This window comes from Psychromonas ingrahamii 37, from assembly GCF_000015285.1.
GTDB classification, from domain to species: domain Bacteria; phylum Pseudomonadota; class Gammaproteobacteria; order Enterobacterales; family Psychromonadaceae; genus Psychromonas; species Psychromonas ingrahamii.
Genome location: NC_008709.1, coordinates 1 through 115,343, shown reverse-complemented (window position 1 = coordinate 115,343; position 115,343 = coordinate 1). Strand labels below are relative to the sequence as shown.

Annotated in this window: 87 protein-coding genes, 3 tRNA genes and 6 rRNA genes (1 of these 96 running past the window's edge); 37 read left to right on the top strand and 59 right to left on the bottom strand. The window is 39.7% G+C overall.

Going from position 1 to position 115,343, the window contains the following annotated elements:
• Window positions 1-48: the end of a transaldolase gene (tal, locus tag PING_RS00500; protein WP_011768519.1), read on the top strand. The gene continues 903 nt to the left of window position 1, outside the view; the window shows 48 of its 951 coding nt (coding positions 904-951); its start codon lies off the left edge, out of view; it ends in the stop codon at window positions 46-48.
• Between the two features lie 315 nt (window positions 49-363).
• Here the strand turns inward: tal and glmS are convergent, their stop codons facing one another.
• Window positions 364-2,199: a glutamine--fructose-6-phosphate transaminase (isomerizing) gene (gene glmS / locus PING_RS00495; protein ID WP_011768518.1), complete on the bottom strand. Its 1,836-nt coding sequence runs from the start codon at window positions 2,197-2,199 to the stop codon at window positions 364-366.
• A gap of 514 nt (window positions 2,200-2,713) precedes the next feature.
• On the opposite strand from glmS, the gene PING_RS00490 reads away from it, so the two are divergent.
• Both PING_RS00490 and rmuC read left to right on the top strand, forming a co-directional pair.
• Window positions 2,714-2,968, top strand: coding sequence for a hypothetical protein (locus PING_RS00490; protein WP_011768517.1), 255 nt, complete (start codon window positions 2,714-2,716; stop codon window positions 2,966-2,968).
• A complete protein-coding gene (gene rmuC, locus PING_RS00485) occupies window positions 2,968-4,329 on the top strand; it encodes a DNA recombination protein RmuC (RefSeq protein WP_011768516.1) in 1,362 nt (453 codons plus the stop codon). Before PING_RS00490 ends, rmuC begins: the two co-directional genes overlap by 1 nt.
• 267 nt (window positions 4,330-4,596) lie before the next feature.
• On the opposite strand, the gene PING_RS00480 is transcribed toward rmuC, so the two are convergent.
• The 5 genes from PING_RS00480 to def form a co-directional block, all read right to left on the bottom strand.
• A complete protein-coding gene (locus PING_RS00480) occupies window positions 4,597-5,994 on the bottom strand; it encodes a TrkH family potassium uptake protein (protein ID WP_049752934.1) in 1,398 nt (465 codons plus the stop codon).
• A 60-nt stretch (window positions 5,995-6,054) separates the two neighbouring features.
• Complete coding sequence (gene trkA / locus PING_RS00475; protein WP_011768514.1) at window positions 6,055-7,431, bottom strand: Trk system potassium transporter TrkA; 1,377 nt, start codon at window positions 7,429-7,431, stop codon at window positions 6,055-6,057.
• A 210-nt stretch (window positions 7,432-7,641) separates the two neighbouring features.
• Window positions 7,642-8,952, bottom strand: coding sequence for a 16S rRNA (cytosine(967)-C(5))-methyltransferase RsmB (rsmB, locus tag PING_RS00470; protein ID WP_011768513.1), 1,311 nt, complete (start codon window positions 8,950-8,952; stop codon window positions 7,642-7,644).
• A 4-nt stretch (window positions 8,953-8,956) separates the two neighbouring features.
• Complete coding sequence (gene fmt, locus PING_RS00465) at window positions 8,957-9,907, bottom strand: methionyl-tRNA formyltransferase (RefSeq protein ID WP_011768512.1); 951 nt, start codon at window positions 9,905-9,907, stop codon at window positions 8,957-8,959.
• A 94-nt stretch (window positions 9,908-10,001) separates the two neighbouring features.
• The gene (def, locus tag PING_RS00460) at window positions 10,002-10,505 is read right to left on the bottom strand and encodes a peptide deformylase (protein ID WP_011768511.1); all 504 of its coding nucleotides are present in this window, start codon (window positions 10,503-10,505) and stop codon (window positions 10,002-10,004) included.
• Window positions 10,506-10,603: 98 nt separating this feature from the next.
• Between def and PING_RS00455 the strand changes: the two genes are divergently transcribed.
• The 8 genes from PING_RS00455 to PING_RS00420 all read left to right on the top strand — a co-directional run bounded on the left by PING_RS00455 (window position 10,604) and on the right by PING_RS00420 (window position 16,424).
• Entirely contained in the window at window positions 10,604-11,686 is a 1,083-nt protein-coding gene (locus PING_RS00455) for a LysM peptidoglycan-binding domain-containing protein (protein WP_011768510.1), read from the top strand.
• Window positions 11,687-11,808: 122 nt separating this feature from the next.
• A complete protein-coding gene (gene dprA / locus PING_RS00450) occupies window positions 11,809-12,867 on the top strand; it encodes a DNA-processing protein DprA (RefSeq protein WP_011768509.1) in 1,059 nt (352 codons plus the stop codon).
• Between the two features lie 45 nt (window positions 12,868-12,912).
• Window positions 12,913-13,386 carry a DUF494 domain-containing protein gene (locus tag PING_RS00445; RefSeq protein WP_011768508.1) on the top strand — a complete coding sequence of 158 codons (474 nt, stop codon included), beginning with the start codon at window positions 12,913-12,915 and terminating at the stop codon, window positions 13,384-13,386.
• 1 nt (window position 13,387) lies between these two features.
• A complete protein-coding gene (locus tag PING_RS00440) occupies window positions 13,388-13,951 on the top strand; it encodes a DNA topoisomerase family protein (RefSeq protein ID WP_011768507.1) in 564 nt (187 codons plus the stop codon).
• Window positions 13,952-14,002: 51 nt separating this feature from the next.
• Window positions 14,003-14,512: a 5-(carboxyamino)imidazole ribonucleotide mutase gene (gene purE / locus PING_RS00435; protein ID WP_011768506.1), complete on the top strand. Its 510-nt coding sequence runs from the start codon at window positions 14,003-14,005 to the stop codon at window positions 14,510-14,512.
• A 14-nt stretch (window positions 14,513-14,526) separates the two neighbouring features.
• Window positions 14,527-15,093 carry an L-threonylcarbamoyladenylate synthase gene (locus tag PING_RS00430; RefSeq protein ID WP_041765697.1) on the top strand — a complete coding sequence of 189 codons (567 nt, stop codon included), beginning with the start codon at window positions 14,527-14,529 and terminating at the stop codon, window positions 15,091-15,093.
• Window positions 15,094-15,185: 92 nt separating this feature from the next.
• On the top strand, window positions 15,186-16,004 hold the full coding sequence (gene aroE / locus PING_RS00425; RefSeq protein WP_011768504.1) for a shikimate dehydrogenase: 819 nt from the start codon (window positions 15,186-15,188) through the stop codon (window positions 16,002-16,004).
• Between the two features lie 156 nt (window positions 16,005-16,160).
• On the top strand, window positions 16,161-16,424 hold the full coding sequence (locus tag PING_RS00420; RefSeq protein WP_011768503.1) for a YihD family protein: 264 nt from the start codon (window positions 16,161-16,163) through the stop codon (window positions 16,422-16,424).
• A 358-nt stretch (window positions 16,425-16,782) separates the two neighbouring features.
• Here the strand turns inward: PING_RS00420 and PING_RS00415 are convergent, their stop codons facing one another.
• The 9 genes from PING_RS00415 to rpoE form a co-directional block, all read right to left on the bottom strand.
• Window positions 16,783-17,682 carry an IS982 family transposase gene (locus PING_RS00415; protein WP_011768502.1) on the bottom strand — a complete coding sequence of 300 codons (900 nt, stop codon included), beginning with the start codon at window positions 17,680-17,682 and terminating at the stop codon, window positions 16,783-16,785.
• 739 nt (window positions 17,683-18,421) lie between these two features.
• Window positions 18,422-18,537 (bottom strand): 5S ribosomal RNA (gene rrf, locus PING_RS00410).
• Between the two features lie 201 nt (window positions 18,538-18,738).
• Window positions 18,739-21,630: ribosomal RNA gene (locus PING_RS00405) — 23S ribosomal RNA — on the bottom strand.
• Window positions 21,631-22,180: 550 nt separating this feature from the next.
• Window positions 22,181-22,256 (bottom strand) — tRNA-Glu (locus tag PING_RS00400).
• 138 nt (window positions 22,257-22,394) lie between these two features.
• Window positions 22,395-23,941: ribosomal RNA gene (locus PING_RS00395) — 16S ribosomal RNA — on the bottom strand.
• The 16S, 23S and 5S rRNA genes sit together here with 1 tRNA gene alongside, the layout of an rRNA operon.
• A 529-nt stretch (window positions 23,942-24,470) precedes the next feature.
• On the bottom strand, window positions 24,471-24,920 hold the full coding sequence (locus tag PING_RS00390) for a SoxR reducing system RseC family protein (RefSeq protein WP_011768501.1): 450 nt from the start codon (window positions 24,918-24,920) through the stop codon (window positions 24,471-24,473).
• Between the two features lie 3 nt (window positions 24,921-24,923).
• Window positions 24,924-25,931, bottom strand: coding sequence for a MucB/RseB C-terminal domain-containing protein (locus tag PING_RS00385; protein WP_011768500.1), 1,008 nt, complete (start codon window positions 25,929-25,931; stop codon window positions 24,924-24,926).
• A gap of 184 nt (window positions 25,932-26,115) precedes the next feature.
• Complete coding sequence (locus PING_RS00380) at window positions 26,116-26,649, bottom strand: sigma-E factor negative regulatory protein (protein WP_011768499.1); 534 nt, start codon at window positions 26,647-26,649, stop codon at window positions 26,116-26,118.
• 12 nt (window positions 26,650-26,661) lie between these two features.
• Window positions 26,662-27,243 (bottom strand): RNA polymerase sigma factor RpoE, encoded by a 582-nt coding sequence (rpoE, locus tag PING_RS00375; protein ID WP_011768498.1) that lies wholly within the window; start codon window positions 27,241-27,243, stop codon window positions 26,662-26,664.
• Between the two features lie 230 nt (window positions 27,244-27,473).
• Between rpoE and nadB the strand changes: the two genes are divergently transcribed.
• Window positions 27,474-29,105: an L-aspartate oxidase gene (gene nadB / locus PING_RS00370; protein ID WP_011768497.1), complete on the top strand. Its 1,632-nt coding sequence runs from the start codon at window positions 27,474-27,476 to the stop codon at window positions 29,103-29,105.
• A 6-nt stretch (window positions 29,106-29,111) separates the two neighbouring features.
• Here nadB and PING_RS00365 read toward each other — a convergent pair whose 3' ends face one another.
• Both PING_RS00365 and PING_RS00360 read right to left on the bottom strand, forming a co-directional pair.
• Complete coding sequence (locus PING_RS00365; protein WP_041765694.1) at window positions 29,112-29,564, bottom strand: protein YgfX; 453 nt, start codon at window positions 29,562-29,564, stop codon at window positions 29,112-29,114.
• The gene (locus PING_RS00360; protein ID WP_011768496.1) at window positions 29,536-29,787 is read right to left on the bottom strand and encodes an FAD assembly factor SdhE; all 252 of its coding nucleotides are present in this window, start codon (window positions 29,785-29,787) and stop codon (window positions 29,536-29,538) included. Before PING_RS00360 ends, PING_RS00365 begins: the two co-directional genes overlap by 29 nt.
• Window positions 29,788-30,227: 440 nt before the next feature.
• Here PING_RS00360 and ygfZ point away from each other — a divergent pair, with 440 nt between their 5' ends.
• The 3 genes from ygfZ (at window position 30,228) to metJ (ending at window position 34,378) form a co-directional block, all read left to right on the top strand.
• Window positions 30,228-31,205 (top strand): tRNA-modifying protein YgfZ, encoded by a 978-nt coding sequence (ygfZ, locus tag PING_RS00355; protein ID WP_011768495.1) that lies wholly within the window; start codon window positions 30,228-30,230, stop codon window positions 31,203-31,205.
• A gap of 189 nt (window positions 31,206-31,394) precedes the next feature.
• Window positions 31,395-34,004 (top strand): class I adenylate cyclase, encoded by a 2,610-nt coding sequence (locus PING_RS00350; RefSeq protein ID WP_049752933.1) that lies wholly within the window; start codon window positions 31,395-31,397, stop codon window positions 34,002-34,004.
• Window positions 34,005-34,087: 83 nt separating this feature from the next.
• Window positions 34,088-34,378, top strand: coding sequence for a met regulon transcriptional regulator MetJ (gene metJ / locus PING_RS00345; protein ID WP_011768493.1), 291 nt, complete (start codon window positions 34,088-34,090; stop codon window positions 34,376-34,378).
• 69 nt (window positions 34,379-34,447) lie between these two features.
• Here metJ and slmA read toward each other — a convergent pair whose 3' ends face one another.
• Genes slmA through coaBC form a run of 3 tightly spaced genes read right to left on the bottom strand, consistent with a single transcriptional unit; the run spans window position 34,448 to window position 36,775 of the window.
• Window positions 34,448-35,050, bottom strand: a complete 603-nt coding sequence (gene slmA, locus PING_RS00340; protein ID WP_011768492.1) for a nucleoid occlusion factor SlmA — start codon at window positions 35,048-35,050, stop codon at window positions 34,448-34,450.
• Between the two features lie 34 nt (window positions 35,051-35,084).
• A complete protein-coding gene (dut, locus tag PING_RS00335) occupies window positions 35,085-35,540 on the bottom strand; it encodes a dUTP diphosphatase (RefSeq protein ID WP_011768491.1) in 456 nt (151 codons plus the stop codon).
• The gene (gene coaBC, locus PING_RS00330) at window positions 35,540-36,775 is read right to left on the bottom strand and encodes a bifunctional phosphopantothenoylcysteine decarboxylase/phosphopantothenate--cysteine ligase CoaBC (RefSeq protein ID WP_011768490.1); all 1,236 of its coding nucleotides are present in this window, start codon (window positions 36,773-36,775) and stop codon (window positions 35,540-35,542) included. Before coaBC ends, dut begins: the two co-directional genes overlap by 1 nt.
• Before the next feature lie 207 nt (window positions 36,776-36,982).
• Between coaBC and radC the strand changes: the two genes are divergently transcribed.
• The 5 genes from radC (at window position 36,983) to PING_RS00305 (ending at window position 40,745) form a co-directional block, all read left to right on the top strand.
• Window positions 36,983-37,660 (top strand): RadC family protein, encoded by a 678-nt coding sequence (gene radC, locus PING_RS00325; RefSeq protein WP_011768489.1) that lies wholly within the window; start codon window positions 36,983-36,985, stop codon window positions 37,658-37,660.
• A 134-nt stretch (window positions 37,661-37,794) separates the two neighbouring features.
• Window positions 37,795-38,031, top strand: a complete 237-nt coding sequence (rpmB, locus tag PING_RS00320) for a 50S ribosomal protein L28 (RefSeq protein WP_011768488.1) — start codon at window positions 37,795-37,797, stop codon at window positions 38,029-38,031.
• Window positions 38,032-38,042: 11 nt separating this feature from the next.
• Window positions 38,043-38,198, top strand: coding sequence for a 50S ribosomal protein L33 (gene rpmG, locus PING_RS00315; protein WP_011768487.1), 156 nt, complete (start codon window positions 38,043-38,045; stop codon window positions 38,196-38,198).
• A 302-nt stretch (window positions 38,199-38,500) separates the two neighbouring features.
• Window positions 38,501-39,313, top strand: coding sequence for a bifunctional DNA-formamidopyrimidine glycosylase/DNA-(apurinic or apyrimidinic site) lyase (mutM, locus tag PING_RS00310; protein ID WP_011768486.1), 813 nt, complete (start codon window positions 38,501-38,503; stop codon window positions 39,311-39,313).
• Window positions 39,314-39,767: 454 nt separating this feature from the next.
• A complete protein-coding gene (locus tag PING_RS00305) occupies window positions 39,768-40,745 on the top strand; it encodes a hypothetical protein (RefSeq protein ID WP_041765690.1) in 978 nt (325 codons plus the stop codon).
• A 546-nt stretch (window positions 40,746-41,291) separates the two neighbouring features.
• Here PING_RS00305 and PING_RS00300 read toward each other — a convergent pair.
• Complete coding sequence (locus tag PING_RS00300) at window positions 41,292-42,704, bottom strand: aminotransferase family protein (protein ID WP_011768484.1); 1,413 nt, start codon at window positions 42,702-42,704, stop codon at window positions 41,292-41,294.
• A gap of 219 nt (window positions 42,705-42,923) precedes the next feature.
• On the opposite strand from PING_RS00300, the gene PING_RS00295 reads away from it, so the two are divergent.
• Window positions 42,924-43,661: a sulfite exporter TauE/SafE family protein gene (locus PING_RS00295; protein WP_011768483.1), complete on the top strand. Its 738-nt coding sequence runs from the start codon at window positions 42,924-42,926 to the stop codon at window positions 43,659-43,661.
• 738 nt (window positions 43,662-44,399) lie between these two features.
• Here PING_RS00295 and PING_RS00290 read toward each other — a convergent pair.
• The 3 genes from PING_RS00290 to tauA are packed head-to-tail and all read right to left on the bottom strand — an operon-like array spanning window position 44,400 to window position 47,290.
• Window positions 44,400-45,392, bottom strand: a complete 993-nt coding sequence (locus PING_RS00290; RefSeq protein ID WP_011768482.1) for an ABC transporter permease subunit — start codon at window positions 45,390-45,392, stop codon at window positions 44,400-44,402.
• A gap of 9 nt (window positions 45,393-45,401) precedes the next feature.
• Complete coding sequence (locus PING_RS00285) at window positions 45,402-46,241, bottom strand: taurine ABC transporter ATP-binding protein (RefSeq protein WP_011768481.1); 840 nt, start codon at window positions 46,239-46,241, stop codon at window positions 45,402-45,404.
• Window positions 46,242-46,282: 41 nt separating this feature from the next.
• Window positions 46,283-47,290 (bottom strand): taurine ABC transporter substrate-binding protein, encoded by a 1,008-nt coding sequence (tauA, locus tag PING_RS00280; protein WP_011768480.1) that lies wholly within the window; start codon window positions 47,288-47,290, stop codon window positions 46,283-46,285.
• A gap of 267 nt (window positions 47,291-47,557) precedes the next feature.
• Here tauA and pdxR point away from each other — a divergent pair, with 267 nt between their 5' ends.
• Window positions 47,558-49,030 (top strand): MocR-like pyridoxine biosynthesis transcription factor PdxR, encoded by a 1,473-nt coding sequence (pdxR, locus tag PING_RS00275; protein ID WP_011768479.1) that lies wholly within the window; start codon window positions 47,558-47,560, stop codon window positions 49,028-49,030.
• Between the two features lie 254 nt (window positions 49,031-49,284).
• Complete coding sequence (locus PING_RS00270; protein ID WP_011768478.1) at window positions 49,285-50,055, top strand: SDR family NAD(P)-dependent oxidoreductase; 771 nt, start codon at window positions 49,285-49,287, stop codon at window positions 50,053-50,055.
• A 465-nt stretch (window positions 50,056-50,520) separates the two neighbouring features.
• Here PING_RS00270 and PING_RS00265 read toward each other — a convergent pair whose 3' ends face one another.
• From PING_RS00265 to cyaY, 4 genes are all read right to left on the bottom strand, one after another.
• Window positions 50,521-52,227 (bottom strand): GlyGly-CTERM sorting domain-containing protein, encoded by a 1,707-nt coding sequence (locus tag PING_RS00265; RefSeq protein WP_011768477.1) that lies wholly within the window; start codon window positions 52,225-52,227, stop codon window positions 50,521-50,523.
• Between the two features lie 780 nt (window positions 52,228-53,007).
• On the bottom strand, window positions 53,008-53,493 hold the full coding sequence (gene coaD / locus PING_RS00260) for a pantetheine-phosphate adenylyltransferase (RefSeq protein ID WP_011768476.1): 486 nt from the start codon (window positions 53,491-53,493) through the stop codon (window positions 53,008-53,010).
• A gap of 50 nt (window positions 53,494-53,543) precedes the next feature.
• Complete coding sequence (locus PING_RS00255; RefSeq protein ID WP_041765684.1) at window positions 53,544-53,777, bottom strand: hypothetical protein; 234 nt, start codon at window positions 53,775-53,777, stop codon at window positions 53,544-53,546.
• A gap of 155 nt (window positions 53,778-53,932) precedes the next feature.
• Window positions 53,933-54,250: an iron donor protein CyaY gene (cyaY, locus tag PING_RS00250; RefSeq protein ID WP_011768475.1), complete on the bottom strand. Its 318-nt coding sequence runs from the start codon at window positions 54,248-54,250 to the stop codon at window positions 53,933-53,935.
• A gap of 144 nt (window positions 54,251-54,394) precedes the next feature.
• Between cyaY and lptM the strand changes: the two genes are divergently transcribed.
• The 5 genes from lptM (at window position 54,395) to PING_RS00220 (ending at window position 60,143) form a co-directional block, all read left to right on the top strand.
• The gene (gene lptM / locus PING_RS00245) at window positions 54,395-54,574 is read left to right on the top strand and encodes an LPS translocon maturation chaperone LptM (protein ID WP_157035272.1); all 180 of its coding nucleotides are present in this window, start codon (window positions 54,395-54,397) and stop codon (window positions 54,572-54,574) included.
• A 62-nt stretch (window positions 54,575-54,636) separates the two neighbouring features.
• The gene (lysA, locus tag PING_RS00240) at window positions 54,637-55,902 is read left to right on the top strand and encodes a diaminopimelate decarboxylase (protein WP_011768474.1); all 1,266 of its coding nucleotides are present in this window, start codon (window positions 54,637-54,639) and stop codon (window positions 55,900-55,902) included.
• A gap of 52 nt (window positions 55,903-55,954) precedes the next feature.
• The gene (dapF, locus tag PING_RS00235) at window positions 55,955-56,782 is read left to right on the top strand and encodes a diaminopimelate epimerase (RefSeq protein ID WP_011768473.1); all 828 of its coding nucleotides are present in this window, start codon (window positions 55,955-55,957) and stop codon (window positions 56,780-56,782) included.
• A 1,157-nt stretch (window positions 56,783-57,939) separates the two neighbouring features.
• On the top strand, window positions 57,940-58,197 hold the full coding sequence (locus tag PING_RS00225) for a hypothetical protein (protein ID WP_011768472.1): 258 nt from the start codon (window positions 57,940-57,942) through the stop codon (window positions 58,195-58,197).
• A gap of 740 nt (window positions 58,198-58,937) precedes the next feature.
• Window positions 58,938-60,143 carry an ABC transporter substrate-binding protein gene (locus PING_RS00220; protein ID WP_011768471.1) on the top strand — a complete coding sequence of 402 codons (1,206 nt, stop codon included), beginning with the start codon at window positions 58,938-58,940 and terminating at the stop codon, window positions 60,141-60,143.
• Between the two features lie 258 nt (window positions 60,144-60,401).
• On the opposite strand, the gene PING_RS00215 is transcribed toward PING_RS00220, so the two are convergent.
• The 26 genes from PING_RS00215 to tssB all read right to left on the bottom strand — a co-directional run bounded on the left by PING_RS00215 (window position 60,402) and on the right by tssB (window position 97,742).
• Window positions 60,402-61,544 carry a D-alanine--D-alanine ligase family protein gene (locus PING_RS00215; protein WP_011768470.1) on the bottom strand — a complete coding sequence of 381 codons (1,143 nt, stop codon included), beginning with the start codon at window positions 61,542-61,544 and terminating at the stop codon, window positions 60,402-60,404.
• Window positions 61,545-61,555: 11 nt separating this feature from the next.
• Window positions 61,556-63,982, bottom strand: a complete 2,427-nt coding sequence (locus PING_RS00210) for an MFS transporter (RefSeq protein ID WP_011768469.1) — start codon at window positions 63,980-63,982, stop codon at window positions 61,556-61,558.
• Window positions 63,983-64,237: 255 nt separating this feature from the next.
• The gene (locus PING_RS00205) at window positions 64,238-64,591 is read right to left on the bottom strand and encodes a hypothetical protein (RefSeq protein ID WP_011768468.1); all 354 of its coding nucleotides are present in this window, start codon (window positions 64,589-64,591) and stop codon (window positions 64,238-64,240) included.
• Window positions 64,591-66,390 carry a HAMP domain-containing protein gene (locus PING_RS00200; RefSeq protein WP_011768467.1) on the bottom strand — a complete coding sequence of 600 codons (1,800 nt, stop codon included), beginning with the start codon at window positions 66,388-66,390 and terminating at the stop codon, window positions 64,591-64,593. The genes PING_RS00205 and PING_RS00200 overlap by 1 nt, the downstream gene beginning before the upstream one ends.
• Window positions 66,391-66,440: 50 nt before the next feature.
• Window positions 66,441-66,851, bottom strand: coding sequence for a DUF4150 domain-containing protein (locus PING_RS00195; protein WP_011768466.1), 411 nt, complete (start codon window positions 66,849-66,851; stop codon window positions 66,441-66,443).
• Window positions 66,852-66,859: 8 nt separating this feature from the next.
• Window positions 66,860-67,504, bottom strand: a complete 645-nt coding sequence (locus PING_RS00190; protein ID WP_011768465.1) for a DUF3540 domain-containing protein — start codon at window positions 67,502-67,504, stop codon at window positions 66,860-66,862.
• A gap of 43 nt (window positions 67,505-67,547) precedes the next feature.
• Window positions 67,548-68,627: a pentapeptide repeat-containing protein gene (locus PING_RS00185; RefSeq protein WP_011768464.1), complete on the bottom strand. Its 1,080-nt coding sequence runs from the start codon at window positions 68,625-68,627 to the stop codon at window positions 67,548-67,550.
• Between the two features lie 5 nt (window positions 68,628-68,632).
• Window positions 68,633-71,563, bottom strand: a complete 2,931-nt coding sequence (locus tag PING_RS00180; protein ID WP_011768463.1) for a DUF2169 family type VI secretion system accessory protein — start codon at window positions 71,561-71,563, stop codon at window positions 68,633-68,635.
• 23 nt (window positions 71,564-71,586) lie between these two features.
• Complete coding sequence (locus PING_RS00175; protein WP_011768462.1) at window positions 71,587-75,210, bottom strand: type VI secretion system Vgr family protein; 3,624 nt, start codon at window positions 75,208-75,210, stop codon at window positions 71,587-71,589.
• A gap of 175 nt (window positions 75,211-75,385) precedes the next feature.
• Entirely contained in the window at window positions 75,386-75,799 is a 414-nt protein-coding gene (locus PING_RS00170) for a DUF4150 domain-containing protein (protein ID WP_011768461.1), read from the bottom strand.
• A 21-nt stretch (window positions 75,800-75,820) separates the two neighbouring features.
• Window positions 75,821-76,471, bottom strand: a complete 651-nt coding sequence (locus tag PING_RS00165; RefSeq protein WP_011768460.1) for a DUF3540 domain-containing protein — start codon at window positions 76,469-76,471, stop codon at window positions 75,821-75,823.
• Window positions 76,472-76,554: 83 nt separating this feature from the next.
• The gene (locus tag PING_RS00160; protein WP_011768459.1) at window positions 76,555-77,601 is read right to left on the bottom strand and encodes a pentapeptide repeat-containing protein; all 1,047 of its coding nucleotides are present in this window, start codon (window positions 77,599-77,601) and stop codon (window positions 76,555-76,557) included.
• On the bottom strand, window positions 77,602-80,451 hold the full coding sequence (locus PING_RS19300; RefSeq protein WP_011768458.1) for a DUF2169 family type VI secretion system accessory protein: 2,850 nt from the start codon (window positions 80,449-80,451) through the stop codon (window positions 77,602-77,604).
• A gap of 16 nt (window positions 80,452-80,467) precedes the next feature.
• Window positions 80,468-83,593 (bottom strand): type VI secretion system Vgr family protein, encoded by a 3,126-nt coding sequence (locus PING_RS00150; RefSeq protein ID WP_011768457.1) that lies wholly within the window; start codon window positions 83,591-83,593, stop codon window positions 80,468-80,470.
• Window positions 83,594-83,631: 38 nt separating this feature from the next.
• On the bottom strand, window positions 83,632-84,585 hold the full coding sequence (gene tssG / locus PING_RS00145; RefSeq protein ID WP_011768456.1) for a type VI secretion system baseplate subunit TssG: 954 nt from the start codon (window positions 84,583-84,585) through the stop codon (window positions 83,632-83,634).
• Window positions 84,582-86,351, bottom strand: a complete 1,770-nt coding sequence (gene tssF / locus PING_RS00140) for a type VI secretion system baseplate subunit TssF (RefSeq protein WP_011768455.1) — start codon at window positions 86,349-86,351, stop codon at window positions 84,582-84,584. The genes tssG and tssF overlap by 4 nt, the downstream gene beginning before the upstream one ends.
• Window positions 86,351-86,755 carry a GPW/gp25 family protein gene (locus PING_RS00135; protein ID WP_011768454.1) on the bottom strand — a complete coding sequence of 135 codons (405 nt, stop codon included), beginning with the start codon at window positions 86,753-86,755 and terminating at the stop codon, window positions 86,351-86,353. Before PING_RS00135 ends, tssF begins: the two co-directional genes overlap by 1 nt.
• Complete coding sequence (gene tssD, locus PING_RS00130) at window positions 86,755-87,243, bottom strand: type VI secretion system tube protein TssD (protein WP_011768453.1); 489 nt, start codon at window positions 87,241-87,243, stop codon at window positions 86,755-86,757. The genes PING_RS00135 and tssD (PING_RS00130) overlap by 1 nt, the downstream gene beginning before the upstream one ends.
• Entirely contained in the window at window positions 87,243-88,937 is a 1,695-nt protein-coding gene (gene tssC, locus PING_RS00125) for a type VI secretion system contractile sheath large subunit (RefSeq protein WP_011768452.1), read from the bottom strand. The genes tssD (PING_RS00130) and tssC (PING_RS00125) overlap by 1 nt, the downstream gene beginning before the upstream one ends.
• 3 nt (window positions 88,938-88,940) lie before the next feature.
• On the bottom strand, window positions 88,941-92,363 hold the full coding sequence (locus PING_RS00120; protein ID WP_011768451.1) for a type VI secretion protein IcmF/TssM N-terminal domain-containing protein: 3,423 nt from the start codon (window positions 92,361-92,363) through the stop codon (window positions 88,941-88,943).
• Between the two features lie 14 nt (window positions 92,364-92,377).
• Window positions 92,378-93,025, bottom strand: coding sequence for a type IVB secretion system protein IcmH/DotU (icmH, locus tag PING_RS19295; RefSeq protein WP_011768450.1), 648 nt, complete (start codon window positions 93,023-93,025; stop codon window positions 92,378-92,380).
• 3 nt (window positions 93,026-93,028) lie between these two features.
• Window positions 93,029-94,393 (bottom strand): type VI secretion system baseplate subunit TssK, encoded by a 1,365-nt coding sequence (gene tssK / locus PING_RS00110; protein WP_011768449.1) that lies wholly within the window; start codon window positions 94,391-94,393, stop codon window positions 93,029-93,031.
• Between the two features lie 15 nt (window positions 94,394-94,408).
• The gene (locus PING_RS00105) at window positions 94,409-95,116 is read right to left on the bottom strand and encodes a type VI secretion lipoprotein TssJ (protein WP_011768448.1); all 708 of its coding nucleotides are present in this window, start codon (window positions 95,114-95,116) and stop codon (window positions 94,409-94,411) included.
• Window positions 95,117-95,126: 10 nt separating this feature from the next.
• Complete coding sequence (tssD, locus tag PING_RS00100; RefSeq protein ID WP_011768447.1) at window positions 95,127-95,645, bottom strand: type VI secretion system tube protein TssD; 519 nt, start codon at window positions 95,643-95,645, stop codon at window positions 95,127-95,129.
• Window positions 95,646-95,678: 33 nt separating this feature from the next.
• Complete coding sequence (tssC, locus tag PING_RS00095) at window positions 95,679-97,127, bottom strand: type VI secretion system contractile sheath large subunit (protein WP_011768446.1); 1,449 nt, start codon at window positions 97,125-97,127, stop codon at window positions 95,679-95,681.
• Between the two features lie 108 nt (window positions 97,128-97,235).
• Entirely contained in the window at window positions 97,236-97,742 is a 507-nt protein-coding gene (gene tssB / locus PING_RS00090) for a type VI secretion system contractile sheath small subunit (protein WP_011768445.1), read from the bottom strand.
• A gap of 549 nt (window positions 97,743-98,291) precedes the next feature.
• Here tssB and xerC point away from each other — a divergent pair.
• From xerC to PING_RS19680, 9 genes are all read left to right on the top strand, one after another.
• Window positions 98,292-99,191 carry a tyrosine recombinase XerC gene (gene xerC / locus PING_RS00085; protein ID WP_011768444.1) on the top strand — a complete coding sequence of 300 codons (900 nt, stop codon included), beginning with the start codon at window positions 98,292-98,294 and terminating at the stop codon, window positions 99,189-99,191.
• A gap of 33 nt (window positions 99,192-99,224) precedes the next feature.
• Window positions 99,225-99,932, top strand: coding sequence for an HAD-IA family hydrolase (locus tag PING_RS00080; protein WP_011768443.1), 708 nt, complete (start codon window positions 99,225-99,227; stop codon window positions 99,930-99,932).
• Window positions 99,933-99,968: 36 nt separating this feature from the next.
• Complete coding sequence (gene uvrD, locus PING_RS00075; protein WP_011768442.1) at window positions 99,969-102,140, top strand: DNA helicase II; 2,172 nt, start codon at window positions 99,969-99,971, stop codon at window positions 102,138-102,140.
• Between the two features lie 176 nt (window positions 102,141-102,316).
• A complete protein-coding gene (locus PING_RS00070) occupies window positions 102,317-102,772 on the top strand; it encodes a hypothetical protein (RefSeq protein ID WP_011768441.1) in 456 nt (151 codons plus the stop codon).
• A 222-nt stretch (window positions 102,773-102,994) separates the two neighbouring features.
• Window positions 102,995-104,743 carry an arginine--tRNA ligase gene (gene argS, locus PING_RS00065; RefSeq protein WP_011768440.1) on the top strand — a complete coding sequence of 583 codons (1,749 nt, stop codon included), beginning with the start codon at window positions 102,995-102,997 and terminating at the stop codon, window positions 104,741-104,743.
• Between the two features lie 3 nt (window positions 104,744-104,746).
• On the top strand, window positions 104,747-105,280 hold the full coding sequence (locus PING_RS00060) for an SPOR domain-containing protein (protein WP_011768439.1): 534 nt from the start codon (window positions 104,747-104,749) through the stop codon (window positions 105,278-105,280).
• Window positions 105,281-105,582: 302 nt separating this feature from the next.
• Window positions 105,583-106,137 carry an ATP-dependent protease subunit HslV gene (gene hslV / locus PING_RS00055; protein ID WP_011768438.1) on the top strand — a complete coding sequence of 185 codons (555 nt, stop codon included), beginning with the start codon at window positions 105,583-105,585 and terminating at the stop codon, window positions 106,135-106,137.
• Between the two features lie 11 nt (window positions 106,138-106,148).
• Window positions 106,149-107,483, top strand: coding sequence for an ATP-dependent protease ATPase subunit HslU (gene hslU / locus PING_RS00050; RefSeq protein ID WP_011768437.1), 1,335 nt, complete (start codon window positions 106,149-106,151; stop codon window positions 107,481-107,483).
• A 377-nt stretch (window positions 107,484-107,860) separates the two neighbouring features.
• A protein-coding gene (locus PING_RS19680) for an IS630 family transposase (protein WP_232279367.1) occupies window positions 107,861-108,893 on the top strand; the annotation gives its coding sequence in 2 pieces (ribosomal slippage) (window positions 107,861-108,324 and window positions 108,323-108,893; 1,035 coding nt in all).
• A gap of 638 nt (window positions 108,894-109,531) precedes the next feature.
• On the opposite strand, the gene rrf (PING_RS00035) is transcribed toward PING_RS19680, so the two are convergent.
• The 5 genes from rrf (PING_RS00035) to PING_RS00015 all read right to left on the bottom strand — a co-directional run bounded on the left by rrf (PING_RS00035) (window position 109,532) and on the right by PING_RS00015 (window position 115,214).
• Window positions 109,532-109,647: ribosomal RNA gene (gene rrf, locus PING_RS00035) — 5S ribosomal RNA — on the bottom strand.
• 301 nt (window positions 109,648-109,948) lie between these two features.
• Window positions 109,949-112,840 (bottom strand): 23S ribosomal RNA (locus tag PING_RS00030).
• A 479-nt stretch (window positions 112,841-113,319) separates the two neighbouring features.
• Window positions 113,320-113,395: transfer RNA gene (locus tag PING_RS00025), tRNA-Ala, on the bottom strand.
• 50 nt (window positions 113,396-113,445) lie between these two features.
• Window positions 113,446-113,522 (bottom strand) — tRNA-Ile (locus tag PING_RS00020).
• Between the two features lie 145 nt (window positions 113,523-113,667).
• A 16S ribosomal RNA gene (locus PING_RS00015) occupies window positions 113,668-115,214 on the bottom strand.
• Window positions 115,215-115,343: the final 129 nt, after the last annotated feature.

The following is a 115,343-nucleotide window of genomic DNA, read 5'->3' as shown; positions in this document are numbered from 1 at the left end:
GCGGTTGATCAGGGTAAGCTTGAAACCATGATTGCAGATCTTCTATAACAGTTTTCATCATAAAGCGGCTAATAAGCCGCTTTTTTTGCCTTACATTAAGAGTAAACAGAAAATGAGTGGCTTTGGTTCAACTTACCGTTTCACCTGAAGAGCTAACTATCATCTTTTTCATACTCTTTAATCTGGCGAAGATCTTTCCTGAACCACGACGCTCATTAAGCTGAGTTACTTTCAGTCTATAATTTTATTTTTCCATAAAAAAAACCGGTCAACTGTTAATCAGTTTAACCAGGTTTTAAATTTTTATGCAACATTTAAAACTTGATCGTCATAGGACAAAACAAGCATTACTCAACTTAATGATTATTCAACCGTAACCGCTTTTGCAAGATTACGCGGTTGATCCACATCAGTGCCTTTAATTAATGCCACATGATAAGCCAATAACTGCATTGGCACAGTGTAAAAAATAGGAGCAATGATTTCATCTACACTGGGTAAAGTAATAATTTTCATACCTTCAGAACTTTCAAACCCGGCGCTTTCATCTGCAAATACATACAACTGACCACCACGTGCACGTACCTCTTCAATATTTGATTTAACTTTTTCAAGCAAGTCATTGGTTGGTGCAACCACAACAACGGGCATATCTGCATCAACTAGCGCTAATGGGCCATGCTTCAACTCACCTGCCGCATAAGCTTCAGCATGAATGTATGAAATTTCTTTCAATTTAAGCGCCGCTTCCATGGCAATAGGGTAAAATTCACCCCGGCCTAAGAATAATGTGTGCTCTTTATCTGCAAAATCTTCTGCTAAGGCTTCAATCGGTTTATCAAAGGCTAATGCTTTCTCAATTTGCGCTGGGAGTGAATGCAATGCACGTACAATCTTTGCTTCTTTTTCTTTGCTGATAGTGCCCTGCTCTTTACCAATAGCGGTAACCAAAATAAGCATGGCAGCCAGCTGCGTTGTAAATGCTTTGGTGGATGCAACACCAATCTCAGTACCCGCGCGGGTCATAAAAGCAAGATCCGATTCGCGTACCAAAGATGACCCGGAAACATTACAGATAGACATCGCCGACATGTAACCTTTCTGCTTGGCTAAGCGTAACGCTGCCAGCGTATCTGCAGTTTCACCCGATTGTGACAGAGTCAGCAATAGGCTATTTGGACGCACGACAAAATCTCGGTAACGGAATTCAGAAGCTATTTCCACATCACAGCTTACGCCGGCGAGGGACTCAAACCAGTAACGGGCAGCCATGCCTGAGTTATAAGATGTACCGCAGGCGATAATCTGTACATGCTCTACATTTTTCAGGATATCTTTTGCACCAACACCAATACTCTCAACTAATACACTGTCATGACTGATTCGACCTTCCATTGCATTTATTAATGCGCTGGGTTGCTCGAAAATTTCTTTTTGCATAAAGTGTCTGTACTTGCCTTTATCGGCTGCATCTTGCTCAATAGTTGATTCGTGAACTTCACGCTCAATCGCCTTGCCATTCAAATCAAAAACATTAATGTCTCGGCGGGTAATTTCAGCAACATCCCCTTCTTCTAAGAAGATAAAACGACGTGTTACATTTAATAAAGCCAGTTGGTCCGATGCCAGAAAATTTTCCCCAACTCCCAAGCCTATTACCAGTGGACTCCCCGAACGGGCGACCACTAAACGACTTGGATCACGGCGATCCATGACCACAGTGCCATAGGCACCTTCCAGCTGAGGCAATGTCTTTTGCACGGCTTCTAAAAGTGTTTCTGCACTGCGTAATTCCCATTCAACAAGATGGCAAATTACTTCAGTATCGGTTTGTGAAAGAAATTCATAACCACGCCCGCGCAGGGTTTCGCGTAAGCTTTCGTAGTTTTCAATAATACCGTTATGGACGATAACAATATTATCGCCGGAGAGATGAGGATGTGCATTGGCTTCTGAGGGCTCTCCATGTGTTGCCCAGCGCGTATGTGCAATACCGGTTCCACCGCTGACAGGATTAGCGGCAACCGCATTGGCTAATTCTTTTACTTTTCCTAAACGACGTGTTCGTTGTAATTGTCCATCAGCACTAATAACGGCAAGGCCTGCTGAATCATAACCGCGATATTCTAAGCGTTGTAATCCTTCTAATAAGATTTCAGATACATCTCTTTGTGCTACTGCACCAACGATTCCACACATATAGCTATACTCCAAACAATATTGATAAACAAAAATAAATTAATACGTATTTAAAAAACGATCACGGCAAAACATGCATAATATCGTATTTCCATGCATTTTAGTGCATGTTTAGTGGTTTTGCATGTTATTTTTTAAAAAAAATTCTATTTTGATTAGAAAACCGCATAAACATGCACAATAACAATTGTATTGATATACGTAATGATAAGATAAATATTGATCAATAGAACAATTTGAGTGATACAAATTTATGCCATTAAGCGGCTTATACTGCCTGTCATGCTCTTAATCATAAAGGAGTCGTTAGCGCACTGAAAGATGATCGAATCAGCCGCTAAGACCTCACCCGACAGTTTTCTAATGTTAAAAAGCGTCTTTATTGAGTAAACTGCTCAAAAATGCCGGGAAATTTATGTAAGAGTACTTAGTTTCGGTATAGTAGGTTTTTGATGTTGTGACAGTGACGCTACAAAATGGTCAACAGGCCCTAGTTTTTTATTTTGGATAAGTAATGTTACGAAGTAATTTTATCTCTTTTTTGTTATTAAGTTGGAAACTGTCGACAGTATTCATTTTTCCAGTCATTATCTATTTTTATCTGATCTTAATGACTTTTTATACTGACAGCTTTACTTTTCAGCAATTAGACCAAGGCAGCAATATTCATAAAGGAGTCGTGGTTGTGGTTTATATAATCTATCTATTAGTTTGGAAAAGTCTTAACAGAAAAGTTAAGAATTACCTTAAAAAATTTGAATATTCATAATGTTATTATCTCCTTTGATGCTTCTCGTCAGCAGTGCTTCATTAATTTTCAGCCTTATTATTATTTTTTCCTGGGCTTTATTACGTTTAAAAAAACAACGGGATCACTTGTTTATTGAGCAAAAATTAACCGCTCAAGAACTTCTGCACAATCAAAATATAAATATTGAAAAATCCCAAACACTACTGGAAAAACAATCATTCATTGATAGTTTGCAACATCAAAGCAACAAGTTGACTGTACGTTTAAGAGAAACAGAAGTTCATTTGCAGAGCGCCACTCAACGCCTTAGAGAACAGCAGGAAAATGAACAGAAGCTGAGCAATCAATTCGAATTGCTTTCTCAACGTATTTTCAGCGAAAAATCCGCACAGTTTAAACAACTAAACCAAGACAGTATCAGTCAACTACTTGACCCTTTAAAAACCCAGTTAGATAGTTTTAAAAAGCAAGTCACTGATTGTTACGTTAATGAGAGTAAAGAACGTTATAATTTACAGAATGAAATTTCTAACCTGGCCAAACTCAATGAATTAATGCAGCAGGAAACTAATAATCTGACCAATGCATTAAAAGGCGATAATAAGCAGCAGGGTAATTGGGGGGAGATTATTTTACAGCGAATTTTAGAGTCGTCCGGATTGCGTGAGGGCCATGAATACAAAACCCAGGTTAGTTTTCAAAATGATCAGGGGCAGCGTTTACAGCCTGATGTGGTGGTACAATTACCGCAAAACAAAAATATTATTATTGATTCAAAAGTATCTTTAGTCGCCTACGAGCGATTCTTTAATGCCGATGATCTGCAAACCCAAAAAGAGGCATTACAGGCACATGCTCTCTCTCTTCGTCAGCATATTAAAGGATTAGGAAAAAAGAATTATCAGAATTTGATTGGCAGTAATACCCTTGATTATGTTTTATTATTTGTGGCCGTTGAACCCGCTTTTATCACCGCGCTGGAGCATGACCCCGAGTTGGTTAAGTTAGCACTGGATAACAATGTACTACTCGCCAGTCCAACCAACTTAATGATTGCGTTACGTACTATTGATAACTTATGGCGCTTTGAGCAACAGGAGCAAAATGGTCGTTTAATTGCCCAGCAGGCGGGTAAATTATATGACAAATTACGCTTGTTTAGTGAAAATATGTTGGATGTTGGCTCACAGCTGAATAAAGCACAAAACAGTTATGATCGGGCACTGAAGCAATTCAGTCAGGGTCGGGGTAATCTTATTCAACAAGCGGAACAGTTAAAAGAAATGGGCGTAACAGTTACTAAACCTTTACCTGAAACCTTGGTTGAACGCACTAATTTAGAGAATTCTGCTTTCCACGCTAAAAACAGCCAAGACTAGCGGTGCTGAAAATAAGGCTAAAACAAGATCATACCAGCAGGCAAAGCAGCTCGTAGGGTGCGCTCCGCGCACCGATTGCGGCTGGTTGCGGTGCATAGAATGCACCCTACCGACAAAATAATAGAAATTCCATTAATACCAAAACATTAAGTTTATGATCACTTTCTTGAAAGGTAAATTTACGCTCACAAAGCCGTCAGGATGAATTTGAATGGTAAATCTGATCACTTTATTAATGCGTTCGGTATAAGGCTAAAAAAGCCAGTACTAACGGCGCCAAAAATGAGGTAAAAACAAGACCACCACAGTCAGTATCTCTAATCGTCCCATTAGCATACCAATGGCTAAAACCCATTTGGAAGGATCCGATAAAGCTGAAAAATTTCCGCTTGGACCAATGCTCGGATCCAGGCCGGGTCCAACATTGGAAACGGCAGTAATGGAGGCAGACAGAGCAACAATAGCCGTTGAGCCAAACAGTGCTAATAATAAGGTTGAGACTGCAATAGTGCCCATATAGGCCAAAATAAAAGCAATTAAAGAGCGTAGAATATCATCGCTTACGGTGCGATTATTGTAACGTTGCGGAAAGATGCCACGAGGGTGAATTAAGATCATTAACTGACGTTTAAGCATACTGGTGGCAATTTGAAAGCGGAATATTTTTATACCACCCGAGGTTGAACCGGAACAAGCACCAGAAAACATTAACCCCCAAAAAACAACAAGACTAAAATCTCCCCAGGAAATAAAATCATCAAGCCCAAAGCCTGTGGTTGTGACCACAGAAACGACATTAAATAAACTTAATCGCAAGGCATTAGCCGGGGAGAATTGATCACTGAACACTAAATAAGCGGTTAAGCTTAAAGTAAAGAACAAGACCACTTTAATAAAGCCTAAGACTTGAGCATCACGGAAAAGAGTGACTAAACTGTGTTGGTTAAAGGCACGTATCAATAATAAAAATGGCAACCCACCCAAAAACATAAAAATAATGGCATTCCAATGTGCTGCATTGGAAAAATTTCCCATTGAACGATCTGAAGTTGAGTATCCCCCCGTCGAAATAGTCGTCATAGCATGATTTATTGCATCGAAACTCCCCATACCGGCAAGACGATAGCCAACAAAACAGCACACGCTTAAGAAGATGTAGACCAACAAAATATCGATTGCGACACTGCGCGTTTTAGATTCAGCTTTATCTGACCAGTCTGACGATTCTGTCTGGAAGAGGCGCATCCCGCCGACATTCAAAAAGGGTAAAATAGCCACCCCCATCACGATAAAACCAACGCCACCTAACCATTGTAAAATGGAGCGCCACAATAAAATACTCGGATGCATAGTATCTAAATTATTAAGTACTGTACTGCCCGTTGTAGTAATACCCGACATGGTTTCAAAAAAAGCATTACTAAAATTAATATGTTCAATCAGCACAAAAGGTAATGCGGCAAACATACTGGCTAAAACCCACACCCCGGTGGTTAATAAAAACATCTCTCTTACACCTAAGCGAGAGAATTCTTTTTCTTTGCCCATAAAAATAAAAAGAGCAGAAGCCAGGTGAGTAATAATAATAGAGGATAAAAATTCTACGCCACCTAAGGTATTATTATAAAAAGCGAAGACCATGGGCGGATACATAAATATTGCCATTTTTGACAATACCAATCCGGTAATAAAGAGCAGGGGACGAGTAACCACAGGATGACAGAGCTACAAAAAGAACGGACTAGGTTGAAATAATTTTTCAATATCGCTGATAAACTTTTTATTCACCAGAAATAATATAACGTGGTCATCGGTTTCAAGCACAGTATTATCATGGGCGATTAACACTGTCTCATTTCTCACTATTGCGCCGATACTTGTACCTGGCGGTAATTTAAGTTGGCATAATTCTCTGCCGACGACTTTTGAAGTCATGCTGTCACCACGGGCAATAATTTCAATCGCTTCAGCGAGTCCTTCTCGCAAAGAGTAGACGTGCTTCAAATCAGCCTTACGCACATGGGTTAACAGGGCCGAAAGCGTTGCCTGCTGCGGAGAAATAGCGATGTCTAAAATACCTCCCTGTACAAGGTCAAGATAAGCACTGCGCTGGATTAATACCATGACTTTCCTTGCCCCCATACGTTTAGCTAGCATTGCTGACATAATATTAGCCTCATCATCATTGGTAACTGTAATAAAAAGGTCAATTTGATCAATGTGCTCTTCGGTCAATAATTCTTGATCCGATGAATCACCACAAAAGACAATAGTGTTGGAAAGTGTTTCGGAAAGGTATTCTGCCCGTTTTAAATTTTTTTCAATTAATTTAACTGAACAGTCTTTTTCTAGGCGTTTAGCTAAGCTTTCACCAATATAACCGCCACCTACAATCATAATTCGTTTGTAAGGTTTTTCAAGCTTTTGCATCTCACTCATAATGGCACGAATATGTTGACTTGCTGAGATAAAAAACACCTCATCATCCGCTTCAATAATAGTGGTACCCCGTGGACGAATTGCTTTGCCACGCCTGAAAATAGCCGCTACCCGCGCTTCAATATTAGGCATGTGCTGTTTCAATGTAGAAATAGCATTACCCACCAACGAACCACCATAATAGGCTTTAATCGCCATTAAATTCACTTTGCCATTGGCGAAGTTGGCAACTTGCAATGCGCCCGGATAATCAATTAACTGAGTAATGTAATCACTCACTAACTTTTCCGGGGCGATCACATGATCGATCGGGAAAGCACCACTGCCAAATAACTCTTTTTCGTATTGAATAAAACTTTGTGAACGGATACGGGCTATTTTTTTAGGGACATTAAAGAGCGTAAAAGCAATTTGACAGGCTACCATATTGACTTCGTCAGAATTGGTCACGGCAATTAACATGTCCGCGTCTTCGGCTCCTGCCTCAGCGAGTATTACCGGGCTTGAAGCACTCCCCTGAACAACGCGTAAATCAAACCTGTCTTGTAACTCTTGTAAATTATCGGGCGATAAATCAACCACCGTGATATCGTTATTTTCACCAACAAGGTTCTCTGCTAATGAAGCACCCACCTGCCCTGCGCCTAATATAATAATCTTCATGCGATCTTATTATCCTTCAATGATCTGGTTGATAATAAAAACCAGCTGCAATGGCTTTATTACCAGATATTTAATAAAAGCCATCAGACTTTACTTATAACAACATAATTAAGTGATCGATGGATAGCACAAATAACCACAAGCTAAGAAATGTCATTTAGTTTAGTAGTAAATGAACAGACTTGCATAATTGCTCATTAGCAGCATCTTTTATAATGACTTTTGCAATTTTGCATAATAAAAACCATCCATCGCATCTTCATTAGGCAATATCTGCCGTCCTTTATTTTGGATATTGTTTTGGAGATTATCCTGCACAATAAGGGGTATTAACGAGGCATCCTGCCTACTTTCTAAAAAGTCTTGAATTTGTAAATCATTTTCATCGGGCAAAATAGAGCAAGTTGCATAGAGTAGAATACCTCCGGGTTTTAGTTTATCCCATAACGCATGCAAAATATTTTTTTGTAAGCTCACTAAACCTGCAATATCACTCTCTCGGCGTAACCAACGGATGTCCGGATGACGACGAATAACACCGGTAGCACTGCAGGGTGCATCGCAAAGAATACGATCAAACAGCTCACCATGCCACCAACTGCCCGGTTGTGATGCATCACCGTGAATAACGCTTGCCTTAAGTTTAAGACGATCTAAATTCTCTTGAACACGCAGTAACCGTTTAGCATCTGCATCAACAGCCACCATCTGTTTTATATTTTTCTGCAGCTCCAGAACATGCACTGTTTTACCACCAGGTGCTGAACAAGCATCTAAAACCAGATCGCCGGCTTGTGCATCTAAATAATGGGCCGCCAGCTGTGCTGCGCCATCCTGCACTGAAACCCAGCCCTCGGTAAAACCAGGCAATTTGTAAACATCGGTCGGTTTTTCTAAACGCAGTGCATTATCATTAAACTCCGAGCTAAAACTGAGCAGTCCGGCATCATTTAACAGAACCTGGTATTGATCGCGAGTATGATGAAGCGCATTTACCCGTAGCCACATTGGTGCCTGCTGATTATTATTGTGCATAATCTGAGCGGCCAGCTCATCACCATAGGCTGCTTGTAAACGTTTTACGAGCCAACTTGGATGGCAATAAACCAGTGCCGGTTGTTTATTCGCTTTTTCTACCAAGCTCTCCTGCTCACGTAAAAAATTCCGTAACACACCGTTAACCATGCCTTTTAATGCCTGTTTTTTAAGTTCTTTCGCCCCATTAACTGTTTCTCCAACCGCGGCATGGCTGGGAATTCGGGTATACAGTAACTGGTAAAAACCGACTAAAATAAGGAAGTGCAGGTCGCGCTGCTTGCCCTTTAATGCTTTGTCCATCAGAGAACGGCAGAAAAAATCTAAGCGCGGCAAAGTACGTAAAACGCCGTAACAAAGTACCTGTAATAATGCTTTATCTTTAGGAGAAAGATCCTGTTGGACAGGGGGTAAGACATTGGATAATGATTGCCCCTGCTCTACCACTTGATTTAAAATTTTAGCTGCTAATGCTCTTACATTCATGTAATTAACCTTGCTGTAGTAAAGTACCCTGCGCAAACAATTCACGACGAGAATTTAAAATATCTTGTACCGGCAGCGCTTTTTTTCCCGCCAACTGAAGCACTTCAAGGTTTATAATACCTTCACCCGTGGCGACTTGAATGCCATTTTTACTCGCTGTAATAATAGTACCCGCGGTCTGTTCACTTTTGGTCGCAAGTAAACCTGCCTGGCGCACTTTTATGACTTTATCGTCAAGCACAAAATAACTGACCGGCCAGGGATTAAATGCCCGGATACAGCGCTCAATAAAGACGGCATCCTTGGACCAATCAATCAATGCCTCACTTTTACTCAATTTTTTAGCGTAACAGGCTAATTGCGGATCTTGTTTTTCAGCCTTTAATTCCCCCTTAACGAGTTTATTAATAGTATCAACTAATACATCAGGCGCTTGCAGGGCAAGTTTTTCATAGAGCGAAGCACTGGTTTCATCTCTCTCAATTGGACAACTCACTTTAGCTAACATATCACCGGTATCCAGACCTTCATCCATTTGCATGATAGTCACACCCGTCTCTGTATCACCCGCCCAAATTGCACGCTGAATGGGTGCAGCACCCCGCCAGCGAGGCAATAAGGAGCCATGTACATTTAAACAGCCCAAACGAGGTATCCCTAATACCAATTGCGGTAATAATAAACCGTAGGCAACCACAATCATAAGATCGGCATTTAACGCGGCAAGTTGCTTAGTACTGTCAACCTCTTTGAAGTTAGCGGGCTGGTAAACAGGAATCTGTTGCTCCATAGCAAGCTCTTTGACGGCACTCGCGGTTAATCTTTTACCGCGTCCTGCCGGGCGATCCGGTTGTGTATAAACGGCAATCACATTATGCTCGGAGTTTATCAATGCACTAAGATGCTTAGCTGCAAAATCAGGCGTGCCGGCAAAAATTATATTTAGTTTTTCCAAGAGAAACCTTAAAGTAAAAATGATAAATATTTTTTGGTTGTTATATTGCACTCTATTCGACTCTGATTATCAGCCGAAAAAAGTATCGCCAACCCTATACGTTATGTCGTTGTAATTTTTCCAGTTTTGTTTTAATCCGTTTTTGTTTTAAGGGTGACAGATAGTCAATGAATAATTTTCCATTCAGGTGATCGATTTCATGCTGAAGACAAACGGCCAGCAAACCATCAGCCTTTAATACTTGTTGCTTCCCTTCAATATCTAAGTATTCTAAGGTAACAAACTCGGCACGTTTAACCTCTGCATTAGTTTCAGGAACGGAAAGGCAACCCTCTTCCGATATCTCTTCTCCTGAATGTTCGACAATAACGGGGTTAATGATCACCATTGCTTGATTGCGCTGCTCAGAAACATCAATCACGACAAGACGTCGGTGGAAATTTACTTGCGTGGCAGCAAGACCAACCCCCTCTTCCTCATACATGGTTTCAATCATGTTTTCAGCTGTTTTTTTAAGTTCGACCGTGATCTGTTCTACAGGTTTCGCAATCGTTCTTAGACGTTTATCTGGAAAGCGTAATACTTCTAGTAAAGCCATGATATTATCTAATCCTATTGGTTAGTATTAAAGAGTTCTAATTCTAGTCATTTCCGAATATAAAAAAAAGTCTTATTAGTCATCAGACAAGGATTGTTATGAAATTAAACCTAATTACAGCTTTCTTGATAGGTATTGTGGTTTCTGTTGTGGCAATCGCCGACACCCTTACTCTAAAAGATAATCACCCCGAAACCTATGAAGTTGTTAAAGGAGATACTTTATGGGATATTTCTGCTCATTTTTTAAACTCCCCCTGGTTGTGGCCACGTTTATGGCAAAAAAACAGTCAAATTAAAAATCCCGACCTCATTTATCCCGGTGATATATTAACCTTGATTTGGGTTGATGGAGAGCCTCAACTTTCCCGTAAGATATTAAAAAAATTATCACCAACACCAAGATTACAGGAAAAACAGGCAGCCATCCCAACGATTCCCTTAGCTTCTATCTCCTCTTTTTTATCAAGAGACCATATCATTGATCCGGCGTTATTGACTGGTGCACCTCGTTTACTCGGCGATGGAAAGGCAACTCCTCGTTTCTTTGAAGGAGATATCTTTTATGGGCAGGGACAATACGATAAAGGTAAGTTGTATGGTGTTTATCGTTTAGGTGAAGACTATATAGATTCTGTCAGTAAAGAATTTTTAGGCAAGCAACTGATTTTTATTGGCCTCTCAGAAGTCTCTAAAAACCCAAATGTTAGCGGCACCGAGCAGGTCACTCCGCATGATTTTATAAGCAGCTCAAGGGAAGCCCGTCAGGGGGATTTAATATTACCCATTCCGGAATATGAAACACTGCCAGCCTATTTTTTGCCCCAATCAGTTCCAAAAACAATGCAAGGTCAGATTATTGCTGCACTTAACAATTCAAAAGCAGCTGGTAAGTGGGATATTGTGGTGATCAACAAAGGTCAGCGAGATAATGTTCAAATAGGCTCTATGTTTTCTATTTTAAGGTCGGGACCGGGTATTTTAATTAATAAAAATAGCGTTGTTTATCAAAAGTATGCTTCAAAACTTGACCAAATAGGAAGCCCTGATATTAAAATACCCGCAGAGCGTATTGGTGAACTATTGGTATTTAGAGTCTATGATAAAGTAAGTATCGCTATGATAATGCGCAGCACCGAGGTAATAGCCCCAAATTATAAAATACAAGGCCTAGCGTTTTAGTTCTTTAATATCATGTTACTATCTAACCCGATTAATTTTAGGGTCAGATAGTAACAAGGCAGGTAACTATTCAATTTAACTTATTTTCACCACAAAATAATGAACATAATAGTCGCTATTGGATGGTTTTAGATGCCATCCCAACGCTTCATAAACGCACGCTATTAAAACTGCTGACTTATCATTCAATTGAACAGTTATTACAGTTATCTCGAAATCAACTGCAAGCCTACGGATTAAAAGACAATCAAATAGCAGCGCTGCTTAAACCGAATCTAAAATTAATTGAAAGTAACCTGTCCTGGTTAGATAACTCACCAGAAAATCATATTATTTGTTACGACAGCCCACATTACCCGCAATTATTAAGGGAAATAAGCAGCCCCCCATTATTACTTTATTTACAAGGCAATATTGGTTTATTAAGCACCCCTCAAATTGCGATAGTAGGGAGTCGTAACTGTACCCCCTACGGGCAAGAAAAGGCTTATCAATTCGCACAGCAATTAAGTACTTCAGGTTTTACCATTACCAGTGGTTTAGCCATTGGCATTGATGGGCTTGCGCATCAAGGAGCTATTGACAAACAGGGTCATACTGTTGCTGTATTAGGTACCGGATTAAATAACATTTATCCAAAGCGGCATCTTAAACTTGCACAGCAAATAAAAGAAAAGGGGTTGTTGGTATCAGAGTTTTGGCCAAACGCAGCTGCCTTTCCTGCTAATTTCCCCAGACGGAATCGCATTATTTCAGGTTTAAGTTTAGGCGTGTTAGTGATTGAGGCTTCAAAACGTAGCGGATCATTAATCACTGCACGCTATGCATTAGAGCAAAATCGGGATGTCTTTGCCCTGCCCGGTTCAATTGATAATGCAGAGGCCTGGGGCTGCCATCAACTGATTCAACAGGGTGCAAAACTGGTCATGAATACTCAGGATATATGTGATGAATTTAGCCACTTATGTGACCCATTTTCAAGCAGTGATGGAGAAACAACATCCCTTGCCACACCTTGCCACCCTCTCTTAAAGCATATTGATTTTCACCTCACTACCCTTGAGCAATTATTGAATCGTAGCGGTTTCGATGTAGCGACCTTACAAAATCAGTTAATAGAACTTGAGATAACTGGTAGAATAACAGTCACAACCCAAGGTTATATAAAGTTAAGCAATTAGATGCGGTTGTCATTTTATCACCAACATTAAAAAACAAGGTTAAATATGTTTGAAATAATAATGTATCTTTTTGAAAGCTATATGCAAATTGATCAAAGCACAGAAATAGATGCGCAGGAGATCACTGATGAATTATTGGAAGAAGGTTTTCAGAAGAACGATATTTCAAAAGCACTCGCATGGCTTGATAACCTCACTAGCTTACATGAACAGAATCCGGAGAGTAAAACGCAATTAGCAAAAGAAACCTCACATCGAATTTACAGTGCGGCTGAGCAGCACAGAATAAGCTGTGACGGTCAGGGGTTTATCTCCTACTTAAATCAAGCTGACATATTAAATACTCACACACAAGAAGTTGTTATTGATTGTGTCATGTCTTTAGATGTGGATGAATTAACACTTTCTGATCTTAAGTGGTTAATATTAATGGTCTTATTTAACGATCCAAATAGTGAAGATGCCTTTATGCAGCTTGAATCTATGTTACTTGATTTTGAAGATGGATTAATTCATTAATATGCCAAATAGCCAAGAAGGTTTACATAGCCATCATAAAAAAACCAAAGAACTCTGCCCGGAGTGCGCTAGCGAACTGCATATTCGCAATAGTAAACAGGGTATTTTTCTCGGCTGCTCAAACTATCCAGAGTGTAAATATTTGCGGCCTTTGCATGAAAAAAGTGAAATAGAAAAAGTCCTACCAGGCACCCGTTGCGCGCTTTGTGGAAAAGAACAAGTACTAAAACAAGGTAAGTATGGATTATTTATTGGCTGTAGTGCTTATCCTGAATGCTCGCATACAGAACAACTTTCTGAAAAAAAAGAAATAGCAGATGAAAAAGAGTCTGTACCTTGCCCGTCATGTAAAAATGGACATTTAATTAAACGCCACTCTCGATTTGGAAAAATATTTTATGCCTGTGATAACTACCCAAGCTGCAAATATGCGGTTAATGACAAACCAGTCAATCAATTTTGCCCAGACTGTCACTGGCCAATTTTGGTCGAGCGAAAAACAGCCAGCACATTTCGCATAATATGTCCAAAAAAAGGATGTGGTTACCGAGGCAAGCCTATATAATAATTGTTTTTTCGCTAAATTTTTAACCTACAACCCAAAGAGGGAAGAACCTTGACTAAACCTTTTGTAGCCATATTAATGGGCTCAGATTCTGATCTGCCTGTTATGCAAGGTACGATTGAGATATTAAAATCTTTTTCTATCGCTTTTGAAGTTAAAGTAACTTCAGCACACCGTACTCCAGCTGCGACACATGCATATGTAACCGATGCAGAAAATCGTGGTTGTAAAGTATTTATCTGTGCCGCCGGTCTTGCCGCGCACTTAGCCGGCGCTGTTGCTGGAATAACAACACGACCCATTATTGGCGTGCCAATTGACTGTGGCCCCTTAAACGGCCAAGATGCATTATTGTCAACGGTAATGATGCCTGCCGGTGTACCGGTTGCAACTGTTGCAATTGGCAGTGCAGGCGCAAAAAATGCAGCTTATCTTGCAGCGCAAATTCTTGCGGTTGCCGATGACGAGCTGGCAAAACGCGTCAAAGAAAATCGTGCTGAAAATGCGCAAGCTGTTATTGCAAAAGATGCTGCATTACAGCTTAAATTAGCAAGCCTATAACGGATTTGTTACTTTTGTTGAAACAAAGTGAATTAAATGACGCCCTGAAGATACTTAAATCTCAAGGCGTTATTGCATACCCCACTGAGTCTGTTTTTGGATTAGGGTGCGATCCTGACTGCGAAGCTGCCATTCAAAAAATTCTTTTATTAAAACAACGCCCCGCTTATAAGGGATTGATTTTAATAGCCGCCAGTATTGAGCAATTAGAAAAATATGCTGATTTTTCTTTATTAACTGCTGCGCAACTGACAGTGATAAAAAAAACATGGCCAGGCCCAATTACCTGGATTGTACCTTCACAAAAAAACCTTTCAAAATTGATAAGTGGTGACTTTGAAAGCGTTGCGGTAAGAGTGACCGCTCACCCTATCGTTAGGCAGATATGTCTGGCATTTGATAAACCAATCATCTCGACCAGCGCCAATTTATCCAGTTTAGAAGCCGCCTTAAGTAGCCAGCAAGTTAATAAAATGTTCAAAAGTAATACCTTATTGAACTTAGTTATCGATGCCCCTGTTTCTGGGCTATCAACCCCAACACAAATTTTTCATGCATCGACTGGAAAACGGTTGCGATAGCTAACTGTCTTGTGCACGGTAAATTTTCACTGGTAATTTTAAAATGTGAAATTATCTGTTATTTAAAAATCATCAACTATTTTGGAGTCCACATGGATAACTATGCCGTCTTTGGCAATCCAATTAAACAAAGTAAGTCCCCCTTTATTCACACTTTATTTGCACAGCAAACACAAGAAAAGATAGTTTACAGTGCAATTGAACCAGCAACAGATGATTTTAAAACTGCTTTAAAAGACTTTTTTTTAGAACAAGGAAAAGGTTGTAATATTACAGCCCCCTTTAAAGAGCAGGCATACCAATACGCACAACAGTTAACAGAACGGGCAGCATTGGCCGGTGCGGTAAATACTTTGAAATTAACCGATGACGGTATTATCATTGGGGATAATACCGATGGCGCTGGATTGGTATTAGATCTTAAGAACAATAATGTAACGCTTAAGGGGTCTCGTATTTTGTTAATTGGAGCAGGAGGAGCTGCTCGAGGAGTCTGTGGACCGTTATTAGCTGAACACCCAAAAGAGCTGATAATCGCGAACCGTACCTTTTCAAAAGCACAAACCCTCACAACAATATTCACAAAACTAGGCAATATATCTGCTTGTGAATTTTCAGAATTATCAGGTGAGTTCGATTTAATCATCAATTCAACATCTGCGAGTTTACATGGTGAAGTGCCTCTAATCGGTACTAAATTGATTCGACCTGAAACTACAATATACGACATGATGTATAGCGCACAAGTAACCCCCTTTAATGCCTGGGCAAAAGAGCAGGGTGCAAAATTTATCCTTGACGGGTTGGGTATGTTAGTTGGACAAGCAGCAGAAAGTTTTGCGATTTGGCGTGGAGTAAAGCCTGATGCGAAACAAGTGTTAAATGAATTACGTCATCATTTAGCGACTTAGTAAATAACACCAAATTGGTTAATGAAGCTTCTATTTGAACAAAGAAAAATAGATAACAAATTATTGGATTTGCTATAAGTAATCAGGAAATTTTAAATCGTAAGTTAGTGCCGCTAAAGTTGGCCTAAGCAGGCTAATTCATAAAAAGAGAAAAATATGCAATCAGATCGTATTAATAAAGTAATAGAATTATTAAAACCTTACTGGTTAAAAAATAAAGAGTTAAGTCTGATAGAAACTTTAGTGCGCCTGACTCAAGAATCGGGATTTGATAAACCTCTGGAAAAACTGAATGATGAAGTCATTATTTATCATCTCAAAATGGATCAAATCGAAGCTAATGAGATGCTACCTGGCATTGCTAAAGACTGTAAAGATGACTTTAAAACAGCTTTATTACAAGCACGGGGCTTAATTTAAAAAATAATACTAGAAGTGCACAAATTTTCAGCTCCTGCACTCCAACTCCTTTTTCAGTTGCAGACGCTGGTAATGGGACAGGGACAGGGTCCCAGTTCTTGGCACTTGCCTGCCGGCAAGTAATCAGAGCTCGCAGAACTTAGCCTCTTCGTGACACTCAGCTTCTGCAAAATCAACAGTCCTGATAGAGTTCCCCCCGTTTGTAAACCAGTGCTCCCGCGATACTCTCACTGCGGCATGCTGTTAACCTTCACCATGTTCGAGTAGTCATCGTCTCAAACGCTTCAACGAAAAAATCCCAGCTCTTCAAAGAAGGACTGGGATTTATCTGTGTTTAATTACCTAACCTGAGATCGGGTTAAGCCATTATGATATTTTCACCAATTATCACATTTTTTTCATTGGGTGTTAAATTGATTGATGGCTTATCTTTTTGTAGGCAATAGGCAATTAAACCACCCAACATATTTGCAACAAAGCCAGTAATACTGCGATGTCGAGTGTGCTCTACATATGAAATGTTTTTTACTTGATCATTGATTGTTTCGATAAGATAACGCTTGCTGAGCATCGCTTTATCCCACTTGCTTATTACTCCCTTTTTCATGTTTTTTCGAACATTTGTTATCAGTTCAACACCTTTTTCTTGTAATTTACTCGCTAACGCTTTGCCTAAGTAGCCTTTATCACCATATAGTTTGCCTGATAAAGCGCCAACCATGTCAGGAACTGGGTTACGATCATCTACATTACCTTCTGTTATTTTTACACTCAATATATCGCCAAGGTGATTCACTATGAGGTGTAGTTTGAAGCCAAAGAACCACCCCATTGTACCTTTCCCATGCTTGGCCGTTCCGTTAAAAACCTTGTTACGTTTTGCTCTAATAATATGGCATACTGCAATTTTTGTGGAGTCAATAAAAGCAATCCCCGTTGGCTTGCCAAACAAGGTCGTTAAATAGGTATTCAAAGGAATGATGACGGATGGCATAACCTCTATAAACCTTGTGTAGCTTAGTAGCGCAGGGAAATACGGTTTTAAATATTTGGCTACATATCCTAAGTAATAATTTTTAAAATCTCTGTAATGAGATTGATGAAAGCTAATGATAATTGTCATTATTTCGGCTTTACTCATGCGGTTAACCCTTCGTCTTTTTATCTCACCATTGGTTATTAAACGCGCTTCCCACTCAGGGATAAAAGCTTTGCAAAAATCATCTACATCACAAAATGTATCCGTTAAATTAATCATGCCCGTCCCTTTTTATATCTGATTTTTTTTAGTTAAAAGATCAGATCGTGGAACAGGCATTAAGTTCAATTTATTTTAATTCTTATCCCGAATTCAGGTTACCTAGCTTGTGCGAGATACTGGCCATGGAATAGGACTCGCAGAGCTCGTCCGCTCATAAACCTTGGCTAACGCGTGATTCTACAGGGCACGCAGAGCTTAGCCCGCTCATGACACTTTGCTAATGCAAAATTCGCCTCCATACTCGAGAGTAAGTCATCAATCGATAGAATTAAAAAAAACCAGTAAGAAAAGACTTACTGGGTTGGTTTAATTAGGCGCTTGGCGATGGAACAGGACTCGCAGAGCTCGTCCGCTCATAAACCTTGGCTGGCGCCAAATTCGCCCTACTGTCACATGGCTTGAATGCCACTCCGTGGCTGCTCTTTATGTCCGATGCTCGAGTAGTCATCATCTCAAGCACTCAAACAAAAAATCCCTGCTGACATTAGTCAACAGGGATTTATCTGGATTTAATTGCTTAGCTTGTGCGAGATGCGGGCGATGGAACAGGACTCGCAGAGCTCCTCCGCTCATAAACCCAGGCTGTCGCCTGATTCGCCCTACTATCACATGATCTGAATGCCTTCGGCATGCTTTTTTATAATTCCCATGTTCGAGTTGGTCATCACGTCAAAGCCGTAATAACGAAAAAATCCCAGCCCTTCTTTCGAAGGACTGGGATTTATCGTTATTAGGCGCTTGGCGATGACCTACTCTCACATGGGGAGACCCCACACTACCATCGGCGCAATTGCGTTTCACTGCTGAGTTCGGAATGGGATCAGGTGGTACCACAATGCTATGGTCGCCAAGCATAAAAAGTTAATTAGAAAAGCTGTTTATTGTTCTGTGTTTTGATACAAGCATTAATTTTTGTAAAATATGTTTCGCAAGCATATTTTTTTTTTGTCTTGGATACTGTTGTTTCAACTCTTAGCTTAATCAGAGGGAATGTTAATAACATTCACTGACCCACTATGCGTCTACTGCAACTCAACACGTCTTAGGTGTTGTATGGTTAAGCCTCACGGGTAATTAGTACAAGTTAGCTCAATACATTACTGCACTTACACACCTTGCCTATCAACGTTGTAGTCTCCAACGGCCCTTTAGGGAGCTTAAAGCTCCAGTGAGAACTCATCTCGAGGCTCGCTTCCCGCTTAGATGCTTTCAGCGGTTATCGATTCCGAACGTAGCTACCGGGCAATGCATCTGGCGATACAACCCGAACACCAGCGGTTCGTCCACTCCGGTCCTCTCGTACTAGGAGCAGCTCCTCTCAATTCTCAAACGCCCACGGCAGATAGGGACCGAACTGTCTCACGACGTTCTAAACCCAGCTCGCGTACCACTTTAAATGGCGAACAGCCATACCCTTGGGACCGACTTCAGCCCCAGGATGTGATGAGCCGACATCGAGGTGCCAAACACCGCCGTCGATATGAACTCTTGGGCGGTATCAGCCTGTTATCCCCGGAGTACCTTTTATCCGTTGAGCGATGGCCCTTCCATTCAGAACCACCGGATCACTATGACCTACTTTCGTACCTGCTCGACGTGTCTGTCTCGCAGTTAAGCTGGCTTATACCATTGTACTAACCTCACGATGTCCGACCGTGATTAGCCAACCTTCGTACTCCTCCGTTACTCTTTAGGAGGAGACCGCCCCAGTCAAACTACCCACCAAACAGTGTCCCAAACCCCGATTCAGGGGCCATGGTTAGAACTCAAAACATACAAGGGTGGTATTTCAAGGTTGGCTCCACGTCATCTAGCGACAACGCTTCAAAGCCTCCCACCTATCCTACACATGTAGGCTCTAAGTTCACTGCTAAGCTGTAGTAAAGGTTCACGGGGTCTTTCCGTCTAGCCGCGGGGACGCAGCATCTTCACTGCGATTTCAACTTCACTGAGTCTCGGGTGGAGACAGCATGGCCATCATTACGCCATTCGTGCAGGTCGGAACTTACCCGACAAGGAATTTCGCTACCTTAGGACCGTTATAGTTACGGCCGCCGTTTACCGGGGCTTCGATCAAAAGCTTCGACCTAAGTCTAACCTCATCAATTAACCTTCCGGCACCGGGCAGGCGTCACACCCTATACGTCATCTTACGATTTAGCAGAGTGCTGTGTTTTTAATAAACAGTTGCAGCCATCTGGTATCTTCGGCCTCCAACAGCTCAGAGAGCAAGTCTCGTCACCGTCGGAGGCGTACCTTCTCCCGAAGTTACGGTACCATTTTGCCTAGTTCCTTCACCCGAGTTCTCTCAAGCGCCTTAGTATTCTCTACCTGACCACCTGTGTCGGTTTGGGGTACGATCCTCTATTATCTGAAGCTTAGAGACTTTTCCTGGAAGCATGGCATCAATGACTTCATCACCTTGGTGACTCGACATCGTGTCTCAGCGTTAAAAGAAACCCGGATTTACCTAAGTCTCCCGCCTACGCACTTGAACCTGGACAACCATCGCCAGGCCCACCTAGCCTTCTCCGTCCTCCCATCGCAATAATAAAGGGTACGGGAATATTAACCCGTTTCCCATCGACTACGCCTTTCGGCCTCGCCTTAGGGGTCGACTCACCCTGCCCCGATTAACGTTGGACAGGAACCCTTGGTCTTCCGGCGGGGAGGTTTTTCACCTCCCTTATCGTTACTCATGTCAACATTCGCACTTCTGATACCTCCAGGATGGTTTACACCTTTCCCTTCGACGGCTTACAGAACGCTCCTCTACCATGCCTATAAATAAGCATCCGCAGCTTCGGTGATATGTTTAGCCCCGTTAAATCTTCCGCGCAGACCGACTCGACTAGTGAGCTATTACGCTTTCTTTAAAAGATGGCTGCTTCTAAGCCAACTTCCTAGCTGTCTGAGCCTTTCCACATCGTTTCCCACTTAACATATACTTAGGGACCTTAGCTGGCGGTCTGGGTTGTTTCCCTTTCCACGACGGACGTTAGCACCCGCCGTGTGTCTCCCGTGATTGCACTTGTTGGTATTCGGAGTTTGCATGGGGTTGGTAAGTCGGGATGACCCCCTAGCCCAAACAGTGCTCTACCCCCAACAGTGATACACGAGGCGCTACCTAAATAGCTTTCGAGGAGAACCAGCTATCTCTTGGTTTGATTGGCCTTTCACCCCCAGCCACAAGTCATCCCCTAATTTTTCAACATTAGTGGGTTCGGTCCTCCAGTTGATGTTACTCAACCTTCAACCTGCTCATGGCTAGATCACCAAGTTTCGGGTCTAATCCCAGCAACTATTCGCCCAGTTAAGACTCGGTTTCCCTACGGCTCCCCTATTTGGTTAACCTTGCTACTGAAATTAAGTCGTTGACCCATTATACAAAAGGTACGCAGTCACGGAACACAATGTCCGCTCCTACTGCTTGTACGTACACGGTTTCAGGTTCTATTTCACTCCCCTCACAGGGGTTCTTTTCGCCTTTCCCTCACGGTACTGGTTCACTATCGGTCAATTAGGAGTATTTAGCCTTGGAGGATGGTCCCCCCATATTCAGTCAGGATTTCTCGTGTCCCGACCTACTCGCTTTCACTGTAAAGAAGTTTTTGTGTACGGGGCTATCACCCTGTATCGCGGCACTTTCCAGAGCCTTCCACTAACTTTTAAACAGCTTAAGGGCTGTTCCAATTTCGCTCGCCGCTACTATCGGAATCTCGGTTGATTTCTTTTCCTAAGGGTACTTAGATGTTTCAGTTCCCCTCGTTCGCTTCGTTAAGCTATGTATTCACTTAACGATGACACTAAGTGCCGGGTTGCCCCATTCGGAAATTCCAGGATATAACGCTTGTTATCAACTCCCCTGGACTTATCGCAGATTACCACGTCCTTCATCGCCTCTAATTGCCTAGGCATCCACCGTGCACGCTTATTCACTTAACCATACAACACCTAAAAGGTGTCACTTTAAGCGTTTTTATGAATGTTAATAACATTCAAAAAACACATAAGACAACAAAATCTAGATTTTGTATTTATTTGAGTTTCCAAGACGCTTGCGATTTCTCATATTTTACAATACAAAAAACAACATTCGTTTTTCGTGCACCTAAGAATAATTGAATTAACAATCACTCAATAGATACGTATATTATCCAAAGTATCAGTTTGAATAATATTTATTTTTGCTTTATTCATTTACTAACACCTAAGTGTTAATAAACGAGAACTGTTTATATTTCACTGTGTGAAATACAAACTTTTCGTTTAATTTATCACACCAATCAACACCTGAGTGCCATTGTTTTTGTGTGATAAAAAGAACTTTTATCAGCTTTCCTAATTGTTAAAGAGCAGTGTTAAAAAAACACTTATTAATTATTCTTTATAAAGAACAGTTAATAAGTGCGTCATTATAAGCAGGTTCAATTTTCTTAAATACAGAAAATTAATTTGCGGAGCAAATATAACTTTTATTTATTTAAATAAAAAGTGGTATCCCCAAGGGGATTTGAACCCCTGTTACCGCCGTGAAAGGGCGGTGTCCTAGGCCTCTAGACGATGGGGACATAGAAACTACTTGCGCTTTATCATTTTAATCAAACAATCTGTGTGAACACTCATTGTCCCTAACGTACATTTGCTACGCAAATCTACTAGCGGTTTAAGTTTTTGCTACGCAAATACTTAATGTGTGTCTCTTTACGTAAGGAGGTGATCCAGCCCCAGGTTCCCCTAGGGCTACCTTGTTACGACTTCACCCCAGTCATGAACCACACCGTGGTCATCGCCATCCCCGAAAGGTTAAGCTAATGACTTCTGGTGCAGCCCACTCCCATGGTGTGACGGGCGGTGTGTACAAGGCCCGGGAACGTATTCACCGTGGCATTCTGATCCACGATTACTAGCGATTCCAACTTCACGGAGTCGAGTTGCAGACTCCGATCCGGACTACGACAAACTTTATGAGATTCGCATACCTTCGCAGGCTAGCAACCCTTTGTATTTGCCATTGTAGCACGTGTGTAGCCCATCCCGTAAGGGCCATGATGACTTGACGTCGTCCCCACCTTCCTCCGGTTTATCACCGGCAGTCTCCCTAGAGTTCCCACCATTACGTGCTGGCAACTAAGGATAAGGGTTGCGCTCGTTGCGGGACTTAACCCAACATTTCACAACACGAGCTGACGACAGCCATGCAGCACCTGTCTCAGAGTTCCCGAAGGCACTCTACTATCTCTAACAGATTCTCTGGATGTCAAGGGATGGTAAGGTTCTTCGCGTTGCATCGAATTAAACCACATGCTCCACCGCTTGTGCGGGCCCCCGTCAATTCATTTGAGTTTTAACCTTGCGGCCGTACTCCCCAGGCGGTCTATTTAATGCGTTAGCTTTGAAACCCACGGCATATAGCCACAAACTTCTAATAGACATCGTTTACTGCGTGGACTACCGGGGTATCTAATCCCGTTTGCTCCCCACGCCTTCGCGCCTCAGCGTCAGTCTTTGTCCAGGTGGCCGCCTTCGCCACTGGTATTCCTTCAGATCTCTACGCATTTCACCGCTACACCTGAAATTCTACCACCCTCTACAAAACTCTAGTTAACCAGTTTCAAATGCAGTTCCAAGGTTGAGCCCTGGGCTTTCACATCTGACTTAATTAACCGCCTACGCGCGCTTTACGCCCAGTAATTCCGATTAACGCTCGCACCCTCCGTATTACCGCGGCTGCTGGCACGGAGTTAGCCGGTGCTTCTTCTGCGAGTAACGTCACAGATAGTGGATATTAACCATTACCCTTTCCTCCTCGCTGAAAGTGCTTTACAACCCGAAAGCCTTCTTCACACACGCGGCATGGCTGCATCAGAGTTTCCTCCATTGTGCAATATTCCCCACTGCTGCCTCCCGTAGGAGTCTGGACCGTGTCTCAGTTCCAGTGTGGCTGGTCATCCTCTAAGACCAGCTAGGGATCGACGCCTTGGTAAGCCATTACCTTACCAACTAGCTAATCCCACTTGGGCTCATCTTGTCGCGATAGCATATAAATAGAGGCCACCTTTGGTCCGGAGACATTATGCGGTATTAGCAGTCGTTTCCAACTGTTGTCCCCCGCAACAAGGCAAATTCCCAAGCATTACTCACCCGTCCGCCACTCGTCAGCAAAATAGCAAGCTATTCTCTGTTACCGTTCGACTTGCATGTGTTAAGCCTGCCGCCAGCGTTCAATCTGAGCCATGATCAAACTCTTCAATTTAAAGTTTAATTTGCAGCTTGCGCTGCGACTCAATATAACTGACTAAAACTAATTACTCTTCATCTCCATACCTAAGTACAAAAACAATGAATAACTTATTATTCTGAATAAATAAATTTATTCGTGTGTCACTTTTATTGATGAGCAATCTATTCACGAAGTGAAAAGTTACTGCCTTGTGCTACATAAGCAGCAAAAGGACTTTGATTTTTTTGAAATCACATCAACAATAAGTGTCCACACAGATTGTTTGATTAAATTGTTAAAGAGCGTGCCTTTCGGCGAGGTGCGCATATTACGCTACCTGCAAACGATGTCAAGGGTTAGTTTTAATGTTTTTAATCAACGTGATACATTATTAAAAACTTAACCTCTTTCGTTCTAAATAACCGGACTGACTTGCGTCTTTCCCGTTTCCGTGGGGCGCATTATAGAGATTTTATGAACCTTGGCAAGGGCTTTATTGATGATTATTTCAATAAAATGCGCGAACGATTAATTAACAAGCAAAATGCTGTTTAGTTAGCCGTTATTGTATTGTTTTACTACTGATTAGCTGGTTTATAGATTTTTGAGGGTACAATTTTTTAGTAACGAAGTGAGTTATCACAAAACCAGCCGCCGCCCAGCTAATCGCGATTAATATAATGATGGCTTCATTGGTTATATTAAACTGTTTCGCTATCAATGCACTAGTAATAAAAAAGAGCAGGGGGACAAGGTAGACTAACATGGCACTTTTTATTAAATCATTATTGCTAATATTCAGTTCAACAAACTTATCAACTTCCATTTCCTTTGCATAAGGAATGGTAAATTGAAGTGCTTTATCTGAAAATGTTTTTGATACAACACCCACACCGCAGGTATCATTATTTTGGCATGAGGAGCAAGCTGATTTTGAAATGTATTCAATATGAGCAAGGGTTTTACCCTCACTTTTTTCTATTGCTATTATTTTCCCTTTTTCAGCTACCATTTTTTATTCCACTATTGAAATTGACTCTATTAAACGCTTGGCAGTGGCAACTGGTATTTCACCAATCACATTAATCTCGAAATTGTTTTTTTGATCGGTATATAAAACCGTTGCGCCGCGTTGAATTGTTTTTTGCTGTTGCTCTGATGTTGTTTTTTTAGCTGAGATATAAACAGAAACAGAAACAATACCATCATTTAACATTATGTAGGAAACAGGCTCGTTTTCATACATCACTAATTTATGTTGATCATCTTTCACAATGTTGAAACCAGCAGGCAACCAATCGACTTTCCATAAAGATGCTTGAAGATTAGATGTTTGCGATAAATGGAATAATTCAGGCAGTTTTTGATTACTTAAACTTTCTAACCATGGGTTAACTTGCTCACTGACCTTTAATGAAACAACCATTATCTGGTCGAGAATAATATTTGAACTATTAATCGTATCTAAGCGTAATGGCAAATGGGTATCAAGATCTATCCAAACAATATAACTATAACGATATTGATCTTTACTTATCATCCGTATTGCCATGGCAGTTTTACCCGCAATACGCCCTTTTCCTAAAATAATATACTCGTATGAGTCTAACCCCTTGTCATAATTAAAATTAGCAATATTCGCAAAAACACTTTGGTTGCGAGTAGATTGTAACGTGTAGGGTTGTGAGCCTTGTTCGAAATAACTTATTTTTTGCAAATATTGTAAAGACTCACGCATTGCACCGTTTAAATAACGAAAATAAGCAATTTCTTCCTGGTTAATAACACCATGGAGTAGTTGTTTCGGTTCAACTGTATTTTTTAGGTTATTTAAATATAATATTTCATAATTTAAATTTTTATAGGCTGTTTGCATAAGCTGCAAGTATTCAATGGCCGTTATATTATCTTTTTTGACTGTTTGATCGTTACTCATCTCTGTTGCTTGAACAGAAAATGCGGCACCAGCAATTAATATGAACACAGCCGTAATTAATGTTTTAGAATAGAAGAGCAGTTTCATTATTTACCTTAAGATTGTGTTTACAGCTGTATGTTTTAGGTTAATTAAATTTTTATATGTCATTTACATAAGCTGCAAGTATTCAATAGCACTACCTTAGGGTTGTGTTTGCAGCTGTATTTTTTAGGTTATTTAAATTTTTATATGTCATTTACATAAGCTACAAGTATTCAATAGCACTACCTTAGGGTTGTGTTTGCAGCTGTAATTGATGATCATTTAATAATGCTTCTAATCGGTCATTATGTTTTTTAACTTCCTGTTGCGATTGTTTTTTAGTTGTTTGCAAACTGACCGGATTTGCAGCGCCCAGAGGCACCGTTTTTAACACTTCAAGCCCGGCACTGTTATTTTGAAAGGTTGGTTCAGAAGTAACAAGGCTTGCTAACACCACTACCCCTGCAACAGATGCGGCGATCGCGTATTGTCCAAAACGTTTAACAAAAGAGATAACATTATTTTTACTTTTTTCTGTGGGAGTATCAAGCTCCACAACAGCAGCTATTTTAGTGGGCTGTTCTATCTTAGCCATTACTTGCTGACTAATATCAAAATTAATGAATTGATCCGTAATATCTCCACGCATCACATCACCAATTAAATGATAACGAGAAAATAGCTCCTGTTTATCTTTATTAATCAGTAGTTCATCAATTAACTTCTCATCAATAAATTCATTATCAACAATCGCTGACAGTTGTTCATTCACATCTTTCATTTTGCTTCCCAATTAATCTTCTGCTAATAGAGGTTTCAGATGCTTATCTATCATTTCACGAGCTCTAAAAATACGAGATCGAACTGTGCCGATAGGACAATCTTCGATAATTGCTATTTGCTCATAACTCATACCCTCAATTTCCCTAAACGTAATCGCAGCTTTTAGTTCTGAGGGTAATTCATTAATAGTTGTTAAGATTACTTTCTTTACTTCCTGAGATCTTAATATTCCCTCAGGACTGTCAACTTCCCTTAACGCATCACTACCATCAAAACTATCAGCCTCCATTGCATCGATATCAGATGCTGGCGGTCGACGGCTTTGACTTGTTAAATAATTTTTGGCTGTATTAACGGTAATTCTATATAGCCAGGTATAAAAGGCACTCTCTCCACGAAAAGAGGGGAGGGAGTTGTGCACTTTGATAAATACCTCTTGTGCTACGTCTGCAATATCGCCAGTATTGCGCACATAACGCGTTAAAATATTTGCAACTCGAGTTTGGTATTTTCTAACTAACAATGTAAAAGCAACTTGATCCCCGTTCTGAATACGCCGAACCAGTTGTAAATCTAAATCTCGCTCACTCATTAGGGCTTCTCTACCTATTAATAATGTTGGTGAGCCCTATTAGCACCCACACTTATGACTTTGAATAAAAAATAAAGTTCCGAAAAAATGAAAAAAATTAATTTTTTGGACTGACTTCGTCTTTAATATACCTAAAGTAGTTGAAAAGTATAGATTCTCATTTTAAAGTGACTGATATCAAAATTAAATTTATACTAAAAAACGATCTTAATAACAGAGCATATAACGCTATGACAGAAAGTAAATCAATAAGTGAAAAGCAACATACTTGTGACGTCCTGATTATTGGCGCTGGCGCTGCCGGGCTTTCATTAGCGCTAAAGCTCGCCCCGCACGCCAGAATCAATGTATTAAGTAAAGGTAAGCTTTCTGAAGGCTCAACCTTATACGCCCAAGGGGGCGTTGCTGCTGTTTTTTCCGATGACGATAGTATTGAAGCCCACGTCAAAGACACATTAATCGCAGGCGCTGATTTATGTGATGAAGAAGCGGTTCGCTTTACCGTCAGTAATGCTAAAGAGAGCATTCAATGGTTAATTGATACCGGGGTTGGTTTTGATACTGAAATTAATGACGATGGACAAGCACAATACCACCTCACGCGAGAAGGCGGGCATTCTCATCGCCGTATTCTTCACTCTGCTGATGCGACGGGAAAAGAGATAGAAACAACTTTACTCAGCGCCGTCAAAAAACATAAAAATATCAACCTGATGGAGGGTTATAATGCGGTTGATTTAATCACTAGCCGACAATTAAACCTACCGGCAAACCGCATTATAGGCGCTTATGTCTGGAACCGTAAAGCCGAGCGAGTTGAAATCATTAAGGCGAATTTTGTAACATTGGCAACAGGCGGTGCCAGTAAAGTTTATCAGTATACCAGTAATCCCGATGTCTCCAGCGGTGATGGTATTGCTTTAGCCTGGCGCAGTGGCTGCCGTATTGCCAATATGGAGTTTAATCAGTTTCATCCTACCTGCTTATACCATACCGATGCTAAAAACTTTTTGTTAAGTGAGGCGCTCCGTGGAGAAGGTGCTTATCTGCGGCGGCCCGATGGCACTCGCTTTATGCTTGATTTTGATGAGCGTGCAGAGCTCGCTCCCCGTGACATTGTTGCACGGGCAATAGATTATGAGATGAAACGTTTAGGTGCAGATTGTATGTATTTAGACATTAGCCATAAATCCAAAGAATTCATCGTTAAACACTTTCCAACTATTTATCATCGCTGCTTATCACTGGGTATTGATATGGCCGAGCAACCAATACCTATTGTACCCGCAGCCCATTATAGTTGTGGCGGAGTAATGATCGATCACCATGGACAAACGGATATAGATGGATTATATGCGATTGGAGAAGTCTCTTATACCGGCTTGCATGGCGCAAACCGCTTGGCCTCTAATTCGTTATTAGAGTGTATTGTTTATGCACACGCCTGCGCCAAAGATATTATTAACCGAATTCCTTTTTATAAAGAACGTAAATTTGCAAAAATTCCTGACTGGGATGAGAGTCAAGTAGATGATTCAGATGAAGCAGTGGTCATTCAGCACAACTGGCATGAACTGCGATTATTTATGTGGGATTATGTCGGTATTGTTCGAACCGACAAACGTCTAGAACGTGCTCTGCATAGGGTGCAGTTATTGCAGCAAGAAATTGATGAATATTACGGTAACTTTAAAGTAAGCAATAACCTTCTGGAACTTAGAAATTTAGTACAAGTTGCTGAAATAATAATAAAAAGTGCAATGAAACGAAAAGAAAGCCGAGGTTTACACTACAATCTTGATTATCCTGAACAACTGGACAATCCAAAACCCACTATTCTCACTCCTGAAAAAAGCTGTTAACCATCACTACTGCCCGATTTTAATTAATCGGGCTAATAACCGGTACTCATCTTCTTTAACGGCATCTTTGTAAATTACAATAAACTTCTTAGAGCGCTTTTTTTGGGTGATTAAGTTTGATAAATCAGTAGGCCTGCTTTGCAAATGAATAAATAAGCAAAAACCATTATAAAAGGAAGAGGCACCAATTTCCGCGCTGATCAGCTGCTTATTCGCTAATACAACCTCCATTTTTCCTGTATCACTTAATTTTATATTGTAAGTATCGGCATAGGATTTTTTCCCGCCATAAGCCGCAATCACCAGTAAAAATAAAGACAATGTAATGCTTAGCCAAGTTAATTCAACAACCAGCAGTAATAATAGAATAAGGGAAGAGTACAAGGTAAAAACAAAAACACCTCGGTAGATAGAGGTGTTTACGGAAATATTATACTTTAACGCGCTTGAGTATGACATCGATGATCTTCGCCTGTTCGGCATCGGGACAGCTTTTATGGCCCATAAACCAGGCAAATAAATCCGGATCTTCATTGGTCAATAAACGTTCAAAAGTCAGCTGCTCAGAATAAGATAAGTCATCATAAGCTTCCTTCACAAAAGGGATAAATAACACATCGAGCTCTAACATACCTCGGCGACATGCCCATAATAAACGCGATTTATTGACGGCTTCAGCCATTTTTTTGCTTTCCTATTTAAAATAAAGTGCATATGCCCATGGTACTTCAAAATGCAAAGTCAGCAAGAAAAATTGTGCTGAGATGCTAGGCATAAAATTGAAGTATAGTTATTCTACATAGCGATTTTATAACAACGCAGATTGGCACAATTTTCCTTGCCCTAAGGGTCGCAAGGTCAAAAACCAGCGCTGCGTTGCACCAATCGAAAAGGGAATAACCATTACCTCATGTTGCGTCTTGGTCTGATCGAAGACCTTGCGCCTGACAAAGCATGTTGAAGTAACATGGGTATAAATACCCAAATTACTTGAAAATGCATCTTCAAGTAATTTAGGTATACATCATAACAATAATAAATTATTAACAGCAACTACTGACAAATTATGTTGTGAGCTATACCATAGTAAAATATCATAACCGTATAGAGATGAGGCATAAAATGTTTAAACTTAGTCAACTCAATAATATTAGCCAGCTGCCCGACTTAGTCCTATGCCCGCTAACTAGCTGGGACTTACTTAGCGTAACAGGTGAAGATCGTATCACCTTCTTACAAGGACAGCTCACATGTGATTTGACGATTTTAAAACCAGGAGAGCAAACACTGGCCGCGCAGTGTAACCCGCAGGGAAAAGTTTGGAGTATTTTTCGAGTTGTTGTCTTAAATGATAGAATTTTACTCATTCAGCCGAAATCAGTAACGGCAAAACAGCTACCTGAATTACAAAAATACGCGACCTTTTCGAAAGTTGAAATAAAAAAAGAAACTGAATACCAATTATTGGGTTTAGCCGGCTGCAAATCTGCTGCAAATATTGCTAAGAATTTCAATATATCAGCCACTCATGAAGAGAGTCACCTGCTAGATGATGATCAGGGCGTTATCATCAAACAACCCTATCCATCATTACGTTATTTGATGATTGTAAAAAACCAGCAAGCAACACAGTTAACTGAAGACCTAAAAGATCAGGCCAGTGTTTATGATGATAGTTTATGGAATGCGATGAATATTGCTGCAGGCATCGCCTTTATCGAGGAAGAAACATCTGGATTGTTTATTCCTCAAATGCTCAATCTACAGGCTCTTAATGGTATCAGTTTCACTAAAGGTTGTTATATTGGTCAAGAAACCATTGCTCGGACAAAATACAGAGGAGCAAACAAACGGGCACTCTTTATTCTCACTGGCCGAGCAACTGAAGCGCCCAAAGCAGGACAAAATGTAAAAGTTTTATTAAACAATAATTGGAAGCGTGTTGGTACTATCATATCCGGATGCCAATACGGCGATGGACATATCGAAGTATTAGCCATTTTGCCAAAAAACAGTGAGTCAGAGAGTGTTTATCAAATACAAGGTATAGAAGGTTCAACCCTTTATTATGCCCCTCTACCCTATCAAATAGACGATTAATAACTCAGCTAAAACGCACAACAGGTAAGAAATATGTTTTTTTATTACTGTTGTGCGTTTACTTCTTAAGCCTTACCCACAAGCTAATTGACTTTAAATTGCTATTGTGTATAAAAAATTGATATTTACCACCGCACTAAAAAATGCTAAGCTTATCACACTTTCATTTACTCCCTTGTTCATTGATTGATGAAATGGGTAGCAGGCTCTCTGTTGAATCCAGAAATAAAAAGATTACGTGATAAAGCTGACGAATTAACTCGCCTGCGAATACAATCAGCTGAATTATTGATGAATGCAGACACTCTTACTGTGTTTCGTACTTTCCCTCTTTTATTGCATTATAATCACCCCAGCCTTCCAGGATATACCAAGGGTGATACTCCCACTGGCATACATCAATTTAATGTCAATAAAAAACAGAAAAAACAACTGGCTGAATTATTTCCCTATCAAGAAGAGCCACAAAAAAAAGCGCAAGCAACTAACTTAATAACAAAACCCACAGACTTGAAAATACAACTTAATAACTTATTATCATTTCAAGATGAACCACAAAAAAAACCTCAGCAAGCAGATCTAATTGGTTTATATGCGATGGGCAGTACAGCCTCAATAGGTCAATCCTCCGAAAGTGATCTGGATATTTGGATTTGTTATCCCCACCAGATGGATAAACAACGTGTCCAACTATTAAAAAATAAATCTTGGTTAATAACCCATTGGGCTGAAGGTTATGGGGTTGAACTTAACTTTTTTTTAATTCCCGATAACAAGTTTCGCATTGATAATAAATCCGATATGACCATGGATGCCTGTGGTACTTCTCAGCATTTATTGTTACTTGATGAATTTTATCGCACTGAACTGCATATCGCTGGAAAACGCATTTTATGGTGGCAAGTCCCCTTTGAACATGAAAAAAATTACAATGAATATGTGAAAAAGCTCTATGATAACGGTGGATTAAATCCCGATGACTGGCTAGATCTCGGCGGATTTGACCGTATCCCAGCTGAAGAATATTTTGGCGCAACACTTTGGCAACTTTATAAGGGCATAGATACGCCCTATAAAGCAGTATTAAAAACCATTCTTATGGAAGCTTACTCTTGGGAATACCCTAATACTGAACTGATTGCATTATATTATAAAAAACGCTTTCAAGAACAACAGACGGATCTTGAATATCTTGATCCCTATTGCTTAATGTTGGAAAAAGTCACCTCGTATTTAAATAAGATTAACGACTTTAAACGCCTTGAAGTGGTACGCGCTTGTTTTTATCTAAAAACGGAAGAAAATCTTTCAAAAATTTGTACTCTTAATCCTCCAACCTGGCGGCGCCAAGTGTTAACTAAATTTGTTAATCGGTGGGACTGGAATAAGGATCATATTGCAGACTTAGATAATCGAAAAAAATGGAAAGTGAGAGCGGTCAGTAACGCCAAAGATATATTGCTTGATACTTTGATGGCAAGTTACAGCAAATTACTCCGCTTCGCGCGTGATAATAATATTGAAGGTTCAATCAGTGCGGAAGATTTGGGTATACTGTCGCGCAAACTTTATGCTGCACACGAAAGTCTGCCGGGTAAAGTAGACTTAATTAATCCTAAAATATCACCGGATCTATCGGAGCCCGATCTAAGCTTTATTCAAGTGCCTAAGAATAGAAAAAATGCGGCCGGGTGGTACCTGTATAACTGCTCTCTCGACAGCTTTACCCTGATCAACACCCCAACATTAATGTATGCTAAATATATTGCCAAGTTAGTTGCCTGGTGCCATATGAATGGATTGTACGAAGAAGAGACGCAATTACATCTCTATAATCAAGGGTCTGACCTTGTTGATAAAAAACTAAACCAGTTTATTCAAGATCTTTACTCTGTTTTTCCTATTTATATTCCCAAAGCAAGCAACAATGCATTAAGCCGACCTTGTGAGATTAAACACTTAACCATTTTTCTAAATCTTGAAAGGGATCCTACTCGCCACTGGGAAAGTACCTCTGAAAGTGAAGATGATCAACAGGGGGATATATTTTCTTACGGCGAAGATAAAGAATGTTTAATTGGCAGTATTGACCTTATTTATCGAAACTCCTGGAATGAGGTGCGCACCTTACACTTTAATAGTAATCAATCCGTTATTGATGCCCTTCATACTATTTTGGGGAAAATGCATCAAGGGGCATGTCCTCCGGAGCAAATAGACTTATTTTGTTACAGTTGCCAGTTTCAAGCGCAAATAAGTCAGGCATTTAAATCAAAACTAAATGAATACATACAGTTACGTTTGGATTCTCTTAGTCAGCGATCCGTACAAACATTAAAAACAGGCGAAGAAAATTTTGCCTTTTACTTTGAACAAACTGGCGTTTCAGTACAACATTTAAAAAACCTTGTTGATATTTACAGCCATATCTCCAATAAAAAAGTATCCAATAGTGCCCTTAATTTAAAAAACACCTATTTTGATAAAACAGTCTCCATTATTGGCTCACATATCAGTGAAGGTATCGTTCAGTTCTTTTTTGAAAATTACCATGATGGTTTTAATGTTTATATTGCCAATGCTGATAATGAGATAGAAACACTGCATAGTTTTACGGGCGGTAAAGATGATTTGGTACAAAACGTAAATCGATTTTATGCTTCAAATAACAATGAAATGAACAAACAGGATGACAGAATCAACTTCAACTTACCGCAGTTTTATGAAATTGAATTATCCGACAATAAAGAGCTTATTTTATCGTCATTTACCAGTACAACTAAAGAAAATGAGCCATAGACATCTAGCCCTCTTTACGTATAGATTGCCAAAATAAGCAACAAAAGGTAAAATAACCTTTCTAGTTTTATGGGGTAATAAAGATGTCGACGAAATGGAATGGTGAATATATCAGCCCTTATGCTGAACACGGTAAAAAAAGTGAGCAAGTAAAAAAAATAACAGTCTCTATCCCCACGAAAGTCCTTAAAATATTGACCGACGAGCGCACCCGTCGTCAAGTAAATAACTTGCGCCATGCCACTAACAGTGAGTTATTATGTGAAGCATTCTTACATGCGTACACTGGACAACCGCTGCCGGAAGATGGGGACCTTGATAAAAATCAAGCCACAGGCATTCCGGAAAGCGTTAAAAAGTTAATGAAAAAATAGAAAATTAAACTGTGCAGATGATCAGCCTGCAATTCACTGCTTCTACGCAGTTTAACGCTTTATTTATGATTAACTTTGTTGCAGCTGCCTGTATAAAAATGGCCATTGAGTATTAAAATATTGGGTTGGTTTCTGTTTAAATTGACTACGTACAAATTGGCTCATACGCCCTTCAACGTAAGCAAGTAATAAGTTCGCGACGATAGCCTCGTCAATACTCAGTTTACCGCCATCAAAAATTGCTTTTTCCCTCAGGATCAGTTTAAGTTGTGACTCTAACTTTGAAAAAACATGTTCAATACGGGTCTGCAGGCGCTCATTCTCCCCTAATAAAGCATCCCCGGTTAAAATGCGCGTAATACCCGGATTTTGCTCTGCAAAACCTAATAAAAAATATAATATATGCTCAATACGTACAAATGTTTGTTTTTGCTGTTCTTTAATTAAATTTATTTGCGTAAAAATAGTTGATTCAATGTAATCAATTAACCCTTCGAACATACGCGCTTTACTTGGAAAATGACGATATAACGCGGCTTCCGAAACGCCAACTTCAGCTGCTAATTTTGCAGTTGTAATACGCTGACCAGGTTGACTTTCAAGCATTTTAGCCAATGCGTGTAAAATATCTTCCTTGCGATTTACTTTCTTTTTGGTTGTTTTTGCCAGCATAATCTACAACTTCCTTTGTCGTTTTAAACTAAAATTAATGTTTCCCTGAGTGACCAAATCCACCCTCTCCTCGTTCTGAGCTCTTAAACTCATCAACAATTTCGAATGTTGCCTGTACAACAGGTAAAAAAACCAACTGCGCTAATCGCTCTCCCGGCTCAAGGCGGAAACTTTCTGTGCTGCGATTCCAACAAGAAACCATTAGCGGACCTTGATAATCAGAATCAATTAAACCCACTAAATTTCCCAAAACGATACCATGCTTATGACCCAATCCAGAGCGCGGTAAAATGGTAGCCGCAAGTCCAGGATCGCTAATATGGATTGCAATACCCGTTGGAATTAGTTGTGTTTCTCCAGGCTTAATAATTAAGGCCTGATCAATACAAGCACGCAAATCCATCCCAGCAGATCCCGCCGTCGCATGCTCAGGAAGCGGGAATTCCTTACCAATGCGAGGATCGAGAATTTTAAGCTCTATCTGTTTCATTATTTAAATCCTTTATTTTTCAAAGCGTATTGTTGGCTTATTATTTTAAGTAGCTGGCTGGCAACCGCCTTTTTATCGGCAAGCGTTATATCAAATCGTTCTTCGCTAGAAAATACGCTTAATGCATTTTTTTCACTATTAAAACCTTGGCCATTTTTTGCAACATCATTTGCTGCAATTAAATCTACATTTTTACGTTTTAATTTATCTTTTGCATAAACTTCAAGATGCTGCGTTTCCGCAGCAAAAGCCACGCAGAAAGGACGATTTTGATGATTTGAGACATCTTTAATAATATCCGGATTTTTTACTAACTTAATAGTTAACTCATCAATACCTGGCTGTTTTTTCATTTTTTGCTCAGCGACCGTCTCTGCTCTATAGTCGGCAACAGCCGCACAAGCAATAAAGATATCGCAGTTCTTAAGGCCAGATAAACTGGCCTGATGCATCTCTAATGCACTTGTCACATTCAATCGAGTCACCCCGTTCGGCGTGCTCAACTGCACAGGGCCACTAATTAAAGTAACATTTGCCCCAATTTTTTGTGCCACTTCAGCCAATGCAAAACCCATTTTACCGGAACTATGGTTACTGATGTAACGCACAGGATCTAATGCTTCCTGAGTAGGTCCTGCAGTAATGGTGATATTGACACCCGTAAAATAGCTGTTTTTATCACTAAAATAATCCATCACCTTTTCCACAAGGTCCGCCGGATTAAGCATTCTGCCGGGCCCTATATCGCCACAGGCTTGCGCGCCTTGTCCTGGCCCCCAAATCATCACCCCACGCTGCTTTAATACGCTGATATTGTCTTGTGTTGCCTGTGCTAGGTACATTTGCTGATTCATTGCCGGCGAAACGGCAATAGGAGAGGATGTCGCTACACATAACGTCGTTAATAAGTCATCCGCCATGCCCGCACGTAATCGAGCGATTAAATTTGCAGTGGCAGGCGCAAGCAAAACAAGATCCGCCCATCTGGCCAACTCGATATGCCCCATCCCGGATTCTGCATTGGGGTCTAACAAATCATCGGCGACAGCGTGTCCGGAGACAGCCTGCATAGTGAGTGGTGTGATAAACGCTTTCGCCGAAGAGGTCATTACAATACGGACATCTGCCCCCTGATCTTTTAAACGGCGCGTTAATTCTGCACATTTATACGCAGCAATGCCACCGGCAATACCAAGTAATATTTTTTTCCCGCTTAAAATATGATGTTCAGACATTTACGAGACTCAATATAACAAATAAGAAGAACATAGAATAGCAAAGTAATTAAGCAAAATGTGAATAAATCGACGAGATTTAGTCGCAATTTAATGGCTGCGCTATACTTATCAAAAATTGGCTTAATAGCAATTTATTGACTGCCTTTCCCGTATTCACTGCCACTTAGCTATAGCCGTAATAGTTAATTATCGGAATATTAGATCATGACAAAATTAAAAGACTGGCCCAATCAGGAAAGACCGAGAGAAAAATTGCTGCAAAAAGGCACAGCGGCCCTTTCTGATGCTGAACTGCTTGCTATATTTTTACGTACGGGTTGCCGTGGTGTCGACGTCGTCACACTCTCCAAACAACTGCTAAGTCAATTCGGCTCCTTACATGCTTTATTTGCTGCATCAGAATCAGATTTTTGTGAAAAAAAAGGGCTAGGACAGGCAAAATATGTGCAATTACAGGCCGTCCTTGAAATGTCCAGCCGCTATTTACAAGAACCCTTAAGTAAAGGTAACGCCTTAACCAGCGCCGCACAAACTAAAGCCTTCTTAATCGCTAAAATGCACAATTTACCCTACGAGGTATTTGCGGCCATATTATTAGACACACAACATCGTATTATTCGCTTTCATGAGTTTTTCTTTGGTTCAATCGACTGCGCAACAGTCCACCCTCGAATCATTGCGCAAAAAGTATTATCTGAAAATGCCGCGGCAATTATACTGGTCCATAATCATCCTTCCGGCGATCCGTCAGCAAGCGAAGCGGACAAAATGATCACCCAAAAAATCGTTTCTGCACTGCAATTAATAGACGTCCGAGTTTTAGATCATTTGGTCGTTGGGCACAAAAAATGTACATCATTTGCAGAAAATGGATGGATTTAAGGTATAAATTCAGAGTTTTGTTGATCTTTCATACTCAATCATGTATAAAATGCGCCCTCGACGCCTTTGGCGACGGCTAAAAAAGGTGTTCGACTATTTTGCTCGAGTAAAACTATTATTTGGAGAATCACGACATGTCTAGAGTATGTCAAGTTACAGGCAAGCGTCCAGCTGTTGGTAACAATGTATCACACGCAAAGAACCGGACAAGACGTCGTTTTTTACCTAACCTGCAAACACACCGTTTCTGGGTAGAAAGTGAAAACCGTTTTGTGAAACTACGCCTAACTACTAAAGGGATGCGTATCATCGATAAAAAAGGTATTGATTCAGTATTAACTGATATCCGTGCCAAGGGTGAAAAAGTTTAAGGAGCTTTAAAATGCGTGATAAAATTCGTTTAAATTCAAGTGCTGGTACTGGCCATTTTTATACTACTGATAAAAATAAAAAGACTATGCCTGAAAAGTTTGAGATCAAAAAGTTTGATCCTGTTGTACGTAAGCATGTTATGTACAAAGAAGGCAAAATCAAGTGATCTTGATTTAGTCTGCAAAAACCCAGTTTATACTGGGTTTTTTTATACCTAAAAAAGCTCAAATCTCAAAGAATAAGCGACAAATCGACCTTCTGTAAACTATACCCCTCTTCCATAAATAGTCTTGATAATGATTAATTTTAAGATCTCATTCACTCCTGTTTTCTGACATGGAAATAGAGATTGCCTGATCCAGATTAAATACCAAAGCAATTAAGACGACCGACCACCTAGATAAAACAGCATAGATTTTAGCCAAGGAATCAGTACACTGATAATATCAGTTCAAAGAGAGAATTTTTATGCCAGAATTACCGGAAGTAGAAACCAGCAGAAAAGGGATCAGCCCGCATCTTATTAATAAATCGGTCCAGAATGTTGTGCTGCGGCATACTCAATTACGCTGGAAAATACCGCAGGATTTATTATCGGACATTAAAGATAAAATATTACTTTCAATCGATCGCCGTGCTAAATACCTGCTGTTCAACTTCACCAGTGGCACCTTGTTAATTCACCTGGGCATGTCGGGCAGTTTACGAATTTGCCCATTGAATAGCCCGCCAAAAAAACATGACCATGCCGATCTTATTTTCGCAGATTGTTTATTACGCTATACCGATCCACGCCGTTTCGGGGCCATTTTATGGTTGGGTTTAACGCCGGAAGACTCGCCTCTATTAAATAAACTCGGTCCTGAGCCGCTCAATGATGATTTTAATGCGAAGTATTTATACCAGCAGGCGACTAAACGAAAACTGCCGGTAAAACAATTTATTATGGATCAAAAAGTCGTAACGGGTGTGGGTAATATCTATGCGACGGAAGCCTTATTTAATAGTGGCATCTCGCCAATAAGGGCGGCCGGCAATATCTCTGAAAAACGCTATCAAATATTAGTTACTGAGATTAAAGAAATTTTACAGCAAGCGATAAAACAAGGCGGCACCACCCTGAAAGATTTTGTCGGTAGTGATGGTAAACCTGGCTATTTTCAACAGACGCTACAGGTTTATGGTAAAACAGGTCAGCAATGCCCTAGCTGCGAAACCCCTTTAAAAGCTGTTAAATTAGCCGCAAGAGCCAGTGTGTATTGTCCGGAATGCCAGAGCTAGCTTCCTTGTTGATTGTTTTCATCTAATATACCAGCATAAACGAGCCGTATTGGCCTGCAGTAAGCTTTCGCTTGCGGATGCTTACCTTAACTTTTATTAGTAGTATTTCGCCCCTGACGGCGTGTAGACGATGAGAAACCTAAACGCAGTTTCGCACTTCGAGGGAATTATTTCCCCTTAACAGCAAGAGACTGTGAACTTAAAATATCTAGCCGCATTGGTTTGTAATAAACTTTCGCTTGATAGCTAATGGTTAAACTTTTATTGTTGGGGAACCACAACATAGCTAAACCACAACATAGCCACCCATAATTATTGGCGAATATTTGCGCATTGGTCTAATCTTTAGTTACCTTTATTTACGGAACCACAACATAGCCACCCATAATTATTGGCGAATATTTGCGCATTGGTCTAATCTTTAGTTACCTTTATTTACTGCAGGTAATAAATGATGGCCCAACCAAGAAAAACAATAGTGAGCTTAGATGACACTCCTTACTATCATTGTTGCTCACGTGTTGTTCGTAAAGCATTCTTATGTGGCATTGATAGCACGACAGGTGAAAACTATGAACATCGTCGAGTGTGGGTTGACGCTCGCATTATTGAGCTTGCCACTATCTTTGCGATTGATATCTGTTCTTATGCCGTCATGAGTAATCACCTGCATGTTGTCCTTAAGGTGAATGCCGATAAAGCCGTAAACTGGTCTGATAAAGCAGTGCTTGTTCAGTGGCATAAAGGCTTTAAGGGCACGTTACTGACGCAAAAGTTTGTTAAAGGTGAAGACCTTAGTACGTTTGAGCTCAAAACCGTTAATGAGTGCATTACCGAATATCGTCATCGCTTAATCGACATCAGTTGGTTTATGCGATCACTCAGTGAGCCGATTGCCAGACAGGCCAACAAAGAAGATAGCTGTACCGGCAGATTCTGGGAAGGACGCTTTAAATCCCAGGCATTACTTGATGAAACAGCCGTATTAGCTTGTATGGCATATGTTGATTTAAACCCCATTCGCGCCAAAATGGCGACAACACCTGAAACTTCAGATCACACCAGCATCCAACGCCGAATTCACTCCGCCATAAAAGGTGAGCAACCAGCAGAATTACTGCCGTTTGTAGGTGATGAATGCCTTAATATGCCCGACGGGCTGATGTTCAGTGTGAAGGATTACATTGCGCTTGTTGAAGATACCGGTCGAATCATACGAGAAGATAAGCGCGGTGCCATTAGTTCAAACAGTCAAGATATCCTCAATAGACTTAACATTCCTGCAGATAACTGGCTTAAAATCACCATCGAATTTGGTCATTTATTTAAAGGGGCGGTAGGTGCCTTACCGGCATTAACTGAATACTGTGAACATTTAGACCGAAAGCGACGCCACGGCGCAGCAAACTGCCAACGCTGGTTGTGTGGTTAAAGCTTTATTTTTCAATTACCTGTCAGTCATCCCTCGTTTGATTAAAATCAAGCTTCTTCTGTTGGTTTAAAACAGCCATATTCCTCATATTTCATAATCTACAACCCCATTTACTGAAAAAAAAGTTCAATTGGTGTGTATCAATCGTCATCAAAGACTACCGCAATGAATATTGAAAGAAGCTATTCTATTGGTTAGAAAAATGGGTGGCATAATTATGTTATGAAAGACAGTTTAGTTTTATGAGCGGGCTAAGCTCTGCGTGCACTTTTTTTCTGCTAGACTTGGCTCTGCACAGTCCAAGCTGGTGCGTTAAGAAGTTATTCTGCTCTAACAGAGCATTAGGTTAATCAATTGATTTTGTTAAAGAAAGGGAAGGAATTAATTGTGAAAAAAAGGCTCCTAAATGAATTCAGAAACCTTTATATAGAACCAGAAGAACTAGTCGCATTAAATGCTTAACGGATTAGCATTAACAAAAACCAGCTGATTTATCGCTCACTTAAAAAACTCGGGTTTTTCTTATCATACTTTGCTCAAAACACCTTAAGATTCAACCAAAGTTGAACTCAAAAGATCAACAGACTCGAGTAATTCCCTAAAAACAGCATCAAGCGTGGCCACAATAAAGTCAGCTTCTTTTTGGGTTAACGTTAATACCGGACACAAACATAAGGTATTATTAAAATGTGTGAAGGAACGGTTAGTGCGGCCTATAATCAGTCCTTTTTTCATACACATACCTGCAATTTTTATAGCCACTTCTTCAGCTACCGGTTTTTTTGTTTTGCTATCACTAATCAGCTCAATACCAAGCAGCAACCCTTTACCACGCACATCACCAATAACAGAGTACTTGTCCTTAAGAGTAACCAGCTGTTTTAGCAAGTAATCACCCATTTGGGCACTATTATTAACAAGATTTTCTCGTTCTAATATTTGCAAATTAGCTAAAGCAGCGGCGGGTCCGGCTGTACAGCCTGCATAAGTACTGACATCTCTAAAATAGGCTGCGCGGTCACTACTATCGGCAATAAACTCATCAAATAAGGCTTCTGTGGTAACCACACAGGATATGGGTGCATAGCTTGATGCTATCCCCTTAGCAAGGGTTACAATATCGGGTTTAATGCCATAATGCTGATAACCAAACCATTTACCCGTTCGACCCATTCCACAAACGACTTCATCCATGTGTATAAGCACATTGTATTTTTTACAAATTTCCATAACAGCTGGCCAATAACCTTCTGGTGGAGTAATCACACCTCCACCAGCAGTGATAGATTCAAAAACAACAGCACCTACCGTGTCCGGTCCTTCACGCAGAATAACTTTTTCAAGCTCATTAGCGGCTAAAACGCCATAGTTGCTGACATCACCAAACTGACTTCTGTACTCGCAGCAATGAGGAAACTCCACAAAGCCTGGAACAAATGGCCCATAATGCATACGCCGTTCTTCTTGGCCCGTTGCACTTAGTGCCGCAATAGTCGTGCCGTGATAATCCCGATCGCGATACAATATTTTATGTTTCTTACCACCATGCTTTTGCTGGGCAATTTGACGCACAATTTTAAACGCTTTTTCATTTGCTTCCGAACCTGAACTGGCGTAATAAACACGACTCATTCCGGGCATTTTTTCTAATAATTTTTCAGCGAATTCAGCAGCTGGCGCGGTACCTGCGGTGCTGGCAAAAAAATTTAATTTGAGTACTTGATCGCGGATCGCATCTGCTATTTCTGTTCGGCCATAACCCACATTCACACACCAAACACCACCGGAAGATGCGTCAAGATAACTGTTACCCTTTGCATCCCAGACGCGTGATCCCACCCCTTTCACCATTACTAGCGGGTCTTGATGTTTTAACACGCTATGCTGGCTTAAGTGATGCCATACATGATTGCGGTCTTTTTCTATTATCTCTGATGCTGGTAACGCCATGATACCCATAATTATCTCCTGCAATAAGTGCCAATTACTATGTAATAACACTAACGTAATAATCGGCGACCTCCCTAGAACCAGCCCCTTTAATTGATGGAGCCAGCGGTTTTACCAGTCTGCTGATTTGGGTTTTTGGAACCACAATTGCCTTTAATTGGCTCTTATGCCGGTAAGCTAATATTGCAATAGTGACAGCTGTATTCAACAATCAGTTAAGGATAAAAAGTGGAACAAATTTGGTTGCTCATTCCTGTGGTTATTTTTGCGGCAGTGGTACGAGGCTTTAGCGGATTTGGTTTTGCTGCGATTGCAGTCGTTGGATTCAATGTCTTTTTAGCACCCCAGCAGAGTGTCGCCATTGTATTATCTTTAGATCTTATCTGCAGTATGAACCTATGGCGGCAAGCGTTAAAACAAGCCGATTTCACCACCCTGAAAAGACTTGTTTGCGGATCATTATTAGGTATTCCACTAGGCTACGCCTTGTTAATGTTAATGCCGACAGAAATACTTAAGATACTAATTTGTATTACTATTCTTTTTTTCTGTGTGCTTTTACTGTCTGAGTATAGACCTTTTAATACAGATAAAACCGGCACTAAAATCGGTTTTGGTCTGGCCTCTGGTGCTGGAACGGCAAGTGCTTCGGTTGGTGGCCCTATGATTGTATATTATATGTTATCAAGTAACTTAAGCACGAGCTCACAGCGGGCGACAATGATTTTGTTTTTTATCGCCAGTGAGGCCTTCACCATCATTGCACTTATTGCCGGAGGGGTTGTTGACAGTACACTACCCAACGCTCTGCTAATACTTGTTATCCCGACGCTTTTTTCGGTGCATTTTGGACAATATTTATTTAACCGCAAACCACCACAATCTTTAAAAAGCTTTGCCTTACCTGTCCTGATAGCCGTCGCATTGTTTGGTATCATCAATGCCACTTTAACTCTGCTGAGATAAGCCCTTCACCTAGTTGCTCTAATAACAAAGCTGCCCTGAAAAACAGACTAAAGCACCGTTAAATGCGCTTTACTTTAATCAAGTGATCAGATTTAATGGCGGTCTTATTGGCGTGGTAACTGGCACGATCCATAATAATAATCGCATACTCTGCAGGGTGTGCTCCGCGCACCGATTACCGCACTTATGGTGCATAGAATGCACCCTACCGATAACATAATACCCATTCCATTAATTAACCTCTTGAACAAAGTTCGTAGGGTGTGCTCCGCGCACCGATTACCGCTACTTGTGGTGTATAGAATGCACCCTACCGATAACATAATACCCATTCCATTAATTAACTTCCCATGTCGATTCAATCTCTTTAACAGGGTGTTTACACTTTCTAGATCACTGATAAAAATATTCCACGCACGCTCCCTAAAAAACATTGGGATACTGATGCTGTTAGTTGAATCAAGTCAGCACAGATAAATATCAGCGGGATTAAGAGATAAAAATGATGGTCTTATTGGCGTGCCAACTAGCACAGCCCATGATAATAATCGCATAGTCCGTAGGGTGTGCTCCACGGACCTATTACCGTTACTTGTGGTGCATAGAATGCACCCTACCGATAACATAATACCAAGGTCAAAAAGCAGACTTAAAAAAGGGCTTATTTATAGGAACAGTCAGCATAGTAAAAAGCCCACTACTGCAAAGGCAGTAGTGGGCAATAAAAGATAATTTAGGTTAGTTGTAACCCTTCCAGGGGATCAGTTTTGCTTCCAAATAACGCATCAGTAAATCAAAGCAGTAGGCAATGATCCCGATCACTAAAATACCCGCGATAACCACATCCGTTACTAAAAACTCCGAGGCATTAAGCACCATAAAACCGATACCTTGTTCTGCAGCCACCATTTCAGCAGCCACTAAGGTTGTCCAGCCAAATCCAATGGCGATACGCATACCGGTCATTATGTCCGGCATTGCACCACGAGCGATAACTTGGGTAACTACCTGCCATGGACTGGCACCCATTGAGTAAGCGACTTGGATTTGCTCAATTCGAACTGACGTTACTCCTGCACGTGCACTTAATACAATAGGAGCTAACATCGCTAGGAAAATGAGTGTCACTTTACTGGACTCATCAATACCTAACCAAATAATGATCAGTGGTAAATAAGCAAGTGGAGGAAGTGGGCGATAAAACTCAATCAATGGATCAAAGATACCGCGGAAAACACGGTTACAACCGATAGTAATACCTAATGGAATACCAATTAAACAAGCTAATATAAAAGCACCAAAAATGCGTACTAAACTGGCATTAAGATGTTCCAATAGCGTTGCGCCTGCAAAGCCATCAACGGTAATATCAATTAGGCGTTCAACCACATCAAAGGGGGATGGTAAAAAGATGGGTTTAATAAAACCACCTTCCGTTGCGATTGCCCATATCGCAATAAAAAATATTGTAGAGCAAACACTGATTAAACGACTGTCTCCAACACCTGGAGTGCCAAAATATTCACCACTTGGTACTGCACTTGGCGCAGTTAATTTTTTTATTTTAAGCTCGATCTTATCTAAAAACGAAACAGCCGCTGCTGCCGTTGCTCTTTCCTCCTTAGTGTCTACCATTTTTTGTTCCGGGACAGGCTTGCTGTTGATCTCTTTTATCTTTGATATACCCAGTTCTGCGGCACTTGTCGCAAATGGTTTAGTAATATTAGTCATAATATATCCTTAGGCTATCGCCAATTCATCACCATGAATAATCGCTAAAACTTGATCACGCATTGCTATAAACTCAGGGCTAGATTTAACTTTTCGAGCATCCCGACAATCTAAAAATTGTTTATTAAAATCCAAATCAAATTGATGGGTAATACGCCCGGGTCTAGGCGACATAACCACTAGTCGAGTTGCTAACAACAAAGCTTCATCAACACTATGTGTGATGAAGAACATCATCTTGTTGGTTTCACGCCAGACATCAAGCAGCAGTTCTTGTAACGACTCGCGAGTCAGTGCATCAAGAGCACCCAATGGCTCATCAAGAAGCAACATTTTGGGATCATTAGCAAGTGCGCGAGCAATCCCTACTCGCTGCTGCATACCGCCGGAGAGCTGATATATCTTATGTTGATGGAAATCTTCCAGACCAACAAGTTTAAGATATTCAGCCGCACGTTGGCGACGCGCTATCTTATCCATTCCCTGCAGCTTTAAACCAAGCGCTGTATTTTCAATCACATTTAGCCAGGGTAAGAGCGCATGTTTCTGAAACACAACACCACGGCCGGCGTCAGGTCCGGTAATCTCATCACCAATATCCTGCCCACAAACGACCCTGGGATAACCTTTGACTGTACTATTACCTAGTGTTAAGTACCCCTTAGTTGGCGAGATAAAACCTGCAATTAGATTAAGCAGAGTGGTTTTACCGCAACCCGACGCTCCTAAAGCAACCACTAAATCGCCCTGTTCCATGGCTAAATTAACATTCGACAATGCGGCCACTGACTCCCCGCCTTCTGAGCCCGGATAAACAACAGATACATCACAAATTTTTAATGTGTTCATTACAACGCTCCTAAATAGATAGATTGAAGTTAATACCGCACTTATAATTTAGAGGCTGCAAGCGCGTATTCAGGATTAACAAAAACACTGTAATCTGGCATTAAATCATTTATTTTCTTTCCTTTTTTCAGGAACTCTGACGTTGACTTAAGTGACTTAGCAGCACCACCTTCCATACCACAACCAAGCCAGTTGCATGATAGTTGCGTAGCAAAGTCAGGGAATTCATATAGGTCTAACACACCGGCGACGTCGTTAACGTCACTACCCGAAATTTTTGAAATTGATTTAGCAATTGGGTGAGTGGCATCAAAAGACTCTTTATTACTACGGTACTCTTGGTCAAGATCAGCGGCAATTTTCAGTACTTTAGCCATAAAATCTGCATTTTCTTTACCGAATTTTTTATCGACAACCAAACCATCAAAGGTTGGCTTACCCCAAGAACTTAAGGTTCTTGAAGTGATTAAAACTTTACCGTCTTTTTTGATTTTACCCAGTACAGGATCCCAGATAAACGCGCCGTCAATATCACCACGTTCCCATGCTGCACCAATGGTATTTGGTTGCATATTGATTAATCTAACGTCTTCATCAGACAGCCCAAACTGCTCTAAAGCAAACAAAGTATGGAAGTGAGTGGTTGATACAAAAGGGACCGCAATACGCTTGCCTTTTAAATCTGATGGAGAGGTGATCCCTGCACCATTACGTACAACAAGCGCTTCTGCATCGGCAATGTTTTCTAGAATCCAAACTAATTCAATCTCGATACCATGACTTACTGCCGCAGCAATTGGGCTAGACCCCGCAGAAGCAATATCAATTGATCCTGATGCCATCGCAGTGATCACTTTTGATCCTGAGTAAAAACGTCTCCAATCAACCTTGTAACCCGTTTCTTTCTCAATTAACTTTTCGTTAATCGCATGCTTCCAAGGGTTATTCATCCCCATGTAACCGATAGTGACATCTTTTGCCGCTAACGTTGAAGCAAAAAATAGTCCAGCCATTGCGGCCATTATTTTGAGTGGTTTACATTTTTTCATCTTAAAGTTCCTTAGTGATCTGATTTTTTGATGCGACGTTGCTCTCCCTAATTAAACTACGTGCTGCTAAAAATAAGGTATAGAACCAGTTTATTAAATTAATAGTCCACGATTGTTATTGTTATGTTTCATTCTCTTATTAAAAACCACATGTTGGCTTGAAAGTTGCTTAATAATAAAAGAGAAGGCTTACTGTTATCACGGAGAAATAAAAACATATGCAAAACACATGCAAAATACACTCCAATATTTTATACAGGTGGTCTAATGGCTGATTTTTTAATAAATATTGAGCTCCATCAAAACAGCACTTATCAGCAACAAATCCGTGAAAAATTAGTACAGCTGATCACTCAAGACACCTTTGGTGACAAGCCTCTCCCCTCCGGCCGGAAGATGGCTGAACTGCTTGGCGTATCAAGAAATACCGTTGTATTGGTCTACGAAAGCCTGGTTGATGAAGGTTATCTTGTTGCTCGTGAACGTTGTGGTTTTTTTGTTGATCCCGATTTATCCATGGAGCAGCTCCCCAAGACGGTGCAACTTAACCCTAAAAAGATTTCTCGTCAGCCAAATTGGTGCGAGCGATTACAAAAAAAACCCAGCAAGCTATCCACACTGAACAAAGATGAAAATTGGATAAAGTACACTTATCCCTTTATTTATGGACATATAGATGTCAATGAATTCCCCCTTTATCAATGGCGAGAGTGTTCTCGGATCGCGGAAAGCAAAGGTAAATTGCATGAATGGGTAGAAGGTTTTATTGATATGGATGACCCGCAGCTGGTTTCGCAGATCCGCCAGCAAATTTTATCCAAACGTGGCATCAGTGCTAAGACAGATGAAGTATTAATCACTCTGGGCACTCAAAACTCGCTGTTTTTATTAACCAGCTTATTAGCTGATAAGTCAGTCACTTTTGGTGTCGAAAATCCGGGTTATGCCAACCTACGACATGTTATCTCATTATGTGATAGTCCCGTTAAAGCGCTTAAAATTGATCATCAAGGTGTACAGGTAGGCGAACAGCTCAAAGCTTGTGATTATGTCTGCGTGACACCCAGCCATCAATACCCAACCACGGTAACAATGACAATAGAGCGCCGCAAAGCATTGCTTGAGCAAGCATGTAAAGATGACTTTATTGTTATTGAAGATGACTACGAAAGTGAAGTTAATTTTATAGAAAAGCCACTGCCGGCTCTGAAAAGTTTTGATCAGGACGGTCGAGTCATTTATACGGGCAGTTTATCCAAGTCACTCTCGCCAGGAATACGGATAGGTTATTTGGTTGCAGACAGTTCATTAATTACTGAACTGCGTAAATTGCGCGCCTTGCATTACCGTCATCCGCCATCCAATAACCAGCGCATTACAGCGTTATTTCTCAGCCAGGGTTATTATGACAGCCATATTCGCCGGATGCGTCAATCCTATGAAAAAAAGTGGCTACTGATGCAACAAGGCATTGAGCGCCATCTCGGTGACTGCGAGATCCACTCTACCGCGGGCAGTTTCTGTTTCTGGATTGGTTTACCGGCAGGTATTAACAGTCATTTATTAGTCGATATTGCAGCCGAACAGGGCATTTTAGTCGAATCTGGCGATAGTCTTTTTATGCAGGAAAATGCACCTGAAAATTATATTAGACTTGGATTTTCAGCGATTAGCGGCGACAAGATTTTACCAGGGTTAGCCATTTTGGGAGAGCTGATTAACACACTGAAGAATAAATGATTTATCCATCTCATTCATAAAATAGACTGTATTTAATAGACAAACTTAATCTGTTAACTCAAAGACCTTCTTTATTTTTTACCATACACTAAATTCAAAAGATGACGTCCATTTAAAGTATGGAACCTGCACATTAAAAATGCTGGTATTGATCATATTAAGATCTGGCTCTAACTTTTTTAACTCTTGAACAGTAGCTTATTAGACAGACGGAGAATAACGCGTAATGCACAATACCTAATAAGGAATTTTCTATGAACACAAAATTAATGCCCACCGTTTTAATCACCGGAGCAACATCTGGATTTGGGCTGGCAACCGCGAAAAAATTTGCTCAACATGGTTATCCATTAATTATTACTGGCCGTAGAAAAGAACGATTGCAGAAGCTCAGCGATCAACTATCACCAATAACAGATGTCTTTTTTTATCAGTTAGATGTACGTGACAGTGAGGCTATAAAAACATTTACTCAGGCTATTCCTGATAATTTTAAGCAGGTATCAATATTGGTCAATAATGCAGGTCTTGCTTTGGGCACAGAGTCTGCAGATAAGGCATCACTGGATGACTGGCATACAATGATAGATACCAATGTCACGGGACTGGTCAATGTGACTCACAGTTTGTTACCTATATTACGTAAACAAGCATCGGCCAGTATTATTAACCTTGCGAGCATAGCAGCTAATTGGTCTTATCCGGGCAGCCATGTTTATGGTGCAAGCAAAGCATTTGTGGCACAATTTTCCAGAAATCTGCGCAGTGACTTTGCCGGGACCGGCGTACGCGTTACCAGTTTAGAACCGGGTTTATCTGAAAGTGAATTTAGCCTGGTAAGGTTTAAAGGGGATAAAGAAAAATACCAGCAAATTTATAACAATGCTGATGCCCTACAACCTGAAGATATCGCTAATATTATATTCTGGATAGCAGAGCAGCCTGCTCACATTAATATTAACAGTATAGAAGTGATGCCAACCTCTCAGGCTTGGGATAACTTTAAAATAATTAAGCATCCCTAACGAGATCAATTTAGTGGTTGGTAGTCTGCTGGCTAGCAACGCTAGAAAGCCCCCCTTTAATTAACTTATACCAACCCGCATAAGTAAATGGTCTAAAATTGCGAAGGAAAAAGTAATGGTAGCAAGACGTTTGATTGAGCAATAGCTGGCTATTGAGATTGAAAACAACGAAGCTAGCGTTAATTTTAACAAGTAAGATAGGTCAGATATTTATGCGAATTGGTATTACATATTAATATGCCAGAATCGCTATCTTAAGGTGGTTTGTTAATGCGATTTAAAAGGACTTATTGGTTAGAAAAATGGGTGGCATGGTTGTTAGGTGGCATGGTTGTTAGGTGGCATAGTTGTTAGCAGTATGGTTGTTATGGTTTGTCTTTTAGCTATTTGAGGCTAACAGAATCCGTAAATAAAAAAAGCCTGATACCCGTCTAAAGGTATCAGGCTTTTTAAGCTTAAAGCGGGTTAGCGTTTTTTACGACGAAGAAAACACAGTGGTAACAGTAACAGGGAAAATAATCCCATGCTGCCGCCGCCTGAATTAGATGGTGTGACAGTAAATGATACTTCTTTTGCATCCGAGGATAAATGACCATCATTGGCTATAACAGAAAAAGTATAAGTTTCATTATTTTCAACTGCTGGTGCATTAAAAATTAATGTCGCGCTAGTACTATCAACATCTAATGTTTTGCCCGCTGTCTGCAGCCAGGTATAAGTCAAGTTATCAAAATCATGATCTATCGCCTGTGCAGTTAAAGTAACTTCTGCTCTTTCGACAATACTTCCAGATCCGGTAACATCGCCTAACACAGGTTTCCTGTTAACACATTCACCAGAATCCGCGACTACGGTTGGAGTAGCGCCTTCATAATCAAAATTAACCTTCATTGTACTGGTAATAGGCTGAGGTAAAGCAAGATTCGCATCATTCGAGGTAAAGCTGACTACAATATCAATCTGCTCATTAGTCCCCGCCGTATTTAGCGTCATTTCAAGTCCAGCACTCAACGTACCATCCACAAAATTAATAATACCCTCATTTGCAAAGGTAATGTCGGCGGCGCTCTCTACCGTCGCTATGATAGATGATACGCTCCCCCAATCTGCATCAGGAAGCGTGACCGTGAGCATACTGGTTTCACCGGCATCGAATACATTATCGATATCACAATAAGCACCATTGAAGGTGTTGCTGTGATGATTAAATACAACACTAGCGTTTGCTACATTAGGGTACGATAATGTCCAAGCACCTGCAGTCACTTGATTGCCTACCTTTTTCGAGCCTGAAACTGCACCTGCTGACTGGTAGTTGTAGATCACATCCATCTTAAATGTTTGTGCCAAAAGAGGCGCTGTATCTGGAGTGAAAGTAATAGTATCAGTGGTTATCAACCCAGTATAAGAGATATCCAATTTCGCTTCATTTTCAGTCAGTGTTTTAGTACCGGCAGTACTAAAGTTTGAAGCACTGAAACCAGCCATTTTCCCCGCTTCGCCCGAAAGTGTTACCTGAGTGCTGTTAACTGTAGCTATATTTAGCCAGCCCGTGATGGCAGGGTTCGTCACTGAAAAAGTGATAGTATCGTCCGCACTTGCAAAGAAAGTACCACCATCGGGATCATTTTCATTATCATTGGCAATAGTATTATCGAAGGTTGGATTAATGGAAACAGTGCCGAACTGACTTTTAGCCTCAGCAACCGTTGAACTACGAGTGCCCGCAGCATCAAAAGCAGCACCAAGATGTTGTGATGATACTGTCACGGTGATTCTGTTACTACTTAGGAAAGTAGAGTTGATTGTTGCTTGCCCCAGAGCGATTACATCTCCTGATGAATTGCCTGTCACAGTATCAACCTGGTAAAGAATTGAGGAGCCATCATTTGAGACTAACGTCAGATCAAGATTAGCTGAGCTAATATTAGGAGGGAAATTCTGAGGGGTTAATGCTCCTACCGGGAAAGTAAAGGTTATCTCATCCCCTACACTATAATTATCTCCTAGAGTATATGAAATTGAGTTTGACGTCTGGCTTGCCGTAACGCCAACAAGACCCTCTACTGAGTGTGTCTGTCTCGTAACTGTCGTTGTACCCGCCACAGCCAGAGGGCTGAAGATGCCTGTAATAGCTGTCACTACAAGCATTTTTGTGATTATTTTTTTCATTATGACACTCCTTTTTTTATTTTCAGGTTAAAATTCACTCGTAATTATCTTACGATTTATTTAAATTAACACCATAATTTTATTTGAATATTTTGATGCCCGTCAGGTTAATTTTTATGAGCAAAAAAGAAGTAAAAAATAAAAAGAAGAGCAGCCACTTTTAGTCTCAATAAATTCAATATATTAGAATACAAAACTAAAGCGGTTAGGCAATTTCCATTACGTTTTTCTAATTCGAACGATAACTTTAGCAAATGAAATCAGGGAGGATTTCATTAAGCTCGGCTCTGCACATGGGTGTGCTGTCCGAGCTGGTGCGTTAAGAAGTTATTGGGCGGATTAGAATAAAAAATGTTTAGGCGAATTGAACGCCAGTTCAGGATTATGAGCGGGACAGGCTCTGCCGTCCCTGTATACGGCATTCTTTTGGTTACTTTTCTTTTGCTGTTGAAAGAGCATGATTCTCTCGAACTGCGAAACTGCGTTTCGGTTTCTCATCATCTAACACGCCGTCAGGGGCTGAAGACCAACAACTAAGGTTCCACCTCCAGCTAACAAGCGAACACTTACAAACAACCAAAACGTTACAAAGACCATCATGCAGAGCGTGAAAAAAAGGTTAGGCGGTCAAGGGTGGAACTCCAACAATGAAAGTTCAACCATTAGCCATAAGCGAAAGCCTGCAAACAAACTAAACTGGCTAGGTAGCTTAGGATGATCAGCAGGCTAAGCTTAGTGTGCTAGGGAGAAAAAATACCGAAGGCAGGTCGGTGTATTGAATTAACTATTCTCGGAGTGTTTTATCAATAACGCTTGTTTCACACAGGGTGGCGCAAACGGGTCAATATCCCCATTATGCTTGAACACCTCTTTAACTACGGTTGATGAGATAAAACCGGTTGCGGCATTGGCGGGTAACAAAATGGTTTCTAATTCTGAGTTTAATGCTTTATTCACTTGCGCCAGTTGTAATTCATAATCAGCGTCTGTCGTACCACGTATCCCGCGAATAAGCGCTTGTGCATTATGCTCTTTAGCAAAATCTGCCAATAAACCCGAGAAAGGAATCACTTCAATGCCGCTTAAATGAGCCGTTGCTTCGGATAATAAATCACAGCGCTCATTTAAATTAAACAAAGTTCTTTTACTGGTGTTCACCGCCACAGCAATAACAACTCTTTCCGCTAGTTTACTGGCTCTGGTGATCAGATCAATATGACCTAATGTGACCGGATCAAATGAACCGGGAAAAACAACTGTTTTCATATTGATTCAACCATTATTATATTTACTTAACTATATTTACTTAGTTGTATTTACTTAACCACAGCATCATTAATTTTATTTAAACCTTCACGAGCAGAACCTGCATTCCAGTAAAGGCTGTACCAAGGATCGGGATTGTCGGCCGAGCGCAAACTTTCCTTTGGAAATTCAAGCTTAATATAATTATCCTCGAGGACATACACAGAAGCCCCGACTTCAGTATCACTTGCAAGCCAAAAAATAATTAATGCTACAACGGGATACACAAACAACAATTTAAACATGGTTACTCCATTGAAAGTATAAGAGAAAATTTACTTTCAAAAAAAACATAAAAGAAACAACCCAATACGGATTATATTTTATCTAACAAGCATAACAATCTACTGCGCAGTAATGATTGGGGTATTTCTAAATAGATTCCGCAGAATAATGCCTTTTATTCGGTAAAATCGACGGTTTCTTTTGATTGTTTGAAAATAGCCGCGGATAAAAAGGTTAAAAACTCATCTCCACTGCGATCATCTATCCATTTGCCATTATTGTAGTCGTAATGATGACCATTCTCTAATGTCGCCAACCAAACTTGATGCAAAGGTTGCTGACGGTTAATAATTAACTTGGTATGGTTTTCAAACTCAAGTGTTAATAAACTACCATTTTGGTCATAATCTACATCTGCACCGGATTCTTCAATTTTCTCTTCTATCTTTTGGTAGAGCTGATCTGCTAATTGTATAAATTCACTATCATTCACATTACTTCCCCTTTGCTTTTTAACAATGAAATGCGATTATATACGCAAACTGCGTAAAAACGCAGGAATCAGACTATTTAAGCCGTTTGCGTGCAAAAATATCATTATCAAGGTGGCGCAACAATGACTCGCTGGGAAAAAAGCATGAAAAACATTAATTTATTTATTACAGCATTGTTTTTTGCAGGGGTATTAGCGGGTTGTGGTAAAACCGGGCCGCTGTATAGAACCCCTGAACCTGCAACTGCTGTTAAACAACAAAATGTACAATCATCACCCGAAATAGCTGACAGCGACACCACAAAAATCAATGCAAGCGAATAAAAGAAACTTGCTTTTTTAATACATTGATTTTACATATTTAAGTAAATAAAAAGGATTTACAATTGGATCACTTTAATTATCAAAATGATGGCCGTCTTTTTGTTGAAGGATTACCTGTAGAGCAAGTTGTTAAAAAAACAGGGACACCTGCCTATATCTACTCACGTGCAACTATCGAGCGTCATTGGCAAGCTTTTGATAGCGCAGCAGGAAAACACCCCCATCTAATCTGTTACGCCGTTAAAGCAAACTCTAACTTGGCTGTATTAAACCTGATGGCTAGAATGGGATCCGGATTTGATATCGTTTCTGTCGGTGAATTAATGCGGGTGATTCAAGCCGGTGGAGATCCGAAAAAAATCGTCTTCTCAGGCGTAGGTAAAACGGAAATCGAAATATCAGCGGCACTGCAAGCAAATATTATGTGTTTTAATGTTGAATCTATTTCGGAACTGTACCGCATTAATAGTGTTGCCAAAGCGCTAAATGTTAAAGCTCCCATCTCAATCCGCATTAATCCTAATATTGATGCAGGGACTCATCCTTATATCTCTACCGGTTTAAAAGAGAATAAATTTGGTATCGAAATTGAACAAGCGCTAGACGTTTATAAAATAGCGAGCGATCTTGAATTTTTAGAAATAAAAGGCGTAGATTGCCATATCGGTTCGCAGTTAACTGAAATAGCGCCCTTTATTGAAGCCTTAGACAAATTGTTAATTTTAATCGATTTATTAGCGGAAAAAGGCATTACTATCTCTCATCTGGATTTAGGAGGTGGGTTAGGTGTGCCTTATGATGACGAAACGCCACCAGAGCCGGCTGAATATATGACCGCAATCATTAATAGAATGGCCGGTCGCAGTCTCAAACTTATTTTTGAACCTGGCCGCGCTATTATGGCCAATGCGGGTGTACTGGTAACTAAAGTTGAATTTTTAAAACTGAATGACTACAAAAACTTTGCCATTGTCGATGCAGCGATGAACGATTTAATCCGTCCGGCGTTATACAGTGCATGGCAAAATATTATCCCGCTAAATACGGACTATCAGGATGGCCAAGATCGCCCCGTACGCAGCTACGACATTGTTGGTCCTATTTGTGAAACGGGTGATTTTTTAGGCAAAGAACGTCAGCTTGCTTTAGCTGAAGGTGATTATCTGGTTATCCGCAGTACAGGCGCCTATGGTTCAACCATGAGCTCTAACTACAACTCACGTTGCCGCGCTGCCGAAATATTAGTCGATGGCGAAAAAGCCTTTATCGTGCGTGAACGCGAAGAGCTTAAAGATTTATGGCGCGGAGAGCACATTTTACCAATATAATAGATTTAACAAAGTGAAACCTGCTTTGGCTTAATTTCAACAACGAGAAATAATGAATATTCAATTTTCAAAAATGCACGGCTTGGGTAATGACTTTATGGTCATTGATAACGTCACGCAAAATGTATTCCTTTCTAAAGATACGATCAGCCGTTTGGCGGATCGTAATTTTGGTATTGGTTTTGACCAATTATTAATGATTGAGCCCCCCTATGATCCTGAGCTTGATTTTCATTATCGTATTTTTAACGCAGATGGCAGTGAAGTAGAGCAGTGCGGTAATGGTGCGCGTTGTTTTGCCCGTTTTGTTAAAATGAAAGGTTTGACACAAAAGCGGATTATTAACGTCAGTACCGCCAAGGGCAAAATTCAGCTCAAAATTGAGCATGACGGTAATATTACTGTGGATATGGGTAAACCTATTCTAGAGCCTGCAAAAGTACCTTTCGAAGCTCAGAAAGAGGAAAAAACTTATATTCTCCGTGTAGAAGACCATACTGTTCTATGCGGAGTAGTATCAATAGGTAATCCACATTGTGTGGTGTTGGTTGACGATATTGATAACGCTCCGGTTGAAACCTTAGGTCCGTTATTAGAAAATCATGAACGTTTTCCCAACAAGGTCAATGTGGGTTTCTTAGAAATAAAAAGTCGCGATCATGCCCGCTTAAGAGTTTGGGAGCGAGGGGTAGGTGAAACATTAGCCTGTGGCACTGGAGCTTGTGCGGCGGCCGTCGTGGGTCAATTACAGGATAAATTAAATCCCCACTGTACTATTGAATTACCTGGCGGTGAACTGCGCTTATTTTGGCAACCCGGACAAAGTGTAAAAATGACCGGCACAGCTGATTTTGTCTTTGATGGACAGATTCAAATTTAGTCGCCACTCGATATGGCAAAGCATTTCCAGATCTAGAAAGCACATATGGAGATGCCTTGGTTATTCTTAAAAGTGTGATTTTTCCCCTGCTAGTGATGAATTACACTTTTTTGTTTTTGGCTGGAGTAAGACCGTGAGTGGTTTAAGCCCAGTCACCATAAAAAATTACCAATGCAATCTGGCCGAGTTTATTTTTCTGTTAAAAAAAAACAGATCAATAACGGGTGCGATTTAGACAGTCACCATTTACGCTTGCTGGTTAAGGCATTAAAACACGATCTATCACCACCAAAATCTCCGCTTTACGCTATTTCCTAAGTTAGTTAGTTAGTTAGTTAGTTAGTTAGTTAGTTAGTTAGTTAGTTAGTTAGTTAGTTAGTTAGTTAGTTAGTTAGTTAATTAGTTAATTAGTACAATTTGAACATCTGACACACAACCCATTACCTAAAAAATATCTGTCGATGAGATATCCCAGCTGCCTGAGATTGAGAAAAAAGAGCGACTTATACCAAAGGCATTAATTAAGTGATCAGATTTGCCCACTCCCTTTGGCAGAGTGTTTTTACCTTTTCGACCTGATGCTTAACATTATTCCATGCTCGACTAACCTGATTAACTATAAGTACATCGTCTTTAAATACAAAATTGGCTAAATTATCGCATTTAATTACCTGACTTGTGCAATACATTGGCGATGGAACAGCCCGTAGAGTGGGGTCCACGCACCGATTTCTGCCTCTTGCGGAGCCCACCCTACCGATAACATAGACCAATTCCATTAATTAATTTTTCATGTCGATTCAATCTCTTGAACAGGGTGTTTATAGCGATCGAATTAATGTGCTCTTCCAGATTAAGGCTTAGTGAGTGAGTATTAACTTGGCAGATCTGAAATTATCAGTGAAAGGGTATAGTGACAGGTAAAAGTAGCAAGCAGCGCCTGCTGCCTATCACTGAGCGCGCCATTATAGCCATTAAGCTCTGGCTTAAAATTCGCCCTGATTTTTGTATTGCAGATGAAAAGCCTTGATTGTTTCTAAATGTAAAAAACGAATATCTGTGCGCAGTGTTCAGGATAGAATGGAAGGATCAACAACAAAGATTGAAAATTCAGATATAATCTGGTGTTCTAACAGATCAACAAAAGGGGATACTTCTTGAAAATGGATTTTGAAACTAAAATGACGATTGGGGAAAGCCCATCTATTAAGGGTAACGACAATAATTATAAAGGGTTTGGCAGTTACGATTTACCTCGGCCAGAAGGAGTAGGCTGGCAATTAAAACAAGTCATACCTGTTTATAATAACAACAAATATCTTCAATATTTTTGGGAAAGAGAGATTGAGATAGTCAATGACAGCACAGATACATTGAAAATAAAAAACAACGATATAAATATCAGTTTTGGATAAGTAAATCGCTGTTATCGATACTTACATCATTAAGAAGCTAAGAAATTTCCAAACACCCTATTGTGCTTTGTGATGCCGATTGCTCACAGTACTTATGATGAAGGGCAAGAAAAGCCTGCAAAGCGAATAAATTAAGCGTCTTCTAGTAATGTCTAAATAGTGTAATAACTTATATTAAAATTTCCACGGCACGCGTATTACAAAAACAAACTATATTTTTCAAATAACCACGCAACAACAACTTTGGAAGCAAAACAACATATGAAATTAACTATTCGAAATAGATAAAAAATCTGAATTTTTAGCTTTTTTGGGTAACAATAGCGAATAAATTAGACATACCTACTCAAACCTTACATGGTAGGGATTATAATGTGCTAGTCGTACGAAAATACTGCTGATGCTACACACTGTAATTTAAGCGGTTACAATGATAATAACAATTAATGGGAACAGAGCCATTATAATACAGCTTATGGAAACAGTAGAGTATGAGAGAAAAACGGGAAAATATGCAACATATTAACAATCAGTGGTATAACCCGTATTCCATACCTATATATAACAGAGTTATTTTTTACACTAACTTAGTCAAATTTACATCGCAACTTTTTATGTTCCAGGTTCTGAGCTTAGAGTACGGAAAATAGAGTCTAGCCTTTTACATCAGAAGATAAGCAAGTGAGAAACACGGTTTCTCACAGAACGCAGAAAACGTCAAAGCAAAGAGAGAAAATAAAATGAATAAATTTACAAAGCTTTTATTTACAGTTTTTTGTGTGTTTTTATTTGGCTGCAACTCGGAAGACTCTATAAAATCTATTTTTAAAGAAGATAGCCCAAAATTCCAAACTGAAATAAAAAAGACAGATAAAACGAAAGACTCTTTTAGTCCGGAACAGAAATTGGGTGGCGGAAAGTATAAAATAGCTGTCATACAGAGTGATGACTATCCTGAATATTATGAAGTACTGACCGCAATACTCCAAGGGATGCAGCTTACAGGCTGGATAAAAGAAAATAATGTCGTTGTCAAAGATAACTACACTTCCAACAGAGAGCTTATTAACGGGATAAATGGGAAAGACTATAGTGACTATGTAGAATTCTCTCCGGACACGTTTTTTAGTTTTCGAGCAGATGAAAATAATGCATCAGATCCGCAGTTTAAAAAAGTAATGCAAAGAGCAATAGACGGAGAATTTGATGCAGTTATTTTATTGGGGACACTTGCAAGTCATAAGGTGCTTGAGAACAAGGAATACAGCACCGCAACTTTAATGGATGCAGTGTCTGATCCTATTGGTTCTGGGTTTGTTGAATCAATAGATAACTCAGGAAAAGATTTCTTAACCGCTAGAATTGATCCCAATCAGTATATCAGACAGGTAAGGCTATTTTATAAAGTGATCGGATTTAAAAGCTTGGGAATAATATATGAAAATAGTGAAAACGGCAGATGGTATGCCGCTGTGGATGATGTGGAAAAAGTAGCAGAAGAGAATGGTATAAAGCTAGTAGTAGATAACGATGTAATGACTGAACCTACACAACAACAGTACCATCAAGCATACGGCATGTACCTGAGAGCAATGGACAGAGTATCTCCAAAAGTTGAAGCCATGTTTCTTGGAATATCTGGCGGACTAGAACCTGAAAACCTTCCCAATGTTGTAAATAAGCTGATTGATTACAAGCTGCCTTCTTTTACTATGGAAGGGGCTCAGGCTGTAAAAAAAGGTGTAATGATAGGAGTGTCCGGGAAAGAAACTGGCCTTTACAATGCAAAAAAACTTGCACGTATTTTAAAGGGGGAAACACCGAGTACTTTAGATCAGAGGTATGAAAAAATGCCTAAAATTTCCATAAACCTTAAAACAACAGAGAAAATAGGATATGACCTGCCTGTTGATATTATAAGAAGTGCAGATGAAATATACCAGTGATCTTCGAAAATACTTGATGTCTTAAGCCCTCATAATTCATGAAATGCTGTTCATCACTCTATTCATGATGACCAGCATTTCTAAAAAATTGAGTCCTAGAACATACTTATTTCCACAATCATGAGATCGTTGCCTACGTAGGGGTCAAATAGGGCATTCAATTTACTGTCTCATGTATGCATAAATGGTTGCCGAACTACTATGTGCATTTTTGCAGCAATTTATGGGTGCTTTATACAAGGCAGAGCCAACCCGGTATTATTCTATTAAGCTCTTAATCTCTATTTCATATAACCTTGTTGATTTGCTATGAAAGCTTAAAACCCCGTACTCTATTGCCTTATCAATAAATTTTTGCATATCCACGCCTTTATTTTGCCATATTCGCATAAAAGTATCACCCGTTTCAAATCCTGGCATCGTATTGATCTCATTCAGGTACACTTTGTCACCACATAAAAAATAATCTATTCTTGCAAAACCTGATAACTCAAATTTTTTAAAAATCAGATGAGAATATTTTTCTATAATTTCTTGTATATTTTCTTCCAGCGGAGCAGGCACAAGCCCTTTATGGCCGGTCTTGCCATATTTTGAATCAAAATTAAAATACAAATTACTCCCACGGCTAAATTCACCTATTGCACTTAATGATACTTGGTCATCAATCCCCATCACACCAACAGTAAGCTCCCTAGGGGACTCAACTCCTTGCTCGACTACCACTTTGCAGTCATATTTAAATGCGTCTTTAAGTGAAGTTTTAAGTTCAACAGTATTTTCCGCTCTTGAAATACCAATTGAAGAACCGAGTCTCGCAGGCTTTACATAAAACGGGTAATTCATTTTTTTCTGAATATCATTGATTATATTTTCTGTTGAATTTTCCCACTCATATTTTTTTACTGCAGTATAATCCATCACAGGTATATCATTTACCTGGCATATTACCTTTGTGGCTTCTTTATCTATACAAAAAGCAGATGCACTTACACCACAGCCAACATAAGGTACTCCCATGAATTCAAGCATTCCTTGAATGGTTCCATCTTCTCCGTTTAGTCCGTGAAGCACAGGAAACACAATATCAAATTTTTTCCCAGCAATTCCGCCTAAAAAATCTGAAGAAGTACCTTTGGCTATCCACTTTTTCAGCTCAATTTCACCTTCTTTCATTGCTGGAAAGATTTTATCTCTATGCTCATTTAATAGATTTTCTAGGCAAAGTGTTAATTCTTGGTGATCTGCAAATGTCCCATCTTTCTTAACATAAAATGGTTCAACAAAATATTTTTCCATATCAATATTTGCAAGTATATGTCCTGCAGAAATAATTGACACATCATGCTCTGTAGATTTACCACCAAAAACAACTGCTACTTTCATTCTGCTATCTGACATAATAATTAAACCTATTGTGGATTTTTTTTACTTATAAATAAATAAGCGACAGATGATGCCATTGTGAACAAACCAATAACAAAGATACTATCTGAAAAACCTATTTGCGTTACAGCAAAGCTACAGAGTAAAGGTGCAAAAACCATTATAAGTCTCTCATAGGAATTATAGATACTCATAAATTTTACTTCTCCAATCTCTTTTGCTTTCTTTGTTGAAGTAATAAATGACTCTTCTGCTGCATCAGCGATCATACTTCCAAGTGATATCCCAGCAACTACAAATATAAATGCAACAATATTATCCGAAAATTTGAGCGTCAAGAGTACTACACCTATCAACATACTTCCAAAAGCAATAAACATTCTATCATTTTTTACTTTATTAACTAATTTGCTCACAAAGGGCATAAGCAGATAGACCAACCCAAATATTGTCAGAATTCTTCCAATATTTGCCTCGGATATTCCTTCCTTATTCATAGTAAGCGGCATGATAAACTGAAATATTCCTATAAATACAAGGTGAAAAGGAACCAGCCTGAAAAAAAAGTTTGCAAATACATTCCGATCATTAAATATATTTAGATGAAGTTTGGTTTTTTCAGTTTTAGGCTCAATTCTAGGTTCAGTTTTTTCTGTTTGTTGAAAATGTATAAAGAATATTGCAAATAACATCAGAATTACACTAATAATTCCAGATACTCCAAGTGCATAAAAAAATCCAAATCTGTATACAAGGATTCCGCCGATTGGAAGTGCACATATTGCTGCTGCACCATATCCGCTTGCCCAATAACCAAAACCTGTTGCAACATTTCCATTTTTTTTGAATATACGAAGAATTAATGAAGTGGCATTTATTGATATTCCACCATATCCAAGCCCTGATATAAATCTGAAGAACGATAGTAGCCCTATGTCATTTGAGAATGCCGCACCAAAAGCACCGATCACAAGAAATAAAGAGCAACCCACAAATATTTTCTTCTCTGAGATTTTTCCTGCGAAGAAACCAATAACAAGTACAAAAATTGCCGCTCCCAACATATAGGTAGTAATAGGAAGTCCTATGATCATACTTTCCGACATTCCCAGGAAACTCAGCGATTCTGTTTTGTACATATCAGCAGCCAGCAACGGAATAAAAGAGATTGGAAGCATTTCACCAAAATAAAAAATAAATGCCAAAAGCTGTATCACAACATTTGTATCTTTTTTCGGAGTGTTTTTTTCCTGCTCACTTCCATCTAAAGTCGGACTGGTTTTTCCCTCCTCACTTCCATCTAAAGTCTGCTTTCTCTGTATTGAAACAAGCAGGAGAATCTTGTAACTTATAATAAGAGATATGACAAAAATGGTCACAGCATCCAGTATTTGTTCTGTTATTTTTTTATTGATAAGCGAATCATTTAATCGCAGTATAATATTTCCACTATCCTGGCCTGCAAGATCAACCCTGAGTGTTTGGTAATACTTTGCCTGATTCTTATCGTAAAAAACTTCTCCCCGTTTGTTCTGGTACCTGCTTCTATTATCCCCGCTTGCATCAGCATAAAAAAGCTCGTTGTTATTTTTATCTGTAACGTATACCTCTAAACAGCCAGGCACTTCCTGAATTTCTTTTGCGAGGTACTTTTCAAACCCTTTCAGTCTCTGAATAGGAAGCCCCAAATTATTAAAATAAACAATCTCGTCTTCAATATTCTCTGCAAAATTTGACACATTCTGATTTAAAAGCAGCAGATAACGGTTTTCAAAATGTTGAATATTTATATATGAATAAGAAAACTGTGAAACAGTAATAATTGCCATTATGACTATAAAATTTTTCCTGTTGCTTTTCATATCAAGCAGCATTATAAGAGCAAGCAGTAAACACATTGAAATAATAAGAACGACAGCAACAAAATTAATGCTCTCTTTAATCACCACCATTACTTTATCGGTAATTACTTTTGTATTAAATTCTATATATAAAAAACCTTTTATCTCAGAATTTTCATAATAAATTGGTGAAGCAAGAAAGTAATTATTCTCTATTTTAAAAACACTTACTTTCTCCTCGGAGTTCAACTCTTTTTCCCCGGGAATAATTTCATTTAGCACATGTTTTTCGATATATGTTTTATCAAAACTGTACAAAACTTGTCCTGATTTCAGTGTTACAAAAACATTTGTTACATCTTCTTCTTTGCTTATAATTTCATTTATAAGATCATCAATTCCACTAAATTTATATAAAGGTTTACCATAACTAACGGCTGCTTCTAGTTTTGTATTTAAGTTTCTGTTTATCTGCTTGTATTTCGAAATCAAAGTGCTCTTATAAACATCCTCAAACGACGACATATTGAGAAGAAAATTAAGAGTAAGCGAAAGAGCAATAATTGCTGAAGCAGCCCAAAAAATTTTTAGCTTTTTTAATGTTACTTTCATTTTCCTCTAACTCCCTCTTTATACTTCAATATCATTAAAAATTTACCTTATTATAAGCGACCTAAATAGCTCAAGCCACTTTCCACACTCATTTTCATGAAATTCATATCCTACTATTTTGCGACTGTAAAACGCTTTACTGAGCACACTAAAGATGAGATCTTTCTAGGCTTATAAGCGCCCCGACCAATTAATAAAGCTAATACTTGACTCAAAAAAGCTTAAAAGAATATTGGTGCACACAAACATTCTTGTTCAACTTACAACAAAAGTCACTTTTGCAGCAGGAGTTATGACTAACAAATTACGAATTAAGTTATTTTGTGTTTCGTTATCACCATTGGCCTGAATCAAAAAGCTGCTCTGCTTATTCTTTGCAAAATAGCAGCCTATCTGATAAACGAAAGACTCACAATTGGAATCAAGTGTCTGCAGTTTATCTATTTCCAGTTGCAATATCGTTACTTTATTACGCTTAAGAAATTTTAAAAATCGTTGCGCTTTTTGAATATCCGTTAAATGGAACAAACCCGCATCAGCTTTAAAAACTAACTTATGCTCTTCTTCAATAAATTGATAACAAGCATTCACTGATAAAGCATGCATCATTAGCTTCCTTTACGATTAATAAGGATAAAGCTAATATCCTGGTTAAAATCATCAAACCACGGCTGTTCAGTAAATTTATCCATTATATTTCCACTACTTTCACCCAAAATCCCACTCAGATGGATAATATCCTGTGCCTGCAATTCATAACCTTCTGACTTGGCAAGGTGAGCTAATGCCAGCTTGAAACCAGCGCTATATAGCAACAACCCCTCACCACGGTGCAGACTAAGCTGCACAGACTCCATTGTGATATCTCTATTCACACCTAGGGGCAATGAGCCAGTAAGCTTAATAAACGCCTGCTGATTGGGTGAAAATCTTATGGGAGGCTCTCCACTTCCCGACAAAGTTATATTATCTTCATTTATCTGAAGTAAAAGTAACTTACATAACAGCTTCAGGTTAATAGAGTCCCCTTGCTCAAACAAGAAGTCATTAATTACACTTAACCTCTTACTATTATTCCCATCAGCGACTTTAAATAAACTTTGAATCTGCATTGCCATCATAGCTGTTTCAAGGCCGTAACCAGAAATAAAGCCGAAGGAGATATCTGTGCACTCTTTATCACTCTTAACCTGCCAGAAATCACCACATACGGCCTGAGAAGGCAGATAATTAAAAGTGATTTCATAATTATTCACTTTTAATTTTTGATTTAAGTAAGGAAGAGTACGCTCTCTTAATGCAATAAGATTTTTCACCTCTGCGCCAAGATGGGCATTTTCTTGATTAAGAATATTATTAAGCGCGACCACCTCTTCTCTTGCTTTGGTTAATCCTGCTGTTTTTGCCTTAACGATGCCATCCAAATCCCGGGTAAATTTCCCTAGCTCATCACTCACTTTATTAAAGGTATCTGCCAGCAGGCCAAATTCATCATTACTTTTGATATCCACTCGGTGTTCAAAATCATGCTTAGAAAGTTGCTCTGCACCTATCCGTAGTTTTGATAGTGGAATTGAAATCCAAGCTGTTATAAAAAAAATCAAAACCAGAGCAATAGCAACTACGACAACAAACACAATCATGCTAACGAATTTCTGCTCAGCAATACGCTCTCTAAAACTACCAACAAGATAATCTACCCCCAATGCTGCAATAACTTCACCCTGTTCATTTTTCAGTGGAATTACCGCCGACATAACAGTATTTCCAGACTCAGCCCCTACGTACCAATCTTTAGAAATACCAATATTACCTTTAATTGCCGTTAAGGATGCATCATCGGGAGTATATAATGTGCTAATCGGAGTTGCTGCATAATTATCATCTGCCAAATAAAAAGACAAGGCAAGAAACATCATCGATTTTTCAACCGGTATATCTGGGATTTTTACCAAAAGATAAGTCCAGGCTATTTTTGAAGCGCCTGCTTCATCAATTTTTTTTTGAGGCAATAGAGATAACTTATTAACTTGATCTTTGCTTCCTTCCTTAATACGTCGCAACAACTGCACTATATAATGAAAATCAACCTCATATTGCAGTTGCTCATAAGCATCAGAATCTAAAAGCTCGCCTTTTCCTTCTTTATTAATATAACGATCAACTCGATCCTTATAATCAGCGGGTAAAAGGGTGTATACCTGATTCCGAAACGTCTCAATTAACTCACGATCTTCCTCTTTTAAAATAAAAGCGCCTGTGCGTGTAACATCAAGAATCTTATCCTGAAGATCTTTCTTCATCATGGTATTGCTATATTGATAAAAAAACACCAGCATGCTGCCAACCAATGCTGTCATTGCAAACAGCATCAATATGCCAAATTTTATCCCAAAAGAGGTTTTCATTTATTAAGTCCTTCCGTACTGTTATTAAATATTATGACGAACATGACGGACTACGCCATAATCAGAAGTTTGACCTGGCTAGGCGCTAAACTCATGCCAAAGGCACCCGGGCTAACACCATTTTGTCCCGTAGGTTTAAGCATAGTGGTTGCCGGCATACCGCCTATAAAGGTTTTAAAACTGCCGATTAAATTTCTACTGGGCCCCATTACCATGGCTGATAATGGATTCATCATCAGGCCACTATTATCCCCATTTGACATAGGGGTCATCGTCATTAAATTATGATTCGGCATACAAACGGTCAATACTTTAAACTGAGTAGGAATTGCCATCATGGGTATTGAAATATTCGGGTAGGGAATAGGAACAGGAATAGGGCCCACGGGTGATGGAATCGGCGTTAAACATACATCAGGCATGGCAAAGTCCAGTCCGCCCATTTGAGTTTTTGCAAACATAAACTGTCCTACCCCATATGGATGCGTTCGGCATCGACTTTTATATCACCTTTGGCGGTGATCACCTGATTTTTTGCGCGGGAATTCAAGGTGCCTTTAATATTCTGCACCCAGTTGCCAATATTGAGGGTTTCAATGGTTTCAACCCAGCGAATAACCTGATCCGCTTTTTGGTAAACCCGTTCAAACATACCATGCAGCTCTTTTACATGCGCCTGCACCTGTTCACTTTTAACGGTCATCTTTTGACTGTGTGCCGATAACTGTTCTGTGGTTAAAGTGTGTTTTTTTGATAATGTATTTATTTCTGGTGCGATTTGAGAAACTGATTGTAACGATGTTAATTGCAGCGCTTTAGCACTGCTTAACGAGAGGCCAGCATCACTTTCCAAGCAGACATCCCCTTTAAATTTAAGCTTACTTTTCTGTGATGACTTTTCTAATATAGCAAGAATATACAGCTCACCATCGGTCATACTCAGCAATACTTTGTCATCCACCTCGGGTTGCAGCAAACAGCTTGCGGCATGCTTAGCCGGAAAAACACCACTCTCCGATTGCACAATAAACACATCTTTTACTTCTTTTTTCACATGACCGGAAAACAGAGAAGCTGTTGTCGGTGAATGCATTGAAATAACATTATTAAGCATAATCATTTCCTTAGTTATCTTTTATAACATATTTACAGACTGACTACTTACTAAAATTTTCAGCTGCCTGTTTCTTTTTGTCCGTGGCTAATGTGAGACTTTTATTACTGCCAAACCAATTCGTCTTTTCTTCAATAATACAATGCAGGTTAGTTCGAAATAAGCTGGCATGACTGATTAAAGCGCCACTTAAATTTGCATTGGAAAAATCGGCATAGGTTAAATCGCAGCCATCAAAACTGCTTTGTGAGAGATCCGCATCGGTAAACTGTGCCTGCACTAATTTTGCCTTTGCAAAATTACTTTGTCTGACTGTTGCCTCATTAAACAACGCTTGTTCCAACTGGCAATCTCTAAAATCACTGTTGTTAATTTGTGCTTTGATAAACATGGCATTATTGGCAATAGCACCCTTAAAATTGGTTCTATTAAGCTTGGCTTCCATAAAGCCGCACTGGGTTAAATCACAGTGCGAAAAATTAGCATTTTGCAGGGTGCTTTCTCTAAATTGACAAATTTTAATGACCACCTTAGTAAAATCAAAGTTATCAAAGTTAGCATTTTGAAAAAAGACTAATTCCAGTTCAGCTTGGTCAAAATTAGCCTGATCAAATTCACAGTCAATATAGTTACTGCGATAATGCACTGAGTTTACCCAATAAGAACGGCTTAGCTGACAGGTGATAAAGTTTGCTTCAAAGAGATGACAGCCTTGAAAATGACTTCCCTTCAAATTACTTTCAACCACATTCAGCTGTTTACATAACCAGCCATCAAATACCGCCAGACTAAAATCACTTTCAATAATATTCACCCCTTCACCCATGGCCGAATGAAAAAGTGCTTTATTAGCCGTACACTTGACAAAATTACAACCAGCAAGCTGACTGCGGCTAAAGTTCACATTATTTAAATTACATTCAACAAAAGTAGCTTGTTGCAAGTTAGCGCCGCTAAAATCACATTCTGTAAAATTAACCTTGCTAAAAGCGCCGCCGGAAAGATCAATACCACGATAATCCTGATTCGAAAAATCAATCTCACTTATCGCGGGCGGTTCGTCACTTAAGCCTTTAATTCTATTTTGTAAGGCTTGTTTAGAAAGTTTTGTCTGCTTTGCCATATCCGTTAGGGTCTCCAGTCTTTTAATAGGGTGTTTTCTAATATAGCGCCATAAAATGAAGTACTGCCCAGAGTGGCATTTAAAAAACTGGCACCATAAAGATTCGCGCCTGAAAAATTACAGCCGCGAATATCCGCCTGCATTAAATTAGCCTCCATAAAATCCGCTTTTTTAAACTGGCTGCCATTCAAGTTACTGTCGATAAACTGTACTTGCCTGGCAATAGTGCAGTTGAATTGGCTGTTTTTAATACTCGATTCACCAAAATCGCTTTTACTGATATCCGCATCGGAAAAATCACAGTTGTTTAACTGGCAATCCCGTAAATTGGTTTCATTAATGGTGGCAAAATTAAAACAGGCCTCATTTAATAAACACCCGCCAACAAAACGGGTATTTTTCATTCTTGCCCGTTCAAAACAGCTGTTATTAAGCTCTGCTATTACAAAGTTGGTGCCATTTAAGGTCGAGCCTGTAAAGCTAGCATCGGTCAAAATAGGTTTAATAAAATTAGATTCGCTTAAATCACAATCAATAAACTCACAGCCGGTTAAATCCAGTTCAATAAAGTTCAGTTTCAAAAAGGTGCAATTTACAAATTTACAACGGAGCAGCTTGGTTTCCAGGAGCATATCCATGCGCTCACCAAACTCACAGTCGGTAAATTCACAATCAATTAAACTCGAATGCGCCAAAGTAATCTCAATCAGCTTCATATTTTTAAACTGGCAAGCGGTTAGCTCTGCCGCGCCTAAATTTGCCCCTTCAATCGCACAGTTATCAAAGCTCACATTCGATAATTTGGCATGAGCTAAATTAATGGCCGTTAAATCAGCCTGTTCAAATTCAATATGAGTTAATTCACTGTATTCAAAAAAACCATGGTTTAAATCTATTTGTTTGAATTTCTGCTGCGTTAGTTTACAAAAGGCGAAATCTTTCGCGGTGATCACTTGTTTTGCATTATAGCTATCTAACAGCGCCGCCACCAGCTCAGGCTCTTTACCTTTATGGGGAGAGCTGGACTCTGCTATAAAATGCGCCCCTTTTAAATAACTGTCATTAATAAAGTCATTGGCCTCTGCCATTTGCGCCGACAGCGTTTCATTATTATCTAACAGCTGCTCGAGCTCGGTCATTTGCTGTTGCTGCTCCGCGCTTAACTCAATATTATGCTCCGCCATCATTTTTTTCTGCTCGGTCAACTGCTCTGCGGCTTGTGCAAGCTGAGCACTTAGCTGAGTATCTTGCTCAACAGTATCGGGACGGGTTAAGACCGGAATAGCATCAATACTTGCCAACATCTCTTCAAGCTGTTTTATTGACGGGTCGAGCTGCTCTGCCATTTCAGGCTGCTGCGCGGCTTGCTGCTTTAATTCGTCAAGTTGCTGCTCGACCTTTAATAACGCTTCTTTTTTTTGTTTTTCGGCCATCGCCTCCATATGTGCCTGCACTTCATCCATGGCTTTGAGATTTAGCTTGGTCAGGTCAAGATCATCAAGTTTCGGTGCCTCTTTCATAGCGCTTATACCCGGTAATATTTTATCGGTTAAGGCCTGCAGTTTTTTGGCATCTTCGGGCAATTCAATATCCTGAGGCGGATTTTTTATTTTATCTAATAACTCATCGGCTTGTTTGTCCATGCCATTGGCTCTTAATTCCGCGACTTGTTTGTCGATAGCCTCATCCATTTCCTGCTCGGCCTGCTGTTTTTTTCCCTCAGCAAAGGCGCTCAGATTATCGCCCATGACCTGCTTATATTCTTCATCGCCTAGAAGCTGTTTAAAACCGCAAGTCACATCTTCAGGGATTAAAGGCGCCGAATACATCATATACTTAAACCCGTCTTCAGGGTCACAGCGCAGCTGCAGTTGATCCTGATAAAAAGCGCTGGGTTTAGCCGGTTCAGTTAAACTTTGATGCGCCACTAAGAGCTTTTTAATATCTTTAGCCTGAGGATGATTAATTTCGATCGTGCCGCGGTGCACAACAATGCCGATATTGTCATTGGGGAAAAAATAAACCGTGTCTAGATTTAGGGGGATCTCCTTAAAAAGCACCAATTTATCATCACGTTTTTGGGCATCTGAATACTGAGCTAACTCTCCTTGCTCAAGCGCGTTTAAGGGGAGTTCCTGCTCGATAAAACAGCGACCGACAACCCCGGGTAAGTTCCCTTTAATTTCAGCCATGGTTTCATGCATATTGGTTATGCAAAAGGGTTCATTGCCGGTTAAATAACGGTCAAAGCGTTGATCCGGCGGCGCAGTGTGAAAATAATCCCAATTAATATCCGGCGCTAAGCCCGGCATATGGTTTTGCAGATAATTATCATCAAAGGTGCCATATAAATTTTTTCTCTGTGGCCACTCGCTATTAATAGCAGCAAAACCCTGGGGGGTATAGGCGCTTTTATTATCCGGAATTTTTTTCGAAATGACAGGAAAATCAGGGTGCTCAATGTTGGCTAAAAAGCGTAAAACCTCATTCGAATCATTGCCGGGCAGGCCTTTTCCGTCTTTATTATAAAGGTGCGCTTGTCCGCCATAGGCATGCTCATAACTGAGCGGCATTTGCATAAAAGGATCTGCCGGAGAGGGCCCAAAACCCTGCCAGTAGCGCTCACCATAGACATTTAAGATTTTTGTAATCTCGGCCAAACTAACTGACACATCCACTCGAGGAGCGGGTTGCAGCTGAGGTGCAAAGGCATCGGCAAACACCACAAATTCACTGGCGTCTTTCTTGAACGCCTCATCAAACAGACTATCTTTACCCAGATTAGCTGCGATAATGGGCCATAATGTCTGCTCCAGGACAGCCTCACCCGAATCGAGATAGAAGCCCCATAAAGTCGATGCAACAAAAAAGTGCTTCTGCTGATACTTAAAAGTATTGGTTAATAATGAAGCCTGCAGGCTTTTAATACTTTTCATTCTTTAAATGAATATCCAATTAGTTAAAAAATAAGATGCATAATATCTGTACTGTTTATTTTTATGCTACTCTTGTTTACTTCTATATCCTTTTTATTTATTGCAATATTTCCTGCATTGAGTGCAATTTTAGCATTTTGTTTTACACTTAATTCATATACTGCCATCTCAATAACCGCGGCTCTTTTTTCAAGTTGAAGCCTAACAGTATCCAGATTAAAATCGGCGACCAAGCTAAAGTTCTTATATTTTCCGCCATAATCGAATTTTGTTTCTAGAGCTAAAATATTCTCGGTATTTAATAAAAAGCCTTCAACTTTGATAACGTTTCTGATAGCCGTAAGGTCTATATCAACTTCATTTGACATGACACCTATATGTGTAGAGAGTTTCGTTTCGCCTACGTCCACTTCCATTTTCATTTCTAGCGTTGGTAAATAATCCGCTTTAAAACTAAATTTAGCTCCCGGTGCCGGTTCGCTAGATGTTTCATAAGAAGTTTGTGTGTAATTTAAAAAATTTTTACTTTCATTATACTTACCATCTTCATCGGTAAAAACACTTTTAGAATAAGTACCCCACTCCCCTCCAGGTGTCCAGCTCCATTCTTCTGATTTTCCTGCGCCGGACTTAGACTCATAGGTCTTCTTCCCCTCACCGTTATATTTAACTTCTCTGCTTTCTCCTCCGACAGAAAGTTCGAAAGAATTACATTTATGGTTTATCTCAATACCATGAGTATTCGTACTGTAATCATAGGTATGACCATCTATGTTTTTTCCCATATTAGTACTACCTATGAAACCAGTAAGGTCAGGGTTACCAAATTTTGAAAATGCGTCAGATGGTGGTGTTAATACCGTCCAGTTGGGTCCTCCAATATCACACCAGTCATAGTCTAACTTGTCACGATTAATTTCTGTATTACCTTGAGTGATAGTATTTTCCTCATAACTATTACCCAAATTATAATTCCAGTAACCACCAAAATCGAAAATATTACCGTTTTGCGCAGTGAAAGTATCGTGCTGCGCGACACTAACGCGACCTTTTTCTAAATATTTGTACCATTTGGCAGTAGCGTTAACAGCATCTGTTGTTGCGGCTTTTTTAGCCGCAGTAACAGCCTTATCAAGACCAGCAATTTTATCTGAAGATACTGGGTTATCTCGATTATATTGAGCTGTAGTTAGAGCATTATCTGCAGCGGTTTGAGCCTTATCAATATCAGCTTGTTCGGACGCGGGTAAAGGGTTTCCTGCATAGTCAAGTACCCCCGCCAGACCATATTGCTCCATGATTGTACTAAGACTATCAATTTCGATACTACCGTGAGCCGAATGATGCACTTCCCAATTATTACCAAAGAAAAAGTGTTTATTAGCGCTATTCGGAGTAAAAACACCTGTACCATCGGAAGCCGTAGCATAATAATTAAATCTATTACCTACATTGTAATTATGTTGCTCTCCATTGATTCGTGAAATAATATATTTACCTGAATATTCATCATGGGGGCTAATGAATGCAGAAGCAGAGTCCACTGAAGCTCTAAATAAATGTATTCCACTCCACTTTAAAGCGGTAAACTCCTCTCCCGAATTTATTGCGGTAGTACACTTGTATGATTTACCGTTATGACTAACAATATCATTAAGAACATAAGTATTAGTATTCAAATAAGTAGCTACACTTCCAATCACACTCCACTTTGAAGCGGTAAACCCCTCTGCAGGATCTATTGCGGTAGTACACTTGTATGATTTACCGTTATGACTAACGATATCATCGACAGTATAAGTACTACTATTCGAATAAGCAGTTACACTGTTCCCTACATTCGCTACAAAATCCCATTTTGTCTTAGCAAACGATTCAATTGTAATAATTGCAGTGTTACATTTATAAAATTTTCCACTATGACGAACTAAATCTCCAAGACTGTAAGTTTCGTCTGAAGAATATGCAGGAGCATTTAAGGTCTCCGGTACCGTTCTAATATCTACTCTCTGACCACCGCCAATATCTCTGCGCTCTATCCCCCCTGTCACCATCACATACCCCGAACCATCATGATTGGGTGCCCCTAAGTGCATATAGGTTTGATTATCCCCCGTCTGCAGTTTAATGCGGTTTTTTCCCTCTTTATCTTCCAGCTCTATTTTATTACCAGAGGCGGTTTTTATAACATTGTTGGTTTGATTTTCAGCGGTGACAATACTCTGCTGGTCGCCACTGTCATTAATAGTGCCGCTGATAAAGGGTCGATCCGGATCGCCGCCAATAAAGCCCAATAATACCCGGGTATTATTGCGCAGCGGAAAATGCATGCCTTCATTTGCGCCGCCATAGGGCTGCATCATACGTACCCAATGTGAAGCCTTGCCGCCATACCGATCTTTTCGGTCAAAGGGCAATTTGACTTTGTAACGGCCGAACGCATCGAGCTCCGCATAGCCGGAATCCGCTTCAGCATCGATAACCGCATTCAATGTACCGTTAATCTCAGGGGCGAGCGTTTGTCTTTTCGGGGCAAAGTCATGCTCAGTTGAAAGCGCGGTAAAACTGTTGCTGTAATTCACCACAAGATCTGTTTCCGGGTGTAATTCCTGATATTGATTTAAATTAGTACCTTCATGGTCAATACTTTCTAATAAATAGGTTAACTGGTTAAACTTGTCTCGAGGATGCTCGCTAAGCTTAAAAGTATGACCTATCACCATAGTCGCCGCATCACTCTCACCGATATACACTTTTTGACGGCTTAAATAAGCATTGGCATGTATTTCCGCCAATTGCTGCCCCTCTTCGGGTGAAGTAATATTTAATCCGTAAAGGTTAATTTCTCCCCTGCCGCGATTATTAATAATATGCTCCCCACGAATATCTAAGGAGGGCGTTTCGTCATTAAAATCACGTAATGTCACTTTTTTCGGCAGCGTATGGCGTTTACAGATAATATTGGTCACTGTGTTTGCTTTGCTTGCCACATTAATACCGCTATTGGCCTGAAACACAATTTTACTGCTTTGGTCGGGCTGGGCGATTGACGGCAATGCCTGGTTATTATCACAAAAGACAATCACCTCGGCACTGTCGCTTTGCTCAAAATAATAATAAATTCCCTCACGCTCAATAATGCGCTGCAGATAATCTAAATGGGTTTCGTTGTATTGCAGCCTGAAGGGCCATTTACGGTAAGTACGGGCAAGTTCAAAGCGAAAATCTTGATTTTCAATAAAGCCGGCTTCCTCTAATATAACACTCAGTGTCTGCTCAATGGTTTCGTTTAAATACACTTCATTGGTTTCAAACAATCCGAGCTGCCAGATTCTAGGGACAATAGTCGCGCGGTATAAGGTGCAGTCAGGCAGGTAGTTAATATCTTCAAATTCATTGACTAAACCATGAATAATACGAATAGGTTTAGCTTGCTTGCCATCATAAATTTCTATTCGGCAGGGTTTATCCAGTAAGCTGTCTTCATCTAAATTAAGATCAGTGGATTTAAGCTCCAATGTAAAATTAAATAACCGGGAGATACCTTCCTGACCAGAAAATTTTAATAATGTCAGCTCACTGTCTGGCGAATCCTTGTCTTGCGAATCATGGCCCTGACAGATGAATTTGAAATGATATTGGCTCATACACAAAGTCCTTTTTTATTACCTTTTATTACCTTTTATTACCAGTAAATGATTTTATCGAAGCTGCTGCTTAGTGTTGCTATTCTAGTAAAAAAAAGCAGCATCTGCCCAGTAATGCTGCCAATGCAAAACAGCATCAAGCCACCCTGTTTTTCCCGCAGAAGGGTTTAATTTATTAAACCATGCTCATTACTTTAATTTGTGACGGGCTCAAGGTCAGACCAAAAGCGCCGGGCATCATGCCATTTTGCCCGGACAAACCTAACATTTTGTTAACCGGTAAACCGCCAACGAAGGTCTTAATACTGCCCATTAATTGTTTTTGTGGTCCCATTATCATACCGGATAAAGGATTCATCCATACACCGGTACTGTCACCATTACTCATCGGCGTAATGGTCATCATATTGTGAGTGAACATAGCCATAACCATTACCTTCACCTGTGACGGAATAGCCGTACAAGTTATTGCTATACTCGGATAGGGAATAGGCACTGGGATAGGCCCTACAGGTGTAGGAATAGGGGTTATACAAACATTGGGGAATGCAAAATTTATACTGCACATTTGTGTCGTCCAAAAAGGCATTATTATCTCCTAGTGTAAAGGTTAACCCATATGAATTCGTTCACCGTCAATTTTAACGTCTTTTCTTGCCGTTATAACTGCATCGCGTGAACGAATAGATAAAGTTTTTCCTATGGTTTGTAAAAAATTCAAGCTGGTTTGTTGATCCAAGCCTTCAACGGTTTTAAAGCTGTTTTTAATGCGCTGTGTTAAACGATCGGTGACTAAATTCATGGCACTGCTAAAGGAGTTAACCTCACGCCACTGGCTAACGGCTTTATCACCCACCACAGAACATTCATTAGCTTGAACTTTCATGTTAGCGGTATTGATCCCTATTTCAGTCGAGGTAGATTGGATCTTTTCTGCGCTCGTCAGTGACATTTGTTTGCCAGAGGTTAATTTTAGTGCACCTGAAGTTGCCTCAAAGGCAACGTCGCCGGGAAAGGAAAGCGTCATATTATTAGTCTCAGGCCGTTCAATAATCGCTAAAATATAATGTTCGTCAGCAATATTAGCGATTAACACTTTATCTCCGGGTATAGGCTGCACTAAACAGCTATAGGCTTTATTTGCACGAAAAACGCCACGCTCTGATAACACCATGTAATCATTAGCAAAACCACCTTGAATTGTCGCCAATTCGTTTTCTGTTACTGTTGCTTGTTGATGTATTGGTAATACATTTGCCATGGTTAGACCCCCTTGGTCTGAATTTATTTAATAAGTACAGTGCCTATTATGGGCTTATATTCAATTGGCAACTTTGCCACTAACTACCATTTTTCGGCCTTTTTTTTCATTTCATCCGTTTCTTTGGCAAGCTGCCTGCTGGCATTTTGCCAGTTGGTTTTCTGTTCAATAATTTCGTGTAAATTTGTTGAGAATAACCGAGTACCCGACATATCAGCTTCCGTTAAGATTGCATGGCTGAAGTCCGCGTAAGTGAAATCAGCGCCCGCAAAAACAGCCCCCGTACAATCGGTTTTAACCATCAGCGTTTGCTCAGCATAAACATTAGTAAAATAAGCTTTAGTTAAGTTTGCCTCTTGAAATAACGCACGGGGCATTTGGGCATTCACAAAGTTAGCCTGGTGCAGGTTCGCTTTAATAAAGTTGGCTTCTTTGGCTATTACATTGGAAAAATTCGCCTTACTTAAATTCGCCTCCATAAAACCTGCATGACTGATGTCCATATTGCTGAAATTTGCCTCCACTAAAATGCTTTCTTGGAACTGCGGTTTGATCATCTTTATATTAGTAAAATCATAACCGGTAAAGTCAGCTTTCATAAAAAAAGGCAGCTCTAAGTGCGCACCGGTAAATACAATCCCCTGAACTTGTGCCTCAATAAAATTAGCGCGAAACATAATAACGTTGGAAAAATCAGCCTGCTCTAAATTAGCGTTAATAAAATGACACTGCGTTAATTTTGCACCAATCAATTTTGCCGCTTTAAGGTTAGGATTAATAAAACTGGTATTTTCTAAATTGGCATCGGATAAATCCGCCTGAGCAAAATTGGCATCAATAAAATTAGCCAGCCGTAAATCACTGCCCTTTATACTAATCCCCTCACCATTGGGCTCAATAAAATTGGCTAAAATTAAATTTGCACTATCCAGTTTTGCCTTAGTAAAAGTGCAATTAATAAAATTACATTCTTTTAATTTGGCACCTGTCAGATCAGCCCCCGAAAAATTTACCGACTCAAAGGTACCGCCACCTAAATCAGCGCCTTGGTAGTCACCACCCGATAAATCGCTGCCTTGAATCAGGGGCTCGCCCCCTTTTACAGCTTTTATTAACTCATCTTTTAACATTTATGGCCGCCAATTTTTTAAAATAGTTTGATCAAGATTAGCGTCTTTATAACTATTATTACCTAATGTACTATCAATAAAATTAACGCAGTATAAGTTGGCTCGATCAAACGTCACTCCCACTAAATAGGCTTTATATAACGAACCTTCCATTAAATTCAGCTCGCGCATATCAGCATTTTGACATTGTGATTTCATAAATTGTGTCCGGTGAGCTTTGGCCCCTACAAACTGACTATCAGCCAGCTCTGCGCCACTAAAATCGGCTTCCGCTAATTGTGCATGAGAGAAGTCACAGTGGTTTAACTGGTTTTCACGTAAACATGACTTGCTTAAGTTCACCTGACTAAAATTACTGTTATTTAATATACAGCCACCCACAAAACGGCTATTGATCATTTGAGCCTGGCTAAAATCACTTTCACTGGCTTGCGCTTCAACAAAATTTGCGCCATCAAGGGTCGCCTGGCTAAAATTGGCCTGCACTAATACCGGCTTTACCATATTAACTTGAGTTAAATCAGTGCCGATAAACTCACAGTTATTAAAGATGGGGTTAATAAAATTACATTGTTTAAGCACCGCACCATTAAAAACGGTCTGTTCAAAGGTGGTATCTAAAAAGTTAATTTCAGGCATTTCACAGCGCAGCAGTTGAGTCCGGGTGAAATTTGATCCGCCCAGTTGTGCTTTGCTTAAGTTAGCTTCGCTAAAATCAGCATCGCTTAAATTAGCCGCGCCAATATTGGCCCCCTGGCAATTGGCATTAATCAGCTTCGCATTGCTTAAATTCGCCCCTGCCAATATGGATTTTTCTAAGTTAGCATTGCTTAAATCACAATGGCTAAAGTTCACGCCCTCAAGATAACAGCCGCTTAAATCAATGCCCACTAAGTTTTCACCGCTTAAATCAATACAAGCATAATCGCCATTGGTCAGCGCTTGCCCGGTGCGCCACTTTTGTAAAAAATCCGCTTTGATTTGCGCTTCCTGCCCGGGGTGCGGTGAACGGCTTGTTGGCATTAAGTGCGCGCCCATCGCATAGGTTTCTTTTAACTTAACTTCAGCATCTAACAATTGTTTTTCTATCTTTTCAATATTAATATCTATTTTTGGTAACTGTTCCTCAGACACGCCTTGCGCTCTAAGATCCGCTATTTTTTTTTCTGTCTCTGCCACTTGCTTTTTGACTTCAACCAATTGCCCTTTTATATCAGGACGTGGCCACATTGGAGGTAAATCTATTTCATTTATCGCATTTTCCATTTTTGCAATTGCATCAGCAAATAAATGGACATCGGGCATACTTTTTAATTTTTCGACTTCCACTTTGATTTGCGCTTTTGCTTCGGCTGTTTTTTGCGCGGCCATTTCATCGGTATAAGCTTTAATTTCATCCATCACCGATAAATCAATATTAAAAATATCGATATTTTCCGGATCGGTCACTATACCCGGTGCCATTTTTTCCATTAAGGCTTCTATTTTTAACTGCTCAGGGGCTTTTTCAGGGTTGTTAATTTTATCTAAATAGGGTGTTGGGTCCACGCCTGCGGCCTTACATTGCTCAATAATTTGCAGCTTGGCATCGTCGACTTGCAACATAGCCTCGGCTTTTTTAGTATCAGCAAATTCATCCATATTGGCTTTACCAAGCATTTCTAATGGGAAATCAAAATCATCCTGCAGTTGTTTAAAACCACAACGCATGCCCTCGGCAATCAATGGGGATGAAAACAGCATATATTTATAACCGTGATCAGGATCTAACCTTTTAGTGAGTTGATCCTGATAATGCTGTAAATGACGAGGCGTATCATTGCGGTTTTCACAAGCTAATAATAACGCCGTAATATCACAGCCGTCATCGCTATAACCTTTAATAGTACCGCGATAGATCATCACCCCCATATTGGCATTAGGAAATAACCACAGCGTGTCCAATTTAGTTTTTATTTCTTTAAACTCATTTTGGTATTCCCCGGTCATTTGCTGGTTATTATCTTTTAGCGGCACGTTTTGATTTACAAAGGCACGGCCGTAAATGGGCGGTAATTGCCCTTTAAGCACTGCATGCTCAGCATGCATATTGCTAATAAAATACTGCTCGTCACCTTGAAAAAAACCATCAAGCCACTGATCTTTAGCGGCATCGTTAAAATATAACCAATCGATATCATTCGCGAGGCCCGGCATTTGGTTATCAAGATAAGCCTGATCGTAGGTGCCGGCAAGGGATAAACGTTGCGGCCACATCATATCAACCCGGCCAAAACTGGCAGGCGGCACTTGTTGTGACGATGAGGTTAACAATTGATTTTTATATTCAATGTTGGGTAAAAATTGCTTTTCACCCGTATCTGTCTGTACCGGTTTAAAGCCTTTTCCTTCGGGGTTTAATTGATAACCTTCACCACCATAAGCATTTTGATAGCTTATGGTCATAGTAGTTATAAGCTCAGCGGAGCTGCTGGCAAGACCCGCGCCTAATTGTTTGTACCAGTTTCGATCGCCAAAAACCAGCAGCTCTTTATCCACTAAGTCTTGCCATTGGCCACGCTGGTCTTGACGAGACACTTGCAAATGCACCAAGCCGGCAGCGACGGCTTTATTATTTGGCGCAATAAAATCACCGGCAACCAGTACTTCAGCACAGGCTTTGGGCATGGCGGCATCAAAAATATTATTGCCGATTTGTTCACCTACGCTTTCCCATAGTTTTTGCTCAAGTAAAATTTCGCCGTCCGTTAAGGAAAAAGCAATAGGAATGGACACCGCAAAAATATCCTTTTCTAAATAAGAAAAGGATTTATGCAGTACGGCAAGTTGCAGGGGTTTAATTATATTCACTTTTTTATATCTTCAATTAATTCAGCATGTTCACTGCGCCCGATGATAACTTTATCATCGTAAAGTCAACTTCATTAGCTTTAGTAACAACAGTGTTTACTGAGCTTTGTATAGTGTTGATACTATTCATTAATATCGTTATATCATTGTCTACTGTGGCAATAGCAGCTTGTAAATCAATAGCTGCATTTGCGGCTTCTGTCGCCACGTTTTTAAATTTAAAAGATTCAATTTCCGTTTTGGAACCAGCACTGAAGTAAAAGCCTGGAGCGACTTGTATTTCAATTTTAGGTCCTACAAACATATCATTAACTGCTGCAACAACGACAGAGCTAGACACTCCTAATAGAAACTCACTCTTTGCCCCCATAAACATCTCATTAGTCGCTCCATGATGTGTGCTATGACAACTACCACGAACATGAGAAATAGAATGACCATCAACTTCTTCATAACTATCACCTGTATGATAATCATAAGAATTACCATAATGCTGACTTTCTGCATCGCCCTTATGTACTTCGATTGTCTTGCCCTTAGTATAGCTATATTGGTTGTTATATGATTTTTCTACCTGTTCTTCATCTTTCTGAGCAAAACTAAGCTTTTTACCCTCGATTTTCTCCCACCATGGGCCTGCTTTTTTGGCTATATCCTTAGAATATAATTTGTTAATTTCAGTCTCTTGTGTACCATGTACTTCCGCATAACTGTTGCCCAAGTCATAATTCCAATAACCGCCAAAATCAAAAATATTACCTTCCTGAATATTAAAGGTATTGTGTCTGGCTACTCTGAAATTACACTTGTTATCTAACAGGTCGTTGGCTTCTTCGGGTGTTAATTTTTTATGAAATCTCTTACAGATCCCATCCAGGGGAGATTGAGTAAAACTTTGGTAACCTGTAAGTTTAAGGGTCAACAACTCGACAAGAGACCTGTATAACCTGCTTCCTGCATCGAGATTACGATTTTTGTTTTGATTTTCTTTGAGGTGATTTTCTTTATTATAAACTTCGCCTTTAATACTCTTACCTAAACTTGCATCATCTTGACACACTATAATTTCTCTGTCCGCACCATACTGAAAGCGTTTATCCCCCGGCGAATTAAATTCATATTCATTTCCCTGCTCAAAAGTATATTTATCACCCAGCGTTCTTTCTATAAGGTAATAACCAGATAACTCAACATTTCTTGTCATCAAGTTATCTGCAGGCAAACTCAAAACTGATGAAGCCGTAAATGTACTAGCAACAGCAGGGATAGCAGCTTCAGCAGCAACATCAGGAGAAGTACGAGCAGCTTTAGCCGGAACCTCCGGAACAGCATCAGCAGCAGCTACCCCATCACCTTTGAGACTTTTTATTGGAAATAAAAAATAATTTTGTTCATCTAACAAATCTTCACTTTCAACAGAACTTGTATCTTCATCGAAGCTGTTATGGAAGCTTCCTAAGGTATTATCATCATTAAGGTAAGCAGTAGTCGCAAAGTTTGTAGTAACACGTGTAATTTGCTTACCTCCCGTCACCTCTTTACGTTCTATTCCCTTAGACATCACGACAAAGCCATCGCCGGGATGATTGGGCGAGCCTAAATGCATATAGGTTTTATTATCACCCGTCTGCAGTTTAATGCGGTTTTTACCTTCTTTGTCTTCCAGCTCTATTTTATTGCCCGAGGCAGTTTTTATAAGATTATTGGTTTGATTTTCACCGGTGACAATACTTTTCTGCTCGCCATTATCATTAATAGTGCCGCTAATAAAGGGTCTGTCCGGATCGCCGCCAATAAAACCTAATAATACCCGCGTACCGTTGCGCAGCGGAAAATGCATCCCCTCATTTGCGCCGCCATAGGGCTGCATCATACGTACCCAATGAGAAGCCTTGCCGCCATTGCGATCTTTTCTGTCAAAGGGCAGTTTGACTTTGTAACGGCCAAATTCATCGAGCTCCGCATAGCCGGAATCCGCTTCAGCATCGATAACCGCATTCAGCGTACCGTTAATTTCAGGGGCGAGCGTTTGTCTTTTCGGGGCAAATGGATGCTCAGTTGAAAGCGCGGTAAAGCTGTTGCTGTAGTTCACTACGGCATCGGTATTTAAGTCCAATTCCTGATATTGATTTAAATTAGCACCTTCATGATCAATACTTTCTAATAAGTAGGTTAACTGGTTAAACTTATCTCTGGGATGTTTGGCAAGCTTAAAAGTATGACCTATGACCATAGTGGCCGCATCACCTTCACCAATATAGGATTTTTGACGGCTTAAATAGGCATTAGCGTGTATTTCCGCCAATTGCTGACCTTCTTCGGGTGAGGTTATATTTAGCCCGTAGAGGTTAATTTCCCCCATACCAGTCTTATCAATAATATATTCACCACGAATATCTAAGGAGGGGGTCTCATCATTAAAATCACGTAATGTCACTTTTTTTGGCAGCGTCTGGCGCTTACAGATAATATTGGTCACTGTGCAAGCCTTGCTTTCGACATTAATAGCGCTATTGGCCTGAAACACAATTTTTTTGCTTTGGTCGGGCTGGACGATTGATGGCAACGCCTGGTTATTATCACAAAAGACAATCACCTCGGCATTATCGTTTTGTTCGAAATAATAATAAATTCCCTCACGCTCGATAATGCGCTGCAGATAATCTAAATGGGTTTCGTTATATTGCAGCCTGAAGGGCCATTTACGGTAAGTGCGGTTCAGTTCAAAACGGAAGTCTTGCCCTTCAATAAAGCCAGCTTCCTCTAATATGGCGCTGAGTGTTCGCTCAATTGTTTCGTTTAAATATACTTCATTGGTTTCAAACAATCCGAGCTGCCAGATTCTAGGTACAATATTAGCGCGGTATAAGGTGCAGTCAGGCAGGTAGTTAATATCTTCAAATTTATTGACTAAACCATGGATAATACGAATAGGTTTAGCTTGCTTGCCATCATAAATTTCGATGCTGCAGGATTTGTTTAACAGGCTATCTTCATCTAAATTAAGATCGGTGGATTTAAGCTCCAATTCAAAATTAAATAATTGGGAGATACCTTCCTGCCCGGAAAATTTCAATAATGTTAACTCATTATTTTGCGAACCATTTTCCTGATAGATGAATTTGAAATGATATTGGCTCATACACAGAGGTCCTTTATTGAGTAAACAGTTTAATACTGTTATAGGAGTTTTATTGAAGCCGTTATATGCTGCTTGGTATTACTGCTTTTTAACCAGGCATTGCGGCCTAAAGAAAATTCATTTTCTGGTACTAAGCTTAGGTTAAATTTAGTATCGGCTACCACATCTATCTGTAAGTCCACCAACAAAGGTTGGCCAATAAAATACTTGATCATATTTTGTAATGCATCCCAATACTCAGGTGTTAAGCACCATTGTTTATATTCTTTCGCACTCAGGGGGGAGATAGAGACAATAATTTTAGATTGAATATCCTGCATTTTTCCGCCGAGCACCGCACTGAAACTGATTTGATTCGCCTGTTGGTTTAACGCCAGTTTTTGCCCTTCTGCTATACTGACGTCCCGGTTAACACACTGCTCAATGCTTACCTGCGCTTTTTTAAATAGGTTCTGCAGCAGCTTTTGCAGCCCAACAACGGTGCTTTTTTGATGACGAATAATATTAATATTTCTTAAAATAAAGGCTTGATCAGGGAAGTCTTTTAACCAGGATGCCTCTTTAAACCCAATCATGGCAAGCATAAATTGATAAACGTTTTTACGCCCTTGATCCAGATAATGCGGAGATTGCTGAGTGTTTGCCGCATACAATAGTTGATAAAGACGCTGATGAATAATATCTAAAAACAGTCGGGTTTGGTTTTGGTCTTTATGCGATGCCTGGATCAACTCTTCGGTAAAAAACTTGGGTAAGGGGGAGCCGTTACCGTAAAGGCCAGGTAGATTAACGTTCAGATAATATAAAGACGGTTGATCCTGTTTAGTCACAGAAACGACTTGAGTACGCGCATGTTGTAAGCCTAAAACCGGCCTGATGCGTATAGCATGCAGCGGATTAAGTTTATTGCTTAACGCCAGTTCGCATAAGAGCTTATAGACTTCAATAAAACTGTATTGAGTCGCATTGCGGAGTAACTCTTGTTCGATCATTTAGCGATACCGCCAAAATTAATTGCCCAGCGTTGAGATTCCTCGGTACGGGATTCAGTCACAATTAATTGACTGAAACTATTAATGGGCACTTGTAATGCCAATAACTGATTCAGCAAGGCTGAAAATAAAAATATTTCCCCCTGGTTAATAAAATGATCACTGTTTATATGAACTGAATACTCCACTCCTCGAACCAATAATCCCTTTTCAAAATGATCTTTCGCGGTTATTTTAATATCATTAATCGCAGCAATTCGATGCGCCAGGGTTTTATATTTTGCGGTGTTTTTAAGTTGCGCAGGAAGGTGATGACGCAGAAGTTGCTTAAGCTGATCCGCTTTTTCTATATTTTGTAAACTTAATGCCTGATCTGATACCACCTGCCAAGCTTCATTGGAAATAATCTGCGCCGGCAGATAATCACTGCTGGTTGTCAGGTTAGTAAAAGAAACTAATTCAGGGCTACTGCTGGTTGGCACATTAATCTCGTTAGGAGGCAATTTAGCAGCAAGCTCACCATGGCAACATTTGACTTTGACACGTAACACTTCTCGACTTTCAGGTCTTGATCCGGCTTCAAACTCCAGAGCTAACCAATTTGCTACGTCCCCGTCATGCACGCCATGCTTTCTAAAATAATAAAAACCACCGGTTTTACTGTTCGTATTGCTGGGGATTATAATATTCTGATAACGGTTATTTTTTTCCCGTTCTCGCTTGATACTTTCAACCGTCAGAACATCAACAATAGGCAAAACGAATTCAGTCGATAAATTACGCTGTTGAGCGGTTAATGGAAATTCAAGTTGAATACCATTCATCGCCATTGGCTCAGCAAAGTGCTCAAATTCATTAATCACCGGTGTACAGTATAGTTTTAGGTGATCGGTTTTAAATTCAGGCAGGCTCCAGGTAGGAGAGGTAAATTCAAAAACAATTGAAAATTGATCACCACTACGCTGCTGCCACTGCTGCAGGTTAATTTCAAAAAACTGTAATTTTTCAGGAACAGTATAATACTCCTGCAAAAGACTATGCTGATTTGATGAATTGCCGGCATCAAAAATATTATGCTCTGCGCCATAGCCTGTTAATTGTAAATTTTTTACTGAAATATCAGCAACACCAGCGGAGCTTGTCACTTTAATTGACTGCAATTTTTGAGCAAACATCTGTAACCAAATACAAGCATCACTTGCTGGTTGATTAATATAAAAACGCAGTTTATCAAAGCTATAATTAGCGAGATCATTTTTTTCTGATGTAAACCCCACATTGAGTTCAACCACTTTCTGTTGTACCTGGTTAATTGTTTTTTCAACCTGCTGCATCACTAACGTTGCAACACGCACCGGCAACACTTCAACCTCCCAAGCGCTGCTGAATCGGCAAGCTATCCGTTCATGGCCCTCTTCATCGAGTTTTGCAGGAGAAGAATCAAATCCAGTCCCTTTTTTAACCATTAAAGGTGAGATTAAATTTGCTTTAGGCGTTAATGATAGAATGCTGACTGCCGGAATAGGCTGCATTAAGGTGGGTGTTAATACTTGTGATAGGGCCTGCAGTGCAACCGGAAACTGATCGTCTAACTCTTTTTTAAATTGCGCCGTTAAATAGGAAACACCCTGTAAGATCATATCAACATCGGGGTCAACTATATCTCTATTTAAACTTTCTGTAATTGCAGGGTATTCTTTACTAAAAACCTGTGATGATTCTTTTAAAAGTTTTAACTCTTGTTGGTATAGGTCTGCTAAATCCATTATTGTAATTCCAGTTCAAATGTACTATCAGATTGTAATTTTCCAAAGAGAGTAACGACATGTTTTGATCGGGTTGTCACCAATAATTGAAATGACAAAATAACCGTTATATTATGGTTTTCTTTTAATTCGGTATGTAGCGATTCTATTCTGGGATCATACTTTTCAAGTAAGATTTTGATCATATTAAGCACATTTTGCTTATCAACTTGTTCGACAATCCCTTCACTAAGGTCAATTTTAGGCATTCCCATATCAGGCGCAATAAGTACACTACCCTGACGTGTATTGAGTATTTTTTGTAAATAATTGCGCATCGATGTGGCAATATTTAATGATTCAAGCTGTTTAGCTGATTCATTTTTGACAGTCAGCAAGTTAAGCTTTTCAGAAAGCCTTAACATTATTGCTCACCCCGCCAATTGGTTTGGTAAGTAACATCACCATCCGGCCCCCAACTCCAAGTAATACCTTCATAGGCCAGTGTTACATTTTCCATAAAACGTAAATATTCTGACTCCGCTTTTTCTAATGCAGGCGTCCAGGGAGAGATTGATATAATATGCGCATTTATTAATTCAATACGATAATAAACAAGCTCTTCACCTTGCGCCGTATATCGAAACCATTCGAATTCAACTGTATTTAATCGTTCTTTTTCAACCAATGCGCGATATAGCTTTGGGGTACTTTTATCAACCTCTTTTAATAAGACAATTGGCTGATGAATAACCGGACCATTTCCCATACCTGACTGCACATTAGTGGGTAATTTAATTTCATGTTTAAATGAAAAAAGATCAATACTCGTTTCTCGATTTTTTCTAATTGAAGAGCCTTCAATAACGCCCTGAATATCACCTTCAATTTTCATATAACCCGAAAATTCCATTAGCTGACCTCTTCATTCATAAAAATAAGGGTATTAATGGAGATAGTACTGCCTAAGTATTTCATATGCGGGCTGAGCTCTATTTCAATCTCAAACCATCCTATATTATTTGTTTCTACCACCAGGACTTTTGCATCTTTTAAGGGTCTTTGTGCGCGTAACGATTTAGAAGGTGCTTCAACATCTGAGACAAATTGTCTGATCCATCGATTTAAAATATGAGATAACTCTGTTGAGTTGGTCGTCGCACCAACACTTTCTCTGAATATGATTTTTAAACAATGAATAATACGCATAACAATAAATAAATACTGCAATTGGGCACTGGCAATAGTATCAATATTTTGTGTTCGGTAATTAAGTTTTAGATTACCCCAACGCACAGAATTTGCTGACTCAAAAAGTAATATATTGTGATAAGCCCTTGTACAGACAGGATTAAAGCCTAACTTTATTAACTCGGCTTCTTTTTCTTCAGAAAAAGCAATTTCAATGGGTAAATTAGGCGACTTATTTAACAACGCCGATAAATTTAATCGCCCCCCTTCCATGCCGGAAATAAAAGTACAAAAACCGCTTTCTTGAAAGCTTTTAAGCAAATTATCAACAAATCCAAAACTTGCGTTGCCCCATAGGCAGTCTTCGTGACTATCACCTATGTTTTCTTGAAACCAACTGAGTGCCGAATCACCTTTACCATAGGCATTCCTAAATAATAATCTCGGCATGGTTAAAGCGAGAAAACTAGCTTCTTCTGTTGAGATAAAATTACGCCATTTTATATATCGGTGTCCGGCATGAATTTCAGAAATATAATCTGAATCCTGCAATGTATTAAAGTCATTAACATCAAACATCCGAGCATTTGCGCCCGTGACAACAGGTAAATGCGCTTTACTGCACACCTCAGTAATCGCTTTAAGCAAAGTAAGATCTGAACCCGCGCCAGAAAAGTAATCATCAATTAATAAAACACCATAGGGAACAGCGCCATATTGACCGATACTGTCAACGTAAACCTGCTGATATAAATTTGAATCGAGTAAGTCGGTATTAGTGAAAAGATCATCCCAAAGTAACTGCTTAGTTGCACTGGCACATTCAATAATCAGAGAGTGACTGCTTTCTGCTGTTTGGCATAGCCAATATATACCGCGCCAAGATGCTTCAAGCTGCTGCCAATCGGCTTGATGCAGAATTTGGTTTAATATTCGAGATAGAATTAACTCTAATTCACAAACAACTAATTCAAGTTCATGCCTTTTGACCGACTCTTTTTCCAACTCGGCGATTTTCACGTGCTGAAGCTCAAAGGGAGCGGTACTAAAAGTAGTTCCATCTAGCTGAAGTTGTTGATGTATTAGATCAATAATGTGTGAAACTTCCCGTAAAGAAGGTTCTTTTTTGATAATGGCTGTTGGTTTAAAGTCTGCGTAGCAATCAATAGTATAACTGAGGGTGATTATTTGCTGATCGACATTAAGTAATTGGCACAGTCCAGAGTTAGCTATATCTACATCAACAGTCGGTGAAAACTCTTTAATAACAGTATCAAAATTACGGATATTAATTTCAGTTGGTTCAAGCAACTGCTCAATGGCATTATGGCCACCAAGCGGAGCAAGGATTAATGTTTTAAAAGGAACCGTCCCTCCCTGCTTTGGCAAAAACGAAATATTTTTGACATCAAGCATACTTTACATCCAACATTGCGCGATTGATTCAGGCGGTTGTGGTGGTTTGATAGATAACGCTTGTCTTAACCTATCGGCACCTTTGATATTTAATTTAACGTCAAAGTATTCAATTCGATAACTGTTTAATTCATAAAAATATACGGGAAACTCTTCCAATTCAAAGCGTTTAACACCAGATTTAAAATCATCCAAGAAATTGAATACACCGTCATCACCACTGTAAACTTTCTCAAGTATCTTGTTACCCACTTTTAGCTTTAAACTAACAGAACGACATGTTTCATCCCATTTAAAAAGCTTATTGACGATATAATTCTTATTTACCAGTGTTTGTGTTTCTGCTTCACAAATCAGGCTGATATCGGTTTCTGATACATATAATAGTGAGTTTGCATTTGTATCTGTTGGTTTTGCCGTCATAAATAAATCAAAGGATTTAAACTTCTGACGTGTTTTTAAGTCTTTAGCTCGAATTAAGTAATCTAATAAATCCGGTGACAAAGGAATTTTTTTCTCCACCACTTTTTTGAAACTATAACCCCCTCCGCGCTTATTTTGAATAAAAGGTTGTAAGGTTTTATCAAAAAATGACCATAAAACACCTGATTCCCCATAAGCAAACTCATCTAGCTTATAGGCCGGTACCCCTTCTAATTCATAGAGAAAATCTTCTTCCCATGATTTTTCAAGCAAACATGCACTTTCTTCAAGCATAAAGTTTTCTAGCACTAAAATAGATCCAATGTACACATTCCAAAATGATGCCGTGGAATTACCCGCTTTACCTATTAACCCCTGCAGGTTCATGATGTTAAGTTTCGCATTTGCTAAAACAGTGCCTTCGTCTATCGGGTTATTTTCAAACTCAAAAAATGCGCGAATGCTTTTGTGCGACTCTTTTTGCTGTTCAATATTGAACACTAAATCCGCAATCAGCCCTTTATATTCATCCAAGCCTTTGCCGGCTTCTTGTAAATTTAACGCTCTTTCTGAAGGGCCTGGACCAGAACCACTGGCTTTATCCAATTTTTTCTTGGTTTTCAACGCCTTTTTCCCAGAACCTGAAATAGCCTTACCAACAGGACCTAATGATCCCACCACCTTTAACGCTAACTTGGTAAATACTTTGTTCTTTGCAGGGTTAGATTGGGCTTCATCTTCACCTAGGGCCAGCATATCTTGGTAATAAAGGGAAAAATCAAACCAATCGGGCTTATCCTCTAAATCATTAAAAGGAGCTAATTGGTAATCCGCATCATTTAATAACTTGAAAAAAATATTTCGTCCGGTGGTCAAATTATTAATAACATTTAACCATTCTGATCGGCTACTCAATGTTGCCGTTCCTGTATGGAAATTTTTTAAGAAAGCCCCCCATTTTGCGACATAATTATGCTGATATTGCTGTTGAAATACAGGTAAAAATTTTAACAAAAACGGGTGTTCCTCTCCTAGAGCATATAAAATTTGCTCTGAAAAATCATCAATAATTGTTTTACCTGCTAACGTATAGGCACCTTCAATTAAGATAGGTGATTGGATATGCCTAGAACCTTGCCAGTAGTCACTCAGCTGTACCGAATCAACTTTTCCATTATGATTAACCCAGTCAATTAACCAGTCCATTGTTCCATTAGAAGATAATAATAAGGTAGAAATATCATTACGATATTTTGTTATTTGCTGCTGCCAGTTTTTGAGATAGCTTGCGTCATTTGCATCCTTTATCATAAACAAGCTTTTAATATATAAACTGTTTAATCCATCAATCATATCTGGTGACATGTTATCAATATACGCGCTGTCAAAGGGCTGAGGCAATTCAGCTAAATCTGTTAATGAAGCCCCTTTACTTGCTGCACTTAGCACATTTATTCTGCGCATTAATATGTTTAAATAATCAACTTTACTATCAATATTCTTATTCGATAATTGTTTAATATTATCTTCAAAGTACTTATCGACCGGAGAAATTAAAACATCCTGAATATCATTAGCCAGTTCAGCTTTTAATGTAGGTATATTAAAAACACTCTCTGAAAGGGGTAGCCAATAACTTATATTAACGTCATTTAGTTTGGTAATTAATTGATATCTACTCTCAAGATTGTCCCTAACTTTGACTTGATCTTCAGACTTTGAAAGTTGCGATTCGTAATCTTGATATATTTGCTCAATATTATTTTTATCGGAGTTATACAAAGTCCCCAACAGAATAACTAGCACTGTTGTTGCAGATAAATAAGTCCATAACCGTTTGTTTTTTTCAATATCACTGGCAGTATTTTTATTCATTGATATAGCAGGCAACCAACATAAAGCTGATTGCTCTAACAGATCATCAACAAATACAGCTTTGTTCTTTTCTGCCATAACAAGAAACAGACCTGAACAAACAGGTTTGCCTTGAAAACTATTGCTTGAAAATAAACGCGAGCAGAATAACTCGACAGAGTCTTGAATATCTTTGATTTTATGAGGCAGATTGGCAACGGTTTCATCGAACCCTTGATTAACAATATAATCTAAAGATCCTTGTTTAAAAATAGCTTGAATTTTCGAAAAACAGCTTTGGATAATATTTTTCACCGGCTCTTTTTGTTGGTTAATAACGCCTAAGGTTTGCTTTTTCCAATCATTACTCAGTTGTCCTAGCCAGTCATCAACTCCTTTTCGCTCTTCTAATCCAAGAAGTGAAATATTCACAGGAACTTCTACACCACAATACTCTTTAATTTCTTCATATTTTTTTCGAAGTTGATCTGCAATCTGGCTTCTCGTTGCAGGATCAACTAAATCAGCAACATGAATCGATATTAATAATCCGTCTAAGGATTTTGATTTTTCGCTTGATGCTAAGCCATTGAGTAATTGCAGCCATTCACTGTTAGCGGCAGAATCAGCATTTTTAATTAAATAAGAGTCAACATCTAGAATCACAAGATCATTTAGCACAATCCATTGAAGATATTTATATTCACTGAAAATTGGATCGGCTATTTGAGGTCTATTGACTGTTTCAGTGTATAACCAGTCAGCATGTTTATTATCCATTTTAATATGCATAATAAAATCAGCTTCCTGCTGATTTTCATCGCTACTGACGTTGTGGTTAATTCTCTTTAGGACGCGTTTAATATGCTTATCAATGGATTTAGGAAATAAGAATTGAAAAAATGATAATTTTGTTTTCTCCTTTGTTGACGCATCAATATTAATTAATTTTTCAACTCGTTGTTTTGCTTGCCAGCGCTTATAAAGGTAGATGCAAAACTTAATAGCATACCAGGCGATGAAAATAGCCAAGAAAACTTGTATACCTTCAACTTCAGTGGCACCTAACAATAAAGATCCAGCCACACAAACACCAAATATGACTAACCAAATGAAAACGACGAGTAAAAACTTAAGGAATTTTTTCATTATTAGAATACCACTTATATCTGGCTTAAGATTTGGGAAACACTATCAAGAATATTGCTTCTCAATAAAAAATACGACAAAAGAAGAACTCCTATTGGACCAAATATTGTGAGCAACTCTTTTTGTTTTTTTCTATTAGCGTTACTTATTTGATTAAGGCGACGGATAGGAATCGGTGGCGAAAATAAGTTTATTTTTATATCTTTTGATAGAAGAGCATAATTTGCTTGAATAATTTCTTGCTTAACACTCTCTTCTCCACTCTCAAAATAACAACCGGAAAAGCCTTGAACTAATGAGTAAAGAAAGACTTCCCTTACATCTTGGTCTTTAATATCATTTTCATTTAAAGTATCAAGAATTTCATAAAACTGAGTACCTGCTTTATGTGTATCAAAATATTTTTTTTGTAATGGGGATTTTGCCCATTCATTTCTATACTTCCACTCTGAATCTAAAATAATTTCATCAACCAGTGCGCAAACTGAAAATAGAGCATGTTGATTCTGCTCTTTTGAATAACCAGAACACTTAACATTAGATAATAACGTTTTAAATTGTTGCTCGAGATCTATTAATGTTATATCTGAATCATCAGATATGTTTTGAGGTAGATGTTTAATTACTTGAAAAACAGGAATAAATTTATCTATTAGTTTCATAACTTATCCTTGAACAGCGATCAAATCGAGAGCAACGTCTTCTATATAATCACTCCAAATAACACCAATTCGGCTTAACTCAATGACTTTCTGCCATTGGAAGGACTGCCTATCAAGACCAAAATAATAGCTATTCGGGACAGTCGCAACTCCTTGGGGTTTTTTATCTAAATACGACAATTGAACTCCCGGAAGTGCTCTTTTCAAGTAAACATCAACTTGTCCATCGGCCCCAACTTTTAGAAAATTAAGAATATTATCTAAATGATCAATGACATTTTCTTTGGTTCTAATTCTTAGATAAATCCGGTAACCGGGATCTAAAAATTCACGCGATAATTGGGCTACAAATTTTGAATCACCCTGATAAATTAAATTAACTAATAATTCAGGCTGAACGGTCAACTCGTTTAATAATTTAGTTGTCAGATTATTTACTTTAGAAAAACAATCGCTTAAATTATTTTGATTAAACGGGATAATAGAATTTTCTTCAGTAAGGGTTTCACCAATAACTGAAACTTCTGTCGAAAACATGCTCAATTGTGAGATTAATTGTCGATAAGCCAGATAAATATCAGAGACTTGTGTTGATGGATTTTCTTCAAACTGGATAAATGTGGCAATATGATTACTAATTGACATCATCGCTAAACCGACAGATAAATTATTTGAGCTATTTACAAGTCCTGATTCAAAAGAGGTTATATTTTGAAGTTGTTCAAATCGCCCGACTAAACTTTGTTTAGTTGATTTGACTAAATTCTTAAGTACTTCAGAACCGCTTAATAACGTTATCTTAGGAATAAAAGTTTCTGAAGGTGTGCATTGATCAACCGATAAAAATATTTCAGCTACTTTAAGAAGAGATAAACCCGCAGTACTTTTCAAATTATAGCTTGGAACTAAATTACAATTAAAATCTAACATCGATAACGTTGCTTGTTCATTATTATCAAATAGATCTTTTTTATTGATATCAGCGGCAAGCTTAAAGCGAGCATCGGGTGATGAATTTGAAACTAAATTATTTTGCTCTGCAGAAATGGGTGCTAAAGCAATAAATATATTCAGATTCCCACTGTCATCAAACTGCTCTTTGTCTAACCTTAATGGTGGAATTTGACAGTTTCCCGGGTATAAAAGTAAACTGCCGTCTTCTAATATACATTCCAACTTTTCAATGACTAATAAACCTGTTTTCAAAGCAGAAAGATCAAATTTTAATTCTGAAATACCTGATTCTACGCCGCTACGAACTTTAGAATATAGATTAGACATAGTGGATGTATATCTATCTAACTGTTGAAAATGCTGAGGTTTTAAAAATAGCCCCTGATTCCAATATATCGACTTCATTGAATCCATTACTCAATCTCCAAATTATTCAGCTGTCGCGCTGAACTTTGTAATACTGTTTTCACCAAAGTCAATATTAAGCCTAATATTTGAGGGTCTTAAAATATCGGGTTGAGGCTCTTTACTTACAAAATAGCCAAAGGTCATCTTGTCCAAAGTAGTCCACTCGGCATCGATCGGCTCTTGTAACGTAGTATTAACAGAAATAGGAATAATGCGTACCGCTTGCCGCCTATCTAGCTCAGCAAAACCTGCAATAATAGCGATATACTTGGCATTTTCTTGGCGGGCTAGCCTGAACATAAGGTTTTGCTTTGGCCCCAAAACAAATGATTCACTAAATATGGCATTAGGTATCATTTCAGTTTCTTGCGTTAACGCAGCGGCAATCCCTTCGTTGGTCTGAAAAAGCGTATTGATACCTGAGACTTCTGATAACTGAACAATTTTGACGACTAAAGTGTGGGACCGTTGTCCAAATATATTTAATTCTGGACGGGCAACGAAATTGACTTGAATGCCATCTTTATCATATGTCCAAGCAACAAGTTCATTACTGGGGTGGTTTTCATCCCAGTTTTCCCAAGACCCTGAGCTATCAGACCAATAATCAATATTATCTTTTTTCTGTACTTCCACCTGACTATTAGGCAATAGACTACAACCGCTCAGCAATATAGATATGCAAGTGATGCGTATCCATATTGTTGAGTTATAAATGAAATTTTTCATACTTTATAACCTAACCGCCTTCCCCAGACCAATCATCAATCGCAGTTGTTCCACAAACCACATGATCCGCTTGAATTTGCCCATAAGTAAACCTGACCTTTTCATAGGGCATTAAACCGTCATTTACTTCATCTAAAATATTAGGTGATATTGTATTAATACTCACAATTTTAGCGCGCTGCAAAGTGATGTTGTAATACTCTACAGGTTCACCTGCACTGGTTTCATCCGGGGTTCTAAAGAACCTCAAAATGACTTCCAGTTCCGATGGGGAGGTCACAGTATTAAGCAATAAGGGGGAGCTTTTATCTATAAATTTACTGACCTCCAGATATTCATGTTTCCTTGTCCCTGTCACCTGTCCCGTTAATGAATTAGTTGGCACACTTACTTTATGATCGTAAGCTAGAATTAATGACTCTTCTTCATGATCGGCCTTAAAGAATGAACCTATACTTTCTTTTGAACAAGATTCTTCTGTTAAACACCCTTCAGGGTCATTAATGGACATATAAATTTCAGTAGGCATAATTATTCCTTTATATTTTTAAATGGCACAAGATTAAGCTCGTTCTAAAATACTGGTTAGAGAGAGTGTGAAACTTGCTCCCATAAATTTAAAGTGAGGAGTCACTTCCATACCGACAGAATACCAACCTACTTCAGTATCAATGTCACTGACTGAAATTGCAGCTTTTCTGAGTGGTCGTTGACTTCTTGTTGCTGCGGAAGGATTATCTTGATCTGCAACATATTGCCTGATCCATTTATTAAGCTCTGTTTCTAGCTCTGTTTTACTCTTCCAACTACCCAAATTTTCGCGTTGTAATACCTTAATATAGTGAGCCAGCCTGTTTACTATAAATAAGTAAGGTAGTTGTGTACCTAAACGGTAATTAATTTCAGCCTGTTTACCTTCATCATCATTGGTGAATTTTTTAGGCAATTGGGTTGAATTAGATGAGAAAAAGACTGCACTGTCAGAGTCTTTTCGGAGTGTAAAAGGAATAAAACCAAGTTCAGATAATTCAAATTCTTTCCTATCTGACACTTTAAGTTCTACTGGTCCAAAAACTTTATCAGTGCCGCTATCATCAACGATATCAATAGGTAAATCAGCGACTTCACCACCTGATTGCGGACCGATGATATTTGGACACCAACGATATTTTGCAAAACTGTTATTTAATCGCGTTGCATAAGCAAATGCTGCGTTGCCCCATAGGTACTCTGACTTGTTGTTAATACTTTCTTTATAGTTAAAAGCACTTACTGGAATATTTTCACCATATGTTCGCCTTAACATAAATCGAGGTAAAGTGAGGCCGACATTTCTGGCATCATCACTGCTTCTAAAGTTACGCCAAGATAAATATTGCGGGCCTTCAAACATAGCTTCTAATTGTTTTAACTCAGGTAATTCTGCAAAATCTTCCAGTCCAAAAAATTCTTCACTTGCACTTGTTATAAATGGAGCATGTGTCATAGCACTTAAACTGGACATATGACTCAGTAAATTCATATCGGGGACTGAAGGGGAAATATAATAATTTCCAATAATCACTCCATAGGGATCACCACCATATTGTCCGAATTCATCGGTGTAAACTTTACGATAAAGACCTGTTTCAATTATATCAGCCGCATCTTCAAAATCTTCCAGTAACTCATTTTTGGATACTGATAATATTTCAATTTTTATATTTTCTTTGAAATCTGTTCTATCCGTTAGCAGTTTTAAACTTCTCCATGGCGATTCTAGTGCTTGAAAAACACTATTATGGATAATTTCATCCATTTGCTTACTGAGTTTTTCATCAAGCTCATCAATAAGAGATTCAACATAACGTTTATCTACTCTTAGATTATCAAAATCACAATCTTCTTCAAGTACCTGAGTGAGCAGCGTTTGCATCCCTTGACTTGCAATATCATAACTATATGGGTCACTTAAAAGCTTGCTTAAACCTAATATACTTCCAACTAATGATTCTTCTTTTATTGCTTCCATTTTTTACTCCTAAGAGGCACCAATGTTCTGTCATTATCTGCTAAGCCATTTATATTTAGGGCTAGAAGCAATAGAATAATTTCATTCACACTTTATAGATGCATATTCTTATTGTTTATTAGCAGATAAACCCAGCTCAAGTTTTAATTCATTTCGTGATTTTTCATCAATTAAAAGGTTGCGTATTTGTTTACGCATTTGAGGGGAATTACCGATTGGGCCTTTCAGTGCTTTTAATGCCTCTCGAAGCTCAAGAACTTTTTTCAATTCATCAACTTGTTGGATAATACTATCTGGTTCAAAGTCACTTAACTGTTTTATACTTAGAGATATATCAATTGGCTCATCACTTCCTTTATTGATTTTATTTTCTACACTAAATTGAACTTTAAGGTCAAAGCTATCCATTACATCGGAGAAATTATATTTATTTATATTAATTAACTTTCTATCTTCCAGAGAAGTAACTATTTGACTTTGGGTGAAATCTCCTAAGACTAGCAGTTTAAAAGGGAGTTCAACGGCTTCTTTAGCGTTACCTACCGCTGGTTTATAAGATATATTAATACGCTCTTTAGGTGCAACTGAACCTGAGCGCTTGTCTTTCATAGACATATTATCCTCCAGTAAATTATAATGTTAACTTCTGCAACTTTAGGTGACAGAAAAAGTAAGCAATTCGTTATATCAAAAAGACATGAAAATGATATTTTATATAAATATATAATATATCATTTCTTTTTAAAAATTAGCATATAACGGATTAAAAGAAACATATATTTATATCAAGTTATTCATATATAGAGTTTGGTCACATTACGAGACTATAAAAATAACTATTTATGATATGCGGGCGGGAGATGCTCACTTTTTCTGTATGAAAAAACAACTAAATCCGGTTTTTTTGTATGAAAAACGAACTGATCTATTGATTCGCTTAAAAATAACACTTATTGAAATCTGAGAATGGGAATTATTCGATTATTCAGCACTAAAGATCAATAAACGATAGCCAATTTATTCAAAAAATAAATTAAACCGTAGAGGTCGAATTTTTTGTTTAATCCGGTTATAAATAAGAAAATTGATATTACCAGCAATAACGCTTTCATTATCCAATAACCAAGATGACTTAAATCTTTTTATTTTGGCAGGAATAAAACTATGAGTGCTTTACAACCTCTTATCGATACCTACTTAAATCATATTGCCAGCCAGCGTGGTTTGAGCCCTGTTACCATCACAAACTACCAAAGTAATTTAGCTGAATTTGTTGCCCTGTTAAATGAAAATAAAGTAGGCTGTTGGACAGAGCTTGATGGACAATTGGTGCGCTTAATGGTTAAAACGCTGCATAAAAAGGGCCTTAAAGCCCGTTCTATTGCAACCAAACTTTCCGCTTTACGCTCTTTTTTAGACTATTTAGTACAGTTTGATATTTTAAGTAACAATCCGGCAAAGGGTATAGCAGCACCCAAATTAGATAAGCCACTGCCTAAAAATGTGTCCGTTGATGATATGTTTCAATTGCTTGATATAGATGAAAAAGATCCGCTTAGTATCCGTGATCAGTGCATGATGGAACTGATGTACTCCTCTGGATTACGCCTTAGTGAGTTAGTTGGTATTAACTTACAAGATATAAAGTTATCTGCAAAAGAGATAATGGTAACAGGTAAGGGAAGTAAGCAACGATTATTACCTATTACCGATAGAGCGGTTGCGACTGTAAAAATCTGGCTTAAAATCCGTCCTGAATTTTGTATAAAGGACGAAAAAGCACTCTTTGTTTCTAAGCAAAAAAAACGTATATCAGCGCGTAATGTACAGGCTAGAATGGAAAAATGGGGCTTAAAACAAGCCTTACCGGGCCATATAAATCCACATAAATTACGGCACTCTTTTGCTACCCATATGCTTGAATCAAGTGGTAACCTGCGTGCGGTGCAAACCTTGCTCGGCCACGCAGATTTAGCCACAACGCAGATTTATACCCACCTGGATTTTCAGCATTTATCAAAAATTTATGACCAGGCACACCCGCGTGCTAAACGTAAAAAATAATTACAAAATAACTACAGAAATGGATATATCACTATGAAATACTACCGGGCAATTAAACCTTTTAAAGCGATTAGTTTTGATCTTGATGATACGCTTTATGATAATCACCATATCATCAAAAAAGCCAATCAATCGATTATTGAGCACCTTAATCAAACCTATCCTGAGCTGGCAGAATTGACCGAAAAACAGTGGTCATTATACAAAGATATAGAAGTGGCGGAATTTCCAGAAATAAAACATGATGTTTCTTTATGGCGAACCCAAACACTGACTCGAATAATGATCATTTACGGGATCCCGGAGTTTAAGGCCATAAAGTATGCACAACGTGCATTTTCTGAGTTTTTAAAACTGCGCAGTGATTTTGTAGTCCCGGAAGCAAGTTTAACGCTATTAGATAAGTTAGCACAAACTTACCCGATAATAGCTATTACTAATGGTAATGTTGATGAATTTAAAATCCAACTTGATGATAAATTTAAGTTTATTTTAAAAGCGGGTAATGGTTTTAAATCTAAACCAGAAGGTGATTTGTTTATTGAAGCGGCCAGACGTTTAAATATTGAAGTCAGTGATATTTTACATGTCGGCGATCATTTAATTAGTGATGTTTATGGTGCTCAAAACAATGGTGCACAAGCCGTTTGGTTTAATCCCAATAAGCAGTCTCTGAGTGGTGCGATGTTATTACCAACCGTGGAAATCAGTCGTTTAGATCAATTATATAAACTGCTATAATTTTCTTTTACTGAATAAATAAACAGGTCTTTTGTTATGGATGTTTCCTACTTAATTGATGATTTAAATGATCACCAGCGTGCTGCTGTTTCCGCACCCGAGCAGAATATGCTGGTTTTAGCCGGTGCCGGTAGTGGTAAAACACGTGTATTAACGCATCGAATCGCATGGTTGATGCAGGTAGAAAACATTCCAACATATTCTATTTTGGCGGTTACCTTTACCAATAAAGCCGCCAAGGAGATGCGTGGCCGTATTACGGATATTTGCCCGCAACAGATAGGCGGGATGTGGATAGGTACTTTCCATGGCACCGCCCACCGCTTATTGCGCCTGCATTATCAAGAAGCTAATTTACCTGAACAGTTTCAAATAATTGATAGCGATGATCAAAAAAAAATGGTCAAACGTATTATCAAAAGTCTTAATTTAGATGAAAAATATTACCCTGCTAAAGAGTTACAGTGGTATATCAACGATAAAAAAGATGAGGGTTTACGGGCAAAACATATTCAGGTTGGTTATAGCCAGCAGGAAAAACAACGCCTGCAGGTTTATCAAGCCTACGAAGAGGCTTGCCAACTTGCCGGATTAGTTGATTTCGCAGAATTATTATTACGTGCCCACGAATTGTTATTAAATAACCCTTCTCTGTTATTACATTATCAGCAACGTTTCCGCCATGTGTTGGTCGATGAGTTTCAGGATACCAATAAACTTCAATATGCCTGGTTAAACCTGCTTACCGAGAACAACAGTTATTTGACCATAGTCGGAGATGATGACCAGTCAATTTATGGTTGGCGGGGCGCTGACGTTGAGAATATTCAACGTTTTTTAAGGGAAAAAGATAATCCGGTGACGGTCTGCTTAGAGCAAAACTACCGATCAACGGGACATATATTAAATGCCTCTAACCAGCTTATTAAAAATAATAGTGACAGATTAGGCAAAGAGTTATGGACCAGCGGTGAAGATGGGCAACCCATTGCCATTTACAGTGCATTTAATGATTATGATGAAACACGTTATGTTACCTCGCAGTTAAAACTATGGCAAAATAGTGGTAAAAAGCTGGCTGAATGTGCCATTTTATACCGTAGCAATGCACAATCTCGTCTTTTTGAAGAACAGTTAATGGCACAACAGATTCCCTACCATATTTATGGTGGTCAGCGCTTCTTTGATCGTTTAGAGATAAAAGACAGTATCGCCTATCTGCGCTTAATCAATAATCATCAAGATGATGCGGCATTTGAACGTATTATCAATAAACCTAAACGTAAAATTGGTAATACCACACTTGATAAGATTCGACTTTGTGCCCGCGAGCAGGGTTATACCATGTGGCAGGCGAGTCTGTTTTTAATTGAGCAAAAACAACTGAGTGCGGGTGCGAATATTTCATTATCCGGATTTATTGAATTAATAAAGCGTTTTGAAAATGAAACCTCTGAGCTGCCTTTGTTTCAGACGGTTGACCATGTGATCCGTCACTCCGGTTTGCATAGCATGTTCGAAAATGAAAAAGGTGAAAAATCACGCAGCCGTATAGAAAATTTACAAGAGCTAGTTTCTGCAACTAAATCCTTTGTGATCCCCCCCGAAGAGCAGGAAATGAGCGAGGTCACGGCCTTTTTAGCTTATGCAGCGCTGGAATCAGGTGATAACCAGGCCGATGAATTTGATGATGCAGTACAACTAATGACCATGCATGCGGCAAAAGGATTAGAGTTCCCGCAAGTCTTTATGGTGGGTGTGGAAGAAGGCATGTTTCCCGGACAGCAATCTGCCGACGATGAAGTGCGCTTAGCCGAAGAACGTCGCCTTTGTTATGTTGGTATGACCAGAGCAATGCAAAAACTAACCCTTTGTCATGCCGAAAGCCGCCGTTTATACGGACAAGAGAAATTCCATTCTCCTTCTCGTTTTATTAGCGAGCTGCCAGAACAGGATATTGAATATATTCGTCTTAAAACCCAGGTCCGAAGAGTCCAGCAACCTACCGTTAAGCAGCCCGCATTTACCCGGGAAAATCAGGATATTTCAGGCTTTAGGATTGGCCAGCAAGTAACCCATCCTAAGTTTGGAGAAGGCACTGTTATTGCGCAGGAGGGCAGCGGAGAAAACAGTCGCTTACAAGTGAATTTTATGGGAGTAGGCAGTAAATGGTTAATGACCGCTTACGCTCGTCTCGAGACAGTATAGGTAGCAGTGTCAACATTAGGTAAAATATAGGTCTATTTTAACCTTTTTTATGTTTAAATTAAAAAAGGTTAACTAAACTTCATATAACTGTTATTACGGTGCTAAAAAATGACTCCGCCAAGCTGATAAATTCAGTATTGGTGTTGGTCTGAACCTATCATATTAAGGAATATATTATGCCCCCTAAACCTATTAAGGATTTCCTTGTCTACATAGAAGAATGTCATCAGGCGCTAGCTGATTTATATCTTAGACTTAGCCTTGAGGAAAATAATGAGAAGGTAAAATTGTTACTCGATTTTATGAAAAAAAAAGAGCAGCTATCTGGCCTGCAGCTTCATCAATATACGCAGCAGGCACCTCCCAGTTTATTAGAAACTGACTTAGATAGTGAATTTGATGACAGTTTTCCAATAAAATGTCAGCAGATGGAATTAAAAGCTGAATTATCCCTTGATGATGTTGTCGCTTTGGCAATCCGCTTTGACATACAGCTTATAGATTTACTGCAGACCGCAGCCCATAGTTCACCCACCATAAAGGCAGAAATAGCGCTTGGAAAGCTAGCCAATCAGGAAGAGGAAACCTTACACCATGTGGTGACGGCCCGCCATGAATTCGAATATATGTAATTTACAACTATTCGCTTACGGTCAATCACCTGATGTCCTTATCGACTTGACTCAGGTTATCTTATATTTACGCTCTTTTTAACACTTAACCTGATAAGGGGCTTAGTCAGGTAATATAATTTCTCTCAAGTATTTATTTTAAAGCCCTTCCCCTAGTCTTCATCGCTTATAAACGGTAGAATCTGCGCTTATTATTGGCCCGTATTAATTGGTGATTTATCTATGAAAGTGCATATCCAGCAACTACTCGAGCAAGCTATCGTTTGCCTTATAAAACAAGAAATTATTCCTGCGGATATCCAGCCTCGCATCAATATTGATCGCACCAAAGATAAGTCCCACGGTGACTACGCAAATAATTTAGCATTAATGTTAGCAAAACCTGCCAAACAAAATCCCCGCCATCTTGCTGAACTGATTATTGCCAACATACCTGAATCGACGTTAGTTATAAAAATGGAAATAGCGGGACCTGGATTTATTAACTTTTTTATTAATCCTAATTTCCTCGAAAAACAGATTGATGGCGCTTATTTGGATAAAAGATTAAATGTACAGATAGAAGCCAATCCGCAAACAATAGTAATAGATTATTCCTCGCCAAATCTGGCCAAAGAGATGCATGTTGGTCACCTGCGCTCATCTATTATTGGTGATGCGGTAGCGCGCACCTTAGAATTTAAAGGTAATAACGTTGTCCGTCAGAACCATGTCGGTGATTGGGGCACTCAGTTTGGTATGTTGCTCGCTTACATGGAAGAATTACGAGCTAAAGGTGAGCCCATTGAAAATAATCTGGCTAATTTAGAGATTTTTTATCGTGCTGCAAAAGGACGTTTTGATGAATCAGAAGATTTTGCAACCCGTGCACGACATTTAGTGGTTAAACTCCAGGGTGGCAATAAAGACTGTTTAAAACTGTGGGCAAAATTTAATGAAACCAGTCTTTCACACTGCCAGGAAACCTATCAGCGTTTAGGTGTAAGCCTAACCCGTGCAGATGTCCGGGGAGAAAGTAGTTATAACGATCAGTTAGCGGTGGTTGTTGAAGATCTTGATAAACAGGGTTTATTACAACAAAGCCAAGGCGCTAAATGTGTCTTTTTGGATAACTTTAAAAATAAAGAAGGCGACCCTTTACCTGTTATTATTCAAAAGAAAGATGGTGGTTTCCTCTATGCAACATCGGATCTCGCTGCGATGCGTTATCGCCAGAATGAACTTAATGCCGATCGCATTCTTTATTTTGTAGATGCCCGCCAGGGTTTACACTTCCAGCAGGTTTTTGAAGTTGCCCGTTCAGCGGGTTTTGTTAATGAGAAAACATCTCTTGAACATATGCCCTTCGGGACAGTAATGGGAGAAGATGGTCGCCCATTTAAAACCCGTTCAGGGGCGGTTGCCAAATTAGCGGATTTATTAACAGAAGCAGAAGTGCGTGCTTATGAATTAGTAAAAGAAAAAAACAAAGAGATGTCTGAACCAGAGCTTCGTCATATCGCTTCCGTGGTGGGTATCTCTTCGGTTAAATATGCCGATCTTTCTAAAAATCGTACCAGTGATTACACTTTTAGTTTTGATAGCATGTTAAGTTTTGAAGGTAATACCGCGCCGTATCTACTTTATGCATACACCCGTGTTGTTAGTATCTTTAATAAAGCGGGAATTGAGATGGGCAGTGTCACTGCAGCGGTTTCTTTAACCCAAGAGAAAGAAATAGACTTGGCCAATAAACTGATTCAATTTAATGATATTATTGATCAAGTTGCTAAACAAGGTATGCCGCACTTTTTATGTTCATACTTGTTTGAATTAGCAGGACTCTTTTCAAGCTTTTATGAGGCTTGCCCTATTTTGATTGCCGAAACGGAAACACAAAAACAGAGCCGCCTGAAACTGGCTGGATTAACCGCTAAAACGCTTAAGCAAGGTTTGTCATTACTGGGAATTAATACGCTGGAGCGCATGTAATCCATGGCAACCGAAAACAGACGAAAACCGGCTACTCCAAAAAAAGCCGTCGTGCGTAAACGCACGGCGGTAAAAAAAACAGCATCTAAAAAAGGGATTCCCTACTTAGCTATTTCTGCTGTTGTATTGATCATCGGATTTATTGGTTTTTTTATGTTTGGGGTTGAAAAACCGTCCGCGCCACAAAGAGTGAATAAACCTGTTCAGAAAAAAGAGGACGTTTTACCAGAAAAACCTCAACCTATCTGGGAATATGAAAAAACACTTAAAACCAAGAAAATAACCGTTGATATACCTGAAAAGGAAGCACAAACAAGACCTTATCAAATGCAGTGTGCTTCATTTCGTGCACGAGGTGATGCAGAATCACTCAAAGCTAAAATTGCATTTCAGGGTTTAAATAGCGAAGTATTAAAAACAGGTGATTGGTACCGGGTTATTTTAGGGCCCTATGAACGTAAAAGACTGGCAGAAAAACACCGTCATAAACTACAGCGAGCTAAAATTAATGGTTGCCAAATTTGGTTCTGGCGTTAAAGATAAAAGTGTTTTAAAAACCATTCCTTTTATCTTCTAATACCAAAATAAATCATTAAGCGATCATGTTGTAAAATAGGCATAAATCCTTTAACTGTTGATTTAAATGGGTATTCCCTCCTTTAAATTCTTATTATAATTTTATTGTTTTGCTCTAAATATAATAATGGCAATTCCATTAAATATCTATTTATTGGAATTGCCATTATTCCCTTGAAAAATAAATTATCCCCCACATATATTAACTATATAAGTGCCTATTTTTTACGGCCCATTCTCTTTCTCACTTTTAAGGTAAAAATATGACTACCATTGTTTCAGTACGTCGTGGCAACCAAGTTGTTGTCGGTGGTGATGGTCAAGTTTCTCTTGGCAATACGGTTATGAAAGGTAACGCACGTAAAGTACACAGACTCTATAACAATCAAGTAATAGCTGGTTTTGCTGGCGGTACAGCTGATGCATTTACCCTGTTAGAACGTTTTGAGGCTAAGCTTCAGGCACACCAGGGTAATCTTGAACGAGCAGCGGTTGAATTAGCGAAAGACTGGCGTACCGATCGATCGTTGCGCAGACTTGAAGCGCTATTAGCTGTGGCGGATAAAAACTCTTCTTATATTATTACTGGTAATGGTGATGTAGTCAGACCTGAAAATGATTTAATGGCGATCGGCTCTGGTGGTTATTTTGCACAATCGGCAGCGATTGCCTTGTTAGAAAATACCGATTTAGACGCGAAAACAATTGTCGAAAAAGCATTGGCTATAGCAGGCAATATTTGTGTTTTTACTAATGAAACTCACACTATTGAATGCATTGATTTCTCTGATGAAATTACTACTGAAAGTAAAAAATAGGGTATATAACTATGTCAAATATGACACCAAAAGAAATTAAACATGAGTTAGATCGCCATATCATTGGACAAGACAATGCCAAACGAGCTGTTGCTATTGCACTTCGTAATCGCTGGCGCCGTATGCAGCTTGATAAAGAAATGCGTCAAGAAGTCACCCCAAAGAATATTTTAATGATCGGTCCTACCGGTGTAGGTAAAACAGAGATTGCGCGCCGTTTAGCAAAACTCGCTAATGCTCCTTTTATCAAAGTTGAAGCAACTAAATTTACAGAAGTAGGGTATGTTGGTAAAGAGGTCGAATCTATCGTTCGTGATTTAGTCGATGTAGCCATTAAACTGACTCGCGAAGAAGAAATGGCAAAGGTTGCCCATAAGGCAGAAGATTTAGCTGAGGATAGGATCTTAGATATCCTTATTCCACCTGCTAAAACAGGCAATGATTGGGAAACTGTAAAAACAGAAGATAGTGCGACAAGGCAGTCTTTCCGTAAAAAACTGCGTGAAGGTAAATTGGATGATAAAGAGGTTGAGATAGATCTCCCTGCTCCACAAATAGGTGTGGAAATAATGGCTCCTCCCGGCATGGAAGAAATGACTAATCAATTGCAGGGCATGTTTCAAAGTATGTCAGGTAAAGATAAAACTAAAAAACGCAAAATGAAAATAAAAGAGGCGTTGAAAGTACTGATCGAATCGGAAGCTGCAAAATTAGTGAATGAAGAAGACATTAAAGAAAAAGCACTCTTTTCAGCAGAAAATAACGGTATTATATTTATCGACGAAATAGATAAAATTTGTAAGCGTGGTGATAGTGCCGGTCCTGACGTATCAAGAGAAGGTGTACAGCGTGATTTATTACCTTTAATTGAAGGTTCTACCGTCAGCACTAAGCATGGGATGGTGAAAACTGACCATATGTTATTTATTGCATCGGGTGCATTTCAAGTTGCTAAACCCTCAGATCTTATTCCCGAATTACAGGGCCGCTTACCAATTAGGGTTGAGTTAGAAGCACTGACAGAAGAAGATCTGGCAAAAATATTAACTGAGCCTAAAGCTTCCTTAAGTGAACAGTATAAAGCGCTGTTAGCAACCGAAGGTATAACGCTTCAATTTAGCAAAGATGGTATAGATAAAATTGCTAAATCTGCCTGGCATGTGAATGAAACCACCGAAAATATAGGTGCACGTCGTTTACACACATTAATGGAACGCATTCTTGATGAACTTTCCTATGAAGCTTCAGAACGGAAAGGTGAATCAATTACTATTGATGAAAATTACGTTGCTAATACGTTAGATGATTTGCTTGAAAATGAAGATTTAAGCCGATATATTTTATAAAACATTAAGTTATTAAACAAAAAAGGATCCTATATGGATCCTTTTTTATACTTCTGGCGCGTGCAGATCAACTGCGTAATAAGCCGTCATAAAACTCAGTTACAACAACAGAGCACGTAGAGCTTATCCCCCAAAAAATAGAATTATAATGAATAATATCCATTTAAATCAACATATTAATACTTTATTTTTTTATAATATGCTCATTTAATTATTTCTTTTGGTATTAATGAATCTAGCCGAGCGTGGAATATTTTTATCAGTGATCTAGAGAGTTTAACCACTCCCTTCAAGAGATTGAATCGACATGATAATACCAATTCTACTAATTATGCGATCTAATAGTATTCCAATTATTAAATAATGAAACGCTATTGATGACTACAAAAAAACATGACTTTACTGCATTAGCTAAAACGCATCAAAGCGTTCGAATGAGGCTCCGTTTTTTAGCACTTGCACACTTCCAAGAAGGTAATTCACGCACTGCTATCGCTAAATTTTTAAAGGTCAGCCGAACCAGTATAAATAAATGGATCTCTCAGTATCACCAATTTGGAATGGATGGCTTAATCGATAAAAAAACAACTGGCAGGCCTTTTCGATTATCGAACGAGCAACATAAGCAACTCATTCATTATGTAACTGAGTCATCTAAAAGTGAGCTTGGTGGACGATTAAATGGCTCAGACATACAACTTTATATAGAAGAAAATTTTGCAGTGCATTACCATTTATCAAGTGTTTATAAGTTACTGCATAAGTTAGGTTTTTCTTGGATAACATCCCGTTCTAAGCACCCTAAGCAATCAATTGAAGCGCAAGAGGATTTTAAAAAAATTCCAATTCAAAACGATCTTTAAGATCCCTGGTCATATTGCATTAGATCGTGTGGATATATGGCTACAAGATGAAGCACGATTTGGCCAGCAAAATACAACAACCAAATTATGGGCTGAAAAAGGTAGCCGTCCAAGAGCAGTAAAACAACAGCAATTCGAATACGCCTATTTATTTGGATCTGTCTGTATTACCAATGGCGCTTCAGAAGCACTAGTCGTACCTTATGTAAACAAAGACATTATGATGACGCATCTTCAACAAATATCAGATAGAACCCCAATTGATAGACATGCCGTTATCATCATGGGTGGTGCTGGTTGGCATAGCGATGATATTGACGCTGACTTCAAGAATTTAACAATCATAAAGCTGCCACCCTATTCACCCGAACTAAATCCGATTGAACAGGTATGGAGTTGGCTTCGACAACATCACTTAGCAAACAGATGTTTCAGTGGTTATGATTCAATAGTTGAAACTGTCTGTGATGCTTGGAATGATTTTGTAAGTGACAGCAAAAGAGTGATAAAAATGTGTACGAGGGATTGGATGTCATTGATCAGTTAAATAAGCGGATTGGTATAAGTTAATTAATGGAATGGGTATTATGTTATCAGTAGGGTGCATTCTATGCACCGCAACCAGCGGCAATCGGTGCGCGAAGCACACCCTACTGGATTAAATTGCCTTAGCTTCTGCGGAATGTGGGCGAGTCCGCTCATAAACATGGCTCTCGCCAAATTATCCAGGGCACGTAAAACTTAGCCCGTTCGTAACACTCAGCTATCGCTGAACTCACCCCGACTATCACATGGATTGAATGCCACTGCGTGGTTGCTCTTTATGTCCCATGTACGAGTATTCATCGACCTAAGCGCTTAAACGAAAAAATCCCTGCTGACGTTAGTCAACAGGGATTTATCTAGATTTAATTGCCAAGCTTGTGCGGAATACTAGCGATGGAACAGGACTCGCAGAGCTCGTCCGCTCATACCCCAGGCTATCGCCTGATTCTACAGGGCACGCAGAGCTTAGCCCGCTCATGACACATTGCTCGCGCAATACTCCCCCTACTATCACAAGGATTGAATGCCACTGCGTGGCTGCTCTTTATGTCCCATGCTCGAGTAGTCATCGCATCAAGCGCTAAAACGAAAAAATCCCCACCCTTCTTTCGAAGGATGGGGATTTATCGTTTATTAGGCGCTTGGCGATGACCTACTCTCACATGGGGAGACCCCACACTACCATCGGCGCAATTGCGTTTCACTGCTGAGTTCGGAATGGGATCAGGTGGTACCACAATGCTATGGTCGCCAAGCAAAAACTTTTTAAAGCTTAGGCTTTTTTTAGCTTTAAATTGTTTTGGCCGGTAGGAGATTAACGTGTTTTTGTTAATCTTCCGTAAGGCAACAATCTAAAGTCTTTTTAAAATTTAATTAGAAAAGCTGGTTTTATTGTTGTTTTTATCAAGCAATCATAGATATTTGTAAAATATGTTTCGCAAGCATATTTTTTTTTTGGTCACACACTAACCCACGTTGAGTTTTCAAAGAGAATGTTAATAACATTCTCTGACGCTCTAAGCTTATTGGGTCAGTCCAACACGCTTTAGGTGTTGTATGGTTAAGCCTCACGGGTAATTAGTACAAGTTAGCTCAATACATTACTGTACTTACACACCTTGCCTATCAACGTTGTAGTCTCCAACGGCCCTTTAGGGAGCTTAAAGCTCCAGTGAGAACTCATCTCGAGGCTCGCTTCCCGCTTAGATGCTTTCAGCGGTTATCGATTCCGAACGTAGCTACCGGGCAATGCATCTGGCGATACAACCCGAACACCAGCGGTTCGTCCACTCCGGTCCTCTCGTACTAGGAGCAGCTCCTCTCAATTCTCAAACGCCCACGGCAGATAGGGACCGAACTGTCTCACGACGTTCTAAACCCAGCTCGCGTACCACTTTAAATGGCGAACAGCCATACCCTTGGGACCGACTTCAGCCCCAGGATGTGATGAGCCGACATCGAGGTGCCAAACACCGCCGTCGATATGAACTCTTGGGCGGTATCAGCCTGTTATCCCCGGAGTACCTTTTATCCGTTGAGCGATGGCCCTTCCATTCAGAACCACCGGATCACTATGACCTACTTTCGTACCTGCTCGACGTGTCTGTCTCGCAGTTAAGCTGGCTTATACCATTGTACTAACCTCACGATGTCCGACCGTGATTAGCCAACCTTCGTACTCCTCCGTTACTCTTTAGGAGGAGACCGCCCCAGTCAAACTACCCACCAAACAGTGTCCCAAACCCCGATTCAGGGGCCATGGTTAGAACTCAAAACATACAAGGGTGGTATTTCAAGGTTGGCTCCACGTCATCTAGCGACAACGCTTCAAAGCCTCCCACCTATCCTACACATGTAGGCTCTAAGTTCACTGCTAAGCTGTAGTAAAGGTTCACGGGGTCTTTCCGTCTAGCCGCGGGGACGCAGCATCTTCACTGCGATTTCAACTTCACTGAGTCTCGGGTGGAGACAGCATGGCCATCATTACGCCATTCGTGCAGGTCGGAACTTACCCGACAAGGAATTTCGCTACCTTAGGACCGTTATAGTTACGGCCGCCGTTTACCGGGGCTTCGATCAAAAGCTTCGACCTGAGTCTAACCTCATCAATTAACCTTCCGGCACCGGGCAGGCGTCACACCCTATACGTCATCTTACGATTTAGCAGAGTGCTGTGTTTTTAATAAACAGTTGCAGCCATCTGGTATCTTCGGCCTCCAACAGCTCAGAGAGCAAGTCTCGTCACCGTCGGAGGCGTACCTTCTCCCGAAGTTACGGTACCATTTTGCCTAGTTCCTTCACCCGAGTTCTCTCAAGCGCCTTAGTATTCTCTACCTGACCACCTGTGTCGGTTTGGGGTACGATCCTCTATTATCTGAAGCTTAGAGACTTTTCCTGGAAGCATGGCATCAATGACTTCATCACCTTGGTGACTCGACATCGTGTCTCAGCGTTAAAAGAAACCCGGATTTACCTAAGTCTCCCGCCTACGCACTTGAACCTGGACAACCATCGCCAGGCCCACCTAGCCTTCTCCGTCCTCCCATCGCAATAATAAAGGGTACGGGAATATTAACCCGTTTCCCATCGACTACGCCTTTCGGCCTCGCCTTAGGGGTCGACTCACCCTGCCCCGATTAACGTTGGACAGGAACCCTTGGTCTTCCGGCGGGGAGGTTTTTCACCTCCCTTATCGTTACTCATGTCAACATTCGCACTTCTGATACCTCCAGGATGGTTTACACCTTTCCCTTCGACGGCTTACAGAACGCTCCTCTACCATGCCTATAAATAAGCATCCGCAGCTTCGGTGATATGTTTAGCCCCGTTAAATCTTCCGCGCAGACCGACTCGACTAGTGAGCTATTACGCTTTCTTTAAAAGATGGCTGCTTCTAAGCCAACTTCCTAGCTGTCTGAGCCTTTCCACATCGTTTCCCACTTAACATATACTTAGGGACCTTAGCTGGCGGTCTGGGTTGTTTCCCTTTCCACGACGGACGTTAGCACCCGCCGTGTGTCTCCCATGATTGCACTTGTTGGTATTCGGAGTTTGCATGGGGTTGGTAAGTCGGGATGACCCCCTAGCCCAAACAGTGCTCTACCCCCAACAGTGATACACGAGGCGCTACCTAAATAGCTTTCGAGGAGAACCAGCTATCTCTTGGTTTGATTGGCCTTTCACCCCCAGCCACAAGTCATCCCCTAATTTTTCAACATTAGTGGGTTCGGTCCTCCAGTTGATGTTACTCAACCTTCAACCTGCTCATGGCTAGATCACCAAGTTTCGGGTCTAATCCCAGCAACTATTCGCCCAGTTAAGACTCGGTTTCCCTACGGCTCCCCTATTTGGTTAACCTTGCTACTGAAATTAAGTCGTTGACCCATTATACAAAAGGTACGCAGTCACGGAACACAATGTCCGCTCCTACTGCTTGTACGTACACGGTTTCAGGTTCTATTTCACTCCCCTCACAGGGGTTCTTTTCGCCTTTCCCTCACGGTACTGGTTCACTATCGGTCAATTAGGAGTATTTAGCCTTGGAGGATGGTCCCCCCATATTCAGTCAGGATTTCTCGTGTCCCGACCTACTCGCTTTCACTGTAAAGAAGTTTTTGTGTACGGGGCTATCACCCTGTATCGCGGCACTTTCCAGAGCCTTCCACTAACTTTTAAACAGCTTAAGGGCTGTTCCAATTTCGCTCGCCGCTACTATCGGAATCTCGGTTGATTTCTTTTCCTAAGGGTACTTAGATGTTTCAGTTCCCCTCGTTCGCTTCGTTAAGCTATGTATTCACTTAACGATGACACTAAGTGCCGGGTTGCCCCATTCGGAAATTCCAGGATATAACGCTTGTTATCAACTCCCCTGGACTTATCGCAGATTACCACGTCCTTCATCGCCTCTAATTGCCTAGGCATCCACCGTGCACGCTTATTCACTTAACCATACAACACCTAAAAGGTGTCACTTTAAGCGTTTTTATGAATGTTAATAACATTCAAAAAACACATAAGATAACAAAATTTAGATTTTGTATTTATTTTAGTTTCCAAGACGCTTGCGATTTCTCATATTTTACAATACAAAAAACAACATTCGTTTTTCGTGCACCTAGAATTAATGTTTAACGATTAATTCGTAGATACGTACGTTATCCAAAGTATCAGTTTGAACAACATTTATTTTTGCTTGATTACGATTATTTAAATAAATTTAAATAATCGAGAACAATTTCGTTTAATTTATCACACCAATCAACACCTGAGTGCCATTGTTATTGTGTGATAAAAAGAACTTTTATCAGCTTTCCTAATTGTTAAAGAGCAAACTTTTTAGTAAAAAAAAGCTTAAGGTAAATTTTATAATTTATCTTAAGCCTCTCCTCAAAAAGAGGTTCATGTCGGATACTTATTATTACAATAAGTGGTGGAGCTATGCGGGATCGAACCGCAGACCTCCTGCGTGCAAGGCAGGCGCTCTCCCAACTGAGCTATAGCCCCGACATGTTGTGTATAAATAGACTCTGTCATGCGTTCCCAAATCAACGATTTGGTGGGTCTGAGTAGATTTGAACTACCGACCTCACCCTTATCAGGGGTGCGCTCTAACCAACTGAGCTACAGACCCAGCATAAGGTCTATCTATACTCTCTATACATTCTAATCAAACAATCTGTGTAGGCACTCATTGCAGCTGAATCACAAGAAAGCAAGCTTTCTCACTAAACGGCTTCGCCAAATATTGCTATTTGCCGACGATCTGTTTCTTTACGTAAGGAGGTGATCCAGCCCCAGGTTCCCCTAGGGCTACCTTGTTACGACTTCACCCCAGTCATGAACCACACCGTGGTCATCGCCATCCCCGAAAGGTTAAGCTAATGACTTCTGGTGCAGCCCACTCCCATGGTGTGACGGGCGGTGTGTACAAGGCCCGGGAACGTATTCACCGTGGCATTCTGATCCACGATTACTAGCGATTCCAACTTCACGGAGTCGAGTTGCAGACTCCGATCCGGACTACGACAAACTTTATGAGATTCGCATACCTTCGCAGGCTAGCAACCCTTTGTATTTGCCATTGTAGCACGTGTGTAGCCCATCCCGTAAGGGCCATGATGACTTGACGTCGTCCCCACCTTCCTCCGGTTTATCACCGGCAGTCTCCCTAGAGTTCCCACCATTACGTGCTGGCAACTAAGGATAAGGGTTGCGCTCGTTGCGGGACTTAACCCAACATTTCACAACACGAGCTGACGACAGCCATGCAGCACCTGTCTCAGAGTTCCCGAAGGCACTCTACTATCTCTAACAGATTCTCTGGATGTCAAGGGATGGTAAGGTTCTTCGCGTTGCATCGAATTAAACCACATGCTCCACCGCTTGTGCGGGCCCCCGTCAATTCATTTGAGTTTTAACCTTGCGGCCGTACTCCCCAGGCGGTCTATTTAATGCGTTAGCTTTGAAACCCACGGCATATAGCCACAAACTTCTAATAGACATCGTTTACTGCGTGGACTACCGGGGTATCTAATCCCGTTTGCTCCCCACGCCTTCGCGCCTCAGCGTCAGTCTTTGTCCAGGTGGCCGCCTTCGCCACTGGTATTCCTTCAGATCTCTACGCATTTCACCGCTACACCTGAAATTCTACCACCCTCTACAAAACTCTAGTTAACCAGTTTCAAATGCAGTTCCAAGGTTGAGCCCTGGGCTTTCACATCTGACTTAATTAACCGCCTACGCGCGCTTTACGCCCAGTAATTCCGATTAACGCTCGCACCCTCCGTATTACCGCGGCTGCTGGCACGGAGTTAGCCGGTGCTTCTTCTGCGAGTAACGTCACAGATAATGGATATTAACCATTACCCTTTCCTCCTCGCTGAAAGTGCTTTACAACCCGAAAGCCTTCTTCACACACGCGGCATGGCTGCATCAGAGTTTCCTCCATTGTGCAATATTCCCCACTGCTGCCTCCCGTAGGAGTCTGGACCGTGTCTCAGTTCCAGTGTGGCTGGTCATCCTCTAAGACCAGCTAGGGATCGACGCCTTGGTAAGCCATTACCTTACCAACTAGCTAATCCCACTTGGGCTCATCTTGTCGCGATAGCATATAAATAGAGGCCACCTTTGGTCCGGAGACATTATGCGGTATTAGCAGTCGTTTCCAACTGTTGTCCCCCGCAACAAGGCAAATTCCCAAGCATTACTCACCCGTCCGCCACTCGTCAGCAAAATAGCAAGCTATTCTCTGTTACCGTTCGACTTGCATGTGTTAAGCCTGCCGCCAGCGTTCAATCTGAGCCATGATCAAACTCTTCAATTTAAAGTTTAATTTGCAGCTTGCGCTGCGACTCAATATAACTGACTAAAACTAATTACTCTTATATTAATACCTAAGTATAAAAACTTCAGTATAAAAATAATGAATAACTTATTATTCTGAATAAATAAA

Bases quoted from the DNA above. Each gene is read 5' to 3' on its own strand.
- tssD (WP_011768453.1), bottom strand. From the start codon at position 87,243: ATGGAATTTTCGGGTTATATGAAAATTGAAGGTGATATTCAGGGCGTT.
- nadB (WP_011768497.1), top strand. From the start codon at position 27,474: ATGACAGAAAGTAAATCAATAAGTGAAAAGCAACATACTTGTGACGTC.
- PING_RS00185 (WP_011768464.1), bottom strand. From the start codon at position 68,627: ATGGCAAAGCAGACAAAACTTTCTAAACAAGCCTTACAAAATAGAATT.
- PING_RS00105 (WP_011768448.1), bottom strand. From the start codon at position 95,116: ATGAAAAATTTCATTTATAACTCAACAATATGGATACGCATCACTTGC.
- PING_RS00270 (WP_011768478.1), top strand. From the start codon at position 49,285: ATGAACACAAAATTAATGCCCACCGTTTTAATCACCGGAGCAACATCT.
- tssK (WP_011768449.1), bottom strand. From the start codon at position 94,393: ATGGATTCAATGAAGTCGATATATTGGAATCAGGGGCTATTTTTAAAA.
- PING_RS00480 (WP_049752934.1), bottom strand. From the start codon at position 5,994: ATGGCAATATTTATGTATCCGCCCATGGTCTTCGCTTTTTATAATAAT.
- PING_RS00210 (WP_011768469.1), bottom strand. From the start codon at position 63,982: ATGAAAGTAACATTAAAAAAGCTAAAAATTTTTTGGGCTGCTTCAGCA.
- slmA (WP_011768492.1), bottom strand. From the start codon at position 35,050: ATGCTGGCAAAAACAACCAAAAAGAAAGTAAATCGCAAGGAAGATATT.
- PING_RS00165 (WP_011768460.1), bottom strand. From the start codon at position 76,471: ATGGCAAATGTATTACCAATACATCAACAAGCAACAGTAACAGAAAAC.
- PING_RS00170 (WP_011768461.1), bottom strand. From the start codon at position 75,799: ATGCCTTTTTGGACGACACAAATGTGCAGTATAAATTTTGCATTCCCC.
- def (WP_011768511.1), bottom strand. From the start codon at position 10,505: ATGGCTTTACTAGAAGTATTACGCTTTCCAGATAAACGTCTAAGAACG.
- rpmG (WP_011768487.1), top strand. From the start codon at position 38,043: ATGCGTGATAAAATTCGTTTAAATTCAAGTGCTGGTACTGGCCATTTT.
- PING_RS00200 (WP_011768467.1), bottom strand. From the start codon at position 66,390: ATGAAAACCTCTTTTGGGATAAAATTTGGCATATTGATGCTGTTTGCA.
- tssB (WP_011768445.1), bottom strand. From the start codon at position 97,742: ATGTCTATGAAAGACAAGCGCTCAGGTTCAGTTGCACCTAAAGAGCGT.
- PING_RS00415 (WP_011768502.1), bottom strand. From the start codon at position 17,682: ATGATTAATTTAACGGATACATTTTGTGATGTAGATGATTTTTGCAAA.
- argS (WP_011768440.1), top strand. From the start codon at position 102,995: ATGAAAGTGCATATCCAGCAACTACTCGAGCAAGCTATCGTTTGCCTT.
- PING_RS00380 (WP_011768499.1), bottom strand. From the start codon at position 26,649: ATGAAAGATGTGAATGAACAACTGTCAGCGATTGTTGATAATGAATTT.
- glmS (WP_011768518.1), bottom strand. From the start codon at position 2,199: ATGTGTGGAATCGTTGGTGCAGTAGCACAAAGAGATGTATCTGAAATC.
- PING_RS00205 (WP_011768468.1), bottom strand. From the start codon at position 64,591: ATGATGCATGCTTTATCAGTGAATGCTTGTTATCAATTTATTGAAGAA.
- PING_RS00195 (WP_011768466.1), bottom strand. From the start codon at position 66,851: ATGTTTGCAAAAACTCAAATGGGCGGACTGGACTTTGCCATGCCTGAT.
- ygfZ (WP_011768495.1), top strand. From the start codon at position 30,228: ATGTTTAAACTTAGTCAACTCAATAATATTAGCCAGCTGCCCGACTTA.
- PING_RS00265 (WP_011768477.1), bottom strand. From the start codon at position 52,227: ATGAAAAAAATAATCACAAAAATGCTTGTAGTGACAGCTATTACAGGC.
- rpoE (WP_011768498.1), bottom strand. From the start codon at position 27,243: ATGAGTGAGCGAGATTTAGATTTACAACTGGTTCGGCGTATTCAGAAC.
- coaD (WP_011768476.1), bottom strand. From the start codon at position 53,493: ATGAAAACAGTTGTTTTTCCCGGTTCATTTGATCCGGTCACATTAGGT.
- PING_RS00255 (WP_041765684.1), bottom strand. From the start codon at position 53,777: ATGTTTAAATTGTTGTTTGTGTATCCCGTTGTAGCATTAATTATTTTT.
- PING_RS00455 (WP_011768510.1), top strand. From the start codon at position 10,604: ATGAAATTAAACCTAATTACAGCTTTCTTGATAGGTATTGTGGTTTCT.
- tssC (WP_011768452.1), bottom strand. From the start codon at position 88,937: ATGCTTGATGTCAAAAATATTTCGTTTTTGCCAAAGCAGGGAGGGACG.
- PING_RS00150 (WP_011768457.1), bottom strand. From the start codon at position 83,593: ATGAGCCAATATCATTTCAAATTCATCTATCAGGAAAATGGTTCGCAA.
- aroE (WP_011768504.1), top strand. From the start codon at position 15,186: ATGGATAACTATGCCGTCTTTGGCAATCCAATTAAACAAAGTAAGTCC.
- tauA (WP_011768480.1), bottom strand. From the start codon at position 47,290: ATGAAAAAATGTAAACCACTCAAAATAATGGCCGCAATGGCTGGACTA.
- radC (WP_011768489.1), top strand. From the start codon at position 36,983: ATGACAAAATTAAAAGACTGGCCCAATCAGGAAAGACCGAGAGAAAAA.
- hslU (WP_011768437.1), top strand. From the start codon at position 106,149: ATGTCAAATATGACACCAAAAGAAATTAAACATGAGTTAGATCGCCAT.
- tssG (WP_011768456.1), bottom strand. From the start codon at position 84,585: ATGATCGAACAAGAGTTACTCCGCAATGCGACTCAATACAGTTTTATT.
- rsmB (WP_011768513.1), bottom strand. From the start codon at position 8,952: ATGAATGTAAGAGCATTAGCAGCTAAAATTTTAAATCAAGTGGTAGAG.
- PING_RS00365 (WP_041765694.1), bottom strand. From the start codon at position 29,564: ATGTCATACTCAAGCGCGTTAAAGTATAATATTTCCGTAAACACCTCT.
- trkA (WP_011768514.1), bottom strand. From the start codon at position 7,431: ATGAAGATTATTATATTAGGCGCAGGGCAGGTGGGTGCTTCATTAGCA.
- pdxR (WP_011768479.1), top strand. From the start codon at position 47,558: ATGGCTGATTTTTTAATAAATATTGAGCTCCATCAAAACAGCACTTAT.
- dapF (WP_011768473.1), top strand. From the start codon at position 55,955: ATGAATATTCAATTTTCAAAAATGCACGGCTTGGGTAATGACTTTATG.
- PING_RS00060 (WP_011768439.1), top strand. From the start codon at position 104,747: ATGGCAACCGAAAACAGACGAAAACCGGCTACTCCAAAAAAAGCCGTC.
- PING_RS00305 (WP_041765690.1), top strand. From the start codon at position 39,768: ATGGCCCAACCAAGAAAAACAATAGTGAGCTTAGATGACACTCCTTAC.
- uvrD (WP_011768442.1), top strand. From the start codon at position 99,969: ATGGATGTTTCCTACTTAATTGATGATTTAAATGATCACCAGCGTGCT.
- hslV (WP_011768438.1), top strand. From the start codon at position 105,583: ATGACTACCATTGTTTCAGTACGTCGTGGCAACCAAGTTGTTGTCGGT.
- PING_RS00490 (WP_011768517.1), top strand. From the start codon at position 2,714: ATGTTACGAAGTAATTTTATCTCTTTTTTGTTATTAAGTTGGAAACTG.
- mutM (WP_011768486.1), top strand. From the start codon at position 38,501: ATGCCAGAATTACCGGAAGTAGAAACCAGCAGAAAAGGGATCAGCCCG.
- PING_RS00360 (WP_011768496.1), bottom strand. From the start codon at position 29,787: ATGGCTGAAGCCGTCAATAAATCGCGTTTATTATGGGCATGTCGCCGA.
- PING_RS00190 (WP_011768465.1), bottom strand. From the start codon at position 67,504: ATGCTTAATAATGTTATTTCAATGCATTCACCGACAACAGCTTCTCTG.
- PING_RS00445 (WP_011768508.1), top strand. From the start codon at position 12,913: ATGTTTGAAATAATAATGTATCTTTTTGAAAGCTATATGCAAATTGAT.
- tssC (WP_011768446.1), bottom strand. From the start codon at position 97,127: ATGGAAGCAATAAAAGAAGAATCATTAGTTGGAAGTATATTAGGTTTA.
- rpmB (WP_011768488.1), top strand. From the start codon at position 37,795: ATGTCTAGAGTATGTCAAGTTACAGGCAAGCGTCCAGCTGTTGGTAAC.
- PING_RS00160 (WP_011768459.1), bottom strand. From the start codon at position 77,601: ATGTTAAAAGATGAGTTAATAAAAGCTGTAAAAGGGGGCGAGCCCCTG.
- PING_RS00420 (WP_011768503.1), top strand. From the start codon at position 16,161: ATGCAATCAGATCGTATTAATAAAGTAATAGAATTATTAAAACCTTAC.
- PING_RS00215 (WP_011768470.1), bottom strand. From the start codon at position 61,544: ATGTCAGATAGCAGAATGAAAGTAGCAGTTGTTTTTGGTGGTAAATCT.
- PING_RS00220 (WP_011768471.1), top strand. From the start codon at position 58,938: ATGAATAAATTTACAAAGCTTTTATTTACAGTTTTTTGTGTGTTTTTA.
- PING_RS00350 (WP_049752933.1), top strand. From the start codon at position 31,395: ATGAAATGGGTAGCAGGCTCTCTGTTGAATCCAGAAATAAAAAGATTA.
- tssF (WP_011768455.1), bottom strand. From the start codon at position 86,351: ATGGATTTAGCAGACCTATACCAACAAGAGTTAAAACTTTTAAAAGAA.
- metJ (WP_011768493.1), top strand. From the start codon at position 34,088: ATGTCGACGAAATGGAATGGTGAATATATCAGCCCTTATGCTGAACAC.
- lptM (WP_157035272.1), top strand. From the start codon at position 54,395: ATGAAAAACATTAATTTATTTATTACAGCATTGTTTTTTGCAGGGGTA.
- PING_RS00070 (WP_011768441.1), top strand. From the start codon at position 102,317: ATGCCCCCTAAACCTATTAAGGATTTCCTTGTCTACATAGAAGAATGT.
- tssD (WP_011768447.1), bottom strand. From the start codon at position 95,645: ATGCCTACTGAAATTTATATGTCCATTAATGACCCTGAAGGGTGTTTA.
- icmH (WP_011768450.1), bottom strand. From the start codon at position 93,025: ATGAAACTAATAGATAAATTTATTCCTGTTTTTCAAGTAATTAAACAT.
- PING_RS00175 (WP_011768462.1), bottom strand. From the start codon at position 75,210: ATGAGCCAATATCATTTCAAATTCATCTGTCAGGGCCATGATTCGCAA.
- PING_RS00135 (WP_011768454.1), bottom strand. From the start codon at position 86,755: ATGTTAAGGCTTTCTGAAAAGCTTAACTTGCTGACTGTCAAAAATGAA.
- dut (WP_011768491.1), bottom strand. From the start codon at position 35,540: ATGAAACAGATAGAGCTTAAAATTCTCGATCCTCGCATTGGTAAGGAA.
- PING_RS00390 (WP_011768501.1), bottom strand. From the start codon at position 24,920: ATGGTAGCTGAAAAAGGGAAAATAATAGCAATAGAAAAAAGTGAGGGT.
- coaBC (WP_011768490.1), bottom strand. From the start codon at position 36,775: ATGTCTGAACATCATATTTTAAGCGGGAAAAAAATATTACTTGGTATT.
- PING_RS00080 (WP_011768443.1), top strand. From the start codon at position 99,225: ATGAAATACTACCGGGCAATTAAACCTTTTAAAGCGATTAGTTTTGAT.
- dprA (WP_011768509.1), top strand. From the start codon at position 11,809: ATGGTTTTAGATGCCATCCCAACGCTTCATAAACGCACGCTATTAAAA.
- PING_RS00120 (WP_011768451.1), bottom strand. From the start codon at position 92,363: ATGAAAAAATTCCTTAAGTTTTTACTCGTCGTTTTCATTTGGTTAGTC.
- rmuC (WP_011768516.1), top strand. From the start codon at position 2,968: ATGTTATTATCTCCTTTGATGCTTCTCGTCAGCAGTGCTTCATTAATT.
- PING_RS00300 (WP_011768484.1), bottom strand. From the start codon at position 42,704: ATGGGTATCATGGCGTTACCAGCATCAGAGATAATAGAAAAAGACCGC.
- PING_RS00290 (WP_011768482.1), bottom strand. From the start codon at position 45,392: ATGACTAATATTACTAAACCATTTGCGACAAGTGCCGCAGAACTGGGT.
- PING_RS00285 (WP_011768481.1), bottom strand. From the start codon at position 46,241: ATGAACACATTAAAAATTTGTGATGTATCTGTTGTTTATCCGGGCTCA.
- xerC (WP_011768444.1), top strand. From the start codon at position 98,292: ATGAGTGCTTTACAACCTCTTATCGATACCTACTTAAATCATATTGCC.
- PING_RS00440 (WP_011768507.1), top strand. From the start codon at position 13,388: ATGCCAAATAGCCAAGAAGGTTTACATAGCCATCATAAAAAAACCAAA.
- PING_RS00385 (WP_011768500.1), bottom strand. From the start codon at position 25,931: ATGAAACTGCTCTTCTATTCTAAAACATTAATTACGGCTGTGTTCATA.
- PING_RS00180 (WP_011768463.1), bottom strand. From the start codon at position 71,563: ATGAAAAGTATTAAAAGCCTGCAGGCTTCATTATTAACCAATACTTTT.